Origin of the sequence: Leptospira hartskeerlii, assembly GCF_002811475.1 — a bacterium.
GTDB classification, from domain to species: Bacteria; Spirochaetota; Leptospiria; order Leptospirales; family Leptospiraceae; genus Leptospira_B; species Leptospira_B hartskeerlii.
Map to the genome: position 1 here is coordinate 288,358 of NZ_NPDL01000004.1, position 115,343 is coordinate 403,700.

97 protein-coding genes and 1 tRNA gene (2 of these 98 only partly in view) are annotated in these 115,343 nt (G+C 40.0%); 51 read left to right on the forward strand and 47 right to left on the reverse strand.

The window, feature by feature from the left end; all coding sequences use genetic code 11:
- The 6 genes from CH352_RS09095 to CH352_RS09120 all read left to right on the forward strand — a co-directional run.
- Positions 1-506 carry the 3' end of a SpoIIE family protein phosphatase gene (locus CH352_RS09095; protein ID WP_100704976.1) on the forward strand. The gene continues 2,638 nt to the left of window position 1, outside the view, so only the last 506 of its 3,144 coding nucleotides appear in the window; its start codon lies off the left edge, out of view; it ends in the stop codon at positions 504-506.
- Positions 507-674: 168 nt separating this feature from the next.
- Positions 675-2,243 (forward strand): methyl-accepting chemotaxis protein, encoded by a 1,569-nt coding sequence (locus CH352_RS09100; RefSeq protein ID WP_100704977.1) that lies wholly within the window; start codon positions 675-677, stop codon positions 2,241-2,243.
- Positions 2,244-2,417: 174 nt separating this feature from the next.
- Entirely contained in the window at positions 2,418-3,986 is a 1,569-nt protein-coding gene (locus CH352_RS09105; RefSeq protein ID WP_100705286.1) for a methyl-accepting chemotaxis protein, read from the forward strand.
- Between the two features lie 82 nt (positions 3,987-4,068).
- Positions 4,069-6,840 (forward strand): SpoIIE family protein phosphatase, encoded by a 2,772-nt coding sequence (locus tag CH352_RS09110; protein WP_100704978.1) that lies wholly within the window; start codon positions 4,069-4,071, stop codon positions 6,838-6,840.
- 92 nt (positions 6,841-6,932) lie between these two features.
- The gene (gene ilvC, locus CH352_RS09115) at positions 6,933-7,934 is read left to right on the forward strand and encodes a ketol-acid reductoisomerase (RefSeq protein ID WP_100704979.1); all 1,002 of its coding nucleotides are present in this window, start codon (positions 6,933-6,935) and stop codon (positions 7,932-7,934) included.
- A 243-nt stretch (positions 7,935-8,177) separates the two neighbouring features.
- A complete protein-coding gene (locus CH352_RS09120) occupies positions 8,178-9,800 on the forward strand; it encodes a caspase family protein (protein WP_100704980.1) in 1,623 nt (540 codons plus the stop codon).
- A 72-nt stretch (positions 9,801-9,872) separates the two neighbouring features.
- Here the strand turns inward: CH352_RS09120 and CH352_RS09125 are convergent, their stop codons facing one another.
- A complete protein-coding gene (locus tag CH352_RS09125) occupies positions 9,873-10,079 on the reverse strand; it encodes a hypothetical protein (protein WP_100705287.1) in 207 nt (68 codons plus the stop codon).
- 162 nt (positions 10,080-10,241) lie between these two features.
- On the opposite strand from CH352_RS09125, the gene CH352_RS09130 reads away from it, so the two are divergent.
- The 3 genes from CH352_RS09130 to CH352_RS09140 all read left to right on the forward strand — a co-directional run bounded on the left by CH352_RS09130 (position 10,242) and on the right by CH352_RS09140 (position 14,435).
- Positions 10,242-10,475, forward strand: a complete 234-nt coding sequence (locus CH352_RS09130; protein ID WP_100704981.1) for a hypothetical protein — start codon at positions 10,242-10,244, stop codon at positions 10,473-10,475.
- Entirely contained in the window at positions 10,472-12,382 is a 1,911-nt protein-coding gene (locus tag CH352_RS09135; protein WP_100704982.1) for a MutS family DNA mismatch repair protein, read from the forward strand. Before CH352_RS09130 ends, CH352_RS09135 begins: the two co-directional genes overlap by 4 nt.
- Positions 12,383-12,464: 82 nt before the next feature.
- Complete coding sequence (locus tag CH352_RS09140) at positions 12,465-14,435, forward strand: LTA synthase family protein (RefSeq protein ID WP_100704983.1); 1,971 nt, start codon at positions 12,465-12,467, stop codon at positions 14,433-14,435.
- On the opposite strand, the gene CH352_RS09145 is transcribed toward CH352_RS09140, so the two are convergent.
- The 6 genes from CH352_RS09145 to CH352_RS09170 form a co-directional block, all read right to left on the reverse strand.
- Complete coding sequence (locus CH352_RS09145; protein WP_100704984.1) at positions 14,436-16,496, reverse strand: AsmA family protein; 2,061 nt, start codon at positions 16,494-16,496, stop codon at positions 14,436-14,438. It abuts the gene before it with no gap.
- Between the two features lies 1 nt (position 16,497).
- Entirely contained in the window at positions 16,498-17,460 is a 963-nt protein-coding gene (locus CH352_RS09150; RefSeq protein ID WP_100704985.1) for an ABC transporter ATP-binding protein, read from the reverse strand.
- Positions 17,457-18,449, reverse strand: a complete 993-nt coding sequence (locus tag CH352_RS09155; protein WP_100704986.1) for an ABC transporter ATP-binding protein — start codon at positions 18,447-18,449, stop codon at positions 17,457-17,459. The genes CH352_RS09150 and CH352_RS09155 overlap by 4 nt, the downstream gene beginning before the upstream one ends.
- Positions 18,446-19,486 carry an ABC transporter permease subunit gene (locus CH352_RS09160; RefSeq protein WP_100704987.1) on the reverse strand — a complete coding sequence of 347 codons (1,041 nt, stop codon included), beginning with the start codon at positions 19,484-19,486 and terminating at the stop codon, positions 18,446-18,448. Before CH352_RS09160 ends, CH352_RS09155 begins: the two co-directional genes overlap by 4 nt.
- Positions 19,483-20,496, reverse strand: coding sequence for an ABC transporter permease subunit (locus CH352_RS09165; protein WP_100704988.1), 1,014 nt, complete (start codon positions 20,494-20,496; stop codon positions 19,483-19,485). Before CH352_RS09165 ends, CH352_RS09160 begins: the two co-directional genes overlap by 4 nt.
- 91 nt (positions 20,497-20,587) lie before the next feature.
- On the reverse strand, positions 20,588-21,697 hold the full coding sequence (locus CH352_RS09170; protein ID WP_100704989.1) for a lipocalin-like domain-containing protein: 1,110 nt from the start codon (positions 21,695-21,697) through the stop codon (positions 20,588-20,590).
- A 180-nt stretch (positions 21,698-21,877) separates the two neighbouring features.
- On the opposite strand from CH352_RS09170, the gene CH352_RS09175 reads away from it, so the two are divergent.
- Entirely contained in the window at positions 21,878-22,861 is a 984-nt protein-coding gene (locus tag CH352_RS09175) for a lysophospholipid acyltransferase family protein (RefSeq protein WP_100705288.1), read from the forward strand.
- Here the strand turns inward: CH352_RS09175 and CH352_RS09180 are convergent, their stop codons facing one another.
- The gene (locus CH352_RS09180; RefSeq protein ID WP_100704990.1) at positions 22,862-24,820 is read right to left on the reverse strand and encodes a phosphoethanolamine transferase; all 1,959 of its coding nucleotides are present in this window, start codon (positions 24,818-24,820) and stop codon (positions 22,862-22,864) included.
- Between the two features lie 685 nt (positions 24,821-25,505).
- On the opposite strand from CH352_RS09180, the gene CH352_RS09185 reads away from it, so the two are divergent.
- From CH352_RS09185 to CH352_RS09210, 6 genes are read left to right on the forward strand one after another with little or no spacing between them, the layout of a single operon-like run.
- Complete coding sequence (locus tag CH352_RS09185; protein WP_100704991.1) at positions 25,506-26,237, forward strand: phosphoadenylyl-sulfate reductase; 732 nt, start codon at positions 25,506-25,508, stop codon at positions 26,235-26,237.
- The gene (gene cysD, locus CH352_RS09190) at positions 26,234-27,142 is read left to right on the forward strand and encodes a sulfate adenylyltransferase subunit CysD (protein WP_100704992.1); all 909 of its coding nucleotides are present in this window, start codon (positions 26,234-26,236) and stop codon (positions 27,140-27,142) included. The genes CH352_RS09185 and cysD overlap by 4 nt, the downstream gene beginning before the upstream one ends.
- Positions 27,142-28,383 (forward strand): sulfate adenylyltransferase subunit 1, encoded by a 1,242-nt coding sequence (locus CH352_RS09195; RefSeq protein ID WP_100704993.1) that lies wholly within the window; start codon positions 27,142-27,144, stop codon positions 28,381-28,383. Before cysD ends, CH352_RS09195 begins: the two co-directional genes overlap by 1 nt.
- Positions 28,384-28,392: 9 nt before the next feature.
- Entirely contained in the window at positions 28,393-29,169 is a 777-nt protein-coding gene (cobA, locus tag CH352_RS09200; protein ID WP_100704994.1) for a uroporphyrinogen-III C-methyltransferase, read from the forward strand.
- A complete protein-coding gene (locus tag CH352_RS09205; protein ID WP_100704995.1) occupies positions 29,166-29,765 on the forward strand; it encodes a precorrin-2 dehydrogenase/sirohydrochlorin ferrochelatase family protein in 600 nt (199 codons plus the stop codon). The genes cobA (CH352_RS09200) and CH352_RS09205 overlap by 4 nt, the downstream gene beginning before the upstream one ends.
- A 30-nt stretch (positions 29,766-29,795) precedes the next feature.
- Positions 29,796-31,481 (forward strand): NADPH-dependent assimilatory sulfite reductase hemoprotein subunit, encoded by a 1,686-nt coding sequence (locus tag CH352_RS09210; RefSeq protein ID WP_100704996.1) that lies wholly within the window; start codon positions 29,796-29,798, stop codon positions 31,479-31,481.
- Positions 31,482-31,537: 56 nt separating this feature from the next.
- Here CH352_RS09210 and CH352_RS09215 read toward each other — a convergent pair whose 3' ends face one another.
- The gene (locus tag CH352_RS09215) at positions 31,538-32,638 is read right to left on the reverse strand and encodes an SMP-30/gluconolactonase/LRE family protein (protein WP_100704997.1); all 1,101 of its coding nucleotides are present in this window, start codon (positions 32,636-32,638) and stop codon (positions 31,538-31,540) included.
- Positions 32,638-33,552, reverse strand: coding sequence for a peptidoglycan DD-metalloendopeptidase family protein (locus tag CH352_RS09220; RefSeq protein ID WP_100704998.1), 915 nt, complete (start codon positions 33,550-33,552; stop codon positions 32,638-32,640). Before CH352_RS09220 ends, CH352_RS09215 begins: the two co-directional genes overlap by 1 nt.
- Positions 33,553-33,631: 79 nt before the next feature.
- Here CH352_RS09220 and CH352_RS09225 point away from each other — a divergent pair, with 79 nt between their 5' ends.
- The 7 genes from CH352_RS09225 (at position 33,632) to CH352_RS09255 (ending at position 44,310) form a co-directional block, all read left to right on the forward strand.
- Entirely contained in the window at positions 33,632-34,492 is an 861-nt protein-coding gene (locus tag CH352_RS09225; protein ID WP_100704999.1) for a CPBP family intramembrane glutamic endopeptidase, read from the forward strand.
- Positions 34,492-35,286, forward strand: a complete 795-nt coding sequence (locus CH352_RS09230; RefSeq protein ID WP_100705000.1) for a hypothetical protein — start codon at positions 34,492-34,494, stop codon at positions 35,284-35,286. Before CH352_RS09225 ends, CH352_RS09230 begins: the two co-directional genes overlap by 1 nt.
- 9 nt (positions 35,287-35,295) lie before the next feature.
- Positions 35,296-37,146 carry a chloride channel protein gene (locus CH352_RS09235; RefSeq protein ID WP_100705001.1) on the forward strand — a complete coding sequence of 617 codons (1,851 nt, stop codon included), beginning with the start codon at positions 35,296-35,298 and terminating at the stop codon, positions 37,144-37,146.
- Between the two features lie 270 nt (positions 37,147-37,416).
- A complete protein-coding gene (locus CH352_RS09240; RefSeq protein ID WP_100705002.1) occupies positions 37,417-38,982 on the forward strand; it encodes an OmpP1/FadL family transporter in 1,566 nt (521 codons plus the stop codon).
- Positions 38,983-39,119: 137 nt separating this feature from the next.
- Positions 39,120-40,412 carry a sterol desaturase family protein gene (locus CH352_RS09245; protein ID WP_100705003.1) on the forward strand — a complete coding sequence of 431 codons (1,293 nt, stop codon included), beginning with the start codon at positions 39,120-39,122 and terminating at the stop codon, positions 40,410-40,412.
- 119 nt (positions 40,413-40,531) lie between these two features.
- The gene (locus CH352_RS09250) at positions 40,532-42,643 is read left to right on the forward strand and encodes a DUF4139 domain-containing protein (protein WP_100705289.1); all 2,112 of its coding nucleotides are present in this window, start codon (positions 40,532-40,534) and stop codon (positions 42,641-42,643) included.
- A gap of 8 nt (positions 42,644-42,651) precedes the next feature.
- Positions 42,652-44,310, forward strand: a complete 1,659-nt coding sequence (locus tag CH352_RS09255) for a mucoidy inhibitor MuiA family protein (RefSeq protein ID WP_100705004.1) — start codon at positions 42,652-42,654, stop codon at positions 44,308-44,310.
- 4 nt (positions 44,311-44,314) lie between these two features.
- Here the strand turns inward: CH352_RS09255 and CH352_RS09260 are convergent, their stop codons facing one another.
- The 6 genes from CH352_RS09260 to CH352_RS09285 form a co-directional block, all read right to left on the reverse strand.
- Entirely contained in the window at positions 44,315-45,394 is a 1,080-nt protein-coding gene (locus tag CH352_RS09260) for a vWA domain-containing protein (RefSeq protein ID WP_100705005.1), read from the reverse strand.
- 111 nt (positions 45,395-45,505) lie between these two features.
- Complete coding sequence (locus tag CH352_RS09265; protein ID WP_100705006.1) at positions 45,506-46,147, reverse strand: histidine phosphatase family protein; 642 nt, start codon at positions 46,145-46,147, stop codon at positions 45,506-45,508.
- Positions 46,132-46,944: an adenosylcobinamide-GDP ribazoletransferase gene (locus CH352_RS09270; protein ID WP_100705007.1), complete on the reverse strand. Its 813-nt coding sequence runs from the start codon at positions 46,942-46,944 to the stop codon at positions 46,132-46,134. The genes CH352_RS09265 and CH352_RS09270 overlap by 16 nt, the downstream gene beginning before the upstream one ends.
- Before the next feature lie 55 nt (positions 46,945-46,999).
- Complete coding sequence (gene cobT / locus CH352_RS09275) at positions 47,000-48,043, reverse strand: nicotinate-nucleotide--dimethylbenzimidazole phosphoribosyltransferase (RefSeq protein WP_100705008.1); 1,044 nt, start codon at positions 48,041-48,043, stop codon at positions 47,000-47,002.
- 65 nt (positions 48,044-48,108) lie between these two features.
- Positions 48,109-48,966: an LIC_13355 family lipoprotein gene (locus tag CH352_RS09280; RefSeq protein WP_100705009.1), complete on the reverse strand. Its 858-nt coding sequence runs from the start codon at positions 48,964-48,966 to the stop codon at positions 48,109-48,111.
- A 41-nt stretch (positions 48,967-49,007) separates the two neighbouring features.
- On the reverse strand, positions 49,008-49,589 hold the full coding sequence (locus tag CH352_RS09285) for an LIC13354 family exoprotein (protein WP_100705010.1): 582 nt from the start codon (positions 49,587-49,589) through the stop codon (positions 49,008-49,010).
- A 557-nt stretch (positions 49,590-50,146) separates the two neighbouring features.
- Between CH352_RS09285 and CH352_RS09290 the strand changes: the two genes are divergently transcribed.
- Positions 50,147-51,487, forward strand: coding sequence for a flavin monoamine oxidase family protein (locus CH352_RS09290; RefSeq protein WP_100705011.1), 1,341 nt, complete (start codon positions 50,147-50,149; stop codon positions 51,485-51,487).
- Here the strand turns inward: CH352_RS09290 and CH352_RS09295 are convergent.
- A complete protein-coding gene (locus CH352_RS09295; protein WP_100705290.1) occupies positions 51,484-53,628 on the reverse strand; it encodes a toprim domain-containing protein in 2,145 nt (714 codons plus the stop codon). The genes CH352_RS09290 and CH352_RS09295 overlap by 4 nt on opposite strands.
- Positions 53,625-55,010, reverse strand: a complete 1,386-nt coding sequence (locus tag CH352_RS09300; protein ID WP_100705012.1) for a DNA gyrase subunit A — start codon at positions 55,008-55,010, stop codon at positions 53,625-53,627. The genes CH352_RS09295 and CH352_RS09300 overlap by 4 nt, the downstream gene beginning before the upstream one ends.
- Before the next feature lie 227 nt (positions 55,011-55,237).
- On the opposite strand from CH352_RS09300, the gene CH352_RS09305 reads away from it, so the two are divergent.
- The 9 genes from CH352_RS09305 (at position 55,238) to CH352_RS09345 (ending at position 63,377) form a co-directional block, all read left to right on the forward strand.
- Positions 55,238-56,188, forward strand: coding sequence for an LIC_13346 family putative lipoprotein (locus tag CH352_RS09305; protein ID WP_100705013.1), 951 nt, complete (start codon positions 55,238-55,240; stop codon positions 56,186-56,188).
- Positions 56,175-57,737: a glutamate--tRNA ligase gene (gltX, locus tag CH352_RS09310; protein WP_100705014.1), complete on the forward strand. Its 1,563-nt coding sequence runs from the start codon at positions 56,175-56,177 to the stop codon at positions 57,735-57,737. Before CH352_RS09305 ends, gltX begins: the two co-directional genes overlap by 14 nt.
- Positions 57,738-57,815: 78 nt before the next feature.
- Positions 57,816-58,397: an ATP-binding protein gene (locus tag CH352_RS09315; protein WP_165780129.1), complete on the forward strand. Its 582-nt coding sequence runs from the start codon at positions 57,816-57,818 to the stop codon at positions 58,395-58,397.
- Positions 58,398-58,399: 2 nt separating this feature from the next.
- Positions 58,400-59,239, forward strand: coding sequence for a DUF455 family protein (locus tag CH352_RS09320; protein ID WP_100705016.1), 840 nt, complete (start codon positions 58,400-58,402; stop codon positions 59,237-59,239).
- Positions 59,240-59,295: 56 nt separating this feature from the next.
- The gene (locus CH352_RS09325; RefSeq protein WP_100705017.1) at positions 59,296-60,438 is read left to right on the forward strand and encodes an LIC13341 family surface-exposed protein; all 1,143 of its coding nucleotides are present in this window, start codon (positions 59,296-59,298) and stop codon (positions 60,436-60,438) included.
- 15 nt (positions 60,439-60,453) lie between these two features.
- On the forward strand, positions 60,454-61,116 hold the full coding sequence (locus tag CH352_RS09330) for an FFLEELY motif protein (RefSeq protein WP_100705018.1): 663 nt from the start codon (positions 60,454-60,456) through the stop codon (positions 61,114-61,116).
- Positions 61,113-61,841 carry a flagellar motor protein MotB gene (locus CH352_RS09335; RefSeq protein WP_100705019.1) on the forward strand — a complete coding sequence of 243 codons (729 nt, stop codon included), beginning with the start codon at positions 61,113-61,115 and terminating at the stop codon, positions 61,839-61,841. Before CH352_RS09330 ends, CH352_RS09335 begins: the two co-directional genes overlap by 4 nt.
- 3 nt (positions 61,842-61,844) lie before the next feature.
- Entirely contained in the window at positions 61,845-62,294 is a 450-nt protein-coding gene (locus tag CH352_RS09340) for an LA_2478/LA_2722/LA_4182 family protein (protein WP_100705020.1), read from the forward strand.
- Between the two features lie 87 nt (positions 62,295-62,381).
- On the forward strand, positions 62,382-63,377 hold the full coding sequence (locus CH352_RS09345) for a M14 family zinc carboxypeptidase (protein ID WP_100705021.1): 996 nt from the start codon (positions 62,382-62,384) through the stop codon (positions 63,375-63,377).
- Between the two features lie 22 nt (positions 63,378-63,399).
- On the opposite strand, the gene CH352_RS09350 is transcribed toward CH352_RS09345, so the two are convergent.
- Positions 63,400-64,221, reverse strand: a complete 822-nt coding sequence (locus tag CH352_RS09350; RefSeq protein ID WP_100705022.1) for an RNA polymerase sigma factor — start codon at positions 64,219-64,221, stop codon at positions 63,400-63,402.
- 1 nt (position 64,222) lies between these two features.
- Entirely contained in the window at positions 64,223-64,705 is a 483-nt protein-coding gene (locus tag CH352_RS09355; protein WP_100705023.1) for a nuclear transport factor 2 family protein, read from the reverse strand.
- Between the two features lie 344 nt (positions 64,706-65,049).
- Between CH352_RS09355 and CH352_RS09360 the strand changes: the two genes are divergently transcribed.
- Positions 65,050-66,648 carry a 7TM diverse intracellular signaling domain-containing protein gene (locus CH352_RS09360; protein WP_100705024.1) on the forward strand — a complete coding sequence of 533 codons (1,599 nt, stop codon included), beginning with the start codon at positions 65,050-65,052 and terminating at the stop codon, positions 66,646-66,648.
- On the opposite strand, the gene CH352_RS09365 is transcribed toward CH352_RS09360, so the two are convergent.
- From CH352_RS09365 to CH352_RS09385, 5 genes are all read right to left on the reverse strand, one after another.
- Positions 66,643-67,824, reverse strand: coding sequence for a pyridoxal phosphate-dependent aminotransferase (locus CH352_RS09365; protein WP_100705025.1), 1,182 nt, complete (start codon positions 67,822-67,824; stop codon positions 66,643-66,645). The genes CH352_RS09360 and CH352_RS09365 overlap by 6 nt on opposite strands.
- A 9-nt stretch (positions 67,825-67,833) precedes the next feature.
- Complete coding sequence (locus CH352_RS09370; RefSeq protein WP_100705026.1) at positions 67,834-68,064, reverse strand: DUF2905 domain-containing protein; 231 nt, start codon at positions 68,062-68,064, stop codon at positions 67,834-67,836.
- A 25-nt stretch (positions 68,065-68,089) separates the two neighbouring features.
- A tRNA-Ser gene (locus CH352_RS09375) sits at positions 68,090-68,179 on the reverse strand.
- A gap of 80 nt (positions 68,180-68,259) precedes the next feature.
- On the reverse strand, positions 68,260-69,813 hold the full coding sequence (locus CH352_RS09380) for an FAD-dependent oxidoreductase (protein ID WP_100705027.1): 1,554 nt from the start codon (positions 69,811-69,813) through the stop codon (positions 68,260-68,262).
- Positions 69,803-70,384 carry a twin-arginine translocation signal domain-containing protein gene (locus CH352_RS09385; RefSeq protein ID WP_100705028.1) on the reverse strand — a complete coding sequence of 194 codons (582 nt, stop codon included), beginning with the start codon at positions 70,382-70,384 and terminating at the stop codon, positions 69,803-69,805. The genes CH352_RS09380 and CH352_RS09385 overlap by 11 nt, the downstream gene beginning before the upstream one ends.
- A gap of 103 nt (positions 70,385-70,487) precedes the next feature.
- On the opposite strand from CH352_RS09385, the gene CH352_RS09390 reads away from it, so the two are divergent.
- The 3 genes from CH352_RS09390 (at position 70,488) to CH352_RS09400 (ending at position 73,361) form a co-directional block, all read left to right on the forward strand.
- Complete coding sequence (locus tag CH352_RS09390; RefSeq protein WP_100705029.1) at positions 70,488-70,721, forward strand: ferredoxin; 234 nt, start codon at positions 70,488-70,490, stop codon at positions 70,719-70,721.
- Between the two features lie 332 nt (positions 70,722-71,053).
- The gene (locus CH352_RS09395) at positions 71,054-72,967 is read left to right on the forward strand and encodes a PAS domain-containing sensor histidine kinase (RefSeq protein ID WP_100705030.1); all 1,914 of its coding nucleotides are present in this window, start codon (positions 71,054-71,056) and stop codon (positions 72,965-72,967) included.
- The gene (locus CH352_RS09400) at positions 72,951-73,361 is read left to right on the forward strand and encodes a response regulator (RefSeq protein ID WP_100705031.1); all 411 of its coding nucleotides are present in this window, start codon (positions 72,951-72,953) and stop codon (positions 73,359-73,361) included. Before CH352_RS09395 ends, CH352_RS09400 begins: the two co-directional genes overlap by 17 nt.
- Position 73,362: 1 nt before the next feature.
- On the opposite strand, the gene CH352_RS09405 is transcribed toward CH352_RS09400, so the two are convergent.
- The 7 genes from CH352_RS09405 to CH352_RS09435 form a co-directional block, all read right to left on the reverse strand.
- Positions 73,363-74,829: an NADP-dependent isocitrate dehydrogenase gene (locus CH352_RS09405; protein ID WP_100705032.1), complete on the reverse strand. Its 1,467-nt coding sequence runs from the start codon at positions 74,827-74,829 to the stop codon at positions 73,363-73,365.
- 68 nt (positions 74,830-74,897) lie between these two features.
- Positions 74,898-76,094 carry a molybdopterin molybdotransferase MoeA gene (locus CH352_RS09410; protein WP_100705033.1) on the reverse strand — a complete coding sequence of 399 codons (1,197 nt, stop codon included), beginning with the start codon at positions 76,092-76,094 and terminating at the stop codon, positions 74,898-74,900.
- Complete coding sequence (gene moaCB / locus CH352_RS09415; protein WP_279305029.1) at positions 76,091-77,038, reverse strand: bifunctional molybdenum cofactor biosynthesis protein MoaC/MoaB; 948 nt, start codon at positions 77,036-77,038, stop codon at positions 76,091-76,093. The genes CH352_RS09410 and moaCB overlap by 4 nt, the downstream gene beginning before the upstream one ends.
- A 35-nt stretch (positions 77,039-77,073) precedes the next feature.
- Positions 77,074-77,844, reverse strand: a complete 771-nt coding sequence (gene cobA, locus CH352_RS09420; protein WP_100705035.1) for a uroporphyrinogen-III C-methyltransferase — start codon at positions 77,842-77,844, stop codon at positions 77,074-77,076.
- A 4-nt stretch (positions 77,845-77,848) separates the two neighbouring features.
- Complete coding sequence (gene nirD / locus CH352_RS09425; protein ID WP_100705036.1) at positions 77,849-78,214, reverse strand: nitrite reductase small subunit NirD; 366 nt, start codon at positions 78,212-78,214, stop codon at positions 77,849-77,851.
- Between the two features lie 9 nt (positions 78,215-78,223).
- Positions 78,224-80,737 carry a nitrite reductase large subunit NirB gene (gene nirB / locus CH352_RS09430; RefSeq protein WP_100705037.1) on the reverse strand — a complete coding sequence of 838 codons (2,514 nt, stop codon included), beginning with the start codon at positions 80,735-80,737 and terminating at the stop codon, positions 78,224-78,226.
- Positions 80,738-80,771: 34 nt separating this feature from the next.
- On the reverse strand, positions 80,772-81,986 hold the full coding sequence (locus tag CH352_RS09435; RefSeq protein WP_100705038.1) for a nitrate/nitrite transporter: 1,215 nt from the start codon (positions 81,984-81,986) through the stop codon (positions 80,772-80,774).
- 339 nt (positions 81,987-82,325) lie between these two features.
- On the opposite strand from CH352_RS09435, the gene CH352_RS09440 reads away from it, so the two are divergent.
- Complete coding sequence (locus CH352_RS09440; RefSeq protein WP_100705039.1) at positions 82,326-85,838, forward strand: nitrate reductase; 3,513 nt, start codon at positions 82,326-82,328, stop codon at positions 85,836-85,838.
- A gap of 27 nt (positions 85,839-85,865) precedes the next feature.
- Here CH352_RS09440 and CH352_RS19025 read toward each other — a convergent pair whose 3' ends face one another.
- From CH352_RS19025 to CH352_RS09465, 6 genes are all read right to left on the reverse strand, one after another.
- Positions 85,866-86,042, reverse strand: a complete 177-nt coding sequence (locus CH352_RS19025) for a hypothetical protein (RefSeq protein WP_165780130.1) — start codon at positions 86,040-86,042, stop codon at positions 85,866-85,868.
- Positions 86,043-86,285: 243 nt separating this feature from the next.
- Positions 86,286-86,699 (reverse strand): nucleoside-diphosphate kinase, encoded by a 414-nt coding sequence (locus tag CH352_RS09445; RefSeq protein ID WP_100705040.1) that lies wholly within the window; start codon positions 86,697-86,699, stop codon positions 86,286-86,288.
- 13 nt (positions 86,700-86,712) lie between these two features.
- Positions 86,713-87,198, reverse strand: a complete 486-nt coding sequence (coaD, locus tag CH352_RS09450) for a pantetheine-phosphate adenylyltransferase (RefSeq protein ID WP_100705041.1) — start codon at positions 87,196-87,198, stop codon at positions 86,713-86,715.
- Positions 87,195-88,406, reverse strand: a complete 1,212-nt coding sequence (locus CH352_RS09455) for an argininosuccinate synthase (RefSeq protein ID WP_008593880.1) — start codon at positions 88,404-88,406, stop codon at positions 87,195-87,197. Before CH352_RS09455 ends, coaD begins: the two co-directional genes overlap by 4 nt.
- Positions 88,407-88,494: 88 nt before the next feature.
- Positions 88,495-90,075 (reverse strand): DUF2779 domain-containing protein, encoded by a 1,581-nt coding sequence (locus CH352_RS09460; protein WP_100705042.1) that lies wholly within the window; start codon positions 90,073-90,075, stop codon positions 88,495-88,497.
- Between the two features lie 32 nt (positions 90,076-90,107).
- On the reverse strand, positions 90,108-91,265 hold the full coding sequence (locus CH352_RS09465; RefSeq protein WP_100705043.1) for an ACP S-malonyltransferase: 1,158 nt from the start codon (positions 91,263-91,265) through the stop codon (positions 90,108-90,110).
- Between the two features lie 276 nt (positions 91,266-91,541).
- Here CH352_RS09465 and CH352_RS09470 point away from each other — a divergent pair, with 276 nt between their 5' ends.
- Genes CH352_RS09470 through CH352_RS09505 form a run of 8 tightly spaced genes read left to right on the forward strand, consistent with a single transcriptional unit; the run spans position 91,542 to position 99,717 of the window.
- Positions 91,542-92,474: an ABC transporter ATP-binding protein gene (locus tag CH352_RS09470; protein WP_100705044.1), complete on the forward strand. Its 933-nt coding sequence runs from the start codon at positions 91,542-91,544 to the stop codon at positions 92,472-92,474.
- Positions 92,475-92,477: 3 nt separating this feature from the next.
- Positions 92,478-93,206 carry an ABC transporter permease gene (locus tag CH352_RS09475; RefSeq protein WP_100705045.1) on the forward strand — a complete coding sequence of 243 codons (729 nt, stop codon included), beginning with the start codon at positions 92,478-92,480 and terminating at the stop codon, positions 93,204-93,206.
- Entirely contained in the window at positions 93,203-95,140 is a 1,938-nt protein-coding gene (locus CH352_RS09480) for a motility-associated ABC transporter substrate-binding family protein (RefSeq protein WP_100705046.1), read from the forward strand. The genes CH352_RS09475 and CH352_RS09480 overlap by 4 nt, the downstream gene beginning before the upstream one ends.
- Entirely contained in the window at positions 95,130-96,242 is a 1,113-nt protein-coding gene (locus CH352_RS09485) for a hypothetical protein (RefSeq protein ID WP_100705047.1), read from the forward strand. The genes CH352_RS09480 and CH352_RS09485 overlap by 11 nt, the downstream gene beginning before the upstream one ends.
- The gene (locus tag CH352_RS09490) at positions 96,242-96,871 is read left to right on the forward strand and encodes a hypothetical protein (protein ID WP_100705048.1); all 630 of its coding nucleotides are present in this window, start codon (positions 96,242-96,244) and stop codon (positions 96,869-96,871) included. The genes CH352_RS09485 and CH352_RS09490 overlap by 1 nt, the downstream gene beginning before the upstream one ends.
- Positions 96,868-98,268 carry a UDP-N-acetylmuramate--L-alanine ligase gene (locus CH352_RS09495; protein ID WP_100705049.1) on the forward strand — a complete coding sequence of 467 codons (1,401 nt, stop codon included), beginning with the start codon at positions 96,868-96,870 and terminating at the stop codon, positions 98,266-98,268. The genes CH352_RS09490 and CH352_RS09495 overlap by 4 nt, the downstream gene beginning before the upstream one ends.
- Positions 98,265-99,290, forward strand: a complete 1,026-nt coding sequence (gene pheS / locus CH352_RS09500) for a phenylalanine--tRNA ligase subunit alpha (RefSeq protein ID WP_100705050.1) — start codon at positions 98,265-98,267, stop codon at positions 99,288-99,290. The genes CH352_RS09495 and pheS overlap by 4 nt, the downstream gene beginning before the upstream one ends.
- A gap of 1 nt (position 99,291) precedes the next feature.
- Positions 99,292-99,717 (forward strand): acyl-CoA thioesterase, encoded by a 426-nt coding sequence (locus CH352_RS09505; protein ID WP_100705051.1) that lies wholly within the window; start codon positions 99,292-99,294, stop codon positions 99,715-99,717.
- 35 nt (positions 99,718-99,752) lie between these two features.
- On the opposite strand, the gene CH352_RS09510 is transcribed toward CH352_RS09505, so the two are convergent.
- Entirely contained in the window at positions 99,753-100,217 is a 465-nt protein-coding gene (locus CH352_RS09510) for an SRPBCC domain-containing protein (protein WP_243396190.1), read from the reverse strand.
- A 136-nt stretch (positions 100,218-100,353) separates the two neighbouring features.
- On the opposite strand from CH352_RS09510, the gene CH352_RS09515 reads away from it, so the two are divergent.
- Positions 100,354-101,151 carry a helix-turn-helix domain-containing protein gene (locus tag CH352_RS09515; protein WP_100705052.1) on the forward strand — a complete coding sequence of 266 codons (798 nt, stop codon included), beginning with the start codon at positions 100,354-100,356 and terminating at the stop codon, positions 101,149-101,151.
- Between the two features lie 32 nt (positions 101,152-101,183).
- On the opposite strand, the gene CH352_RS09520 is transcribed toward CH352_RS09515, so the two are convergent.
- The 5 genes from CH352_RS09520 to CH352_RS09540 all read right to left on the reverse strand — a co-directional run bounded on the left by CH352_RS09520 (position 101,184) and on the right by CH352_RS09540 (position 107,234).
- Positions 101,184-103,457 carry an ankyrin repeat domain-containing protein gene (locus tag CH352_RS09520; protein WP_425268940.1) on the reverse strand — a complete coding sequence of 758 codons (2,274 nt, stop codon included), beginning with the start codon at positions 103,455-103,457 and terminating at the stop codon, positions 101,184-101,186.
- Positions 103,458-103,518: 61 nt separating this feature from the next.
- On the reverse strand, positions 103,519-104,031 hold the full coding sequence (locus CH352_RS09525; protein WP_100705054.1) for a TlpA family protein disulfide reductase: 513 nt from the start codon (positions 104,029-104,031) through the stop codon (positions 103,519-103,521).
- Positions 104,032-104,150: 119 nt separating this feature from the next.
- Complete coding sequence (locus CH352_RS09530; protein WP_207766636.1) at positions 104,151-104,585, reverse strand: hypothetical protein; 435 nt, start codon at positions 104,583-104,585, stop codon at positions 104,151-104,153.
- 55 nt (positions 104,586-104,640) lie between these two features.
- Positions 104,641-105,906: an acetyl-CoA acetyltransferase gene (locus CH352_RS09535; protein WP_100705056.1), complete on the reverse strand. Its 1,266-nt coding sequence runs from the start codon at positions 105,904-105,906 to the stop codon at positions 104,641-104,643.
- Between the two features lie 17 nt (positions 105,907-105,923).
- Positions 105,924-107,234, reverse strand: a complete 1,311-nt coding sequence (locus CH352_RS09540) for a 3-hydroxyacyl-CoA dehydrogenase family protein (RefSeq protein ID WP_100705057.1) — start codon at positions 107,232-107,234, stop codon at positions 105,924-105,926.
- 399 nt (positions 107,235-107,633) lie between these two features.
- On the opposite strand from CH352_RS09540, the gene amt reads away from it, so the two are divergent.
- From amt to CH352_RS09560, 4 genes are all read left to right on the forward strand, one after another.
- Positions 107,634-109,733 carry an ammonium transporter gene (gene amt / locus CH352_RS09545; protein WP_100705058.1) on the forward strand — a complete coding sequence of 700 codons (2,100 nt, stop codon included), beginning with the start codon at positions 107,634-107,636 and terminating at the stop codon, positions 109,731-109,733.
- Positions 109,734-109,882: 149 nt separating this feature from the next.
- A complete protein-coding gene (locus tag CH352_RS19080; protein WP_207766624.1) occupies positions 109,883-110,149 on the forward strand; it encodes a hypothetical protein in 267 nt (88 codons plus the stop codon).
- Entirely contained in the window at positions 110,150-111,313 is a 1,164-nt protein-coding gene (locus CH352_RS09555) for an RlpA-like double-psi beta-barrel domain-containing protein (RefSeq protein WP_100705060.1), read from the forward strand.
- 6 nt (positions 111,314-111,319) lie between these two features.
- Positions 111,320-111,868 carry a metal-dependent hydrolase gene (locus tag CH352_RS09560; RefSeq protein WP_100705061.1) on the forward strand — a complete coding sequence of 183 codons (549 nt, stop codon included), beginning with the start codon at positions 111,320-111,322 and terminating at the stop codon, positions 111,866-111,868.
- On the opposite strand, the gene CH352_RS09565 is transcribed toward CH352_RS09560, so the two are convergent.
- From CH352_RS09565 to CH352_RS09575, 3 genes are all read right to left on the reverse strand, one after another.
- Complete coding sequence (locus CH352_RS09565) at positions 111,854-113,860, reverse strand: M48 family metallopeptidase (RefSeq protein ID WP_100705062.1); 2,007 nt, start codon at positions 113,858-113,860, stop codon at positions 111,854-111,856. The two genes, CH352_RS09560 and CH352_RS09565, sit on opposite strands and share 15 nt — an antisense overlap.
- A gap of 115 nt (positions 113,861-113,975) precedes the next feature.
- Positions 113,976-114,845 (reverse strand): heme o synthase, encoded by an 870-nt coding sequence (gene cyoE, locus CH352_RS09570; protein WP_100705063.1) that lies wholly within the window; start codon positions 114,843-114,845, stop codon positions 113,976-113,978.
- Positions 114,846-114,850: 5 nt separating this feature from the next.
- Positions 114,851-115,343, reverse strand: the 3' portion of a protein-coding gene (locus tag CH352_RS09575) for a COX15/CtaA family protein (protein ID WP_100705064.1). The gene runs 446 nt beyond the window's last position; only the last 493 of its 939 coding nucleotides appear in the window; the start codon falls outside the window, past its right edge — the gene reads right to left on this strand; it ends in the stop codon at positions 114,851-114,853.

Genomic DNA, 115,343 nt, shown 5'->3' on the forward strand with positions numbered 1-115,343 from the left:
TTAAAGAAGATGATTCCGATCAGAAACTTCACGATGAACAAAAACAAAAGATAAAAGAGCTATTGAACAGAGCTAAGGAAACTTCTCAAAATAAAGATGTGTCAGAAGCTATTAGTTATTTGGAAGAAGCGGAGAATTTAGACAGTCGCATTCCAGAAGTGAAGAAAAATTTCGTTAAATTATTCTTAAAACTCAAAGATTATTCCAAAGCGGCACTTTACGCAGAAGATTATCTAAATCTAAAACCTGTAGATAAGGAAATTTTATATGTCGCTTCCTTTTCCGCAAGAAAAGCGGGGCAGTTAAAAAAGGCTTTAGACTTTGGAGAAAGGCTGAGACTGAGAGAACCGGATCATTTTAAAAATCTAATGAATCTTGCCCAAGTATATATTGCTTTAAAAAATTATGAAAGAGCAATGTATATGGTCCAATCAGCTCTGCATATAGAACCGGAAAACGAGGCGGTACTTAGGATCAGGGATGTCCTTCGGAAAAATTGGCGTTAGGACATTTGCCATTTTGATTAATATCAACTTTTAAAGATATAGTCATAGAGTACGGAACTAAAAAGTGAGTTTTTGCTCACTTTGTGAAAAAATAAGATCGATTCTATGTGCCTTCGGTTTGAATTTAGAGTATTCCCTAGATAAAACCGAACATTATTGGAGGCGCCAATGAATGATGAACGAACCACGGAAAAAATCGCGGCATTAGGCCCTTTGACTATCAATCGGATCCGCATAGGGTTAGTTTTTTTAATTCTAGCGTCTCTGGGCGCTTCTTGGGAGCAAAGTTCCTTTGAGCAAAATATGGCCTATCTAGGGGGAACGATCTCGATGGGGATCGTCTCTTTGGTAAATTTATTTTTTTCTTATCGGAATGGAAGGATCCCGAAATCGATTGGGATGATTTCAGTTCTTTTGGACGTGATAATACTTGCAGGTGTTATGTTTTTTGCGGCTTCTACGGAAAAAAACATGTCCTCCGGTATTATTAGACAAATCATACTATATGCAATTAATGTAATATTCATTGTTTATTCAGGGTTATTATTAACACCTAGATTTGTAGTTATTACCGGAGTTGTGTCGGCGATTTTGCAGGGCATGGTAGTATTAAATTGTTACTTCCACGGAGTAGTATTCTCCGAGGAACCGTTAGAAGTACTTTCTCCCGGATTCGCTTCGATCTCTGAACAAATTTTAAAATTAATTTTTCTGATCGTGATCGCTTTTATAGTGAAAAGTGTGATCAATATATTCGGACTCTTGCGTGATGCAGAGGAGGAAAAATTAAACACGATCATAATATCCGGAAACGAATTGAAAAAAAGTAAAGAGAGAATGGATTCAGCTGCGCTTTCCTTAAGGGAGAAATCTAGATCTTTAAGAAACTTTTCTAACGAATTTTTCGATGTGATCAATAATCACGCTGCTTCTTTCGACGAGATAGGAAGTACTTTAAGCGAATTTTTATCGCAGATTGAAAGTGCTGCGTCTAGTGTTAAAGACCAATTCGGAAGGATCGAATTACTCGTAAAGGAAAGTCAAAATCTAAGGACTTTGATTGATAAGATTGCAGGTTATTCTTCCGAGTTGAATGGTCGTATTCATTCCGTTTTGAATACAGGTAAAGAGGTGACTGATTTCGTTTCAGGCCTTTCGAAATCGTTAGAATCTCTTGGGGAATCCTTCCGTTCCGTGGGAGAGGTTACCGTAATAATGGCCGATGTTGCAGATCGTACAAATCTACTTTCTTTAAACGCTTCAATAGAAGCTGCAAGGGCAGGGGTTGCAGGAAGAGGTTTCGCAGTGGTTGCGACGGAAGTTTCTAAACTTGCAGAGAGTAGCGGACAAAATGCGGCGAGGATCTCTAAAATAATCGGTGAATCGAATGATTACGTAGATAAAGGTAGAAATACTGCATCCGTAACATCGGAGAAGGTTAGGGATCAGGAAGATCAGTTTGCTGCGTTTCTAGGGAGATTCAACGAATTGAATGGACTTCTTGAAGACCAGATCAAGATAAACGATCAATTTTTGGCTAGCCTATCAGAATTACGTAAACTTTCCGCGGGAATAGAGACTTCTTCAAACGAGCAAAACACAGGGGCTTCCATGATTATGGGGGCGATAGCGGAATTGCAAGGCTCAATGGATTCTTTATTGAGAAAGAGCGAACTTTTATCGGACACAATACGAGCGTTAGAAGAGGAAGCGGAACTTCTCGGGAAAGAGAATTGATTTATATCAGGTAAATGATCGGATATATTAGGGACTTATTAATAAAGGCCAGCGTTAACTTTCTTTTGCAATAAATTTTCCACGAATGAAATCGGAAAAAGAATCGATTTATTCGCCCTTTTGCCGTCTTGGATATTAAATAATAAAAATATTCCTAAGGCGGGGTTTTCTAATATGGTAACACGTTCCGAAACGGAAAAAATTCTCGCTCAAGGTCCGATTACGATCAATCGAATCAGATTCGGGCTAACATTGCTCTACTTTGCCTCAATCGCAATGGGGTACAAAAGAAGTACCCTATTCCAAAACTCTCTCTATATTTTAGGGACTTCCGTTATGGTGATGTATGTCACTTACTCCTTCCTCAAAAATAGGTTTGGAAACGGAGTATCTCCTTTTTTGGGAAAAGTTTTTATAGTAGCTGATGTTGTGGTTCTTTGTTTGGTTATGATCGGTGCTACCACAGAAGACCCAAAACTTGCCTCTAATATTATTAAACAAGTCGTACTCTATACGATTAATGTTATTTATATTGTATATGCAGGTCTTTTGCTCTCACCTCGATTTGTATACTTGATCGGACTTTTAACTATCTTCTGTCAGAGTTTGGTAACTGTGAACGCTGCTAATACCGGGGTTATTTTTACGGAAGATAGTATAACTTCCATCACTCCGGGTTATGCCGCAATGTCGGAACAGATCACAAAGATGTTGTTCTTATTGACCACGGCGTTCATCGTAGTGGCGGTAATTAAGATCTTTCTACAATTAAAGAATGTAGAAGAAGAAAAATCCCAAGCTATCGAAAAGTCAAAAGAAGATCTAGAACATGGTAGAATTCGAATGACCGAATCTGCAGTTTCTTTAAGAGAGAATTCCAAAAAGTTGAAAGATTTCTCCGATGATTTTTCGGAAGTAATAAGTAATCATGCCGCTTCTTTTGAAGAGATCAGTTCTACCATGGAAGAATTTTTAGCCCAGACGGAACAATCCGCAGAAACGGTTAAAGATCAATTTACGAAGATAGAAGGGTTATTGGGAGAAAGTAGAAATCTCAATACTTTAATCGATCGGATCTCCGGACATTCTAACGACTTAAATCGTAATATGGATATAGTCTTGGATGCCGGAAAAGCGGTGAGTGAATTCGTAGATGGTCTCAGAACTTCTTTGGAATCTTTAGGAAGTTCTTTCCGTTCCGTGGGAGAAGTGAACCAGATCATGTCGGATGTCGCGGATCGAACCAACCTTCTCTCTTTGAATGCATCTATTGAAGCCGCAAGAGCGGGGGCCGCGGGAAGAGGATTTGCAGTGGTTGCAACTGAAGTTTCTAAGCTCGCAGAAAGCAGCTCAGAAAATGCAGATCGTATTTCTAAAATTATAAACGAAAGCACGAGATACGTTCAAGACGGACAAAAGTCCGCTCACACTGCGAACGAAAAAGTGAAGGAGCAAGATACTTTGTTCACAAACTTTTTGGATAGTTTTAAACAACTGAATCAACTATTGAGTGAACAAAAAGTAGTGAACGAACGTTTTTTGAACAGTCTTTCAGTTTTAAGAAATTTATCTTCCGATATCGAAACGGCTTCTAAAGAACAGTCAATTGGCGCGAATGCAATCATGACGTCTGTTTCTTCTTTGCAAAGTTCTATGGATTCTTTGTTAAGAAAGAGTGAAATGTTAGCGGAAACAATCAAAATTTTGGAAACCGAAGCCCAAACATTGACTGCAAAAGGTTAGTCGTCCTTTTGATAAAATTTCCGAACTGGTTTGTATAGAAAAATCTTGAATTCTAAACAATAGGGATTAGAAAAGTCGCTCCATGATTTATTTTAACTCATGGGCGATCTCTACGCTCATCTGTTCCATTTTTACTTTTATCATTTTCGCCTTTTTAGCTGCACTAAAGAAGAAGGCGAATTATACAAGTGCGTTCTCTCTTCTTTTCTTTTTCGTTTTTCTGATCAATTTCGGATTCTTTATATCTGCGATTTTTCCGTACCCGACTGCTTCTTATCATAGACTTGTTACTGGTCCGGCAGCGGTATTTGGTACGATCTTTCTTTGTATTTTCGCATATTTATATCCAAGAAACGATCGTTCAAAAGAAACAAAGTATGTGATCGGGATTTTGCTCGGAATTTCCTTAATTACAATCTCCTACTCCTACTTTCAAATTTTTACGAACGAACCCTTATTCGATTTTAAGGGCCAAATATATAATTATCAACAAAAGGTAGGTAATCTACTCGCTGCTTCTTTACTTGCATTCCTTTTAGTGATGATCTTTATCCAGGTCAGGAAAATTATCCGCGCGGATAAGGAAGAGAGAAAGGCGCTAGTGCAGATGTCTATAGGAATGGACATCACCTATACGGTTCCGGTTGTTTCCAATTTATTACTTCGCGAAGGTGTGATTACCTTTAATACATTCCAACAGTTGTATGTCGGTTTTATGATCTTGGGGTATTTTACTTTGACTATATTATTTATTAATAATACAGTCGATAAAACTTCTTTTATGACCAAAATTATCGGAATTACTGTGGCAACCTGTTTGGTCTTTGCTCAGGCATTTTCTACCGTAGTGAACTTAAAAAATGAGTCCTTATTCGATGAGATAAGTATTAAAGAAGCCCAAACATTTTTGAATACCGGCAAATCAGAGGGATCATCTATTGCATATGCAGTTTCTTTGAATGATTCTTCCAATAAACCAAAAGTTTTGATTAAATCTTCAGGGATCGAACCCAATTTAAATTTGGCTCAAAAAGAAATTTTAGAAAATAAAAAATCCGGGAATTTCATGAAAAGAACTCCGACTACTAATCTTCCGAAAGTGAGTTCGATGAATTACGTACCTTCTCCTAACGATCTGTTTTATTCTTACTATCTGAGAGATGAAGTGGGAGAAAGAACTCTTCTCGTAGCTTTTCCATATCTACATTACAGAAAGTTTTTGGACGAGACGAATAGTTGGTTGGTGTTCTTAACTCTTTCTCTTGTATTCGTGATCTTAGTTTTGTTCCCATTCTTCTTTAATCGGAGTTTGGTTCGACCACTGAACACTTTGATCCGAGGAGTGGGAGAGGTAAATTTAGGAAATCTTACGATCCGGATCCCGGTACTTGTGCAAGATGAGATAGGTTATCTTTCAGAATCATTCAACAAGATGGTGGGAAGCATTCTGGAAGGAAGGACAAAACTAGAAGAATACGCAGACACTCTAGAAGAGAAAGTGGATGCCCGCACAAAAGAAGTTACCGAAAAAATGGAAGAGATCCATTCGCTCAAGGTGCAACAGGATGGAGATTATTTTTTAACTTCTCTTTTAAGCAAACCGTTGATGACGAATTGGAATAGGGCTTCCTCGGTAACGACTAACTTCTATATCGAACAAAAGAAAAAGTTCGTTTTTAAGAACAAAGAATCAGAGATCGGCGGAGATATTTGTATTAGCGGAAATCTTCTATTCGGTTCTGAGAAAGAAAGATGGTCTGTATTTCTGAATGGGGACGCGATGGGAAAATCTATGCAAGGAGCAGGGGGAGCCATCGTACTCGGAACGGCTATGAACAATATCATGGCAAGATCTGCAAGCCAAGGAAAAGTACTGAATATTTCTCCGGAAGATTGGGTAAGAGAATCTTACCGAGAGTTAGATGATATTTTCAGAACATTTGACGGTGTGATGATGGCTTCTGCAATACTAGGGCTAATTAATGAAAAAACCGGAAAGATGTATTATTTTAATGCGGAACATCCTTGGGCTGTACTTCTGCGCGATGGAAAAGCTTCTTTCTTAGAAAGAGAATTAACTTTACGTAAACTAGGTTCTCCTTCCGAAATGAGTTTTAGAATTTTGGAATTTGATCTGAAGCCTGGCGACATTCTTTATGTAGGCTCTGACGGACGGGACGATATCAATTTAACCGAAGACGGAGTGAATTGGGTCATGAACTCAGATGAGAATATGTTTCTCAAAACGGTGGAGGAGTCTAAGGGAGATCTGGACAGTTTAGTAGATCGTATCCATAGCTTGGGTGCATTATCCGACGACCTTTCCCTGATCCGCATTGGATTTCATGAAAAACTTTCTCCGAATATTACTGAATCTAAAGCCGGTATTCCTGAATCCGTGCTAAGAAAATACACCGAGGCAAAAGCTCTATTACAGCAAAGAGAGATCGGCACTGCAGTAGTATTGTTGGAAGAAGCGTTACATTCTGTCCCTTCTTTCAAAGCAGCCGCAAGATTATTGGGACAAGTCTATTATGATCGAAAGGAATATGATCCTTCTTCTCGCTGGTTTGAAAAATATTTAGAGTTCGATTCGGATTCCCCCAATATTTGGTTCTTGCTTTCGGTATGTTATAAACATTTAAAAGAGTACTCAAGGTCTAGCCAAGCTGCGGAGAAGGTCCGTATCTCTCAACCTCACCGTCTTGCGAACCTGATCAATCTCGCAGACAATTATAGATTATTAGGTCGCTTTAATGAGGCACGTTCGGTTCTGAAAGCCGCAGAGTCCATAGACGGAGGGAGCCCAGGAGTTAGAAAGCTGGACGAACTCTTGAAATCGAAGGGCTACTAAAACAAATTTAGATTGTGGAATCGGCCATTTCACAATGTTTTGTAAAAAAGACGCCTTTTTAGAACTCCAAAGGTGGAACTCGAGGTGCCACAATGGCTAATTTATACTACGATAAAGATACGGACCTTTCCGTATTAAAAGGAAAGACCATCGCCGTAATCGGATACGGAAGCCAAGGTCACGCACAAGCTCAGAACATGAAAGATTCCGGGCTAAAAGTTATCATCGGTCTGAAAGAAGGATCCAAATCCAAAAAAGAAGCTGAAGAAGCAGGTTTTGAAGTATTCTCCGTTTCTGAAGCAGCTAAAAAAGCGGACATTATCCAAATCCTTGCTCCGGATGAGATCCAAGGCGACATCTACAAAGCAGATATCGAGCCTAATCTGAAGGACGGAGATGCATTAGTTTTCTCTCATGGATTCAATATCCATTTCGAATTCATTCAACCTCCTAAAACTGTAGACGTTTATATGGTAGCTCCAAAAGGACCAGGACACCTGGTCCGTAGAGTATATGTAGAAGGCGGCGGAGTTCCTTGTTTGATCGCGGTAAACCAAGATGCAACCGGAACAGCAAAACAAAGAGCACTTGCTCACGCAGCTGGAGTAGGTGGAGGAAGAGCAGGAATCCTTGAAACAACTTTCAGAGAAGAAACCGAAACGGATCTTTTCGGAGAGCAAGTAGTTCTTTGCGGTGGTCTTTCAAACTTGATCATGGCAGGATTCGAAACTCTAACTGAAGCAGGATACGATCCTGAGATCGCTTACTTCGAATGTTTACACGAAGTTAAATTGATCACTGACCTGATCTATGAAGGTGGATTAGCACGTATGCGTTATTCCATTTCCGGAACTGCGGAATACGGAGACTATGTTTCCGGACCTCGTATCATCGATGCAGGTGTTAAAGCTCGTATGAAAGATGTTCTTGCAGATATCCAAAAGGCAAACGGTTCTAAGTTCGCAAAAGCTTGGATCGCAGAAACCAAAGCGGGTTATCCTGAGTTCAATAAGATGAGAGAGAAAAATGCAGGACATCCTATCGAAGAAGTAGGTAAAAAATTACGCAGTATGATGAAATGGCTGAGTAAATAATAAAATCCTAATACTTGCATTTAAAAGGCCGGAATTTTCCGGCCTTTTTTATTTATACGGCATAATTTTTGGAAATTTCTTGCTGAAAGCCTTAAAATCGTTCTAAGTTTGGAAAAAAAATCGGAAAATCTTAGGTCTTAAGTCCGGTACTCGCTCTAGGAAGGTATCTATTCTTAGGGCAAAAAAATAATGACAAAGCCTAGCTTTTTGCTATTTTGAGGCACCCAAGCCAGGAGGCTCTGATTGAAATCCTTAATTTCCATAATCGGAATTTCCCTCTTTTTGTTTTCTACAGATGTGTTCGCTCAGAAAAGGTTCGGCCTTATCTTCGGATCCAACTATAAAGGAAACAAAGCCGGAATCCCTGAATTAAATCTATGTGAGGCGGATGCCAAATATCTACACGATGAGATCAAACGTGTAGGAAAATTCGACGAGATCAAAATTGTTTTGGGTAAAGATGTAACCAAAGACAATATACAGAAAGAAATTAAGGCTCTTGCTTCTAAAGCAAAAGCGGATGATACGGTATTTCTTTATTTCTCCGGTCACGGCGCTTTTCAAAGAGATGAAAAAGCAAAGAACGGAATGAGAAACCTGATCATTTGTTATGATAGGCCTCACCTTTCAGACGATGAGTTGAATGATTATCTAGAAGGTATTAAATCTCCTAAAACAGTTTTCGTTTTCGACTGCTGTTTCTCCGGAGGGATAGCTAAAAAAGGTAAAGCAACCAGAGGTTCAGCGAACGTTCCAATTCCGGAAGGAAGTGATGGAACAGTGAAACAAGACTCTCAGGACTTCTTCTTTCAAGACAAAGCGATCATTTCGAGTGCAGATGATAACCAAACTGCGATCGAAGTCGGCGGAACAATCAACCACGGGATCTTTACTTATAATTTTGGAAAGGCTCTTTCTAGTGGAGACTTAAACCAGGACAATGTGATCACTGCGCTCGAAGCATTCTTCGCTTCTAAAGACGAAACAGTGAATATGGCTAAAAAGTACGACCACGAACAAGTGCCTCAGATTTCGGGTAACGCATCCGGTATCTTCCTGGCTGGAGAGAAAAAACCTGAGCCTCCAAAACCTATAGAGCCTGTTAAACCTCCTGTGAATCCTACTCCGGTTCCGGATGTACAACCTCCTAAGCCTGAACCTGAAACTCCAGTTGTTACCAACGAAGAACCTCCAGTTGTTCCTACAAATCTGAAAGGTGACTTGGTGATCAAAACAACTATCATCCAAGACAGAGCTTATGCAGTTTCCGATCTTCCTCCAGAGATCCGTATAACTTCCGGTAAGAAGAGAGTGGGAAATCGTTCCATCAGAGTACTCATAGACGACAAAGAAGTGGATAAGACGATCGCTACCGAATCTTCCAATTATTGGGGAGCGGTCAAAAGAATGGGAAAACTCATCCCAGGTGCGACTTATACCTTAACTGTTAAAGGAGTACCTGCAGGAGTTCATAAGGTAACCATCCAAGCGGATGATTATCCTGAAGTTCAAAAGACTCAGGCAGTTCTTCCTAATAAGAGAAACGATCTTGAAGTTGTAACTTCTATGACCGGTTACGGAGCGATCCGAGGAAAAGTATTCTACAAAACCTTGGATAACCCTGTGCTTAACCAACCGATCTTTATGCCTACCATCACAAGTGTAAGCGGTATCCAAAAATTAAATACTGACCAAAACGGTAACTTCTGGTTTACAAACTTGAAACCGGGAGAGTATGAGATCAAGGCTACCTTCGCAGAAGATCTGAACTTGAATAATGCTGACATTAAGGTGAGAGAGGGAGAAGTAACTGAAGTGGATATTATCCTGAACGTGAAACTTCCTTCTACCAAAACCAAATATTAAGAATAGAATATTTAGTTTTCAGGAGAAGCCTCTCGAGAGATCGAGGGGCTTTTTTTGTTCCTGGTTTGGGTTTTAATCTTTTTGGAAACTATTCCATTGTTTGGAATTGATCCTTCTTTTGCGGATTTCGACTAAGATTTTCATTTGTTTTCTATCCAGCAAATTTCCGGCTTTTAGACCGGATTCCGGTAAAGCGGTGTCGTTGGTAAGATTGGCAAAGGTTTTTCCGATTTTTGCGAAGGAACTCCGTAGATCGGGATCCATTTCGGGATATATCATAAATCGCCTCCGTGCGACCCATTCGGGAAAAAAGGGAGAAAGTTCCGGTTTTCCATCCTTGGAAAGGAAGCTTTCTCCCAAACTGTACTTCGGGACTTTGCGAAAATACTTGAGATATTTTTTTTCTTGTACGAAAAGAAAGTGCGGAGTAAATTCGGTAAAATGCAGATCCGTCTGGAAAATAGGACCGGCAAAAGATCGGGGAGATTCGTCGTATACGAGTACGGAACGGATCTATTCGGTTACGTCTACGTGGACAAATTTTTGGGTCGCGAGAAAGGCAAAATGGTCTCCACATGGGTGATGCAAGATGTAGGTTCTTTGGTTCGTCTTTTGGACCATGAAATATACAAAAGAGAGACCGAAAATTACGAGAACGTTACTTTAGCGGTATGAACGCCGCTAACAGGGTCCGCCGACTTGGATCCGAAATTTCCCGCCTAGGCAGGATCATCCAAAAGGAAGAATCCGCTCTTTCCCTATTATCCACTTTCAGAATACTTTCCTTCTTACTCTTTCTAACATGGATTGTAGGAGTTTATCTCTTACGTACTATTTCCGATCTATATTATTTGCCAGCGATTGCCATCTTAGCTGTTTTCTATCGTTTATTATCAGCCTATCAAAAGAGAAGGGAGAAGATCAGAAGATTACATGTATGGTCCGATTTCCTAACAGCTCAGATCTCCAGGATCCAATTGGATGGAAAACATTATCCAAAGTCCAAGAGAGAATATTATAAAAATCTGGTATTAGAGAATGGCCTTCCTTCTTGGACTAAAGATCTGGATTTTTTAGGAGAGAAGGGAATCTTTTCTCGGATAGATACAACAGTCATTCAAAAAGGAACTTCTAGGTTTTTAGAATACTTTTTAGAAAATCCCGAAGAATCAAAGGTGATAGCAAGACAAACTGCAGTCGTCGCCCTTTCCAAAAAAGCAAAAGTTCTCCAAAAATTACTCAGACAGTTTAGATTGTACGAGGCTTCTTTTCCGGCGAGAAGAGAAGGAGAAGAAGAAAAACTTCCTTCCTATATTCCTAAGATAGGCAATTTGCAGCCGGAGCGTTCCGAAAAGAATAAGATAGATTTTCCCTTTAATCTATTTGAAGAAGAACCGAACGATTTTTGGAAATTCTCTTTTGGAAAAATTGCAGGAGCGCTTAGAGTTTTATTTCCGGTTTGGTTGGTTCTTGTTTGGCTTTCGGTATTAGGGAGTTTTCTATTCGGACAAACCTGGGGATTTGGGATCTTTATTCTTCACTCCGCGTTTTTTGGATCTTATCGAAATAGATCCTTAAGAATGTTACAACCGATTGCGGAAGACTCTGAAACATTGGAAGAATTAGGAAAACTTCTTCTTTATATTCGTTCTTCTAATCTTTCCGGAGCAAAAGGAGAGATCTTTCTTTCCAATTGGAAGAAGAAAGAACTAAAAAACTCTTGGAAACAATTTCTTAAAATTTCCAATCTAGCCGCTTACACTCAGTCTCCTTTGGCTCATGCCCTATTAAATGTTCTCTTTTTCTACGATCTTTGGATCTGGAGAAGGTATACATCATGGTGGAATAAAGATGGAGCTTCCCTAAAAGCATCCATCTCGGATCTTGCGGAATTGGATTCTTTACTTCCACTTGCAAACTTGAGTTGGATAGAGCCTGAGTTCACATTTCCTATATTAGAAAAATCAAATGCAACGATCCATGCTAAAGATCTTGTGCATCCATTGATCCCTTCTGACAAAAGAGTGCCGAACGATCTGGAGCCTATGCAACCGGGGAAACTTCTTCTTTTAACCGGATCAAATATGTCCGGAAAGACAACTTATTTAAGAGCGCTGGGAATTTCAGGAATTTTTGCGATGGCAGGTGGACCCGTACCTGCTTCTGAATTTATTACCCCGATCTTAGAAGTACATTCCAGTATCCGAAACGAAGACTCTGTAGAAGAGGGAATTTCTTTCTTTTACGCAGAAGTCAGGCGCCTTGGAAGAATATTACAAGATATTAAAAATTCGCAAAAGGGCAGATTGGTTTTATTAGACGAGATTTTAAAAGGAACCAATTCCAGAGAAAGAACGATTGCTTGCAAAGGGATCTTGAAGAAGTTAAGGCAGTACGGAGTCTTCGGGATTATTACAACACACGATTTGGAATTAGCGGACTTACCTGAACTTTCTTTATTTCACTTCCGAGAAGAGATAGAGAATGGCAAAATGACTTTCGATTACAAGATCAGATCAGGCATAGTCCAGTCCAGCAATGCCCTAGAAGTTTTAAGATTAGAAGGTTTGGATCTGGACTAAAATCAGACATTGGTTGGTCGTCAGCCTCTCTCTTTTTTGTCTTGCCCGACAGGCTGTTCAAAATTCTAATCAATTGGAAAAGATGAAACGTTTACCAAGCAATCTTAAATTGATCGGCGGATACGCCATCTACTTTGTTCTCATTCTAACTTTTTATAAAGCAGCTTTCCTTTGGGTCTATTCCTATAGATTAGAAGGCGCAGAAACCAAGGATGTTTTGTGGGCAATCTTGGTAGGCCTTAGGTTCGATATCTCAGTGGTCGGAATGATCTTGGGACCATTCGCCTTTCTTTCTTGCCTTCCTTATTTAAACCGTTTTAAGTTTTTCAATTTTTTCTGGGGATACTTTCCGATCTTGATCAGTGTTTGGATGCTTTCCCATTTAATTGCTGATATAGTTTATTTCGAGAATGCGAACAAACATATAGGTTACGAAGGTTTCGTATTTATTGGAAAAGATATGGGTGTGATCTTAAAATCCGCCTTTGAACAGAATCCTTTCTTAGCCGTTATTGCTTCACTTTTGGTTTTGGTATTTTTACCTTTATCTACTTATCTTTTCTTAAAATTTAATCCTTACAAACATGAACCTAACTCTTGGAAAAGAGATTCTATTCTTTCTTTTGTTGTTTTAGTATTAGTTGTTTTTGCGATCCGAGGTGGAATTCAAGAAACTCCTTTGAGAGCGAGTAATGCGATTGTTTCAGGACATTCTTTCGTGAACAATATCGCATTGAACGGTGTATTCACTTCTATTATGGATTTGAAAAGCCAGTCTATTCCGAACTATTTAAAGTTAGAAACCAAAGAATCTGTTCGTATAGTTAGGGAAGAGATCTCTTACGAAGGTGCGGAGTTTGTCGGAAAAAAATATCCTTTATTAAGAAAACAGAAACAAACCAATAACGGAAAACCTCCGAACATAGTTTTGATCCTTTTGGAAAACTGGACCGGGAAATTTATAGATCCGATCAGTGATGGAAAAGTTTTCGGAAAAGAACTCACTCCTAATTTTAATAAACTTCTCAGAAAAGGAAGATTTTATACCAGGTTTTTTGCCTCAGGGGGAAGGACAACGAACGGTATGATGTCTATCCTGACAGGTTTGCCGGATCGACCCGGATTGACTGTGGTTCGTACCCACCAAGTGCTGGGGAATTTTTCCGGGATAGGAAATATTTTCAAAGGTTTAGGATATGATACATTCTTCGTAACAGGCGGAGATTTAAGTTTTGATAATAAAGCAACTTTAATGCCTCATTGGGGATTCGATTCAGTTCTGGGTGAAAAAGAGATCGCTAAGCTGAATCGATTTAAGATCGGAGCTTGGGGTTATGATGATGCGGATGTACTTCAAGTATTGCATGAAAAAATTTCAGAATCCAAAAAACCTTTTTTGGGAGTATCTCTTACATTATCCACACACTATCCATATCGCGCTCCGGATCCTAAGTTCAGGATCTTTACGGAAGACGAGAGAGATTTCGAATATCTGAATGTGTATCATTATGCAGATTGGGCTTTGAGGGATTTTATGGATCGTGCAGAAAAATCTAAATACTTCGATAATACGATCTTTGTATTTGTGGCGGATCATACTCATCATCGTTATTTGGATTATTACGAAGACAGAAATATTCCGTTTTTAATATATTCTCCAGGAAGAATATTGCCTGCAATAGATGATAGAGACGCTTCTCAGTTAGATGTTATCCCTACTATTTTGAGCCTTGTCGGTAAAGAGGCGTACTTCTCCGCTATGGGAAGAAATCTACTTGCTCCAAAGAAGACAGAGTCTGCATACTTTGCTTACGGAAATTTGATCGGTTGGATCGAGTCGGATCTATTCTACATCCATTTCGTGGATGGAAATCGTAACTTAAAATATTCCGCAAAAGGTCCAAGAGAAGAAGTAAATCTTTGCGATAGTCAGCCTAAGATCTGCGATTCTCATTTTAATAAGGCGAGAGCGTTCTTAAATCTTAGTCATGAACTGATGAATCAGAATTTGGTATTTCCAACTAAGGAAGAACTGGAAAGAAAAGAGTATTAATTATTTCTCTTTTTGTTTTTTATCCGAGTCGGGATTGCTTCCGCCAAATAGGCCCGTAACTCCATCCCAAAGATCTCGGACATATTCTCCAATGACAGACCCTGCTACGCCACCAGCGTAAGGTCCACCTAATGGAATGAGGTAAGGTCCCAATAGGGTCATACCCGTATAAACACTTCCGAGCCAGATCGGATCTACGTAAGGTATACTTTTTCCGAAAGTTCCTGCATAGATAATTGGGATTTGTAAACCTTTACCGATATATTTTCCACCTAAGCGAAGATGTAGTCTCATATCTATTTTTTGATCAAAGCCTACAGTACCTTTTCCGTCCACATCCATTCCGCTATTTTCAATTTCCAGCTTCATGTTGGGAAAATACATCTCATTGCCCGCAATTTTTATATCGGATCTAAGAGTTTCGAATTTTAATTCTCTGCCATCCACTCCTTTGAACGTGATAATTTTACCGAGTGTGTTCAAGACAGGGACCATGAAGTTCGCATAACCTAGCAGTTCTCCGTTTTTGATAGTGATATTCCCTATCCCTTTCATATTTGCAAAAAGTTCCGTTACTGAATCCCTGGAATGATTTCGGATCTGTGTCTCAAAGGAGAACCAACTGGAAAGTTCACCTTCCATAATTTTTTCAGATAAATAGGGAAGGAGTACCTTATCTACCTGAAGTCGATGCGCGTCTCCTTCTACTTCTATCTTAGGAATATCGGGATATATTTTAGCTTTTCCTAATATTTCCCCGTTATAGATATATGCGTGAAAATTAGGTATAGAAAGAAGTGGATCCACATACTTTGCTTCCATTTTAATATGGGCAAATCTATGCTTGAATGCGAAAATGTTGTTTAATTCTCCGGTAAAATAAAAGATACCTGGCGGAGAAGTAGGATCGAAAAGATCTTCTCTAACTTGGAATAGTTTTCCTAATTTTAAAAGATTATGGTAATCTCCATAATCCGCTTTGATATCGAACTGGCCTAAACTTCTATTTTTCCAGTTCACGCTACCTTTTGCAGTAGCTTTTGCCACTCCTTCCCAAACCGCTTCTATAAAAGGGAAGGCTACTTTCTTATTGATCAGATCAAGATCGAAATCCACATTCAGTCGAATATTTCCGAAAGGAAGCCCTCCTTTATATGCAAGATCTTTAATTTGATTTCGGACCTTAAACTTGAAGATAGTGCCTTCTTCTTTCACTACTTCCGTTCTTCCGGAAAGTTTTGTTTTGGAGAAGTCGCCTACTGGGAAAATATTAAATATTTCTCTAAGTAATGAAAGAGAGAGTTCTTCCGTTTTTAAGATCGCGCTAAACTGCAATTTTTCCCAATTTACCGGGAAGTTTTGGAGGCCGCCTGTCATTTCCAGATCGATAGGTTGATCGTCTATTCTTCCTTGAAATAAAAGATCAACGTCTTTCCCGTAAAATGAAACGGAAACCTGAGACTTCTTGAAATATACTATATATTTTTTATCATGGTTTTGTTCGTTATATACTAACGTGAAATTATCTATTTCGATATTCTTTAAACTAACTGCAAAAAAGTCCTCGGTAGAAAATCCGATCCGAGAATTTACGTCATCCAGAAGTTCTTTTACGTTACTCTTCTGTTCCGTCTCCTTTTTCTTTCCGTTCAAATATTCTACTATATCAAACGATCCGTCTTTCCTTCTTTCCAGATGAAGAGATCCACCGTTGATTGAGATGTCCCGGATCTCTATCATTCTTTTGATTAAGCCGAACCAAGAGATATCTATATCTACTTTGTCGCTGACTGCGATCAGCACGTTGTCTTTTCTGATCTCGATTTGATTTAGTTCGATCCCTGGAAAGGGCAGAAGATATAGATCCGAATCTGCTACTTTAATGTCCAAGTCAGTGGAACTTCTGAGACGGTCTAGTATAAATTCTTTATATACGTCCTTTCTCTGAACGAAAGGAATATAAACGATCAGTACGAATAGTAATACGAAAAATCCAATCGCAGAGATATAGCGGATCTTATTTTCTTCCAAATACCGGTTGATTACATCCCAGGAGCGCATTTTATTTTCCGTCCGGAAAATGGCAATAGGACTTATGGCCTTCGCCTAAGTCTTTCCATTCCGGAGTTGTTTCGGAACAGATTTCTTTTGCGATAGGGCAACGAGTATGGAAATGGCAACCTTTCGGTTTTTTTAATATACTCGGCACTTCCCCCTGAAGAGGAGTTTTTCGGTTCTTGCGATTTTCTACTTCGAATATCGCTCCAAACAATGCCTTTGTATAAGGATGTGAAGGTCTTTCCGCGATTTGGGACTTTGTGCCTACTTCCACAATTTTTCCCAAATACATGACTGCGATCTTATCTGAGATAGATTTTACGATTCCCAAATCATGGGAGATAAACAGATAGGAAAGCCCAAAATCTGCTTTCAATTTTTGTAATAGAAGAAGTACCTGAGCCTGGTTGGATACGTCCAAAGCAGAGACTGCTTCATCGAAAAGTATAAATTCCGGTTTTAGGATAAGTGCCCTTGCAATTGCAATCCTTTGTCTTTGTCCCCCGGAGAATTCATGAGGATATCTGTTTAAGATTTCAGGAGAGAGTCCTACTTTTTCTAGAATGTCGGCAGCTTCCTTTTCCGCTTGATTATCCGTATAATTTCCGTGGATAAACAATCCTTCTGTCAAAATATCCTTAATATTTCTTCTTGGGTTCAAGGAAGAATAAGGATCTTGGAAAACGATCTGGATCTGTTTTCTAAGAGGTAAAAATTCTTTTTCTCTTAAGTCTAAGATCTCTTTTCCTTTAAAGAATATAGCGCCTGAATCTGATTTTAAAAGCCTAAGTATTGCTCTACCTAATGTGGATTTTCCACAACCGGATTCTCCCACAAGGCTGAAGGTTTCACCTTCTTCCATTTCTATGTTTACGTTCTCAACCGCTTTGATTACTGATTTTCTTCCACCGAAGAAACCTTCTTTTCCGTAGCTTACGTTCAGATCCTTGATCTCTAAAAGTTTCATCCTGTTAGCTCCTTCTTCTCATTTAAGAAGCAAGCGGAAAGATGTCCGGATCCATTCGTATTTTTTAATATAGGTTTAAAAGTCTGGCAATGGGAAAATACGAAGTCGCATCTGTCCGAATAATGACAACCTTTAGGATAGTTTCCGGGGGAAGGTAATCTTCCTTCTATCGGTTTAAAAACTCCCGTTTGAGAAAAATGAGAAGGTAAAGAATCTAATAGATCTTTTGTGTACGGATGATTCGGTTCGTCTAAAACTTGATCTACAGTTCCGAGTTCAGCAATCCTTCCCGCATACAATACACAGATACGATCGGCGATATGGCTAACCAAACCGAAATCATGAGAGATAAATAATACGGATAAGTTCATCTTTTCTTTGAGCCTAAGTAGGAGTTCCACCAACTGCGCCTGGACAGTAACATCCAAAGCGGAGGTAGGCTCATCTGCGATCAGAAGTTCCGGATCGCACATCAATGCCATTCCAATCCCAACTCTTTGCAAAATCCCACCGCTCAACTGATGAGGATAACAATTCATTCTTAATTTTATGTCGGTAATTCCTACTGCTCCAAGAAGATATTCGGCCTTATCTTCCGCTTCTTTACGGGTCCCGAGCCCATGTTCTAAAAATCCTTCTGTCATTTGGTCTTTTATTTTGCTCAAAGGATTTAAGGCGGAGAAGGGCTCCTGGAATACGTATGAGATTTTTTTTCCTCGGATCTGTCTTAAGGTTTCGGAGTCGGTTTGAAGAAGGTCCGTTCCTTGGAATAACACCTTTCCATTCGAGTATCTAAAAGACTCGTGAGGAAGTAATTTCGTGATCGCAGCAGAGCACACAGACTTTCCGCAGCCTGATTCTCCTACGAGTGCGAGAACTTCTCCTTTACGGATCTCGAAGGTGATATCTTCCAATAATGGCACGAACTTTCCTTCTTTGGAAAGTTCTAAATTTAAGTTCGATACTTGGAGAATAGCTTCCGAATTCATTCGTACGTCACCTTTTCCTTAGAATCGAAAGAATCACGTATCCCTTCTCCTATAAAAGAGGAGAGAAGAATGGTTGCCGCTAAAGACAAAGAAGGAAAAGCGATCAACCACCAAGCTCTTAAGTTATCTCTTCCTTGGCTGATCATTTCTCCCCAAGAAGGATTTGGTGCCGGAATCCCATAACCTAAAAAGTCCAGTGCGCTCAAAATGGAGATCGAACTGATAAGTGCAAAAGGTAAGAAGGTCACAAGCGGAGTGATCGCATTCGGGAGAATATGATTTTTCATAATACTCCAAGAGCTAGCGCCTAACGCTTTTGCTGCATCCACATATGTAAGAGCTTTGGATCTGTAAAATTCGCCTCTCATGTACATGCTAATTCCGATCCAGCTCAGCGCGGAGTAAGTGATCCCTAAAACGATAAATCCTCGTCCGAAAAAGGAACCCATGATCAGTATTAAATATAAGAAAGGGATTGCGGATAGAATTTCGATAATCCTTTGCAGTATGATATCCGTTCTTCTTCCGTAATAACCTTGGATCCCGCCTACGATCGTCCCAAAGATAAATTCGATAAACACTAAGATGAGCCCGAAACTCATTGAATTTCTATAAGCATAAAAGATCCGAGTGAATACATCTCGTCCTCTATCATCGGTTCCCAACCAGTGTTTTAAACTCGGAGAAGAAGGAGGATTTTCGCCGTCATCGATCGTCTCTAAATTGTCTTCGTTGTATCCGTATGGAATTGGAGGGAATAAGATCCAGTTATCATCATCTTCTTTGAAATCTTCTCGTAACTTTAATTTTTTATAATTTATAGGAGAATATTCGGATCCGCCGAAGTCCTTGTCAGTATAGCGGAAGAAGATAGGGAATTTCCATGAATCATCATAACAAACGATCCAAGGCTGGTTATTTGCAAGTATTGGCGCAAATAAAGAAATGATATAAGAGGTTCCTAAAATCCAAAGAGAGATCCAAGCTTTTGTATTGGATCTGAATTTTTCGAATCTTCTTTTAGCTAAAGAATTCATGCTTCGAAATTGATCCTAGGGTCTATAATAACGTAACAAAGATCTGAGAGAATATTTCCGATCAGTGAAAGAAAACTTTGGATCAATAGAAGTCCCATCATTAGGTTAGTATCTCTTTCAGTTACGGCTTGAAACCCGAGTAGCCCGATGCCATCAATACTGAATACCAGCTCAATGATCAAGGATCCTGCCAAAACTAAACTTAGATTAGAACCGAATCCAGTAGCAATCGGGATCAAACTGTTTCTGAAAGCGTGTTTATAAATTGCATCTTTAAAAGATAACCCTTTAGAGATTGCGGTCCTAACATACTCTTTAGAGATCTGATCTAATAGAGAATTTTTCATCAAAAGAGTGAGCATTGCAAAAGATCCGGAAACATAACAAAGTACCGGTAGAAACATATGTTCTGCCCTATCAACGATCTTTTCGAAAAAGTCCAGGTCATCGTAATTGTCTGAATATTCATGACCTAGAGGAAATATGGAAAACACCTCGCCAGAGGAGAACAAATATAACAATAACATAGAAAGTGCAAATACCGGAATGGAATATGCTATCAGAATGACAATGCTAGTTCCGCTATCGAATGCTTGTCCGCTCTGAATCGCTTTACGGATTCCTAATGGAATACAGATCAGATAAGAAAGCAAAAATCCGGAAAGACCGAATGTAAGAGAAACCGGGATCTTTTCAAAGATGAGTTCGTTTACTGGGCGAGAATGTAATCTGGATTCTCCCAGATCTAAACTTGCAACGTCCCAGAGCCAGTATAAGTAAGCAATCGGCAGCGGTTTATCTAAACGTAGTTTTTGCTTTAGGATCTCTATCTCTTCGTTGTTGATCAAAGAAGATCTGGCTCCATCTTCGTTCCCATATCCTCTTAACTTTGCGATCTCTCTTTCCAGGGGTCCACCCGGAGCTAGGTGGGATAAAATAAATACTAGGAAAGTGATTCCGAGGATGGTGGGAACGATCAGAAAGATCCTTTTTAAAAAATAATTTCTCATTCGGATTAAAGCCCGTTAAAAATCAGGCATCGAACAATATTCCATACCGTTTACCAGGGATAAAGGTTTTTTCTCCTGCCGGAATCGGCAATTAACGGAAAGGTTTTAGTTCTAGGTAACCTTTTCCTTTTACGGATTTTCCTTCTACTTCTCCGCCGACTTTGACTGCGCCTTCCCAATAAATTAGTCCAGTGCTGGATCTTGCGTCGAACTCCTGCTCCTCAAATTTGGGCGAGATATTCAAGTTAAATCTTTCGGAAATTAATTTCCATCGTAATTTGTAGGAATTCCCAGTTTGATCGCTTTTCCAGGTCTTATCTTCCGGAACAAATTTCAGATCGTTTTCATTTTCTAAAGTTATTACTTTTCCGTCCGGAGAACGATAAGTCCCGAAAGTTTCGACATCTCCTGATCTGTTCTTAAAATTGAAAGCCATGATATCGGAACCATCTTCCATTTGGATACAGATCCAATCCCAGGAAATGTCCTTGGAGGAAAGATCGAACGCAGCCTCGGTTCCTTCTGGGCTACTCCATTCATGGTCCATCCAACTTGTGCCCGATTTGACATGATATTCTTTTCCTTCCAGATAAAGAGAACCCTTGGTTTCTAAACGAGGAATGCTGTAATAATAGGAGAAAAATTTAGGGTTCTTTCTGCTCTTAAATGATTTTCCGTTTTTTCCGTGGATAAGAATATTTTTGGATTTAGTGCTTAGTTCCAATTCTAGACCAAAACCTGAATCTGTTCTTGGAAAAGCGGAGATCCTAAAATCTGCGGGGCCTGTAACTTCCATACGATAATCCCCACTCCATAAGTTGGTCTTGTCTTGGCCTGCGACTCCACCTAATTCTCTTTCGATGGTTTGGGAGAACTTATGTTTTTCGTCTTCAAGATCCGAGATTGCGAAATGAACAGGATACAATGCAACTTTAGGTCCAAGGTAAGCTCGGAAGAAGCTCAATTCATATCCTAATTCTTTACCTTCTTCCGTATCCAAGATACCTATGAAATAACACCATTCTACTCTATATCCCTTATGAAAAAAATGGTCTTGGGGAAATTTAAAACCGTTGGTTTTAGGAGCAGCGAATTGGTTCCCGCTCGAGAGCAAGAACATAGATGAGAAAAGAATGAAAACTAAGGTCCCGGAAGTTCTTTTGGGTCTTGCGACTCTATTTGTTAAAAATTGGAAGGGCATATATCGTCCTTTTTATTCTGTCGGACAAAGTCCTGAGAAATTAGACCCGACCATGGTTTCTTTTTCTTTTTAAGTATTCAATCGATTCGTTTTTTTTATTTTTAGATTCGGAGAAGGTCCTAAAATTTGGAAGTCCGTCGGGGTGCCTTCGGATCTGTTTTTAAATGCGGGATCGATGTTATGGCGAATCCTAAACCAAGAAGCGAGAGACAAAAAGTCAAAAAATTCCTGCAGTACATATTCGCGAGAATACTGGTAGGTACTCTTTCTATCTTCCCTTATGTTCTTAGGGGAAAGATCCTATTCTATATCATTCGGTTCCTGGCCAAAACGACAGGCGCCACAAAAAAGAGGATCGAAAGACATATACGAACCGCTTTCCCTCAAAAGTCGGAATCAGAGATACAAGAATACATTCTTCATAACCTCAGAAATCTTTCTCATATGGCCAATGAGTTCTGTGAGGAACCTAGAATGAGCAGAAAGTTCATAGATAAATGGGTGACCTTCTTGCCGGATAAAGAAACTCATACTCGCCTATTTGAGAAAGGGGGGATCTTAGTTTTGGGTCATTTGGGAAACTGGGAAACAATGGGAGTCTCTATCTGTTACACCGCTCCTAAAAATGACCTGTATGTATTTGCGAAAAGACAATCTAATCCTTGGTCCAACGCATGGATTGAAAGGAATAGAGCCTCTCAAAGAATTAAATTAGTCTACACGGATGAAAGTCCTAGAAAAGCGCTAACCTTGTTAAAGCAGGGAAAGTTAGTCGCTTTTATCTCGGATCAGGACGCAGGCAAGACCGGGTCCTTCTTTCCTTTTTTAGGAAATATGGCTTCGACTTTCTTAGGCCCCGCAACATTCTCCAGAATGACGGATGTACCGATCTTATTTTGCAGCAGTTGGTACGATAAGACTGGAAAATTATATTTTCATGTAGAAGAATTCGAAAGACCTGATCTGGATCCTAGAAAGGACCCGGAACTATGGGAGAGAGAATTTACTTATAAATGGGTAAAACGTTTAGAGGAGGAAGTGTACAAACATCCTGCAGATTATTTCTGGCTTCATAGACGTTGGCATACTAAACCTGAAAACAAAGAAGAATTGGATAAGTTCTGGAAAGAATTTCAATCTTCTTCTAAAAGTTCTAAGGTTTGATCAGAACGCTGCGGTTTTTAAAGAATTTCTCGCTGTTTCCAGATCTGCTTGCGATGCTTCGTAAGGCAAACCTTGGGATGTGAATAATTCCACACAGACTCCGCAGTCTTTTACTACTTCTCTAAAATGGATCTTATTCTCTTCGTTTGCTTCTGCCCAAAGATCTTTTAATTCTTTCGGATCTTTAGAAAGATCGAACAGACGTTCTTTGGAAGGATTAGAGTTCAGATTCATTATATAATGATAATTTCCCTTTATATAACTGATCCCGACTTTGTACAAAGAAATCTCGTTATTATTGGTAATGATGATCCTACGATCTCCGTAAATATCTTTGAGTAAAGATTTACCTTCCAGATTTGCTGAATACCTTTTGATCGCAGGATTGTTTTCTAGATTTAAAATATCTATGAATGTTGGGATCAGATCAGTATTTGCCACAGGTTTGTCCGTGTTTCTACGGATAGCTTGTAAATTTACCGATTCCTTTAAAGAATTCGGGATATATACCAACATAGGAATGGCAACAGTTTCCACGTAGTTGCTATCTATATGTCCTAGGTAATCGTGTTCGAAAAGAGATTCTCCATGATCTGAAGTGAAGATCACTACGGTATTCTCTAAGAAACCCTCTTTTTTGAGATAGGCATACACTTCTTCCAAAAGACTGTCCATATGGCGAACAGAGTTATCATATTGGTCCGGGACGGAATCTACTGCGAAGAACTTGGATTCTTCAGGCACTATGTATGGGAAATGATTCGTGTTGAAGTGCAAAACTCCCGCGAACCTTTTGCCTGAGCTTTTAAATCCGGAAAGATATCTTTTGAATTCTTTCACGGTTTCTCTATCATCGATCCCGATATCATTGAATACTTTTAAGCCGCTTTTTTCTTTATCCCAAAGGAAATCGATCCCTGAGTTTTTGAAAAATCCTTCGAAGTTATTCCACTGCAAGTTATGGCTAGTGATATAGAATGTAGAAAGTCCTGCCGATTTTCCATACTCCCAGAACAAAGGATAAGTATGTGTCATTGGAACAGGCTGAGAAGGAGAAACACCGGTTAATATACTCGGAAAAGACAAAAGTGTAGAACTGGAATTTGAATACGCTTTTTTGAATAAGAAGTATTGGCTTCGATCCGCTGTTTGAGCAAATTTAGACATGAAAGGAGTTGTGTTTCTTTCGTAACCGTAAACTCCTAAACTTCCCTTTCGCAAACTTTCCGTTACTACGAATAGAACATTGACCCCGGGATTGGAACCAAGTTGAGGAAGCCTAGGTTTGTTCCTGGATTGTAATCCTGCAGATCCTAAACTATCCCCTGTTAGGTGATTGTATAGGTTTCTCCAAACAAATGCGATCGTATTTGTATCAGAAACGTATACTTGGTCGTTAAATCTAGTATTGTTGTGTAAGAATCCACTGATCGCTAAGAATACGATCACTACTCCGACTCGTACAGTCGTTTGGAATCTGTATTTTAAAGGCTCTTTAATTGTAGTGAACCATAAAGAAACACCTAATATAATAAAGGCGAGAAGGCCAAAAATCAAAGATGATTTAGTAAACCCACCTTCTACGATTGTCCAACTGTTCAATGGCTCATGGAATATAAAAGAGAACACGAAGAAGTTAGGCATGATCCCGGTATATGCATAGTACCCGTACGAGCCCAATAGTGTTCCGACATAAAAAGATAAGATCAGAGAGAATACTATATAGTATGCCACCTTAGATTTCTGTTGGTATAATGTTCTAAGAAGAATGATCGCAGCAGAATATAGAATTATTGAATAGATGAATGAGAGAAGATAGAACGCCCACTGCAAGGGTTTGAATGTAGGTAATATTTCGTCCCTGGCAATGATGTCCGAAATTAGTATTACTGCGGGCAGAACCCAGACGGAGTAACGGGAGAATAGCTCTAGTATATTTTTTTTATTTATAGTTCCCATCTTTATCCAAAATTCCTAAGGATATGTAATTCGTCAATTACACCTAGTATATCATACCCTCTCAACGACTAAAAAGAAAGTTATAAAAAATGAATATTAGACCGATGTTCAGTTGTGATTAAGATCAATTTTAATTCATTCTTCTGAAGTTTAAATAGAACGAATCCAATAAAAAAATTGAACGATCCGATCTCGATCGAATACGAGGAGTTAGACGTTCTTTGCATATAGATGGTTATATTTTTTGAAAGAGTATACAGTGAGTATATGAAAATGCTTAGATCGGTTTTTGAATGAACTCTTCTTATAATTGAATAGATGAAATGCAAGAAGGTTGCGCATCATTAGTAACCTTGTTCGTTCTTGTTTACTCCAACTTTCTGCAAATTATTTTATCTTACAATTCGAGCTTAATCAGATTCGTTACATGCATTCATAAATTTCGCGACATAACTGAAAGTATCATTTTTAAGTGATCAGTAAATTCGGCAGAGATTTAAGATTCTCGAAGTAAATCGGAGAATTTCTACATTCTACAAAAATTCTCTATTCTGTACCGGCTCCAAAGGGAACCTTGTAATATAGTATCAACTATACTTTACAAATAATCCAATATATAAAACTTTGGTACATTATATTGGTCAGCCTAATTCGGGTATGTCTAATATAAAAAGGTTCGATTTCGATGAATCCATCCGATCTGGAAGCAAAATTAAAAGGTCTGAGCTTAGAAGATTCTTTGGCGAAAATTTCCCAGGAATTTCCAGGACAAGCGGTGTTCTCGACTAGCTTCGGTCTGGAAGATCAAGTAATCACTCACGCAATTTATTCCCAGAATTTGGACATTCGTATCTTCACACTGGATACTGGCAGATTGTTCACTGAAACTTATGAACTTCATAAACGTACTAACGGAATGTACGGCAAAAGGATCCAAACATTCTTCCCGGATGCACAAGCGGTAGAAGATCTGATCAATGAGAAGGGGCCCGATTCCTTCTACGATTCTATAGAAAATAGAAAAGAATGTTGTCATATTCGCAAAGTTGTCCCTTTGAACAGAGCTTTAGAGGGAGCAAAAATTTGGATCACCGGAATTCGTAACGATCAATCCGGTTCCAGAGAAAATTTAACCAAAGTGGAGTTGGATACGGGAAGGGATATTTTGAAATTCCATCCTATTTTGGATTGGTCTTGGGAGAATGTGCAACAATACGTCCAAGACAAACATATTCCGTACAATCCTCTCCATGATAAAGGTTATCCTAGTATCGGATGCGCTCCTTGTACAAGAGCTGTTATGGCAGGCGAAGATTTCAGAGCCGGCCGTTGGTGGTGGGAGAATGAATCCACGAAAGAATGCGGATTGCATTGGGTGGATGGAAAACTGGTAAGAAAAAAAGGATCAGAAGTATGACGACTAGAACTCGATTGTCGCATCTCCAACAACTAGAGGCGGAATCCATTTATATACTTAGGGAAGTCGCCGCTCAATTCGAGAGACCTGCGCTTTTATTTTCAGGGGGGAAGGACTCGATCACTTTGGTCCATCTCGCGCTGAAAGCATTCCGTCCCGGAAAATTCCCATTTCCTTTAGTACATATTGATACAGGCCATAACTTTCCGGAAGCATTACAATTTCGTGATGATCTTGCGAACCGTATCGGAGAAAAACTGATCGTTAGATACGTTCAGGATTCCATAGACCAAGGAAAGGCTGTGGAAGAAAAAGGGAAATTCCCAAGCAGGAACGCGATCCAAACGGTAACATTATTAGATACGATCGAAGAATTCAAATTCGACGCATGTATAGGCGGAGCGAGAAGGGACGAAGAAAAAGCACGCGCTAAAGAAAGAGTATTCTCCGTTCGTGATGAATTCGGAAGCTGGGATCCTAAACTACAAAGACCAGAACTTTGGAATATTTATAACGGAAAGATCCATGTAGGAGAGAACGTAAGAGTTTTCCCGATTAGTAACTGGACCGAACTGGATGTTTGGGAATATATTAAATCAGAAAATATCCCGCTTCCTTCATTATATTTTTCTCATAGAAGACAAATTGTCTGGAGAGAGAATGTAGTATTCCCTGTTTCAGAATTCGTAACCTTAGATTCTTCCGACAAGGTAGAAGAGAAAACTGTCCGCTTCAGGACTGTTGGTGACATGACCTGTACTGCAGCGGTTGAATCGGAAGCGAATTCTTTAGATGATATTATTCGTGAGATCCAAACTTCGAGAACTACGGAAAGAGGATCAAGATTGGACGATAAACGTTCCGAAGCTGCGATGGAAGAACGTAAAAGAGGCGGTTACTTCTGATGGACTTATTACGTTTCATTACTGCAGGAAGTGTAGACGACGGAAAATCCACGTTGATTGGTCGTCTTTTGTACGATAGCAAATCAGTATTCCAAGACCAGTTGGAAGCGATTGAAAAAACTGGCCAGGTAAATGGTCAGATCAATTTAGCTCTTCTTACAGACGGACTAAAAGCAGAAAGAGAACAAGGGATCACAATCGATGTGGCCTATAAATATTTCTCTACTCCTAAAAGAAAATTTATTATCGCGGATGCGCCGGGACATATCCAATACACTCGAAACATGGTGACTGGAGCTTCTAACTCAGAGCTTGCGATCATTCTGATCGATTCTCGTAAGGGTGTGATCGAACAAACTTACAGACATTCTTATATTGCTTCTCTATTAAAAATCCCTCATGTAGTTATCTGCGTGAATAAGATGGACTTAGTGGATTTTTCCAAAGAACGTTTTGAAGAGATCGTAGAAGACTATAAAAACTTCGCCTCGGATCTAGATTTTAAGGGGTTGGAGTTTATACCGATTTCCGCTCTGAATGGGGATAATGTTGTAGATGCTTCTCCGAATATGACTTGGTGGAAAGGTAAAACTCTTCTAGGTTATTTAGAAGATCTAGAGATCGAAGTAGATGAAACCAAACACGAGCCTAGATTTCCGGTTCAATATGTGATCCGTCCTCAAACGGAAGAACATCATGATTACAGAGGTTATGCTGGCCAAGTAAGAAGCGGTGTTTTCAAAAAGGGAGATGATATTGCAGTTCTTCCGAGCGGATTGCGCTCTAAGATCAAATCTATTCTCACTTATGAAAGAGAAGTAGAAGAAGCTTTTGCTCCTATGTCTGTTACTATTCTTCTGGAAGACGAGATAGATATTAGTCGCGGCGATATGATCGTAACCGATAAACACCAACCGGTTGTCTCCCAGGATATTGAAGCGGAACTTTGTTGGATGGATGCCAAATCATTAGTTCCTGGAAATAAATATCTTTTAAGACAAACCACAGGTTCCGTAAAATCCGCAGTTAAGGAAATTTCCTTCAGGATAGATATCCAAACTCACGAAAAATTAGGGTCTTCTCAACTTGCTTTGAATGAGATCGGAAGGATCAAGATCAGAACTGCGAAACCGATCGCATTCGACAGTTATTCTGAAAATCGTGGAACAGGAAGTTTCGTTTTAGTGGACGAAGGCACGAACAATACTGTAGGCGCCGGGATGATCGTAGGAGCTTACTGATCTAATTTGATGAATACCGAAGTGGGAAAAGTATATTTGGTGGGCGCAGGTCCCGGAAACCCGGAACTTATGACCTTAAAGGCCCTGAGAATATTAGAAAAAGCGGAAGTAATTCTGTACGACGCTTTATTAGATTCTTCCTTTTTAGAATATTTTCCTTCTTCTTCCGTCGTTCATTATGTTGGTAAACGGGCAGGACAACATTCCGCAACCCAAGAAGAGATCCAAGAACTGATCGTTCGATATTCTCTCCAAGGTAAAACTGTGGTACGTTTGAAAGGAGGGGATCCTTTCGTATTTGGCAGAGGCGGAGAAGAATTACTCACTTTAAGAAAACATAAAATTCCGTACGAGATCATTCCAGGTGTGAGCGCATTGAGTGCTGGATCTTCCGGTGCAGGTTTTCCTTTAACTCATAGAGGATTATCCAGACAGGTTCTGATCATGGATGGCCATACGGTTTTGCAAGAAGACACTGATTGGAAATGGTTTGCGGAATTCAAAGGTACGATCGCTCTGTTTATGGGGACCTCCTCCATTGTGCAGATCTCAAAAAATTTGGTCGATAACGGAGCTTCTTCTCTTGTCCCAGTAGCTCTCGTCGAGAACGCGAGTTTAAAAAATCAAAAGACAACCGTAACAAGTTTGGGTAGAATTATAGAAGAAGGTCTATCCAAACAAAGTTCAGGACCTGGGATTATTTATATCGGGCCTGTTGTTCATCTGATCGGAGAAAATCCTGAGCTAGACTTTCAAGGATTTGCTTCTCAAGGAGAAGAAGTATGAATAAACTTCTTCCTGTTTTTATAAAATTAGAAAATAAAAAGGTGTTAGTAGTGGGCGGAGGAAATGTCGCCCTTGAAAAACTACAACATTTAAAAGATACCGGCTGTGCACTCACAGTTATCTCTAAAGAATTCAAATCGGAAACTGCCAATTTACTTTCTTCCATTAAGGATACAAAGATAGAAACAAGAGAAGTCAATGTTTCCGATCTGGACGGTTTCGATCTAGTGTATTCTGCCACAAACGATAGACAGACAAATCGTGACTTGGTGGAATACGCAAAGCAAAAAAAGATCTGGATCAATTGTGCGGACGATCCTTCTCTTTGCGATTTTTATTCTTCTGCATATTTTGATAGGGGACCGATCCGTGTGGCGGTTTCCACCCAGGGAGGGTTTGCCGGGCTTGCGGGCACCATCCGCACTATTCTTGAAGAGGTCCTTCCTAAGGATCACGACCAGGAATTGGAAAATTTATTAGAAATCCGTAATTTAACTAAAAGTAAACTGGGAGATCCCGAAAAAAGAAAAGCGGCTCTCAAATTTTTGCTCGGAGAGTTTAAGGAAAAATATCTCTCCACGGATACGAAATCATAGGAAGCTAATCCAAAAGGACGAATACGATCGATGTCAGAACAAAAAGAACTTAGCGAAGTCGAGCATATTAAAACCGCCTCTAGGGGACTAAGGGGAAAGATCGGTACTGCTATTGAAACAGGTGCAGATGGTTTCGAGGAAGACGACAAACAATTGATCAAGTTCCACGGAATGTACCAGCAAAAGGACAGGGACCGTAGAAAGGACGATGCGGGAGAATTTATAGAGAATCCGACCTCTTTTATGATCCGAGGAAGGATCCCAGGTGGAAGACTTACTTCTGATCAATATATGGTTTGGGACGATCTGGCTGATAAATTCGGCGGTGGTGCTTTACGTTTAACTACTAGACAGTCCATCCAAATGCATACGATCCTTCTCAAAGATCTGAAACCGATCATGCAGGCAGTCCATAAGGTCAATCTTTCTACCATGGGAGCGTGTGGGGACGTGGTGCGTAACGTAACTCAAGCTTTAAATCCTTGGGGAAACAAAGAGCTTAGCCAATTAGACCCGATCGCCCAATTATTATCCGATCATTTTAAATATAAGAGTAATGCTTACGCCGAATTATGGTTAGGTGAAAGCCAACTTAATAAAGAAGATGAGCCTGATCCTATTTATGGAACTACTTATCTTCCAAGAAAGTTCAAGATAGCGGTTACTCTTGCCGGAAATAACTCAGTCGATATTTACACTAACGATATGGGATTCGCGGGTACTTTAGATGCGAATGGCAAGATAGACGGTTATTTCGCTTTCGCAGGCGGTGGACTCGGAATGACTCACAATAAGGCCGAGACGTATCCTAGAGCTGCTGATTTGCTCGGTTGGATCCCTAAAAAAGATCTGATCTCAGTTGCAGAGGGTATTGTAACTTCTCATAGAGATTTCGGAGATCGTACAAATCGTAAACATGCTCGTCTGAAATATGTTTTAGCGGAGAAGGGTGTGGAATGGTTCCGCTCCGAAGTAGAACGCAGATCCGGCACAAAATTCGATATCGATCGTAAACTTCCTAAATGGGAAACTCCAAACTACCTGGGTTGGACGGAAAGAGCCGACGGAACTCTTGCATTAGGATTCCATACTCTTTCAGGAAGGATCAAAGACTTCCCTGAGAAACCGTTAAAGACTGCTTTAAAAGATATCATTTCCACCTTTAAACTGAATGTGCAGGTAACTGCAGATCAGGACTTGGTTTTGATGGGAATCAAAAAAGAGGATAAAGAGAAGTTAGAAGCTAAATTAAAAGAATATAATATTAATCCTGCTTCTCCTAAACCTTTGTATGATCGTGCACTTGCTTGTCCTGCACTTCCTACTTGCGGTTTAGCGTTGACTGAATCCGAAAGAACTTTTCCTCAACTACTGGAATCCATTCAAAAAGTGATCGATAAACTGGATCTGAACGATAGAGCTCCTATCGTGAGAATGACTGGATGTCCTAACGGTTGCGCGAGACCTTATTCCGCGGAAATAGGTATCGTCGGGCAACAGGCTGGCGGAAAATATTCCTTATTTTTCGGGGGAAATCCGGAGGGAACAAAAGTGGGCGACTACGTTGCTAAAAAAGTTCCTTTTGCAGACATTCCTGTTCAACTAGAGAAAGCATTCGAAGTTTGGAAGAAGGAAGGAAATCCGAATGAAAGATTCGGAGACTTTGCTGCTCGATACTCCTTGGATAAGTTCAGGGAATTGCTCGGGGCGATGTAATCTCCATCGATGTAGTTTTCACTTTGAAAGAGCGCTCCAATCGGGGCGCTTTTTGTTTAGAAAAACATTTCCAGAGTTTCAAATTTCCATTTCCAAACTTTTTGGGTGGAAAACCCTGCGAGTAAAATCCCTGATCCGTATTGCAAAGCCGAAGTAATGGATCCCAATTTATCAGAAGTATTATCCATTAAAGAAAGACTAATGTCTCCTTCCTCATTCATAGAAAGAATATAAGCTAGTTCTCCCTCAATCGGTTTAAAGAAGAATGGAAGTGCAGCAATTCCCCTTTTCAAGATAGGAAAATTTTGTATCTTATCGATTGCGATATGTCTAGGTGAAGACAAGGCGATCCAAAAATTTCTTTGAGAATCTGAACTGATCAGTGCAGGGCTTCCTGGAAGATGTGTGATGAGGAACTGGTCCTTCCCCTCTTTCTTTCCTTTTAACCAAAAACGAGAAACACGGTGTCTATATTTCTCTCCAAAAACCAAAAAGTCTTCGGAAGAAGATAAACTGATCCCTGTAGGATGATACAGATCTTCTAATACCGTTTTAACCTCTTGGGTCCTTGGATCATACGAAAGAATTCTACCGTTAGGTCTGGACTCTAATTCTTCCAAATAAGAATCTTCGTAAGAAAACTTTCGACTAACTTCTGTAAAATAAACAGTTCCGTCGGATCCGATATCCAGGCCGTACAGATTGATTAATGGATTTCCTTCGGAATCCTCTCTAAGAAGCACATTTTCATTTCCTTTGGGATCATAAAATGCAAGTCCTAGTCCGGAAACACAGGCGACTAGATTTTCCTTTCCGTCGAATACGATCCCTAATACTCTTCCTGAAGTTTTAGCGAATAGTTCCGTTTGTCCGTCAGTTTTGATCTTATAAATATTTCCATCGGAAGAACCTGTATAAATAGCTCCCTTAGAATCAACTGCAAGACCGAAAGGTTTTTCTATAGGAGATTTTTCGTTTACTACATTAGAGATAAATAATATATCTCTTTCTTCTTGGCGGATAATATCGTCCGGATCGTAATCCGTCGGATCAATCTTTGTCCAACCGAAAAGAATAAAGGTCCCAAAAATTAGGAATAGGGAAATAAAAGGAATAAGTATTCGAACGGCTGGATTAGAAAGAGATCGATGGAACATTAGACATGACCCTTAAAAATGGGTCTCTGTCTCAAACTATTTCTTAATACTTCAAAATGTAAATGAAATCCGGTGGCTCTGCCGCTCATTCCGACTTCTCCGATCAATTGTCCTTTTTTGACCTTTGTGCCGGGTGCTACTAACAATTTGCTTAAATGTCCGTACTTGGTTTCATAACCCAATCCATGTTTTAGAACAATTAGGCTCCCATAACCACCTCTTGTTCCCGAAAAAGAAACTTCTCCATCTGCTGATGCAAATACAGGAGTTCCTTCCTCAGCTGCAAGATCGATCCCCCCGTGAAAGGTATCCTTTTTAGTAAAAGGGTCCTTTCTTCTTCCAAACTTGGAACTCAGTCTTCCTTCTTCCGCTAATGGATCGGAGAATACTAATCCGTAAAAAAAGTTTTTCTCTTCTTTAGGTAATCCTCTTCCTGGAACGAACCAGGATTTTCTGAGGTCATCATAGTATAAGAATTTGGAAGAGATCCGAAAACGTGCCGCGACTTTTTTGCGTGCAGACTCGTCGGGAGAATGTTCTTCCGAGTCGTAAACTCCTCTCATATTCGGGATCAAAAGTTCCATACCAGGATAGATGTCTTGGGGAGATGCCAATTCGTTTACGGAGGAGAGAGTGTCCAAGTCCATTCCGGTCCTGGCCATGATCTTAAAAAAAGTATCCTTGGGTCCAACTTTGTAGACAAGGAATCTAAGATGAACCAAATCTTTTTGGTCCAAGTTGGAAACTGAAATTTGAAGGTTATATTTTATTTCTTCTCTGACTCGGATGATCTTTGTATCCGAATATTCTAAACTTTTTAAGGGAAGGCGATCGTAAACCGCGTGGACCTCGTTTAATGAGATTAGTATGAGTGCGGATATTAAAATTAGGAGATGTCTTTTGAAGGAAGGCATATCTTTTCTATACTCGGCAGATTATAAAAAAACAATGACGCAAAAAATCCCCCATAAATGATTGGAAGGGCCCTTTGGAATGGATTTAGAAAAGGAAGATCAAAAACTCGCACCCGGCAGAGATGTTCTACTCATGGGCCTGATCCAGGTTTTCGTACTGTTTATCGGTATGTATTCCTATATGAAGGTCACTCGATTCCAAGTAGAGAGCACCTTATCTTTAAAGGCTTCCAAACAAAATTTTACAAAGGCAAAAGAAGTAGTAAACACTGTACCTTCCGAGGTAGTTTGGAACGAACCTGCTTCTGCCGAAAAAGCTGTTAGAGAATATACCGAATTTGTAGTCACAAAACGTCCTTGGTTATTGTCCTTGGATAGGATCATCTGGGGGCTATGCTTTTTGGTTCCTTCTTACTTTTTTATTCGAAAGATCGCTAGAATAGAAACTGCAGAATTCACTGACTCGGCAAGCGGCAGAGATATACTCGCGGGTATCGCAACCGGATTTGCTACATTCTGTTTTGTGAATGTAGCTAGTAGCCTGATCTTTTTTATCATAGGCAAACCCCAATCCAATTATCTAGAGATCATTCTTACTAAAAATCTTTTCTTAAATTGGAAATTATTAGGATGGACCTTGCTTGCAATCGCATTCGGAGCTGGAATTTTTGAGGAATTTTTCTTTAGGGGATTTTTGCTGAAGTACTTTGAAGAAAAAAACTTAGGATCTATTGGGCTCATTATCACTTCCGTTATTTTTGGAGTGGTACATTTTAACGGAGGATCTTACGTGGCTCCGATCCTTCTTATCTTTGTAGGACTTTCGTTCGGAATTTCTTATTTAAAAACCGGTAATATATGGGTGCCTGTGACTGCACATATCACTTATAATGCATCTATGCTTTTAGCCGGATTTCTACTTGGAGATCGGATCTCTTGATGAACATGCAAAAAAGTTTTCAATATAAAATCTTAAAGACCTTATTCGTATTTTTCTTTTTGTCTTGCTTCTCTTCCGTGTATGCCGGAGAAGTTTTCGAATTAGAAGGTGATCCTGGGGAGAATGATATAAGGCTTCTTTCCGCATTGAATCGATTGACCTACGATCGAGTATTATCCAACCAAAACACTAAAGGTTTTGCATTTAGATATACGTCAAAATGGTATTCTCCATTACAGTTGGATGTATTCGTTTTAGGACTCGCAAAAAGAGAGAAGATGAGTTTGATCCGAATAGAATCCTCCAAAAAGGGAGCCGAAAAAGTTTTTAGGAATTTTCTACAAGAAGAAGTTACTAAAAAAGAATTAACCGGAGGGCTTACGAATTATACCGATGTTTCGGAAGACGCAAAATTCGAACCGTATCGTAAGAATTATTTTTGGAGTGAGTCTTTGGCATTGGTCCAACCTGCTGCTTCCGTTTTTTATAACTCTTATAAATCTCCAGTTTATGGCGGCTCAGATAGGCTCAAGAGTATGTTCGGTTATATCGGCTTGGATCTTTTGCTTGCAGGGGTTGGATATTATTACGCAACTACTACGATGGAAAAGAATAGCGCCCTGGAGTCTTATTTTTTAAAACCTACTGCTTCTGGAAACGTTCTGGATTCTCCTGGTGCACCAGTGTTTATCGGTTTATTGATCCTTCCTAGATTGTATAGAATGATCGGCGGTTGGCAGGATACATATACTCATAATCGGATCATGGAGATATCGGTTTCCAAATCATTTTAAGGAATTTTTATGTTCGGAAATGCCTTCGACGAATTCCGACAAAGACCTATTTCATCTTATTTTACGATTAAGGGTAGAAGGTCCTTATATCTATATTGTGTTCTTACCGGGATCGTTTCCGGTTTGGGCGCTCTTCTTTTTTCCCGAGCGCTTGCCTGGGCAGAGTATATTTCTTTAGAATCAATATCAGGTTTACATAATACACATTCCGGTGGGGAATACTACGTTTCCCTGGGGCCGATCGCTTCTATTTATTTGGGAAGATGGGCGCTTCTGGTGCTTCCTATCTTGGGAGGACTGATTGCCGGTTGGATTATCTGGAAATTTTCTCCGGACTCTGCAGGAACCGGAACGGATTCATTAATAGATTCTTTTCATAATAAAGAAGGTAAGGTAGATCCGAAAGTTCCTTTGATCAAATCGATCGCTACAGTATTTACTTTATCTTCCGGAGGGAGCGGAGGAAAGGAAGGCCCTATCTCCCTTATCGGAGCCGGATTTGGTTCCTTAGTTGCAAATATAACTAAAGCAGGTGCTAGAGCAAGGCGCACATTATTACTCGCCGGAACTGCGGGCGGTCTAGGTGCTATTTTTCATGCTCCCTTAGGAGGAGCATTAACCTCCGTAGAGATGGTGTATAGAGAAGATATAGAAAGTGATACTTTGGTTCCTTGTATCATTTCTTCCGTGACTGCATTCTTAACATATTCTTCCTTTAATGGATTCGGTTCCGTTTATAAAGTTCCCGAGATCGGATTTATAGAGTATAAGGAACTCATCTTTTATTTGTTTTTAGGGATCGTTTGTTATTTGAATGGGGCCTTTCTCATCAAGGTATTTCAATTCATGCAAGAATGGTCCAAGTCTTGGAAATTTCCGATGTGGATCAAGCCAGCGTTAGGCGGAATTCCTGTAGGAATTATCGGATATTTTTTACCGGAAGTTCTAGGGACTGGAGCCGGCGTTCTACAAGATGTGTTAGAAGGTAGTTTTCAATTTCCGAATTACGGTCCTTATTTGGATCAAGATCTGCAGATCATCCTTTTCTTCTTACTTCTCGCATTTTTGAAAATTATCACCACTTCATTTACGATCGGGAGCGGTGGATCTGCCGGAATGTTCGGTCCTTCTTTATTCATTGGCGGAATGTTAGGAGGAGCGTTAGGAACATTTGCCAAATTAGTTTTAGGTTATCAGGTGTCCGTTTCTTCTTTTGTGCTGGTCGGGATGGGTGCGTTTTACGCAGGGATTGCGAGTGCTCCGATTGCAGGAATGGTGATGATTTGTGAGATCATAGGAAGTTATTCCCTTCTTCCGCCTTTAATGATTGTTTCAATTATCACTTTTGTTCTTTCTCATAAACTTAATTTATATAAAAGTCAGAAGAACACCCGCTTTCAATCTCCCGCTCATGATTGGGATATGAATAGAGACTTGTTAGAAGGGATCATCATCCAAGATATCAAGAGCAAACTTAGAAATATTGCAGAGGTCAAAACTTCTACCCTTCTCTCTCAGTTAGAAGAAGAAGCGCTGAAGATCAATGCAAGCGACTATATCGTCTTGGAGGAGAATGGAAAATATTTCGGAATGATTTCTCTGCGTACAAGTCGCTTATTTTTAGAAGGAAGAAACCTCACTCAGAACCTTATCCTTGTGAAAGAAGTGACTGATACATCGATTCAGCCGATTTCTGTCCGAACAAACCTGGCCACTACCTTCAAAACCCTTTTGGATACTGGGATGGATAAGATTCCTGTGGAAGAGAATGGAAAATATTTGGGATATTTACGTTATGCTGACATCATTTCCATATATTTTGAAAAGACCCGATCTTCTAAGCCAGTTTTAGGCCCTTAAGCACTATTTAAGCTCCTTCTTCAAAACCTAAAAATATATGTAGCGTTCATTCTTTTACAATAATAGACATTTATCTTTGAATATTGTTTATTTTCTCTATTTTATGCATAAAAACGACTAAAGGCTCTTTTTTTGATTTTGGTGGACAATTTTGGGCTTTCCGCTAAGATACGGAAAATTTTTAAAAAATAACTGATGTGTAATAAAGAGATCAGCCAATTCTAGATGGGTTAGGGTAAGCTAAGGAATTGGTTCAAAGCAGGAAGGAAAATGCGAAACAGAGTTTCTAGTCAAAAAATTATCTCCGGGTCGAGGATTATCCTCGCAGTTCTGGGGATATTAGGAGTCGGCACCTCGGAATTGACTGCCGGTAGTTACGGGGATATTTATGGTGCTCACGCGGGTGCAGCGGGAATGGCGGGTGCAGTCACTGCTACTGTCAATAACTCATCTGCGGTTTTCTACAATGTTGCCGGTTTGGGAAGATTGAATGAAGCGGATTTGTTCATAGCTCAATGGGAACAAAAGGAAAAAGAGAAAGAAGCAGCGGCTAGTGGAGAAGCTCCTAAGGACGCAAATGGAAATCCTATTCCTCAAGAAGGTCCTTTGCTCAATACCGAACCTCAAACCGAGGAAGGTGGAGCACCTGCTAAATGGTACAAAAGAGCTTGGTTTAATTTCAGAGACGGCTTTGCCAATATGGGAAAGGGAATGTTCACTTACCAACCTCTTCTCCGCCCGAACCGTCCTTATCATGAAGTGTCCTTCTTAGGGACTTACGCGAATCCTACATTAAAGAACAACGCTCCTAAGAACGAGAACACTAAGAACCCTGACGATAGTTATGTTGGTTTGGGTTTTACGATGAACCTAAACGAAATTTTCGATATAGGTAGAACCATTCGTTTCGGATTGAATGCTATCGTTCCTGCTTCCGGAAATCTAATGGTGGTGAACGATCAAAACCCTACTGTTCCTAGATACCTTCAATCAGGAAAAAGTAATGAACGTCCTACCATTATGGCCGGGGTCGGTGTGGAACTTTGGAAGGATCGTCTTTTCGCAGGGGTCGGTATCACTGCACTTGCTGGCGGTTCCGGTGCGATCTTATTAAAAGATGTTCCGATCTCTCCGGATCCTGTACAGGCGAACTCACAAGTAGTCTTAACTTTAAAACCGATCATCAATCCGACTTACGGACTCCAATTCACTTATGGAAAATGGAGCGCTGGGGTTTCGTATAAGAGAGAAACATATTTGTCTGCGGACCCGATTCCTGCTCGTGCACAGACTACTCTTTTAGGGATCCAATTGGATTTCGATCTGGCTTTGTTGGATCAGTACAACCCGAGAGTTTGGTCTTACGGTATTGGATTCAGGCCTACAGAAAAACTTTTATTAAACGTAGATGTGAACAGAGAGATCTGGAGTTTATATAAACTTTCCAGGATTAAGGAAAAATATTCCGAGCCTCTGAATTTCAATGATACCACGAACGTTCGTTTGGGAGCGGAGTATGCTTTCCGTCCTTTCTTGAAGTTCAGAGGGGGTATCGGGAAAAGACCTTCTCCTGTTCCTCATTATTCCGGAGAAAACAACTGGATGGATAATGATCGTATGATCTACTCCATCGGGGTATCTTATATCTTCAACGGAAGGAACTTCGCGTTCTTGAAAGATAGATTGAAAAACCCGGTAATATTTGATTTAGCCATTACAAATCAACAGTTGAAAAGTGTGGAGATCAATAAAACTTTCCCTACGGAAAGGAATCCAAGCTACAATTACGGCGGATATATCTGGTCTATGACCTTCTCCGTAAGCTTATTCTTCTAATCTCCTTCCCTTTTCCGGGAAGATAAAATAACATCTGTTATCTAATAGCTCCATCTGAGGCGGAATTCAAAAACCGCCTCGGTTCTTTTTCTTGACCGAATGATCGCTACAGAGATAGTCGAAACTCGGTAATAGAGATGGAAAAGAATATAATTGAACTGATTACTCCCGTATTTTTCGTTTTGATAGTTGTAGAACTACTTTATTCCGTGTTTGGCAACAAACCGTTCTATCGTTTTAAAGACTCTATCAATAACCTTTCGGCTGGGATTTTCATGCAGATCTTTACGGTGTTTATCACTCTCGGATTGATGGCTGTGTATTCCTGGGTATATGCAAAATTTGGAATATTGAATATTTCAAACGACTCCTGGATAGGTTGGGTGTTTTGTTTCGTTCTAGCGGACTTCTTCTATTATTGGTATCATAGATTCGGACACGAGATCAATATCTTCTGGGCTTCCCATGTGCCTCATCACCAAAGTGAAGATTATAATTTTACTGTGGCTTTAAGACAAGGGGTTACTCAAAATACATTTTCCCTCCCTTTTTATCTTCCTTTAGCATTGATAGGATTTCCACCTATCATGTTCCTTCTTTGTATCCAAATCAATTTTGCATACCAATTCTGGCTCCATACTAGAGCGATCCCTAAGTTAGGAATTTTTGAATGGGTCTTTAATACTCCTTCTCAGCATAGAGTTCACCACGGAAGAGATCCTAAGTATATAGATAAGAATTATGCAGGAACATTTGCGATTTGGGACAGAATGTTCGGATCTTACAAAGAGGAAGAAGAAGAGCCTATCTTTGGGATCGTAAAACCTATGCAGACCTGGAGTCCCGTTTGGACACAGTTCCATTATTTCGAAGAGCTGTTCCTTCTTTCTTGGCAGACCAAAAGTTGGAAGGATAAATTTTTAGTTTGGATCAAACCTCCAGGCTGGAAGCCGAAAGATCTGGGAGAATCAGTGGTTCCTCCGGAGATCAATCGTTCTACGTATCAAAAATTTAATACACACATTCCTTATACATTGTTAGCGTATTCAATCACTCAATTCTTCTTTGGGCTTGGCGCTTCTATGGTTTATATAGAGTTCAAAAAGGAATTACCTCTGTTTGAAATGTGCGCTTTAGGTTTTTATGTTCTTTGGACTCTTTGGAATATAGGTGCCATCTTCGAATTAAAAACTTCAGGTATCGTTTCTGAGCTGATCCGTTTGGCTTCTATAGCAGCCTTGACTTATGTGTATCCTTTTGATTTTACTCATGTGGAAAAATTGACTGCTGTTCTTCCGGTAGAGACATTACAATATCTCCCGGAGCTAATGAAGCAAGTAGCATTGATCTCATTCTTTGTGTTGGGAGGCTTTTTAGTTTCTCAAAAAAGGTTTTTTAGTATCAAAGGATATACGCCTAAAACAGTTTAGTTCCGTATTTTTGAGCTAGTTTTTAGAGTTAAAAAGCGCCTTTTCAACGAAGGCGCTTTTTTTATTGTCCTGAAAATAAATTGACGGACTATATTTTTGTAAGTATGCACTTAGAACCTATGATTTCCCGTTTTTCTTCTTCGATTATCGCGGCTTCCTTTTTGATTTTGCTAGGGACTAATTTTTATGCCCAAGGATCTGATCCTTCTGAAAGTGATACGCCGACAGCGATTACCGAAGAGGAGAAGGCATCCAAGTCTCCGGTCCCCGTTTCTTATGCCAGAATAGATTCTGTCCTATTATATTCCGACTTGGTTTACGTCACCAGACAATCCGAGGTGAAACTTCCTGCAGGAATTTCAGAAGTTTTATTGGGAGAAGTTCCAATCGCTTCCTTGGATAAGAGTGTGATCATCACATTTACGGATCCGAATAAAAAATTTAAGATCAAAGGGATCCGAGTCTCTGAAAAAGCCTCTAGAAGAAAAAAATCCCAAGAAGCAGAAGATTTAGAAAAGAGGAAAGAAGGTCTACTCTTAGCTTTAAGTACAAAATCGAGAGAAGTCCAAGACCTTTTGGATTGGGAAACTTCCATCAAATCAATTAAGCCTGCTATCCGAGAGCAAGACGGAGTAGTGGAGAAGATTGATTCGGAAAATTTTTCTTCCTTCAGGAAAACATACGCAGAACTCGCGGAAGATAATACAAAACTCCGTTTAGCAAAGCTCGAAGAATTAGATCGTATCAGAGAAGAATTTTATATAGTTTCTACGAAGATCTCTCATCTTGCGGAAGGTGACACTCTTCGCAGGAAAGAAATTCGATTGGATGTCGAATCGGATTCTGCAAATGTTTTTCCTTTCGAATATAAGTATCTGATCCGAGGTGCAAATTGGTATCCTCGCTATACATTAGAACTGAATTCAAACGGACAAGAGGCAGAGTTAGGTTGGCACGCTTTAGTTCGCAACGAAACCGGAGAAGATTGGAAAAATGTTCGATTAGAATTTTCTACCGCTAATCCGAACCAAGACATAGACTTACCCGAATATAGAGAATACAGGATAGCTTCCAAAGAAGTAGCAGAGTATTCAGGGGATGAGGATTATTCTCCTGCCGACAAGGAGTATAACGCGCCTGCTAAACCTTCTGCAAATGCAGGAGGCACACTCCGAAGTAAAAGTGAATCCAAGAAAAGAGCTCCTGCACCTAAGGTCTCTCAAAGTCAAAGAAGTAAGGCAGAAGAGAGAATCGATGATATTCAATATCAGGAAAAGAATGATAGCCCTTTGATGCAATCTCGTGCATTGATAGAAGGAAATTATAAGGATAGATCCAATTCACTTCGTGTAGAAGAGAATATGAACAGGCTCCAAGGAGAACTTGCTAATCAAAAATATTCTTTCGACCAAGGATCTTACGAAGAATCCATTCGATATGGAAAAGAAGCTCTCCGTAGATTTTCAGGTTTGAGAGAAAGTTCTAGAAAAGAACTGAGAGAGCTCGAAAATGAAGTACAGAATCTTTTGAACAGATCTTCTCAATTGAGTTCAGATAAAAAATATTCAAACCAATTGATCGCTCCTGGAATTTCTTCCGAAGGATTTGATTTCAGATATATCGCTCAGTCTAGGGAAAAAATTCCCTCGGATCGTACACTGAATCGAGTCTTTCTTCGAAAAAGAAATATTACAGTTCGTCCAGGATATGAAACTTCTCCTCTTACAAATGATGGAGTTTTTCTAAATGTAGTTTCTTCGAATACGGAAAGAGAACCTTTGCTTGCAGGTCCTCTGGAAATTTATTCGGGAGAAAATCTTCTAGGAACAACAACTGTTTCTACTTTAAAGCCGGGCCAAGAGATCAAAATGGAACTTGGGCCTGATAGAGATATCAAGGTGGAAAGAAAGCAGGAGAAACTGGACGATAAATCAGGGATCATTTCTCGTAAAAAGAATATTCGTTATAGAGTTACTATCTCTATTAAAAATAATAAACGTAGATCGGTCCCTGTTCGTTTGATCGATCGTATTCCCTATACGAATGACGATAGTGTAAGAGTGGAATGGTCTGCCGGTGCGGATACTCCTAAGTCCAAAACGGACGATGGAATTTTGACATATGAATTTGAAATAGGAGCAAACTCACGCAAGACGATCCAGTTTGAATACACTGTGTCCTATCCTGCGGATAATATTTTAAGAGAAACTCCCGGCTCGGATTCTTACTGAGGCTTATCATGAAAAATTATAAAAACTTAATAAATTCATCTTTTATCCGATTTTCTATTATTTTTGTTTTGGCTTCTTTCCCGGTATTTGGAAAAGAATTCAGCCTTCCGATCAAGGAAGTGACAGTTCATCAGGGAACCGCTCAGATTTTGAGATCCGGAAGAGTACAATTAGAACCGGGAACAAATAAGATCGAAATCTCTTATTTACCTGTGTCTCTTTTAGAAGAAACTTTAACTGCTGCGGTAACATCTCCTCAAGTAGAGGTTACAGGTTCCAGGACTTGGAAAGAAGAAGGTACGGCAGCTTCTAATCCGGAAGTTGCTCTGCTTCAGAAAAAAGTTCAGCAACTGGAGAAGGAGCTGGAAAGTATATTAGCAAAAGAGAATGATCTAAAGGCCGAAAAGGAACTTTTGTCCGAGATGCGTAAAAAGGTTTCGGATGTAGTGGGCCGCAATCTTCTCTATGGAAGGGTAGAAGGAGATGGAAAAAATTGGGGGACCTACCTCAAAAAAACAAGAGACGAGGCTGTTTCCATTTTTGCTTCTTGGGAAAAGTTGGAAAAATCCAAACGTAAGGTGCAAACTGAGTTGGAAGAAGCTCGAGCTCAACTTTCACTTTTATTGTCCCAGGCCGAGAAAAGTACACGCACTACTTGGGTTCAGATCGTAAATACAAGCCCTGAGGCTAAAAGCGTAGAACTTCGTTTGAGCTATTTGGTTCCTAGTGCGGATTGGAAACCTACCTATATTCTAACTGCCGATGATTCTTTAAGCAAAGCAAAGCTGGAATATATAGTTGAGATCCGACAAGAATCCGGAGAAGATTGGAAAGGAGTTCAACTTCTTCTTTCAACTACTCGACCGGATCTATCTCTTAGAAGAGACAGGCTTCGTCCATTAAGATTATTTGATGTAGAAGTGGACTCCAAACAGGAAATTCTCACGAATCAAACCCAGGCAGTGGGAGCCGCTCAGATGCCTAATGAAGAATCAAATATTCCTGCTACGGAAGAACCTTCTCCTTCCAGTGAACGAGGTAGCGGATTTTTATTCAGGCTTCCGAAAACGATCACATTAGCTTCTCAAAAAGAATCTAGAAAATTCGAGATGTTATCTTTTAGCGCGCCAATTCAGGTAAAAACTGTGGCTTCTCCTAGATATAAACCATTTCCATTATTGGAAGCGGAGTTCCAAAACATGGGGGAATTTCCTATTCTTCCAGGAGAAGTTTCCTTGTTTAGAAGTTCAGGACTTGTAGGAAGAACAAAAGTCTCTTACGTTTCTCCAAAGGAAAATCTTTCTGTTTCCTTAGGTACAGAAGGTAGTTTAAGACTTTCTTATAGAAAGGATTGGAACCAAACAAAAGAGGGGCTTATTTCTACACAGAAAGTTATGGAGAAAAAAGTTTATCTAAGTCTGGAAAATTTCGGCAAGGAAAGTAAAACTGTGATCGTAAGAGAACAGATTCCCATCTCTGAATCCTCAGGTGTAAAAGTAGAAGTAAATCAAGAAACAAGCACCCCAGGTTCTAAAGAATACCGTCTTAACTCTGGAATTTTGGAGTGGAGTTTGGAGATCCCACCTTCCGGTAAAAAAGAGATTAAATTAGAATATAAGGTAATTTATCCAAACCACCAAAACTTGGATTTTTTAAGATCCTTCTGAGATCTTATTCGGTAAGATTTCTTTCTCCACTTTTGTCTACGGAACTTGGGATACCTTTTGTGTCCCAAAGTTCTAATTCTAAGTTTAAGGGAAGATGTGCAGGAGCAGAGATTTGAAATTCTCCTTCTCCCTTTCTAGTTTGGAAACAAATCTGTTCTGTGCGTAGAACTCTTTCTGGTTCAGCAGCTCTTTGAGGATTCCAGTTTTGTATTTTGGAACTAGTGGAACTTCTTCTTTTTAAATTTAAGATCACACATTGATTATCAGAATTTGAGTTATCAAAAACAAATTTCACTTTATAAAAATTCTCTTCCGAATCGGTTTGATTTTTTTCAATACTCGAAATCCTGATCTTAGGCGTCCGCTTTTCAGGTTCTAGTTCCGGCTTTTTGGGAAGAGGTTCTTGTTTTAAAAGATCTTCCATAGCAAGAAAGAAGTCGCTGTCTTCTTCCACGTTATAATATTTTCCATTCCCAGTTTTTGCCAAAGACTGCATGATCCTTTTTTCTTCAGGCTTTAGTCCTAGGCCAAAGATATGCATTTTGAAATTTACACCTTTTTGCTGTAGAGTCTGAAGCTCTTTTTCAGGATTTCCATAGCAGCTTTCAATTCCATCTGTTACAAGGATTAGGTCAGTAGGAGATTTTCTGCGGATAATATAATCTCCTGCGATTCGGATGGACTCAGCAAGTGGAGTGGCACCGGAAGGAGTGAGTCCGAAAAGTTTATTTTGAAATCCGGGACGATTTCCTTTTTCTAATGGTTTGTAAAGTCTGGATGATTGGCAGCCAGGGAGGCGATTTCCATACGCGATAAAACCTACTTCTGTTTCTTCCGGAAGTTTATCCACATAATGGCGAACATATTTTTTTGCAAGATGTACCTTTTGGTAGATCCCAAGATATTCATTCATAGAACCGCTTGCATCTAAGATGAATAGTTTTGCACTTTCGGGTTGTCCAAGCTCAGGCGATGTATCCGAAATGATAAAATTAGGACCAAGATATAAAGATATAAGAAGAATGTACTTTAATTTTTCTGCATGAAAAACGGACCTATATCTGAACATTCGGAAAGAGAACATGAGGGATTCGAATACTATATTCCTTATCGGATAAAAATAAAAACGCCTTAGAACCTATCACAAATAATCTTTATTGAGGCATTCTATTTATGTCTTATTTGTTTGAGGGAGCTATTTTTTATTCCAATAAACAAACTGTGGATAAGATTGCATTTCTCCGAATCGGATCTTAAAGCAAGAAACGGATCCGTATTCTAAAACTAATCGAAATGAATTTTCTAAGGGAAAACCTAAGACTAGCGAGGATAAACATCGAATGGGTCCGCCATGACTCACCCAGATAGTTTTGTATTCTGAAGTTTCTCCTTCTTCCTTTTTTAAATTTTCCCAAGTTCTTGCTTCTTGCAGGCCTTCTTCCCATGATTTTAAGATTCTAGTTTTTAATTCGGTGTAAGTTTCTCCATTTGGAGGTCTTCTGTTTACGTAATCTTCCATCCAAGGATCTGTTTCCGATCTTGGTAGGTCTTCCCACAAACGTCCTTCCCAATCTCCGAAGTCCAATTCTTGGATATTCGAGTCTACTTTCCAAGCGGGTGCGATCGATTTTGATTCTAGATGTTTGCTGATGTATTCTGCGAGGCTATAACATCTGAATAGTGGGCTCGTGCGTATAGAGTGTATTTTTTCAGGAAGAAGTTTCAGAACATTCTCCGCTTCTTTTTCAAAACTGGTAGGAAGTCCTAGATCCGATTTACCGTAACAGGTTCCGGGTTCCACTTCAGGAGTTGTATGTCGGACTAAAAAGATTTCCATGCCGCGACGATCCCGATCAGATACAATAGTTCAGTGACTTGCTGAACTGCTCCCAAACAATCTCCCGTATATCCACCTAACCATTTTTTATAAAAACTTCTCAGATATAAAAATCCGAAAGTTTGTAAAAGGAAAGGGTATAGTAAGAATCCGAAAACCCGATCTGAAGGAAGATATTCGTTATGAAAGAACGCGAGCCAAGGAGCTAATCCCCAGATCCCTGCGATAACTACATTAGAAGTTTTTAAAGTTTGAATGATCGGTTTTGCCTTGGAGAGTTGGTCCTCCCTCACATAGGAAAGTGTTTTAGCCGTAAATAGTGCCCAAAATCTACTGGAAGAATGAGAGGAAAGTATCGTGATGAATAATACTTCTATGGAAAATTCTTCCAAAGATTTATAACATACAAATTTAAGAAGAAGGACGAGTAAGATCCCGATGGTACCAAAGGCTCCGATCCTACTGTCCTTCATGATCTCTAGGATTTTCTCTTTAGTCCAACCTCCGCCGAATCCGTCGCATACGTCCGTAAATCCATCTTCGTGAAAAGCACCGGTAACCAAAACGGAAACCGCCATTGCTAGAACGATACTGATTTCCCATGTTAAAGAAAGATCGGAAACCCATAGGACGAACCATGTTGCAATTCCAACAATCCATCCTACTAAAGGAAAGTATCTGGAAGAAGAGTTGAGATATTCGTCGGAATGTTCCACCCAAGATGGAACAATGATGCGAGTATTATAACGAACGGAGGAAAGAAAAATAATCAGTTCTTTGCGGATAAATCCAAACATGCAAAGACGAACTTATTCATTCCTCCGATTCAAGCAGCGAGAATTTAATCCACTCTTAGTCTTTTTTTTCGGAAACACCGGCGGATTCAAAGCTTGCCATTTCTCTTAAGAATGCCAATGCGGATTCTAAGATAGGATAGGCAAGCGCACATCCGGTTCCTTCTCCCAAACGGAGCCCTAGATCCAAGATAGGATCTGCATCAAAAAATTCCAGGATGAGTCTATGGCCTTGCTCTGAAGACTTATGAGCGAATACTGCATTACGAACGATTTTAGGTTCAATTCTAGATGCGGTTAGGAATGCAGAACTTGCGATAAAACCGTCTACTAAGATCAAACGATTTTCCTTATAAGAAGAAAGCATAGCTCCACAAATCATCGCGATCTCGAAACCTCCGAATTTAGAAAGAACTTCAATCGGATCTTTCGGATTCACTTGATGTTTTGCCCTGCAATCGCTTAAGATCTTTTTCTTACGTTCTAACGATTCATCGTCTAAGCCAGTCCCTCTTCCAGTAAGTTCTTGTGCAGAACGATCTAAAAATACGGAAGCGAGCAGAGAAGCACTCGAAGTGTTACCTATCCCCATTTCTCCAAATCCGATCACATTACAATCTTTAGGGACCTTAGTTGTCGCGATCTCCCCACCGATACGGATGGCTTCTTCACATTCTTCCCTTGTCATTGCAGCTTCATTCAGAATGTTTCTGGTCCCAGCTGCGATCTTTGCGGGGATAAAATCAGGATGAGATTGTTCGAAATTACCTGAGACTCCTGCATCTATCACCAACAATTTGATCCCATGTTGTTTACAGAATACATTGATCGCAGCTCCTCCATTCAAAAAGTTTAATACCATTTGGTAAGTAACTTCTTTTGGAAATGCGGAAACTCCCGAGTCTGCGAGTCCATGATCTCCCGCGAATACCAGTAAATGAGGATTTGATAATATAGGATCTACTGTGTTTTGGATCGTACCAATACGATAAGCCAGATCTTCTAATTTTCCCAAGGCGCCTAATGGTTTGGTCTTGGTATCGATTTTATTACGTAAATATTTATCTAAGTTCAATTGGTGCACATCTTTTGGGCGTATCATTTTGTTTTCACTTTTAAGAATTTAACCGGAAAAGGATCGGAAGATTTTTCTTTTCCAGTTTTAGGTTAAGGAGTCACAGATTTCGCAATGACTCCGTCTATATCCGGATTTGCATGAGCCGAATCGATAGGAAGAGAGGTTAAAATCGTTTTAGCAGCGGATATTTTGATATAAGTGAATCCATTCGTTTGGATTTCACTCTTTAAAGTTCCATTGCAACCGGAACCGGAATTTCCAAAATTAGAATCTGCCAAATCAAAACCATCTCCGCCTCCACCCCCGTTTAAAATGTCCGTATCGAAAACTTCGGAGACAGTCATTGGATTGGAGTCTTGGTTATAGACAAAAGGTGTGATCCCTGCGAATCTATTCCAGTATATAGGATTTCCAACAAAAGTGTTCGGATCGGAATTCGTATAAGTTGGATCCCATCCGCACCAATTTGTTAGATCGTTACCTACTTCTACTATTAGAGGTTCCATAAAAACATTGTCGAAGGAGTTGGAATTATTTTGGACGCCTACAAAGAAAGGGTTTTCATAAACTATAAAGTCGATACCGCTTGTAGGAAGTACCTTTACGCTTGCCCATCGAAGTATGATTGAAGATCCGATTCCTGAAGCTTCTAAACTATACACGTCAAGAGAACCGTTAAATTTACCCTGACCGCGAATCCCATCTACCAAACAATTTGAATCTTTGAATCCGATCCCGTTGCTAGTTGGCGCGGAAATGATCTCATCTGCTACAAAAATTCCTCTACCTGTTTCAGGATTTCTCTGAGCACAGGAACTTAAAAGTCCAGATCCTCCTAATCCTAATGCAAGAAGGGACTCTGCAGCAGATGAACTTTTGGAATTCTCACAATTGAGGAGTCCAAAAGAGAAACAGGTTAATATTATGGAAATTTGAAATATTTTCATATGAATATTTTGTTCTATTTCTACCTGATTTACTTTTGATCTTAGTTTAGTTCAAGTCTACTCCAAGGAGCAGGATCAAATCCACTATTTAAGCCGCAGCCAGCATTAATATTGCTCGGGTCGGAATAATAATCCAAATCATCGTCTTTCGCAGATGCTAAAGTTGTTTGAGTGGATACGTCGGAAAGGTCAGGACAAACGTAAGTCTTACCATCTTTAACAGTCCATCTATACCAACCGTAATCTCCTTGAGAGAAGGACGAATCAGAACGGAAGCGAACATAGATGACTTTTTTAGTCGTATCGATTTCTTGGATCTCTCCATAAAGGTAACTGTTTCCGTATGTAGCGTCGAACATGGTTTGTGCGATTAAAGAAAGGGATATATTGTATGTTCCTACAATTTCATTTCCCGGAGCAGTATAGGTTCCGCCTGCATAATCAGAAGTTCCATTGTAGTAGTTATAATTACCTGCAATCGGATTTAATCCTGCCAATGCCACCAAAGCAAGAGTGTTCGGATCGTCGGTTTTCTTTGACTCCCCCAATTCGAAACAGTTAGCAAATACGAATAGTGAAGTGAGGATAAGCAGTAAGGTCGCTTGTTTTTTGAATTTTCTCATTTTTCTCTCCTGGTTCTGCCGGATATCGCAGAAAAAGAAAATAAAAGCAAAATAACGTTAGTCGATCATTGATCTTATGAAGATCTGAAAGATTTTGTATTTGCGGTGGTTTCTTTTTCCGTTCGAGAGCCCCGACATTTTAGCTTTCGGGGCCCCATCGCAGAAAGCGCTGATGCGCTAAAGAGCGAGATTTACGATACCCCCCAACCTCGAGGTTTAAGTATCGCGTGGAAGATCTGGCTTATTCCGTTTAAGACGGACATCACAGTTGCGGGTCAGCGCGGGAATTTCACCCGACTTCCTCCCTGAAAGCGTAATTCCAGGTTTTGGTTTAGCACTTCCCCTGGCAAGGGAAAAAGTATGAGGATACGAAAGTCATCTATTCCTTGCAATATCCGGATATATCGGCGATATTCAGAACGTACGAACGAATCGAAAGGATTCGGTACATAATTTCAGATCGATGAGACCTTCTACTTCGCAAAAAATTCGGGAAAGATCTTTCATAGACCGAAAATAAAAGAGAGAGTTCTAATAAAACTTCCAAGAGGAATCCGATGAAAATTACCCGATCCACTTTTCTGAAAGCCGGAATTTTAACTGCCGCAGCTTTGTTGGGAAGTCGGAAGGGGAATTTATCCGCTCAAAATACAAACTCCGGGAAAAAAGTAATCGTTCTTGGCGGTGGACTTTCAGGGCTTTATTCAGCATACATTTTAGGAAAAACAGGAAGTAAAGTAACTCTGATAGAAGCCACAGATAGAGTAGGAGGAAGAGTTAGATCTATACAAGATCCTTCCGGTCATGTAGTTGATCTAGGAGCGGAATGGGTCTCTTCCGAAGATAAAACTGTTCGAAGTTTAGTTAGAGAGCTTGGTTTAAAACTACAATCTTCCCCTTTGGTTCCGGATCTATTTTTAGGAACTTATAAAAAAGCAGGCACCTGGGAACTTTCTTCCAAATCTCAAGAGATCCTGAACAAACTTGTATCACAAAATTCTAAATTAGATACCGCTCAACAGCAGGCTTTAGATCGTATTAGCTTTTATAATTATCTAATATACCAAGGAGTTAGTCCGGAAGATCTAACCTTGCTCGGTCATAAACTTTCTCTTCATTACGGAGATAGTATCCGTGTTCTATCTGCGGAGAAGGTATTGGGTGATCTCGCACAATTTCCTGTGAGGAATAGCAGAATAGAAGGTGGAATGGAAAGTATCGCTAAAACCTTGGTGATGAATATAGAGAACACTGAGTTTGTTTTTTCAGATCCTGTTCTTTCTGTGGATCAGGATTCGACTGGAGTTACCGTCACTACTGCTTCCGGAAGAAAGTTTAGCGGTTCTACTTGTATATGTACTTTGCCTGCGAACCAAATTTCTAACGTAAAATGGAATCCCGGATTGGATAAGGAAAAACTTCTCGCTGCTTTGAGAGTTCGTTATTCACAGATATTTAAACTGTTTTTGGTATTAAAGGAATCTCCATGGGAATCTTCTCCATTTGCAGTTCATTCGGATGCAGCCGCTCAATTCTTATATGATGCAGGAACTAAATCGGATACTAGTGATAAGGTTTTAGGAGTGATCGCGAACGGGGACAGATTTTCCGTATTCGATTCTGCTAACCAAGACCAAAAGGTAGAATATATTCGTCTGACTTTGGATCGTCTAGGCCTGAAGAAAGATCTACAGATCCAAAGATTTTATTTTACCGAAGCTAAAAAAGATTACGTGCCGAATGGAATTGCCGAGTTCCCACCGGGAAGTTTCGGATCGGAGATCATTCTACGAAAACCATTCGATCGTATCTTTTTTGCGGGAGAACATACTGGAGAAATTACCGGAACAGTAGAGGCCGCCCTGAGCTCTGCGATCAAGGCGGTAAATTTGGTTTAGTCTTCGATTACGCTCATAGCGTATTCGGAGATTGCGTCTCTTCTTTGTTCTGCAAAGTCTTTGTGGAACCAAAGGTTCTGGATCTTAGAAGCTTCCTTTTTGTTTCCGATGGTGATCTTGGTCATACACTCATCTACCGCAAACTTCATGGCTTCTTTTCCTGTTTCCCCGAGTCCTTTGTTCCGTTTTTTGCGAACGATTTGACCGCCTGATTTTTCCACTCGTTTGACCAGAGCATCGTAATCTTTATCGTCGATGCAGAATATTGTCTCGGTCTTCTTGGAATCTCCACCCTTGATATCCACCTCATAAAGAGGAGCGCTAGATATATGAATGAGTCCTAAGTCAAAAAGTTCAGGCCAATACTCATAAAAGAAAGAAAGCATCAAAGAACGGATCGCATATCCATCAAAGTCCGCATCTGTAATGATACTTACTTTTTCATAATTCAGTTCATCGATTGATTTAACTTTTTGGTCAAGAGGAAGACCCAAGATCGCTACTATGTTTTTTAACTCTTCGTTTGCGATCGCTTTTGCCAAAGAAACTCCCTTACAGTTCATAGGTTTTCCTCTGAGTGGGAACAAGCCGTGAAGTTTAGGGTTTCTTGCAGGACGAAGACCTGCGATTGCGGAGTCTCCTTCTGCTACGAATAATACTCTGCCAGGATCGTTTGGTTTTCCAGTAGGAGGCATGAGTTTAGGGATATTCATCTTACTTGCTTTTTTGAGTCCACGTTGTGCGTCTTCGAAAGCTTTCAGCTGAGTTCTTTTCTCCATTTGGAGTTTAACTTCTTCCAATAAGCCGGTTTTTTTAATGAACTTATCTAAGTGTTTGTCTACTGCGTTACGGATGTCTTCGTTTAAGTCGTTGATCAAATAAGACTTGTCCTGAGATTTAAAACGAGGATTCAACAACCTCATGTTTACATACATGTGAAAGCAGTTCCTGACATCGTTACGGGTACAGCTTGTTTTGAGTTTTTTCTCTAAGGAAACAATCTGGCTTTTTTTACGGACTTCGTCACAAAGTCTATTTTCCAGATACTCGATTGCAGAACCGCCTTGAGGAGCGAAGATCGAGTTCACCCAAGTTAGGTTTTTATTTTGACCGATCACTAAGTATGCTTCCAGATGTAATTGGGAACCGGTAGCAGGAGCATTGTAATCCATTTTGTAGTAAGTCAGATCGGAATGGGAAAATATCTCATCCAGACCTTTTTTGAACTTATACTTTTCCTTCTTACCTTTATGAACAAACTGAACTTCCAATCCAGGATTGGTCATTGCGATGTCCTGCAGATACTGTTTCATCAGATCTACGTTAAAGGAAGTATCTATATTATTAAAATATTTTGGATTCAGTTCGAATTCGACAGCAGTTCCGTGTTCTTCTTTAGAAGCCTTTTCGATCGCTTCGATCATATTCGTTTTTTTGCTGATCGGTACTAACTTCTCTATCTGATCTTTTGTAAGAAGCGGACAATCATCGAATTTTCCGTGCTCGTCGAAATATAAGAAAACTTTTTCAGTATCTTCCTTAGAAAGTTTATAAGAACGGATCTGCTTTTTTGCGTCTTCGTGAAGAGTGAATAGTTTTTTGAAAGTACTACCGTCGTTAGTAGTTTTTACTTTAAAGTAAGAAGAAACCATTCTTACCAAAGAAATACCCACACCATTCTGACCGGCAACATGGTCCTGTTTTACATGGTCGTCGAAGTTCTCTCCGTACATTAAATGCAGATATACACCTTCCGCATTCTTTGCCGGGATCCCTCTTCCGTTATCAGCAACCGTTACAGTTTTTTTGTCGGAAGAAAGTTGGATAATAAGTTTGGACATCTTATCTTTTTCAGGAATAGTCTTGTCCTTTTGGTTCTTGCGGTATTCGTCTACCGCGTTCATACAAGCCTCGTCCAAACATTTTAATTTGGCTGGAACGTCTTCCAATTCCTCGTGAACGATCTCATATAAATTACCGCTGTTCTTACGGAAAAAATGCTGCTCGAATGTGGAAGCAGAGTTCTGCCCTAACCACATTCCGGTCCTCATCCTTACGTGTTCTACGTTGGAGAGTTTTTTGAAGTTCCGTTCCCCTCCGGTCGCGGGCTTCTTTTCGGTTTTGGTTTTAGCAGTGCTCATTCCTTGTCCCATTTATCCTTCAGCTCGGCTAATTCCCCGACCATGAATTCTGTTAATTTTTTATCTTCTTTCACAAGCCCTTGGTATCTGGAAAGGGCGGTTTTTGCCTCTACGATGGCTTCTTCACATTTGCGAACTTCTTCTAAAGTCATTCTATAGATCGGAATAGAAGCTAACCATTCGTAATATACGAATTTGGATTTTTGGAGTTTGTCCTCGAAATCCTTTTTGGATTTGATCCCGATCACTTTTTCATTCCATTTTTCTTTGATGAAACGGATCAATTCAGAGTTTCTTTCGATCTTCTCTTGTTCCAAACCTGCAAGACGTTTGAATCTTCGGATCAAGTGGGTCTTTCTGAAATCGCAGAAACGTTTGATGATCTCTTCCGGCCCGAAGTTTTTCAGACGACCGTCATAAGTTATAACGTTATTTGCCAAAGTTTGAGTATCTTCTTTGGAGATTACTGCTGAAATTTCTTTCGCGGTAGGTTTTTCACCCTTCTTATAATTCAATTCTATACGGAATGTTTGACTGGAATGGTCCACATAGTCTTTCAGCCAGGAATCTTTTCTTTCCAGAATATCATCTAGAAGGTTAATTACCTTTTCTCTATTCCAGTTCATTGGAGCATCTGTAAGATAGAGGGTATCTCCTTCCCAAGTAAAACCGAAGGTAGTGGTCATTGTGATATTGCCCGCTTCGGTTTTTGACATTTTCACTTCGCCTTTGTAATCCTTGTACCAAGGTTTTAAAGGAAGAGGCTTTTTGGTTTTGAGATAATTGATCTGCGAGTTGATAATTGCAGAAAGTTTATGGCCCGGAATAAAACAACGGAACCCGGTTGCAATTCCCATAATATTGTTCAGAAGAACGATCGGAACTTTTCCTACGAAGTGGATTGGTTCGTCTTCTGTTTCATCGTAATTTTTAACGTAATCTATATCAGGTAAACTTTCGAAAAATCCCAGATCTTTTACGAAGTCGGAAAGTTTTACCTCAGTGTATCGGGGAGAAGCGATCGCTCCCGGATCCAAAACATCTCCGAAAGTACCTTCTCCCGCAACTAATGGCCGGTTGTTTGCGAATGTAAAGTCTTGAGCCATCTGAGAAAGAGCATCTTGGATGGATCTATCTCCGTGCGGGTGATATCCCATTGCAAGTCCCGCTACTTTTACAGTCTTAGTGTAACGGTTCCTCGCGTCTGAATTCCACATTGCCCAAAGAATTCTTCTCTGAACGGGCTTTAAACCATCAATTTCGTGAGGAATTGCCCGGGAATCGCAGACATATCGAGAGTATTTTCTCTGATCGTCGTTGACTTGGTCCTCGAATGGTATCTTGGGGAAGTTTTCTTTGCCTGATTTATTGGAATCTTTCATGGGACTTTTATTGCCAAAGGATTTTAGGACGGTTTTACTGTCAACCTTTTAACGTACTACCCGAATTCGTACATACTTTTTAGGAAGAAATCGACTCAAGTTGCAGTAATTCTTACTTTCTCGTTGGGAAACACCGATAAGGAAAGAAAATTTCCCGGTTTTTCCTTGAAGATTCGGACGAAAACGGAAAGTTTTTCAAGAAATCCTCTTTTTCCGGCTGTATTTTTTTGGAACCGAAGTCTCGATCTTATCGCACAGTAACATTCTTCTTACTAGGTTCGACCTATTTGTTTTTTTTAATGTCCTGCTCTCTTTTGACGGAATGGACAGAAGAAAAACCTTTAGTCTCCGATCTTCCTAGTATTCGGATCTATTCTAATATCAGTTCGATCCCGGCAAGTTCTGAATCTTTTCGGAATCAACCTGGTCACCTCAGATATTTAGTATTACAAACCCAATCTTCTAAAGAAAAAATTTGGACTGGAGAAGTGGATCTTTGGGAAACAAAAGAAGACTTTCATACTTCTCTTCCTAAAGGAATTGTTTTTCCAAAATTAAGTTTTAAGGCTTCTTTATTCTCCGGTTCAGCAAGATTAGAAGATGGAGAATTTTCTCATCCTAAACAAGTTTCCTTTCATCCGCAAGGTGTTCTCTCTTGGAGTTGGGAAGGAGAAGGATTTAAATCGGGTACACAAATTTCTTCGCCTAAACAACTTAATGTTTCCGATTGGGGAATTTTATATAATTTTTCCCAAGCAGGGATCGTATGGGTCGCTAAAGAATACCGAAACCTCGGCAAGAATGTAGAACTGAATTGGGAGAATGTGCGCAATAGCCGGACTAGCTTGAGTACTGACTATACAAGCCCAGGTGGAAGAAGTTTTCCTTACGCGGACTACGATTATAAGAACCAAATATTCCAATACGTAAATTTAATAGAAGGCAGACTTCCGGTTTGGACATTCAGAGAAGAAGGCGAATATCGTTGGGCCTGGGGTATTCTTCCCGAAGATCTATTATCTTCTAAGAACGTATCCCAATGGAAACAAAAGAGAAGAGAAGAATTCGTAATCATGCATTTTTATGATGCTGCGAATAATATTCCGTTTACTGCCTTGGCCGATTTGAAGAACTATCCAATCATCCTCTTAAAAGATTACGACAATGCCAGAAAATAAGGAAGTCAGAACCAGGTTCGCACCGTCACCAACCGGGTTCCTTCATGTGGGCGGAGCTAGGACCGCTTTATTCAATTACTTATACGCCAAAGCCCAAGGCGGAAAATTTTTATTAAGGGTAGAAGATACGGATCAAGCCAGATCCACCGAAGAATCTTTTAAAACCATCCTTGAATCCTTAAAATGGTTAGGGATAGAATGGGATGAAGGTCCTCATGTAGGAGGCCCTTACGGTCCGTATGTACAATCCGAAAGGATCTCTATCTATAAAGAATATACGGAAAAGTTGATCTCCGAAGGAAAAGCCTACCGCTGCTTCTGCACCCAAGAAGAATTAGAGGCAAAGAAAAAACAGGCAGAGGCAATGGGAGTCCCTTACGTTTATGACGGACTTCATGCTAACATGAGCGAATCAGAAGTTCAGGAAAAACTGAAAGCAGGAACTCCTTACTCTGTTCGTTTCAAAACTCCATCTAAAACTCTGATCTTCGACGATATCATCCAAGGAAAAGTGAAGTTCGAAACAAAACTGATCGGTGACTTCATCATTGTAAAATCAGACGGTTTCCCTTCTTATAACTACGCTGTGGTTGTGGATGACGGGCTCATGAAAATTTCTCACGTGATCCGTGGAGTGGGACACCTTTCCAATACACCTCGTCAGATCTTACTCTATGAAGCATTGGGTTTTCCAGTTCCTGAGTTTGCTCACGCTTCCGAGATCGTGGGAATGGACGGCAAAAAATTATCTAAACGCGCGGGAGCAACTTCTATATTAGCTTTCCGTGATTTAGGTTATTTGCCTGAAACATTCTTAAATTATATGGCGCTACTAGGTTGGACTTCTCCAGATGGTCAGGAATATCTGCCGGGGGATATTCTTCCTAAAACATTCGATGTACATCGTTGTTCCAAGTCACCTTCTACTTTTGACGTATTCAGAAAGCCGAAGGGAGGGGATGAGGAAGTTGCGACTAACTTCTCCAGTCTGGACCAGATCGCAGAAGCGATGAACCCTAAGTCCAAATTGAATTGGCTTTCTAATAAATATATCAGAGAACTTCCGATCCAAAAGGTAGCGGATAGTTTGGCTCCATTCTTGGAAAACAGAGCGGATATTCCGGCGGAATATAGAGATCCAAAGAATCAGGAATTACATTCTTTAATTGATAGCGTTAGAGTGTATCTGGACAATTTGCGCCAGGCGCCTGATTATATTGCGGAATTTTTCGTATCCGATCTGAAAATAGCGGATGGAGAAGCGAAAGAGATTTTGGCCCAAGAATTTTCTTCGAAAGTTGTCTCCACATTTTACGAATTATTAAAAAAGTCGGATCCTAAAACCGATGAGGATTATAAGGCTTTAATGACCCAAGCAGGAGAATTGACCGGCCAAAAGGGAAAGACCCTATTTATGCCGATCCGAGTTTCCGCTACTGGAAAAGCTCACGGACTGGAGTTACCTATCCTATTCCCTCTCTTAGGGAAGGAAAAGCTACTCAAACGAATAGAGAAAATCTCGGTACAAGTAGGAATTTCTTTACCTTAGGATTTTTTCGGGGGTTTTTTGTTGCAAAACCCCCCTTTCGGTCTGTATTAATATACTAGGGGACTTCTCAGATAAGAAATGAGGGATACGGCCGATTCACTTTTGGTAAGGCATCATTCGGGTTCGTACGTTATGTTCCTGCCTCCTGATTTAACTAGCATTCGGGAGTTCAGAAAAGCACTTCGTCAATCCTTAGAAGAGAATACTTTTATCTCTAAAGATATCCAGCAGATTGAGCTTGCTGCAGACGAGGCACTTACCAACTCAATCTCAGCAAATTATAATTCTAGTTCGGAAGAAACGATCATCTGCAGATGGATCGTGAACAATTCTAAGTTTACTTTATGGATCGTCGACTACGGTTCCGGTCTGAAAAAAGAAAAGATAGAAGAGCAAGTAGCGGAAGCTAGACCTTCTTCTCTCCAAGAGTTTTTAAAAAAAGTAAAAACATACCAAGAAGGAAAATGCGAGGTGCTTCCTAATAAAGGAAAGCTTACTCAACATAGGAATTTAGGTAAAGGTTTACTTATCATGCAATCCTTAATGGATTCAGTGAAGATCATGTATCATTGTAAAGAAGGAAGAATTTCCTCCGACCCTACCGATTCAAGTATCCGCGGGTCCATTATCGAATTAGCATTCGATTCTAAAAAACACTGACCTTGACTTTAAACGAATACGCTCAATTTCTCTTAAGCTCTCCCAATTTAGAGGATAAATTATATTCTCCGGAAAAAATGCCGGAGGATGTTCTATGGCCTAATTTTGTTCCTAAAGACAGACCGGAAAGATCTTCTAAGATAATTTTCTCGGATAAAAAATCAAAAATGCCTCGGGTAGAACATTTGAATTCCGAGGAGAATAGAATACTTTCTCTCCATCATTTTGCAAATCATGAACTCATGGCCGTAGAGATATTTGCTTGGGCCATATTAAAATTTCAGAATGCTCCTTCTTCTGTCCGTAAAAGTTTGTACAAAACTATTTTGGAAGAACAGAAACATCTGAAACTTTATTTGGACTCTATAAGAGAATGGGGAATGGATCTGGGAGATCGTCCTCTAAATTATATCTTCTGGAAACAAACCCCGAATATGCAAACTTTGCAGAAGTTCTTTGCGATCATGGCTCTTTCTTTCGAAGGGGCCAATTTGGATTTTTCTATGATCTATCAAAAGGCATTCGAAAAATTCGGAGACCAAAAACGATCCGATATCATGCAGATCGTTCATGATGATGAGATCAGGCATGTAAAAAGAGGAGTCAAAATAGTGTTCTCAGATAAGGTCTCGCGAGACCGACAATGGGAGAAGTATCTGGAACTTTTGACTCATCCATTTACTCCCAGAAGAGCAAAGGGATTTTTGTATTTTCCGGAGCTTAGGACCAAGGCCGGATTATCACCTGAGTTTGCTGAGGCTTTAGGAGCTTATACTGACGAATACGATGGTACTACAAATGCTCGGATCGTAAAAAATGTGTTCGGTATGGAGGCTGGTTAAGGCATAGGAAATCGATAGACATCTGATTTTCTTGGAAAGAAGCTGTAGTTCAGAATATGTTTCGTTTCATCTCTTTTTCCCGAGTATTGATCCTTTTTTCAGTATTCATTCTTCTCATCGCTTGTAATTCAAAAACACCATCCGATTCCAAGATCATTTCCTTAACAATCCCTGAGGCCGAAGAAAAAAGCCCGGACGTGGTCCTCAAAAAATTAGGAAACCTGGACGAGGATCCTGATCTAGAAGTCTTTTCCTTGGTCCGAAACGGAACCGAAGAGATTCTTGCAGTTTTCAAAAAACAAAATGGAGAATGGACACTCAAGTCCAAGATAGGTTTTAATCTCCTAAATATCGGACCTTTTGTGCATGATCCTAAAGCTTCTTCTTGGAAAGCAGGAGAGGACGAAAATGCAAAAGAATCCGGCTATGTAGTTAAAAGAATTCTAATGGAAGAGCTTCCTGGAGATTCTTTCAATTCTCTATTTTTAGAAGTTTTAAGCGAAGAACCTCCTTTGGGTCTTTTTTCTGTTCCATACGTGATCAGAAAAGGTGAGAAAATTTTAGATGGACTCGCTTCTTTAAAAGATCACCAGTTTTTAGCAAAATCAAAGCGTATCGATTTTTCTTATAATAAAGAGGAAAAGAATCTTACTATCTTTCCGAATAATCGTACTTACGCTCAAAATTTTAATTTTAATGGATGGGAATTAGTTCCCGACGTTCCAAGTGTTGCTGCTCCAGGTCTATTAAGTGTAGAAGCTCCGATCGAATGGAAAAAGGGCGTTACATCCGAAGTGGTGATCTGGTTCAAGAACAGAGGATCTTATTCAGGAACTACTTATATCACTCTTTCTTTTCCGCAAGGTGGAAAAGTGGAAGTGGATTCTGGTAAAGAAGGATTGAGATATTATTCTCCAGGATCTTCCGTATATTCTTTCGAAAAAAAATATATCAACTCCAAAGTTCCTTTATTGGAAATTACGAAAGAAGGTTGGGCAAGAAATCACAAGTATGGAGTTCGTTTTAAATACACACCTGAGGCTGACGGTATTCCTAATATATTAGTACGATCCAGTTCTAAGTCTTATAGAGAAACGATCAATCTTCCGACGGATTACAGTTCCGTAAAAACTGAAATTGACCAACAAGGTTTCAAAAGTTATCCTCTGCCATTGGAATCTAGAGGAAAGTCCAAATAATAGTCGGATACAATAGTGAGTAGTTTCGAAGAACATAAACTTAAACATGCCAAGGTAGAGATCGTTCGAGCTCAGGTGGAAAGATTCCGCAAATTTTACGCGGATTATTTTCATTTGGAAGAAACGATTTCTATGGTGGAGTATTTTTTCGAAACTATTTACAACCTTGATGGTAAAGAAGCTTGGATGCATTTGGCTTTAGACACATACCAAAAAGTAAAAGGTATGATGAAAGAAACCACTAGGGCGAATCTAGAAACTCTTATCGAGTTAAACAATCTCACTGATCATCTTGATTCTGAAATGGCACAATTGCTTATCCATAGAGATTGGGACGGCAAAAAACTTTCTAGAGAAGAATATGATGATCTGTACAAAGCATACGGTCATAAAGAAGAAAGAGAAAAACAGTTAGAGATCGTTCTTCATAATCTCAGAACATTTTACGAATTAGCTCATAAGCCTATCTCTGCTTATCTGATCCGACCTGCTCGATTTATGGCGGGCTTGTTAGGAGTTTCTCTTTTATTCGAATCAGTGGAGAAGGCATACAACGCAGTTTTACCTGTGTCTCCAGAAATTTTTGTTTCTTTTATCGAGCAAGTGGAGAGAAGAGAGACGGAATATCTAGAGTCTGCTTTCTTAAACGGAAAGCAACCTAAGGAGCCATCTGCTTGAACGGAAGATCACGTTTTTCCAGATACAGAAAGCCTATCGAAGCCGGCGATGAGAACCGGGATAGATGGCTTTTGACGTATGCGGATATGATCACACTTCTTCTTGGACTTTTTATCATTTTATATTCTATTTCCCAAGTAGACCAAAATAAACTAAAACAAGTTGCCGATTTGGTCAGAGGTGGATTTGGTTTAGGAGAATCTTTTTTCGAAGGCTCCAATATCACATTAGAAGAGGATCCTTTATTACAACCTAGGACCCAAATGTATCGCTTCTGGGAAAGGATCTCTTACGCTTTAAAAAAACTGAAAGAAAAAACGAAATTATTCATAGGCATTAACGAAACAGAAGAGATCCGCATCCAAGTATTTGCACCATCCTTAGGCGAAGGTGAGTTTCACCCGGACGAGGACACCGACTTCACTTTCAAAAAAGTAGCAGAGGTCGCACAAGGCATGGACGTGGACATCACACTGAGAGTCCAAGTTCCTTATGCGGAACAAGCTGGCCAAGGTTTCAGAAATATCTGGGAGTATAATGCACATCGTGCAGGTTTGATCGCAGAAACATTGTCAGAAAAATATGGGATCTCTAGAGAAAGACTCTCAGTCCAAGCATATCATGGATTTAGAAAGTTAGGGCCGGAAGAAGGTCCCAGCCCAGAAGTAAAGGCTTCCCAGGAAAGAATAGAAATCATCATTCGTAAACGAGGTAAGGAAGAATAAGGAATGATCTCTAAAATAAATAAAGTTGTAATTCCTTTCGTACTTGTGGGAGCATTCTTCTCATTTGGTTGTTCCAAAAAGAAAAAAGTCCCAGCTGCAGTGGAATCTGTATGGAAAACGGATCAGAATGGAGTGGAGAATTCTAGCGGGTTTGCATGGGTTTCCAAGTATTGTGAGAAGGTTAGACAATGCGCAGATGGCGACATGAAAACCTTAAACCCTGACTCAGAAGCAATTCTAGAAAAAAGATTAAGAAAGGATTTTTGTTTAGAAAAATTTAAAGAATCCAAAGTGTATACTTTGGCTGCGCAAGAACCCAAATTGGTTATTGATAGGACTATTTCCTGTTTAAAAACGGCAACGGAAGCAGACTGCTCTTTGATCAAAAAGGGAGTTTCTGAACTTTCGGAAGATTGTAAATGGTTACAAACTCTTCAAAACTCTAAAGAATAAAAATATAAAGGTCTTATAAAAGACCCGGGTTTTAAAAACCTATTTCCGTGGACAAAAGATACGATCTGAAAATTTCGGAGGCGAACCTTGCTCAGAGGTATCAAAAGACTAAATCGATACGAGAAAAGATTACTCAGGATCGCAAAGCTTGGTGGCAAACTCGTAAAAATTAACCAAGCAGGATTTTCCAGAAGGACCGACGAAGGCTTTCGTTTTCCGATCTATAGTTTGGAGATTGGGACCAAAGAAGGCTTGGAAAAACATCCCGTAGGGATTACGGCAGGCGTTCATGGGTTGGAAACTATTGGAATCCAGATCCTGATCGATTTTTTGGAATATATAATTAGCCCCAAATCCACAGGGTATCTTCCTGAATTAAAAAAAGGTAAATTAGGATTAATTGTTATTCCAATCGTGAATCCGGGTGGAGTGGCAGCGAAGACCAGAGCAAATCCAGGTGGAGTGGACCTGATGAGAAACTCAGGGATAGATGCGGAAAAGCCTCTTCCTTTTTTTGGAGGCCAAAAGTTCTCCAATAAACTTCCTTATTTTAGGGGGCATGGGTTGGAGCCTGAATCTAGGACACTTTCCCGGACTGTCTTCGAAAAATTCTTTCATGTCCAAGATTCTATTCTACCTGTTTTAGATCTACATTCCGGTTTTGGAACTGTGGATAATGTTTGGTGGCCATATGCTTATACTCATAGGCCTTGCACCGATACTCCTTTGTATGAAAAGATTGCTTCTCACTTTAAAGATCATTGTGGTCATATCAATTTTGCTTATGGTCCTCAAAGCGCGAGTTATACAACTCACGGGGATCTTTGGGATAAGTTTTACGATCATTATCAAGAATTATATTCTGAACAAGAGGGTTGGAGTTCCAAATTTCTTCCTTTAACATTAGAAGTGGGAACTTGGTCTGATATCAAAGAAGAACCTATGAAGTTATTTTCTAAAAAAGGAATATTTAGGCCGGCAGAGCATAATAAAAGCGAGGTTCTAACTAGATATAGAGGTTTTTTAAGAGACTTTGTTCGATTGGGCCTGACAAAACCTGCGGACTGGAAGGAATCTCAATAGATCTTCAAGTATTTCGAAGATATTAAGAAGAAGGTCCTAGCTTTTCTAAAATTTCCTTGGGAGTTTCATAAATTCCTTGGCTCTTGTAGATCCAGGCAAGTCTATCAAGTTCTTTTAATTGTTCTAATACTTTAGAATCTTCTAAATTAGGATTTTTCCTTTTTAGTTTTTTCAGTTCCGTGAAAAAGGAAACATTGTCCCGATTCCGATTTAAAAGATGCCCCGACAATCCTATGCAAGGACAAGCCTTGTTATTATCGATCCACATCCCGCATTCTTTGGATAAAAACTCGGACAGTTTCTTTTTGGAACGCGAAAGTTTTTGACGAAAGTTTTCGGAACTGATGTTCAAAATTTCAGCTCCTTCTTCGCTAGTCATACCGTAAACGGAAGATAGAATGAATACTATCCTATCCGCGGAATTCAATTTTAACAAAACTGCATGTACACAGCCGAATCTGATCTCTTCCTCTAAAATTTTATCTTCCACCTGATCTTCTAAGGAGATCGAGTTAGGTTTAGATAAATATTCTTGGCGTATTCTGCTTAAGTACACAATGTTCTTAGGCCTTTTGATAGACAGAAGATGATTACTCGCGATAGAATATACCCAAGTAGTAAACTTACTCTCAAATCTAAATCCGGAAAGTTTACTGGAAATTTTGAGTAGGATCTCTTGGGTTGCGTCTTCCGCTTCTTGAGGATCCCATAACATTCTTAAGGAAAGATTAAAGATATAATCTTGGATCTTTTCTAACAGGATTTCCATCGCTCTAGGCTTTCCTTCTAGAGCGATTCGGATCGTATCCGTAAACTCGTCTTGTATCGTTACGGATTTTTCCATTCTAAGCTGTGATCCCTTTTTTCCTAAGATAATGTTCCAAATTTCTGGCAGCTTCCGATCTAACCTTTCCTTGGACTAAAGGTGACCATCCTAAAAGAATTCCAGGAGCGCCTAAAGCCATTCTGGTCCATTTCCAGAGTGGAAATCTATCCTTTTGTTTCACTACCTTTCCGTTTTTAAATTGGAATTCGGATCTGATATGGTTTTGGACTTTTCTTCCCGTTTTTGAAAAAAGGTAGGTTGCCACCCAATATGCTGTTCCGGTCTCAGCATTTGCGTTTGCTTCTACTAATTCTATTGTTGCGTTCGGATCCATTCTTTCTAAAAGCATGGTCCACATTCCAGGTACTGCACCACCTTTTAATTTAGGAAATACAGGATCTGAAAATTCTACTTCTTGTGAGTAGAAGTCCGAGATACTTGCGGAATTTCTTGAATGAAAACTTTTATAAAAGTCTCTAATTTTGGTTTCGTTTGGATGCATTTGAATATCCCTTTTTGATTTCGCATATTAGGATCGAATTTGCAGTTTCACTGTGACTTGATTTTGGAAGAATTTTTAGAAAAAGATAAAAAAAGGCCCGCTAAGAAGCGGGCCTGAAAATCATTCGGACAAGCGGATTAAACTCATCCGAGGCAAGGCGAATAGAAAACGCCATAATGGCGTTGATGTAAACTCCAGTTAACATATATGAGTTAAGTAATAACTCACACTGGAGAGTAACAATTCGATAATATACTAAATAGAATCGAAAATCGTTCGGAATTATATACATGAACGTTTTTTGTTTGCACCGAATTGAATTACTAAAAATTGTTTTTTAACGCATGATCCGAATTTCGATTTTTTTTCTCGTTCTTATTTCGAGTTTCGGTTCCATCTTCGCAAAAGAACTTCCGTTCATTCTGAACACAAACGAACATAATAAAAACATCACTCCCGAACTATATCTTTGGGAAAAAAACTATACCGAAAATATTCCTCCTCCTTCGAATCAAATCGATGGCTGGAAAAGAATTAGATCAAACGCCTTAAATTTCAATTTTTCTAAAAGATCATATTGGTTAAAATTCAGAATTCGATTTCGAGAAGAAATTCGTGAAAATCTTTATTTAGTGATCCGATGGAAGGCTCATGATTTAGCGGAATTATATACCTCAAATGGGGTAATCCCAATACAAAGAGTCGGGGATACATTATCAAAAAGTAATTGGCCGGTAAAAAATGTTCTCTATCCAACCTTACTCTTACAAGGAGAGCCGGGAGAAGAGAAAGAATTCGTCGTTCGGATCAAATCTGAATCTATTATGTCATTTCCGATGGATATTATGGATGAGGCTGGTTTACGAGCCAATCTCGCGATTGAAACGGGAGTATTTTCTCTTTCCGCATGTTTATACGGGATGCTTATCTTAGTTGCTTTATTATATTATAGAGCAACGGAATATAAAGAATTTTTACTATATACCTGCTACGCTTTTTGTATGGGAGCGTCTTACGACGTAAATTATGGAAATGCAATAGAGCTATTTTGGGAAAATTCACCTCTTTGGAGCGAAAAAGTGAATTACTTTTTCTTTAACTTAGGAGGCGTTTTTGGATTCCAATTCATTCGGAAATTTTTAGAAACAGAAACGTTTCTGCCTTGGGTGGATCGGACATTATTCTTTTTTTCCGTTATTCTTGGTCTGACACTTCCGCTCATTTTTACAATGGATACGATTGCTTACCTGACCTTGACTAACGAGATCATATATTCTATTTCTATTCCTATGATATTGATTTCAGGGATTTACCTGAGGGGAAGAGGAAATCGTAAATTAAACCTGTTTTTAGTTTCCTGGGGATTATATCTTACCCTAGGGTATATTAGTATTTTTTACTATATGGGGATTTTAGAATACGGATTCTTTACAGTGTATTCGGTGCCTCTTTTCTTTCCCGCGGACCTTCTCATTCTTCTTTATAATATCATCCAAAAGTATTCTCAAAATTTGGAGGAGAAGAATAGCCTTCTCGAGGCATTGAGAGGTTTCATAAATAAACCCAGATATGCTCGTTCTAAGATCTCGGGGCTAGATGTAGATGAGTCTTTGAATGCGTTAGATCATCTGATGAACACGGAGAAATTATTTGCCGAAGAAGAAGTTACCATCCAAATGGTCGCTTCTAAGATAGGCTTGAGTACCCATCAATTATCTGAACTACTGAACTCCAGGCTTGGACTGGGATTTGCCGCTTATTTGAATTCCAAAAGGATAGAAGAAGCTAAGCTACTTCTAAAAAACGATACTGAAGATAATATTCTAAATATTGCATTTGCAGTAGGTTTCGGTTCTAAAACTTCTTTTAATGTGGAATTTAAGAAGGCGACTGGCCTTACTCCGAAACAGTACAAAAGTTTTGTTCAAAAAGCAATTTCATAAGAAAGTAGAAATTTTTTCAAGTCCCGACTGAAACAATTCTGTCTCAGAGATCAAGCTGATCACTATACTTCCGGAATCTTCTTCGAATCCGAACATTGAACCTGGATGAACCAATACTTTCTCTTTTTCTAATAATCTAAAGGAAAATTCTTCATCGTTTAAGAAGGAATTGCATTGCAATACAGCATACCATCCTCCTTTGGGAGAAGAGTAAACAATTTCAGGATGTGAAGAATGAAAACTTTCCAGAAATTGAAGATTTCTATGTATTCTTCTAAGCACTTGGCTTTGGATCATATTTCTCCATTGGAGTAATTCAGGAAGAGCAAGTTGTATTGGAGTTCCTACGGAAAGATATGTATCCGAAATAATCTCTAATCTCTCCTTACATTCCTCTTTCCAATTTGTAGGACCTCCAACATGGATCCAAGAGAGTTTCATTTGGGGAAGCGCCAGTATTTTTGAGACTCCATTTACTACAAATACTGGGAAATCTGTATGAAAGAAATCGATTTGGTTTGGATTTTTTTCGTGTAGGTAATCTGAGAAGACTTCATCTAAGACCAATGCTATTCTTTTGGTTTTAGAAATGACTTTCAGCTTTTCGAATTCTTTAGAAGTAAGCAAACTTCCTGTTGGGTTATTCGGAGAAACTAAAAATAGAATTTTGGTTTTATTAGTGATCTTTGAGTTTAAGTCATCGAAATCAATTTTCCAATCTTCGTTTTGATCTAGTTTATAAGAATTGAATTCAACACCGTCCAATATGGATAAGAATTCGAAGAGTGGATATCCGGGAGAAGGGATGAGGACTTCTTCTCCCGGGTTACATAATAATTTTATTAAATAGGAATATGCTTCTGAAGAAGAGGACGTTAAAAATAGGTCTTCTTCCGAGATAGTATGACCTTTTTCTTTATAATAGTTTACGATGGATTTTCTGGCGCTGATAGTTCCTTTTGGATTTGGATCATATTCCAGACTTTCCGGTTTTTCCAGAGAATGTAATATAGCTTCTCTTGGATAGACAAGCCCCACTTTAGTAGGATTGGAAACGGTAAGATCGATCCAATCTTGTCCAGATCTCTTAAAAGATTCCAAAAGAGAATATAGATCATTCTCCCCAGATATGAATTCGAATCTATCGCTAAAGCGAGGTGTGTTTTCCGAATCCATTTGTTTTTCTTAATGTATAAATCTGTTCCAAAGATACAGAAGGAGAGAGAGTCCGATACTGATCAGAATGGAAGTTGCAAAAGGAAAGTAGAATTTGAAATTTTCTCTTTCGATCTTGAAGTCTCCCGGCAAATTTCCGAGAGAAGAGATAAATGGAAGTTTGGGGCCGAAAAGGATAATGGCTCCAATAATCAGGAAGAATGCCCCGATCCACAGAAATGTTTTGCCTAGCGGTTCCATATTAGATCCACTTGGAATCAAGAATTGGCGGAGAGGGGGGGATTCGAACCCCCGGTAGGTGTTACCCTACGCTTGCTTTCCAAGCAAGTACCATAAACCGCTCGGACACCTCTCCGATTCTTGGTTGCGATTACGATGTTTTTCCAAGGAGCGGTCCGGTCAAGGAGATTAGGCCCAAAAGTTCCGAGCGAGAACTCAAGGCCTTTTCTCTGAAATAAATTGAGCAGCTCTTTTGGAGAATGCCATGATCGTATAGCTTGGATCTACGGAAACCGCCGTAGGAAACACACTGGAATCGCTCACATACAAATTCGAAATTCCATGCACTTTATGTTTCCAATCCACGACTGAAGTTTTGGGATCCAATCCCATTCTACATCCTCCTGCAGGATGAGGAGCAGCCATAGCCATTGAAGCAGGAGTTAATGGAAGTGAATCTACAACGCTTATCTCCTCTGGTTTAGTTAAGACAGTTCTCTTCAGGTCTGGAAGAATAACCTTATATGCGCCTGCTTTAAAATTCAGGATGATTTGTTTGCGAATACAATCTTTGAGTATCTCTTTAGTAAGCGGTCCAAAACTGTATTGAACTTCTCTTTTACCGCTGGACTTTATATCTATTCTTCCTAATTCAGAATCCGGATCGTCTATCCAGCCTATGGTCCCTCCGAGTTTAGGAAGTTCTTTCATGATCTCGAAATGTTCCGCTCCAAATCCCGGAACAAGAGCACCTATCGCTCCTGGTTGTAATTGGTTAGCCATGATAAGATAGCCGCCTTCTCTGTATATACCTCCCGCATAACGTGCCAATCTAAATTCTTCCACTCCGTATGCCGATGGAATATTTCTCCATTGGATAATCGATTCTTTATAGAGAGCGTGTACAAACGGAGAAGGATTGATCGCTAAAAATTCTCCTAATGCAGGTAACTTTTTCTTGAGTCCGTTCTTAAGAAGAAAGGTAGAACTTCCAAATCCTCCTGCCGCGACTACAACTGTATCCGCTTTAAAACGTAACTTTACTTCGGATTCTTTTTGAGAAGGTCTGTCTATCACGACTGCTTCTAATCCGACAACCTTGTCTCCTTCAAGTTCTAATTCTAATGCTTTCGTATCCGCGTAAAGATCTGCTCCCAAAGCCATCGCCATCGGAATATGTGTGATCAGTTGGCTTTGTTTTGCTCCGAACATGCAACCTTGCATACAATGCCCGGACTTTTGGCAGTTCTTTCTGGCTTGTGGTACCGGATTTCCTTCCCAGCCTAATTCTTTGGAAGCTTTACGAACCAATTGGTTCATTCTATTATAATTTTCTTCTTTCGCAGGATGGACGTTCAGTGTGTCGTCTAACTCTTTCCAAAAAGGCTCCAAATCTTCCGCGCCATGACCAAGCACTCCGAATTTATCCTTCCAGAGTTCTAGTCTATCTGTAGGAGTTCTATAACTATCAGCCCAATAGTGAACGGAAGCTCCTCCCACATTCTTTCCATAAACTATGTTTACTGTTCCGTCAGCTGTGGTGGCCATATTCCTTTCTGCAGAAACTTTTCCTGCCATATTTAATTCATGATTGTCGAATGATCCTGTATGATAGTAACCTCCTTCTTCAATCAAGATTACTTTTTTCCCCGCTTTAGCTAGTTCGTAAGCTACGGTTGCACCTCCGCAACCTGTTCCGATCACTAAAACTTCGGTGCGGATCTCTTTAGATTCGCCTAAATTTTTCCATTCGTAAATTTTACCCGACATCGGAACCTCCTACTAGTTTGCGATAATAGATCCTGGACTCGCTTAACTTTTCGGGAGGATTTAAAAAAGGTCCGTCATACGAAATCGTTTTGAAAGTGGATTCATGTCCATAGTACATTAGAAAAATAGGCATTCTTAAATTTGCCCACACCGCTCTTACCGTGTCGGAGTCTGAATGATTCAATTCGGATAAAAACTTTCTTCTGGATTCCAAAGATAGTTTAGAGAATCTGGAAAACTTCCAGTGAAAGAAAGGAAGATATTCTAAAACCATTATCAATGTTTTGAAGTCGTCTGACAAGAACGGATCTACAAAATAAAATTCTTCATCTAACCTTTCTAATACCTTGGCTTCTTTATATGTTGGAACATTGGGAGCTTCGGGTAAGATAGCTTCTGATAATGCTGCTATGGTTTCTAATTCGGATTCGGAGAAGAATAGTACCTTCGGAAGTTGTCTGGAGGATCTGTTCAAGATACAAATAGATCCTCCGAGTACTAAAGCTCCTGAACCGGCGAGTCCCAGTCTCAAGAATGTTCTGCGGGAAAACCGCGGGGCTGAATTTGCCATTGCAGTGTTTTCCTTTGATTCTTGGACTTGTCAATCCTATCCTACCCGTTTCTATAGAGAAAACCAACTTGACGTTCCAAACGTTCGATAATCCTTAGTATTCATGGCAGATAAGAATGACAAAGTTCCGGAAAATGTTCCGGGAAAATTCTATATTGATAATAGCTGTGTCCCTTGTAATGACTGCTTGGAAGAGGCTCCTCAACTTTTGAAATATACCGACGATGAGTCTAAGGTATATTTCCATAAACAGCCTACCAATCCGGAAGAGGCGATTGCTGCTCGCAAAGCTATGGAAATCTGTCCTGTAGAAGCGATCGGAGACGACGGAGAATAAACCGGACTGAAGTTTTTCGGTCTTATTCGATCGGAAAACTTCTTCAAAAATCGAATTACGTTTTTATAATTTACTTTTCTTTTTTCATTCTTATAAAAGAATCAAACCCCACGCGAAAAAAGGTTCCTTTTCGGAACCAAATCCTTAAAAACAGATCACTCGTTCTAAGACAAAAGGTTTAGTTCCGAGTAAAATTTGAAATCTTAGATCCGTTTACTTTGCGGGAATAAAAATCCCTTACATTTTAGGATTTTAGGTCTTTTTTACTCGCAATGTACTCGTATAAGTCGTCTTTATATGTATTTAGTTAATAGGGCAAGTTCTTGCATTTTATGGAAGAAAGACCGGGTCAGGAAAAAATCAAATTGGATCAAAACCAAGATTTGTACCGGGTCTTAATTGAAACGAGTCGAGAGCTGATCTGCCTACACGACCCAGAAGGGATCTATCTTTATGTGAATCCTATCATTGAAACTCTGACCGGTTTTAAACCGGAAGAAATGTTGGGCCGCAATCCTTACGATTTTATACATCCTGACGACAGGGAACGTATTCTGATAGATTCCCATAATCCAGCGAAGGAAGGAAAACCGACAGTCGCTATGCAATACCGTTTTTTGAAGAAGGACGGAGACTATGTGTGGTTCCAAACCTTGACTCAGCCAATTAAAAATAAAGAAGGCAAGGTCACTCACTTAAACACAACGTCCAGAGATGTTACCGATCAAGTTCAACTAACGGAGAGTTTGCAACAGGAAAAAAAATTCTCCTCTATCATGGCAGAACTTGCAAAGGTAGGAGCTTGGGAATCTAATCTTGAAACAGGAATTTTGTATTGGTCTTCCGAAATTTATAAAATTTTGGAAAGAGATCCTTCCCTAGGGATTGATAGAGATACTGTATATCAAAAATATTCTTATTCTGAAGATCTAGAAAAGTTAAGAGAGAATAATTTAAGAGTCTATCAAAAAGGTGAGACCTACTCTGTAGAACATAGAATGGTTACTGGGACAGGAAGAGTGATCTGGGTCCGCACACAAGGTAAGCCTGCATATTCCGATGGAAGGATTGTGGGAGTATACGGTGCGATGCAGGATATCACTCTTTCTAAACTTGTAGAAGAAGAGATCCGTTTAAGCGAGAAAAAATTCTCGGAAGCGTTCCATAGTTCCGGTAATGGGATTATTCTTTTGGATAGAAATGGACATTTTTTAGAACTCAACCAGTCTTTCGCGAAGATGTTAGGATATGAACCTGACGAACTTCTTTTTAAATCTTTTCAAGACGTTACTTATCCTGAGGATCTAAACGTAGGTGCGGAAGCATTTCGTAAAATAATCGATGGAGAAAGGGACAGCGCTCAATTTGCAAAGAGATATTTACACAAGAAAGGACATATAGTTTGGGTATTTATCACTGGGGTTGCAGTTCGAAAAGATTCGGGAGAACTGATGTTTATCGTTTCTCAGATCCAAGATATTTCACGCAAAAGGATCTTAGAAAATATTCTGAGAGAAAAAAACGCAAGGCTTAGATCCGTAGGTAACCATTTAAAAGAAAGGATCTCTCAGTTAGAGGAATTCAACCAGATTGTATCGCATAATATGAGATCCCCGATCGGGAATATTTCCACACTTGTAAAGTTTTTGGAAGAGGCAGAAACGGAAAAAGAAAGAGTCGAATACATGGAGTATCTCAAAACTACCTCTGACCAATTACTTACTACATTAAACGAAATCGTAGAAGTGATTAAAATAAGACAAAGTCCGAAAGTTGTTTCGGAGGAAATACAGTTTGAGTCCGTGTTCTCCAGAGTAAAGGCAATGTTTTTAGGCCAAATATTGGAATATGAAGCCGAAATCATCGCTGATTTTTCGGAATCTCCTTCTATCGTCTATCCTCAGGTCTATTTGGAGAGTATATTCTTAAATCTACTTTCCAATTCTTTGAAATATAGATCTGAATCCCCTCATCCAGTGATCCGATTTAGGACATATTGGTCTCACGGAAATCATATTTTAGAAGTGCAGGATAACGGTTTAGGAATTGACTTAAATAAACATGGGGATCAAATTTTTAAATTACACAAAAGATTTCACCGGAACACTGATGGAAGAGGCTTGGGTCTGTTTATGACCAAAAACCAAATCGAATCCTTGGGAGGAGAGATCCAAGTGGAAAGTACCCCGGGACAGGGCACGAAATTTATAATCCATCTTTCTAAAGCAAATGAATTCGCTATCTAAAAAACAGAAACTTATACTTGTAGATGACGATGCCATCTTCGTCGAGATCGCTAAAAGAACGATCGAGAAAACAGGTGCGGTTGAAAGTTTAAAAGTATTTCCGGATGGAGAAGGCGCGATCAGCTTTTTGAAGGAACACCAAAGTGAGCCGGATATCATTCCAGATTTTATATTTTTAGATATTAATATGCCTTTTATGGACGGCTGGCAATTTTTAGACGAATACGCAAACTTTGTGAATGCTCTTAGCAAAAAACCGGAAATCTATATGGTTAGCTCTTCCGTAGACGATTCAGATCTAAGAAGAGCTAAAGAAATTCCATTAGTAAAAGATTATATTGTTAAGCCTGTGTCTTTGGATTCGTTTAAGAAGATCTTAACAAACCAACTTTAATTTATTCTCCACCACCTAAGGAGAAGGCCCTTTTCCCTTCGAACTTATATAGGTTATCCGTTTGGATACTGTCTAATCTTGCTTCCGAAATTCTAAGTAATAATTTTGCGATCTGTTCCGGGTTGATCTTAATAAAACCATCCCCTGAATCTGAATCCGGAGTTTCCGGATTTACGAATCTACATCTCCAATGATCCGTTAAAAAAGTTTCAGGCGCGCCGTTAGGATAGACTTTTACTCCTCTGTTAGTGATCATTCTCAACTTTAGATCTCCGGCGACTGTACCCAGCTTTTTAGCAAGTTCATCAGAAGTTCCAGGTGCCCAATCTAAAAATACATCCACTCCCACTAGTTCTTTTTGCAGAGTTTTTCTTTTGTATTCAGGAATATGGATCGCTTTTGCTTTTCCGAAAGAGATAGGTTTAAATTTTTCCGGAAGATGTCCTAGGTTTCCAATGACAGCTTCTCCGAATTCTTTTGTTCCGACTTTGATTCGACTTACGCCTGCTTTGTAAATATCTCCGGTGTGAATTCCTTCTTCGATAGTGAGTAACCATGCGTTTTGGATCTTAGCCGCGACATCCGGTTGTCCTAAGTGAACTAACATCATCACTGCGGCGTTGATAAGCCCGCTTGGGTTTGCTATGTTTTTTCCTGCAATATCCGGAGCAGAACCATGGATTGCTTCGAACATGGAGACAACTTCTCCAATATTTGCGGATCCTGCCATACCGACTGAACCTGCAACCTGAGCGACTATGTCCGAAATAATATCTCCGTATAAGTTTAAGGTGACTACCACATCGTAGGCTTGAGGTCTTTCCGCTAAGTGGGCTGCACCAATATCAATGATCTCACTTGCCGCTTCTAGATCGGGATATTCTTTTGCAATTTCTTTGAACACTTCATGAAATAATCCATCGGACTGTTTCATGATATTGTCTTTTACCATTGCAGTTACTCTTTTTCTCCCGTATGCTTTGGCGTATTCGAAAGCATAACGGATGATCTTTTCAGAGCCTGGTCTAGAGATTAATTTTAAACATTGAACGGTGTCGGAAGTTTGTTTGTGTTCTATCCCGGTATAAAGGTCTTCTTCATTCTCCCTTACGATAACCACGTCTAACTTAGGATGTTTTGTATCTACATAAGGATAAAGTGAAATACAGGGTCTAACGTTAGCGAAAAGTCCCAAGGTGGTTCGAACGGTTACGTTCAAACTTTTGTAACCTCCTCCTTGAGGAGTTGTGATTGGTGCTTTAAAAAATACTTTGGTGTCGCGGAGAATGTCCCAAGATGCGGGTTCTATTCCTGCGCTATGGCCTTTCTTATAGACTTGCTCTCCGATATCTATAAAGACCGGTTCAATGCTCGCACCTGCCGCTTCTAAGACCCTAAGAGTGGCGTCCATAATTTCAGGACCGATCCCATCTCCTTTAGCAACAGCGATTTTTTTCTTCGAGCTCATACCGACCGCCTCAAACGTTTATTCTATAGTCTTATTTCAATCGATGAGGCGCCCTGCGTCAATCTGGATTAAGCCCAGGGGTAGAATTCCAACAAATCTCCTTCTTTCAGATTTTCCGTCTCCGAAAATTGGACTCCGAGTCCGTCAGAAAAAATTCCTGCGCGGATATCACCGCTTCCGTTAAACTTCTTTTCCGATAAAAAGGTTTGGCCTTTGGTCTCATAAGATACTGGGAAAAACTCGGTCAGTTTATTTTTCTTTTTTCTTTCTCCCGCAAAAGGTAAGCAGATTGGTTTCTCCGAAGAAAGTCCCAAAAATTTTCGTATATAAGCTTCTACAAAAATACGAAAACAAACCTGAACACTGAACGGATTTCCGGGTAGACCGAAGACTGCCTGCTCGTTCTTTTTTCCAAACCAAATCGGTTTTCCAGGTTTGATCCTTACCTTATGAAAAATTTCCTTAACTCCGGAAGCTTCCAGAATTTTCGGAACCAAATCTAGATTTCCCATAGAAACTCCGCCGGATAGAATAAGAAGATCGGAATCTAAACCTTCCAATACTGCTTTTTCTAAAAGAATAGGATCATCACCTGCGCGAGTAACGGATAATGGAGTTATACCATATTTTTGTAATAAAGATCGGATAGAATAAGAATTAGAATCTCTGATCTGCCAAGGTTTTGGAATTTCGCCAGGGCCTACGATCTCGTTTCCTGTAGAGATGACTCTAACTCGAGGAAGTTTGGAAGTCTGAACCGAATATTTTCCCAAGGAAGAAAGCAAAGAAAGAATGGATGCGCTGATTAAAGTCCCTTCTTTTAAGATTTCCTGATCTTCTTTTAGATCTTCTCCTTGGATTGCTATATTGGAGAAGGAGCCGGATTTTTCCGTGCGAAAGCGGACCTGCTTCTTTCCATTAGAAATTCCTAAATCTTCAGAGTCCTCTATCTTTATAACTAGATCAAAACCTTCCGGGACCGGAGCGCCTGTCATGATGCGGATGGCTTCTTCTCCGCTTTCTAATTGAAACGATTCTCCTGCGTGTAATTCTCTTGTATAAGAATAAATTCGATCCTCGGAAAAACCTTCGGACTTTAAGGCAAATCCATCCATGGTCGCTCTATGAAAAGGTGGATAATCCCGATCCGCATAGATTTTTTCCCTTAGTATTTTGCCGAGAGAATTTTCGAGGTTTGTATTTTCAGAATAAGATGCACTCGCAGAAGATTCCACGAGTTTTAGCGCCTCTTGGACGGAGATCAATGTCCTTCTCCTCTCATCATTTTTTTTGCATGGAATACTGCGGGAAGAATTGCCTGTAAACTTTCAGTAGCTCCATTCGTGCTGCCTGGAACGGATACGACTAAGGTTTTTCCGATCCTTCCTGCGATAGATCTGGATAACATTGCAAATGGAGTTCTGTCTTGGCCGAAGGATCTCATTGCTTCCGCTATACCTGGGATTTCTTGTTCTAAGATCTCTTTTATTGCTTCCGGTGTATTATCCCTGGGCCCGAGTCCTGTTCCGCCTGTGGTGACGATCAGATCCAAACCTAGTTTAGACCATTCTAATATTGTGTTTCGGATCTGCTCGGGCTCGTCCGGAAGAATTTCGGATTTAATAGTTTCTACATCATGTTCTTTTAATAGATGTAAAATTGCCTTTCCGGAACCATCTTCTCTTTTTCCTTGGAAAGTAGAATCGGAACAAACTAGGATCCCTGCTTTGGAGCCGGCTGCAAATTTCGTGATCTGGGAATCCGTTTTGCCTCCCTTCTTCTCCAAAAGACGAATAGAGGAAATTTCCAATTCTTTATCGATAGGTTTTAGTAAATCATAAATAACTAATGAAGCTATACTTACGCCGGTCAAAGCTTCCATCTCTATGCCGGTTTTTCCGATAGATTTGGCGGTAGTTAAGATCCTGACAGCATTTTTGTCGGAGAGAACTTCGAATTCGATTTGGAAGGAATCAATGGAAACGGGATGACAATGAGGGATCAACTCTGCAGTTTTTTTAGAGCCTAGGAGTGCTGCCGCCTTTGCCACTCCGAAAAGATCTCCTTTTGGAAGAGTGTTTTCTTTAATCCTTATTATAGTTTCCGGTTTGCAGAATACAAAACCTTCTGCTTGGGCAGTTCGAAGAGTTGTTTTCTTTCCGGTAATATCGTTCATGCTTCCTCTTAGCGGGGATCCGCAGGAATCAATATAATTCAGCTCAGGAAAACTGCGAGTAGTTTTCCTTAACAGTAGGAAATACTACCTTCTTCTTTTAATCTTTGCAGCTCAGTGTAAAAATTCACGATTTCCCCGAAGATCAAAAGTGCCGGTGTCTTGATCTGAAATTCTTCCGCTTTTTCCAAACAAGTATCTACATTTGCTAATACTAATCTTTGGTTAGGAAGGGTGGCGTTTTCTATGAACGCCATCGGAGTAGAGCCTGAGTTTCCGGATTCTAATAAGTTTTCCCGAATACTTTCCAAACTGTTCAGTCCCATATAAACCAAAACAGTTTTACCTTCCAAGTTTAGACCTTCGAAACTTTCCGGATTTTTGCCGGTTTTTTTATGACCGGATAAGAAAAGTATTTCTCTCGCATATTCTCTATGAGTGAGCGGGATTCCTAAACTGGAAGCAGCCCCCGAAGCAGTAGTGACTCCTGCTAAAATTTCACATTCTATTCCTAAGGAAGTAAGATATTCTATTTCTTCTCCGGCTCTTCCGTAAATAGAAGGATCTCCTCCTTTCAAACGAACTATATTAGAATATTGTTTAGCATATTCTCCTAATTTTTGATTGATCTCTGTTTGGAGACAGCTATGTTGTCCGATCCTTTTTCCTACGTATTCTAAGACCGCAGACTTTTTACAATATTTCAAAACTCCTGCGGAAACCAGATCATCATATAAGACGACGTCTGCTTTTCTTAAAAGTTTTACTGCACGAACAGTGAGAAGGTCCGGATTTCCCGGACCTGCACCTACTAAATATACTTTTCCCGCGGAAGAATTCATACTCTTAACCCTGAGTTCCCGGGTCTTCGATCCCGATATAAACTGTTCCGTCCTCGATATGAACCGGATATGTTTTTACGGTATATTCTTCTCCGCTGATACAAGCACCGGTTCTAAGAGAGAAAGATTTTTTATGCATTGGACATGCAACCTTAGGCTCTCCCTGAGAATCGCCGATCATTCCTCTTGCTAAAACCATGTCCCCTGTGTGAGGACATTTGTTTTCACATGCATACCATTCATTTCTTGAACTGAAATGAAAGATCGCGATCTGTTCTCCGTAAACTTTGGCGCAGACTCCTCCATCTTCCGGAAATTCACTAACAGTACTAACGGGTATCCAAACAGGTTCTTTTGCGGTTGTATTCATTTTTATCTCCTAGTTCGAAACCAGTTCTTTTTTAGGCCAATCTACAGGACGTTTTTGTCCTCTTTCTTCGATGAAACGAACTGTAGGATCGGAGTCTTCGCTGTTTATGAAATGTTTATATCTCTTTTGTTTTTCAGGATCATCTACTACGTCTTTCCATTCGCAGACGTAGGTCCCAACAAGATTGTCCATTTCTTCTTCTAATGCTTTGTTGATTCCAAGTCTGTCGTTAATGACCACATCTTTCAGATATTCTATACCGCCTTCCAGTTGCTCCAACCATGCGGAAGTTCTTACAAGTTTATCCGCAGTTCTGATATAGAACATCATGAACCTGTCTATGTATTTAACGCAGGTCTCTTCATCCAAGTCTGCTGCAAGAAGGATTGCATGTTTCGGATTTACTCCTCCGTTCCCACCCACATAAAGGTTCCAACCTTTTTCAGTTGCGATGATCCCGAAGTCTTTGCCTCTTGCCTCTGCACATTCTCTGATACAACCTGAGACTGCTGATTTTAATTTATGAGGAGCTCTGATACCTCTGTATCTTTCTTCTATACGAATTGCAAATGCAGTACTGTCTTGAACTCCGTATCTGCACCAAGTAGAGCCAACACAACTTTTAACGGTACGCATCGCTTTACCGTACGCATGTCCGCTTTCGAAACCTTCTTCTACTAGATCTTTCCAGATGTCAGGAAGTTGATCCATTCTTGCACCAAGTAGATCTATCCTTTGACCACCGGTGATCTTGCAGTAGAGATCGTACTTCTTCGCGATCTGACCGATCACGATCAGCTTGTCAGGAGTAATCTCTCCGCCAGGGATACGAGGAACAACAGAGTACGTTCCACCTCTTTGGATATTTGCAAGATACTTATCGTTGGTATCTTGGATCTCTCTATGCTTTTGGATTGGTTCGTTGTAAATACTTGCAATGATAGAAGCCACGGCAGGTTTACAAACCTCGCAGCCATTTCCCATTCCATGAGTACGGATCATCTCTTCGAAGCTGCGGATTCCTTTTACCTTCGCGATCTGGAACAATTCTTGTCTAGAATATTTAAAATGTTCGCAAACATGTTCTGTGACAACTTTTCCTTGGGCACGAAGCTCTTCCTTCAAGATGGAATTCATCTGAGGGATACAACCACCACAACCGGTTCCGGCCTTGGTGCATTCTTTCAAACCTTTCAGATCAGAGCAAGAACCCGAACGGATCGCTCCTAAAAGATCTCCTTTAGAAACGTTATTACAAGAGCAGATCTTTGCATCGTCCGGAAGAGAACCGAATGCGGAACCTTCTTCAGATGGAGTTCCTACAATCAAAGACTCAGGCTCTGCGGGAAGTTCTACGTTATTTAAATAGAGAGTGAGAAGGGTAGAATATGCATCAGCATCTCCTACCAAGATCCCTCCCTTCAGTTTTTTACCGTCAGGAGAAAGAACTAATTTTTTATACACACCTGTGCGAGGATTTGTATAAGCGATCGGAAGATGTTCTGTTTGACCTAATGCATCACCGAAGGAAGCAACATCCACTCCGATCAGTTTTAGTTTTGTAGAAAGATCCGAACCTGCATAAGATTTCGTTTTTTGTCCAGGGCTGCAAAGATTATAAGCGAGTATCTCTGCCATTTCATAACCTGGAGCGACGAGTCCGTAGATCATTCCCTTATGAAGTGCAACTTCTCCGATTGCGTATACACCGTAGACGTTCGTTCTTAACTCGTCATCTACGATGATCCCGCCTCTTTGTCCGACTTCTATTCCTGAATTTTTTGCCAGTTCATCTCTAGGCCGGATCCCTGCGGATACGATCAACATCTCCACTTCTAAAACGGAACCATCTACGAATTCCAGACCTTGGAAACTTGAATCGCCTAATGCATGTTTTGTTTCTTTATTTAAATGAATACGGACGCCTAAGGATTCAATCTTAGATTTTAGAACGGAAGAAGCAGCCTCATCCAATTGTCTTGGCATCAAACGAGATGCGAATTCAACTACATGGCTTTCTTTTCCCATGTCTAAAACTGCTTTGGCAGCTTCTAAACCTAATAAACCACCACCAAGCACAGCTACTTTGGAAACTTGTTTAGCATAAGACATGATCTTTTCTAGATCTTCAATTGTACGATAAACAAAAACTCCTTGTTTATCCACGCCTTCGAAATTCGGAACAAAAGCGGAAGAACCGGTAGCGACTACCAATTCATCAAAAGGTAATTCAGTTCCGGCAGAAGTTGTTACTTTTCTGGAAACGGTATCTATTGAGATAGCAGGCTCAGAAAGTAATAAGCGGATCCCGTTGGTTCTATACCAATCGGAAGGAGAAAGATAAAGAGAATCTGCGGATCTATTCGTAAAATATTCGGAAAGATGAACTCGATCGTAAGCTCTTCTAGGTTCTTCTCCTAAAATAGTTACTTCAAATTTTTCAGTGCCACCGTATTCAGCGATTTTTTCGGCGAATCTGTGACCCACCATTCCATTCCCAAGAATTACTAACTTCCGTTTCATTTTTATCTATCTCCTTTCCCTTGAAGGAGCCGGCTTAAGCCGACTCCAATTCTAAGGATTCGTTTTTTCTATTTTTTCCCCAAACATAAGTATTCATCATGAATAAGAGGAAGGCGGATAACGCAACCACCACGGATAACACTACGAAACCAACGGAGAAAGTTCCTGAAATCGCTTTCAAACTTCCTAATAGATTCGGAACAAAAAATCCTCCCAAACCTCCGAACGCTCCGATAAATCCGGTGATGATCCCGATCTCTTTGCTGAATCTAAGCGGAACGAGTTGGAATACGGAACCGTTCCCTAAACCTAAGAAGATCATTAAAGTGATGAAGGTAGGAAGTATGATGCCTACTGAAGGTAACCAAGAGACCGCTATCAAACAAGAAGCAACTCCAGCGAACACTCCAAGTAAAACCGTTACTCCTCCGAATTTGTCGGAAAGATATCCGCCGATAGGACGGACCAAGCTTGCACCTAGGATACAATAAGATGTGTATAATCCAGTAGTGACTTTATCCACACCATATTGGTCATGAAAGAAGATAGGAAGGAAGCTTGCTATACCTACGAATCCACCGAACGTTACGCTATACAGCAAACAGAAGAATAAAGCGTCTCTGGATTTGATCGGTACCAAATATTGTTTTAAAGGTTTTTTAGAAATTGTTCCTGGACAATCTTTCGCAAAAAATAAGAAGAATATGAAAGCAAAAGCTAAAGGAATAAGAGCAATACCGAAAACGGCATGCCATCCATAGTTTCTGGCAAGATCGGGAGCAAAAAATGTAGCGATTACCGATCCGCTATTTCCAGCACCTGCAATTCCCATCACTAAGCCTTGGTATTCCTTAGGATACCATCTGCTCGCTAAAGGAAGAGCTACTGCAAAGCTTGCACCTGCAGTCCCTAATAATAATCCAACAAGGATTACTTCAGACAGAGTGTGAGCGAATTTCCAACCCAACAACAGAGTGAACATTGTGACGCCCATTCCGCAAAGACCGACGATCTTAGATCCGTAACGATCAGAAAGTAGTCCTAAGGGGATTCTCAATAATGTTCCTCCTAATAGGGGAACGGAAACCAACATACCCTTTTGCGCAGGGCCTAGTTTGAATTCTTCCGAAATAAAGACGCCTAAAGCGGCAAGCAGCATCCATACCATGAAGCTGAAGTCAAAGTATAGAAAGGAGCTCACGAGCGATGGAAAGTGGCCGATTGACAGAAATTCACGAAATTTTTTCATTTAAAAGCTCTCCGTTAACGAGCAGAAACGCTCACATACAGCTTATAGCAAAAGTCGTGCCAAGTATCTCGGATAGTTTTTGAAAAATATTATATTAGGATAGAATCATATAAAAATTTAGATTAACCCCTTCTTTTTCGAACGTATATTAAAATTTTACGTTTCACGAATCCGAGAATAAAGAACAAAATAGCTAGAAATTATGCATATTTCGTACATCATGCTTAATAAAAATACGTACAATTTGAAATCGCTCACTTTCTATTCGGAAATGCTGCAAGTTTAGATGAACTGAATATAAAATTTATTAATTGGCACAAAAATTGCTATAAATGCATTGTGAACACAGAAAATGGATTTCGAAGCACCTGTTCCTATTGCGGAGTCGGATGCGGTGTATTGATTCAAAAAGAGAGTGAAACCAGTTTTACGGTCGAAGGAGATCCGGATCATCCTGCGAATAAAGGAATGCTTTGCTCCAAAGGAATGAATTTGCATCACACCGTTTTGGATAAAAGTGACCGGCTTTTGCATCCAATGGCAAGAAATCCTAAAACGGGAGAATTGCAAAAAACGGACTGGGATTCTGCACTAGGAGAGATCGCTTCTCGCTTTAAGAATCTGATTAAAGAATACGGACCTGATTCGGTAGGCTTCTATGTTTCCGGGCAATTATTGACGGAAGAATATTATGTGGTGAATAAACTCACCAAAGGTTTTTTAAATACAAATAATATAGATACGAACTCAAGGCTTTGTATGAGCTCTGCAGTCGTAGGTTATAAGATGTCCTTGGGTGAGGACAGTGTTCCGATTTCTTACGACGATATAGAAATTGCAGATTGTTTTTTGATAGCGGGTGCCAATCCTGCATGGTGTCATCCGATCCTTTTTAGAAGGATAGAAGCTAGAAAAAATTCAGATCCGAATGTCAAGATCATCGTGGTCGATCCTAGAAAGACGGAGAGCTGCGAGAGTGCAGACTTACATCTTCAGATCATACCTGGAACCGATATATTATTATTCAATGCAATTGCAAGAAGTCTGATAGAGACGGATTCCTTAGATCCTAATTTTATCAAATCACATACGGAAGGCTTCGAAGAACTAAAGGAAAAAGTTTTTTCGATCAGTATGAAAGAATATGCGGACTCTTGCGGAGTCTCAGAAGAATCCATCAGAGAAGCGGCGAGTCTGATCTCTAATTCAAAAGGATTTTTAACTCTTTGGGCAATGGGCCTGAATCAAAGTGTGGTTGGAGTTAATAAAAATTTAGCGTTAATTAATTTGAATCTGATTACGGGGAAGATCGGCAAACCCGGGTCCGGTCCTTTCTCCTTAACTGGACAACCAAATGCAATGGGTGGAAGAGAAGTAGGCGGCCTATGTAATCTTTTGCCAGCCCATAGAAATCTTGCGGATGAAAATCATAGAAAGGAAGTAGCAGATTTCTGGGGAGTGGAATCTATTCGGGATAAGCCAGGTTATTCGGCCACGGAAATGTTCGAAAACTTAAAGAACGGAAAGATGAAAGCAATCTGGATTGTTTGTACAAATCCAACCGTAAGTCTTCCGGATGCAAGGACTGTAGAGGCCGGACTTCGAAATGCTGAGTTAGTAGTTGTCCAAGATATTTCAGATCGACATGAATCGATTTCATTTGCTCATTATGTTCTTCCTGCAGCCGGTTGGACTGAAAAACAAGGTACCATGACCAACTCAGACAGGCGAATAACGTATCTACCTAAGATTTTCAATCCTCCAGGAGATGCAAAGGCAGATACTTGGATACTAACAGAGTTTGCAGAGAAGATGGGTTTCGGTGCTTCTTTCAATTATAAAAGTGAAGAAGAAGTTTTTTTAGAACATTGTCTTCTTACTAAAGGTACAAATATAGATATCGGAGGTTTGGACTATTCTATCTTAAAAGAAAAAAGATCAGTGCAATGGCCGTTTCCTTCCAAGGATCATGAGGGAACTCCAAGATTATTTTCCGACGGAAAGTTTTATCGTCCAGGTGGAAAAGCAAAAATACATTCGGTAGAACCGGAAGATACTTCTGAAAAAACAAACGAGGATTTTCCTTTAATTCTTACTACAGGCAGGATCAGGGACCAATGGCATACAATGACCCGAACTGGAAAGGTAAGAAAACTCAAAGAACATAAAAGAGAACCTTATCTAGAGATCCATCCGACTGATGCAAAAGAAAGAGGGATTATAGAATCACAGATTGTAGAAGTCAAAAACGAAAGAGGAAGTGTTCGAGTTAGGGCTACGCTCACTGAGAGTATCCGACAAGGGACCGTATTCTTACCTATGCATTGGGGAAGGAAGAATGGAAATGATGAGGCGAGAGCAAATAATCTTACAAGCTCAAAGTTCGATCCATTTTCCAAACAGCCAGGATTTAAAATTTCCGCAGTAGAAGTTCTTCCTTATAAAAAACCTAAGGAAAAAATCCTGATTATTGGCGGCGGTAACGGAACTCTTGCGTTCCTTAGAAAGTTCAGGGCAATCTCTCCGGATGATGAGATCACTGTATTATGCAAGGAAGAACATCCATTTTATAATCGTATTCTATTGCCCGATCTGATCAGCGGAGATAAACAATTCTCCCAGTTATCTGCAGTTAGTGAAGAAGAGATAGAATCTTGGAATATAGAAGTTAAATCATCTATTTCAGTCTCAGAGATCCTTCCGGAAGGAAAGAAGGTCAGAGATTCCCAGGGAAACACGTATTCTTATAATAAACTGATTATCGCAACCGGTAGTAGGCCTTCTATTCCTAAATATATTCCCGAGAAGATGCTTGGGATCTTCAGTCTTCGTTCCAAAAACGATGCCGATCGGATCAAAGGATTTTTTGTTCCAAATACTCATGCGTTGATTGTGGGAGGAGGGTTGCTAGGTTTAGAACTTGCAGCTGCATTAAGAACTTTGAATGTAAATGTGACTGTTCTTGTAAGAACGGATCGATTGATGTCCAAACAGTTGGATGAGATCTCCGCGGAAATTTTGCGAAGAGAAGTAGAAGCAAGAGGGATCCAGATCTTATTTGATACCGAAATTTCTAAAGTGTATGGATCAGAAAGATTGGAGAGCGTAAAATTCAGAGACGGTTCCAGCATTCGTCCGGACGGGATTGTATTCGCAGTAGGAACGGTCCCGAATTTGGAACTAGCAAAAGAAGCGGGGATTAATTGTAAGTCCGGAATTATGGTGAACGATTTCTTACAATCTAGCGATCCGGATATTTATGCAATCGGAGAAGTCGCTGAACATTCTACAGGAATGTATGGAACTGTTGCAGCTACGGAAGAACAGGCTGAATTTGCGGCTTGGCATATGTATGGATATAAGATCGGTTCTTATTCAGGCTCGATGCATTCTAATCTTTTAAAAATCCCCGGACTGGAATTGGTGTCTTTAAGATTGCCTGATGTTCCAATGGATGAGGCAGGCCCCGAATATGAGGCGATTGTATTCTTCGATAAAAGAAAGGGCCGCTATAAAAAATGTATTATCAAAGGAGATCGTTTGGTTGGAGCAATCTTGGTAGGAGACAAGTCCGAGTTTTCCGAATTCAAGGCAATGATCTCCTCCGGTATTGAGCTAGGAGATAAGAGAGATAGACTTTTGACGGGATCTTCTCCGCTAAAACCTCCAATAGGTGCATTGGTATGTTCTTGTAATGGAGTAGGAAAAGGTAATATAGAAGAAGAGATCCGAAATGGAGTCTGCGATCTTAAGACTGTTTCTGAAAAGACTGGTGCTGGAACAGGTTGTGGAAGTTGTAGACCAGAGATATTGAAAATTTTAAGAGAATCCGGAGCGGTCGCTCCGGCCTAAAGAACTTTCAAAAGACGAAGGATTAGATCACTCTATATCCAGATCTATATCGGGTTTTTCCGCTATAAAATCGTCTTGGGAGTAGATCACTTCCAAAACGTCGTCCATCCAATCCGGGGAGCCGTCGAACAAAGTATCCTTCGTTCTGTATTTTTCTATGATACGGCTGTGCTTGATGATTTGCTCTTTGGTAGCTGCGTTCATATTATTAGATTCGGCTGAAATGGTGGTTTTATTTCGCCTACGTAGGAAAAATAGAGAAAGATATTTCCAAAAAGTACAAGAAAAATTCGTTATAATCCGGATTTTTTTCTCCGACAAGAACGTCGGTCATAGAAGGTTCTTATATAGAACGAGTGTTAGGTTGTAGTATATTAGAAGATAATAATAAAAAACCCGGTGGTCTTTTTGGGGACACCGGGTCTATAAAAGGGAAGATCGGTTCTATTAGAACAGTTCGTTTCCTTTAAAGAAGAAGCTGATCTCTAATGCAGCGTTATCGTCCGAGTCAGAACCGTGCACTGCGTTTGCTTCTTTACTTTCTGCAAATAATGCTCTAATTGTGCCTGCAGCAGCTTCTTTAGGATCGGTAGCTCCGATCACGTCTCTCCAATGTTGAACAGCATTGTCTCTTTCCAGAGCAGCAGCAACGATCGGTCCGGAAGACATATAGTTGCAAAGGTCATTATAGAAAGGACGAGCGGAATGCACTTTATAGAATTGTTTTGCGTCTTCTAAAGAAAGTTTAAGGTATCTTAGTCCTAAAATTTTGAATCCTTCTTTTTCGATCCTTTGTAGGATATCGCCGACATGTTTGTTTTTCACTCCGTCGGGTTTGATCATGATAAATGTTCTAGCCATTTTTATTCCTTAGTTACTTGTGGTATAATTTTTTAAGTAATGCTTTGCTTACGTGATCCGGGACTTGAGCGGATACATCCCTTCCATGTCTTGCCACTTCTTTTACGATTGTAGAAGATACGAAAGAATAGTCGTTTGAGGACATTAGGAAGATTGTTTCTACTTCCGGAGCGAGCTTTTTATTCATTAGAGAAATAGCATATTCGTAATCAAAATCGGTGACTGCTCTAAGTCCTCTGATGATACTTTTGGCTCCTCTCTTTTTGCAATAGTCCACTGTCAATCCTTCGAAAGTGTCTATTTCCAGATTGTCCCAACCCTTGGTCGCTTCTCTAATGAATTCTACTCGTTCTTCTATGGAAAAAAGAAGACTTTTATTGGAGTTTACCGCGACACCTATGATCACTTTGTCGAATAGACCTACAGACCTTTGGAGAATGTCCAAATGTCCTCTAGTCAAAGGATCGAAGGAGCCAGGATAAACAGCAATTCTTGTCATTTTCTTCGCAGCCTCGCAGCTTCTTTTGCGGGAAGTCCGTATAAGTTAATAAAACCTTCGGCGTCTTTTTGGTTGTAAAGTTCTTCTTTTTCGAAAGTTGCCATTTCAGGATTGTAAAGTGAAACGGAGGATTTTCTTCCTACAATGATGCAGTTTCCTTTATATAGTTTCACCTTTACTGTTCCGGTTACGAATCTTTGAGTTTCAGAGATAAATGCTCTAACTGCAGCCATTCTAGAAGAGAACCAATGTCCATTATAGATCAACTCAGCAAATTCTGCGGATAATTTATCTTTATGATGTTGTGTGTCTCTGTCTATAGTGATGGATTCCAAGTCTCTATGTGCATGGAATAGAATTGTCCCGCCCGGAGTTTCGTAAACACCTCTGGATTTAATTCCTACGAGTCTATTCTCAACGATGTCCACTCTTCCGATCCCGTGTTTTCCACCGATCGTATTTAGAGTATCCACTACTTGGTAAGGATCCATTTTCTTACCGTTTACTGCTACGCAATTTCCCTCAACGAAGTCGAGTTCTACATATTCAGGAGAATCAGGCGCCTTCTCCGGAGAAACAGTAAGAAGGAACATATCCTCGTTCGGTTCTCTATAAGGATCTTCTAATATTCCACCTTCGTAGGAAATATGCATCAGGTTCCTGTCCATGGAGTATGGTTTGGAAGCTGTTACAGGTACTGGAATGCCTTTTGATTTTGCGTATTCTATTAGGTCGGCTCTTCCTCCGAAGGACCAAGTCCTCCAAGGAGCTATAATTTCTTTTTCGGGAGCCAAGGACTTGAATGCCAACTCGAAACGAACTTGGTCGTTTCCTTTTCCAGTCGCGCCGTGAGCGAATGCATCTGCTCCTTCTTTTTTACCGACTTCTACCATCGCTTTTGCGATCAATGGCCTTGCTAAAGAGGTTCCGAGCAAGTATCTCATCTCGTAGATCGCATTTCCTTGGATGGCGGGATAGATAAAGTCCCTTGCGAATTCTAAACGAAGATCTTCTATATAAACTTTGGAGGCTCCGGTTTTGATCCCCTTTTCTTCCAGGCCTGTGAGCTCTTCTTTCTGGCCAACGTCTGCGGTGAATGCCACCACTTCACAGCCATAGGTTTCCTTTAGCCAGGTAAGAATTACGGATGTGTCCAATCCGCCGGAATATGCTAATACGATTTTCTTTATGTTCTTTTGAGCCGCCATTCTAAGGATAGGGAATTCGCTGGACCCCTCCCGACAAGTCCGATTTTGGTTGGAATTCCTCTATTAAGAATCGATTCGGAAGGAATTGTCATAATTTTTCGGGCCAGTTTAACTTCTCCGCTAAAGCCCTAAGAATGAGAATTAAAGCATAGGTATCCATCTTGCAATACGCGATCAAGTCGGACTCTACTCTTTTCTTTTCTTGTTCCGAAACATTCTCCGTTTTGATCCTTAAAAATTCGGAGTTAGCAATATGGCCGGCGTTGATCGCAAGTTCCTTATAATTCGCGCCGGTGAGAACAGGAAGAACAACCTTTAAAGAAGTAGTTCCTGCTTGGGCGGGATGATAATAATGGTAGTCCCAAAATGGTTTTGCTAGGTCCGAAAAGTCGTGTTCTATGGACTGGAACCATTCTTTAAATTTCGGATAAGCTTGGACTGATTCTTTTAGACAACGTTTTTCGAAACTATCATTGAATGCGAGAATGGTGCCTCCCGGTTTGATATGAGAGGAAAGCGATTCTAAGATGCCGAATCTTGGATCATTATCATGATCATCCAAGTAGATATATTCTTCCGGTTCTTCATTCAGGTCTTTCCGGATCACATGCAATGAATATAAAAAAGGTACATGCTGGAATGGATGTGTATCCTTGTAGACAGGCACAGGTGGATTAATGGTCTCAAAGTCCAAACAATATAAAGGAAACTTTAACTGATTTAGATAGGATACGAGCGCATCCCGATCTAAATATTCTTTTCCAGTTTTTACCGCTTCTACTTGGATTTTTTGTCGATAAGTAAATTCGGAATCAGGTTCTACTTCGGATAGATTTCGAATACCTTGGTTCCAAAGCGTAAGAGTGAGTTCCTTTCCTTCTCTCAGAGTAAATAGATCGCCAGGAGGAGAATCCGAATAACAGGATTCGGGATGGGTACAATTTCTGGGATGTTCGCAATGTTTGGAGAAGGTAGTAGAAGGAATTTTATCATTTTCTAATACTTCCAGAAGTTTGTAGGCTTTTTCTTTGGTATCTTCGAGATTCGCTAAAGTTTCCTTACTACAGTCCTTTTTGTGGAATAGTCGATTCGGATCTATTTCGGTTCCAGTATACGAATAATCGGAACTTACAGTCCATACTTGGGTAGAATGTACCTTATAACCTGCTTCTTCCAAAACCATTCTGATAAATGAAAGTTCCGAGATATGAGTTCTTTTGGCTGAGGAAGAAGCTTTGACGATAATTACCTGCCAACCTTCTTCATATGGAATTAGAAAGTCAGCTCTGGTATCGAAAAATTTTGTTCTGACGCAGGCACCTTTGACGGGTTGTTTTGAATCTAAGTAAGATCTGGTTTTAGCGTCTTTATATCCTGCATGTTTTGCATCGAGGAAAAGATTGCCTGCAATATCTTTGAGTAAGGATTTTTGTTTGGGGGAAATGAACTGATTGGAAATATCGAATTCGTGATTCGGTTCCTTTAGGAATTTCCAAAATTGTAATTCACAATGTTGTCCAGTTTGAAAAGCGGATCTTCCTAATAGAGGAAGTTCTTTTTCTCGATAAGGAGCCAGAACATCGAATAAAAGTTTTCGTCTGAGAGATTCCGGAAAGAGAAAAGACAACCGCCGAATTGAGGTTCTTAGTAATTTAGGAACCGAATCCATAGCGGAGTCTTTTCTTTTCCGATGGGAAAAGTTTAAGCCAAAAGTACCTTGATGTCTTTCGGACTGGATGCGCTATAAATCTTGTTTTCAGAAGTTCCCAAGTTTGCTTGGGTTAATTTTTGAGAAACAACACTTGGTCCAAAATCGATACCGACTAACTTAGGAGTTTTAACGAAGGTAGTAGTCGCTTTATCCCAATGAAGAGCTTTGATCAAAACTTCTCTAAATAGAGGTAAGCTGATGTCCGCTTCGTTCTGATAGTTTCTTCCGTCAAAGATAGAATAAACCGGGATCTTTAAATCGGAACCTTTGTAGCTGAATCCGATCCTTTCCATATCTTTTGGAACAGTCTTTTCAGTCTCATCCATGATCGGGCAATGGAAAGGTGCGGTAGTTCTCAAATAGACGAATTTTACTTTTTTCTCATCCATCTCTGCTTTGAACTTTTTACGGAAAGCAAGAAGGGCTTCCGGATTTCCGGAAACGATATTCGAATCAGGAGTGTTGAATAGAGAAACATAAATTGCTTTAGTTCCGCTGAGTCCAAGTTCCGCATTTGTGCTTTGAACTCTTTCAGAAAGTTCAGCAGCGGTGTAGCCGATAACTGCAACCATTGGAGCAGGCTGTTTGTCTCCGATCTCTTCGTTACCTTTTAGAACTTCTTCAGAAGGATTAAAAATCCCGTAAAGTTCCTGAGCTCTGTATCCAAGATATAGAACGAATTTCAAAAATTTAGTATATTCTTTATAGAAGTCGGCGCCTTCTTTTCCTAATGCGATCAATACTGCAGGAATGATCCCTTGGCTATGACCGGTTGCTCCCGCAGCGTTTGCGATAAGTTCGGAAGTTGCGAAACCTTTATTAACTAAAGAGACGTAATTTGCTGTTTGTGTGAGGAAGATACCTACGATGGAAACTGTAGCGCTGCAGAGATAGTTTTCGTCAGGAGCAGATTCAGGGTTTTTGATCCAGGATTCGAAATCGTATCCTTGAGAGATGATATCTTTTCTTAAGCTAGGAACTTCTTCTGCTAGAGCTTTGAAAGCAGTATCAAATAATTCTTTTAAAGAAGGATCTGTTTCGTAAAGTTTAGAAAGTTCCTTCAACCAAGGAGAACCCTGGCCTCCGAATTGCAAAAATAGTTTATTGCCTTGAGTTTTTGCTTCGTTCAAAAAGTTTGCTACTGCCATACTATGCCTTGTTATAAGTCGTTAGAAGATGCTTTTCTTTCCAGCCTTGGGTCGCAATTCTTTTTTAAAGAGCTTTTTCGTCCTGAATGGCGTTCGTAAAGAACGACCGTTCCACTAAACATCCTATAATTCCCGTGAGATCCCTTAAAACCTTTTGGTTTGGCCTTTCTCCGGGAAAATGATTGACCTAGTCGGGTCCGCATGAGGTTATTCTTTCCGAAACCCTTCTAATTAGAAATATCTTCCAATCTCCGGTAGGACCGGACAGAAAACAATATGATAAAAGTAAGGAACCTTTCCAAATTTTACGGAGAGAAATTAGCCATTGATCGCCTGAATTTCGAACTCAAAGAGGGAGAGATTGTAGGCTTGCTTGGCCTTAATGGTGCGGGAAAAACAACCACGATCCGGATACTCACCGGTTACTTGATGGCAACCGACGGACTATGCGAGTTCAACGGACTGAACACATTCGAACATCCTATTGATGTAAAGAAGAAGATAGGTTATCTTCCGGAAACTCCTCCTCTTTATCCGGAATTAACTGTGATAGAGTATCTCACTTTCGCAGCTAGGATTAAACAGATCTCGGAAGAAGATATTTCTTCCGAACTGAATCGAGTTTTAGGTCTTACCGATCTTACACAAGTGAAGGAGAAGGTGATCGAAACACTTTCACTTGGATTCAGAAAGAGAGTGGGGATCGCTCAAGCTATTTTAGGAAATCCTGAAATTATTATTATGGACGAACCTATTTCCGGCTTGGACCCGAAACAAATAGTAGAAATTCGTAATTTAATTCACGGTTTGAAAGAAAATCATACAATTCTTCTTTCTAGCCATATCCTTCCTGAAGTTTACAAAACCTGCAATCGGTTCCTTTTCCTACATAAAGGAAGATTGGTATACCAATGTGATCGCCAGGAATTGGAAAGGGAGATGGAAAATCTTTCCGGTCTAGAAGTAACTTTATCGGGAAAATCCAGATCTGAAACTGAAGCCTATCTGAATGGCATCGCGAGCAAATCGGGCGCGACTTTCAAATTCGTAGGAGAAGATTCAGTAGGTTCAACTTTTCTGATAAACACTTCTTCCGAAAGGAAGTTTAAAGAAGAATTATATTCCGGAATTTCTTCCTCCGGCATTCTGCCTGAATTTATTCGTAAGCAGGATGTGACTTTAGAACAAATCTTTATGAACAAGGTTTAATTCATGTTTCGAAATATTAAATGGATCTTCTGGAAAGAAGTCAGGGTATTTTTTGGTACCTATTTGGCTCCTTTGGTTTTAGGTGGGACTGCGTTCTTAAATTCATTATTCGTATTGATCCTGAATTTTAACTCGGGGACGAATTACACCGAAACCACAATCATCACTTTTATCTCCTTCATGAGCACGATGTTGATCGCGATGTTGATTGTTGCAATGGGCTCTATCACGGAGGAAAAAAACAGAGGAACGTTGGAGTTCCTATTTACTGCTCCTATTTCAGATTTGGAAATCGTAGTAGGTAAGTTCTTGTTCGGAACATTTGTGTGTGCCATCATTTCTGTCGCAGTGGATGGACTTTTTCCTCTTTTCTTATATTTCTTTTGGAAAGCACCTTTATACATAGTCGCTTCCGGAACTATAGGAGTGTTTCTACTCGGACTATTTACTTTTGCAGTAGGTTTGTTCGGATCTAGTTTGGGAAAAAACCAAATGATCTCTCTTTTGATCTCTATCGCGATCTTATTAACTCTTTGGGTGATCGGCTATTTCTCGCATTTATTCGATGCTGCGACTCGAAGCGTTTTGTTCCATTTGCATATATTCACTCACTTTATCAGCTTTTCGAAAGGAGTGCTCCCTTTGAGCAGTACTGTTTTCTTTATCAGCGGAACGATCTTCTTTTTGTATCTGACCGTAAAAGTTTTGGAATCTAGGAGATGGAGAGGATGAAATCAAATCTAATTTCCAGAATTCTTTCCTGGGCATCGATCGTATTATTATTACTTTTTTTCCCGGTTTATGAATCTTTTTCGAATGCGGGGCTTAGATGGGCGACTTCAATTATCGTACTTTCTGTCATCGCTGGTTCCGGATTTTTATCTTATATAGGTTCCAAAAAAGAAGATAAAGAAATCAACTTACTCATCTCTTCCGGACTTGGAATTCTATCTTTAGGAATTTATTTCCTTCGTGTTTATTTAGAAGACCTTTCTCTCCAAAAAGGAGGGACTGCTCCAGTTTGGATCACAAACTTGAGAGAATTCCTTTTAGTTTTCTTGGTTCTATTCGTATTAGGAAGTGTATTCTTAGGAATATTAAGAGAATGGGAAAGAAGTTCTTTTGAGAATCAATCCAGTCTTAAGGGAAGAAAGCAAAGTCTTGTTAGGGACTTTTTCCTTGGAACAGGGATACTTCTTCTTATTTTAATATTAGCAAATTATATTTCCGTAATGAGAAATCATAATTTCGATCTAAGCTCCAAGGGAGTTCATTCCTTCTCTATCGAAGCCAAAAAGATCTTAAAGGAAATTCCGGATGGCGCAGAAGTAGACGTAATCGCTTTTTATCCCCGTCCATTGGATAGCACTGCTCGAAACGCCGACGGAAGTTCTTCTTTGGCCCTAAAAAGGATCCGTCCCGATCTGGAAATTTTACTCAGCCAATTGGTATCTATTCATCCTGGATTCAAAGTAAAATTCATCAATGCTGATGTGGAGTTGGATGAGATCGCAGAATTCGGACAAGTTTCCAACGGAAATATTTTGATACGTTATCGTAAAGCCGGCGCAACTGCAGGGCCATATCCTGAACAAAAGGTAGGCGTTAAAGATAAGTCCGAGTTGGAAGATCTGGAAAGAAGATTGGTCCAAGCATTTATGAATGTTACCACTAAAGAAAGAAAGGTATACTTCACGGAAGCGAATGGAGAAAGGTATTCCCAAACTTTCCAAAACCTTCCGAACGAAAAACTAGTTCGTTTTGCAGATGCATTATCTTTTTTGAATTTTAAATCCACTGGGATTGGTTTTCAGAACAACTGGCCGCCCAAAATCCCTGATGACGCAGAATTTTTAGTTATCGCAGGACCAACTGTTCCATTCTCTCCGGAAGCAAGAACTTCCATTTTAGATTTTGTTTTTAAGAAGAAGGGAAAACTTTTTATCACGATCGAGCAAAGAGGCGCAGAAAGTTTCGATTGGTTATTAGAAGCCGCAGGTTATTCTTTTGCAAAAGGTAATCTTTCTCAAAGTCCAAGCAGGGCTCCCGGTTTGATCCTTACCAAAACATTTAGAGATCATGCTATCGAAGAATCTCTTTCTAAAAAAGATACCGGGATCGTATTTCCTTATGGAGGATATTTCGAGCAGAAACCTACTGCAAATCCTTCCGACATAAAATTAGACGCTTCTATTCTTTTGGAAACAGGTGGAGATGTTTACCTAGATAAAAATGGGAACGGAAAACAAGAGAAGGAAGAGGAGAAAAAGAATCTTCCGATCGCTTTGGTGTTAAAAACCAAGTCGGCTGCTCCTGTAATTCCTCCTTCAGATCCGAATGCACCTCCAACTACTTTACCAGAATCAAAGTCAGAAGACGAAGGAAGGATCGTAATCTATTCCGGAACTTCCTGGATCACAAATCAATATATTCCGTACGAAGCGAATTATGAACTCGCCGGTGCTTCAGTAACTTGGATGTACCAAGACGTTAGTCTTCCTGCGATCGCTCCTAAAAAAGAAGAGATCGAAACTGTTTCCTTAACAGACGGACAAAAAAGAGCGGTTTGGATCTTGGGAATGTTCTTATTCCCTGGACTCATTGCAGGTCTTGGATCCATCTACGTGATTAAAAGAAGAAAGGCCGGACAGAAAGATGCGAAATAAACTCTATCTACTCGGTTTAATAGTCGTTTTACTATTTCTGGCATTCTTCCTTCTGGAAAAAACAAAGGAAGATGCAACGGAGATTGAATACTGGAAACTTTCTTTAGATCGTATCGAATACTATCCTCCTAGCGAACAATGGGTAGAAAGAACCGGAGATAAATTTTATTCTAAACCTTTTACGATCTCTGTAAAAGAGGGGATCAAGAAGGGAGAAAAATTTTTTACAGTACTAAACAAAGATGCTGAAACCGGCAAAGATATTGAATACGAAGGCGGTTATAATTCTGAAAATACCGTCAGAGATTTCGGGACTTATAGAGTAAAAGGAACGGAAGAAATTTTAGAAGGAATCCAAATTAAGGAATCCTTACAACTTGGAGAAGATTCTCCTAAGTTAGTTTTTTATTCAGGTAATGTTTCCAAAACTTTAAGGATCGGGAAAAAACATTCTTTGGGTTCTACAAGAGTGATCTTGCATGAAGGTCCGATCCGGAATATTCTAACTTCTTCTTCTTTTCTATTCGATAGATTCCAAAAAGGTCCTCAGGAATTTCGTCAAAAAAGTATTCTGACCTTGAATAAGGAATATGTAAAAGAAATTTCTTATATAGACGAGAATGGTATTTCTATCCGTATCGATAATACTCCTTTCGAATCTAATAGCATTAAAAAGAATTTTTGGCGCAGACTTTCAGGTGAGATCATTTTACTAGAACCTAAGCTTGGAGAGGATCTATACAGATTCATGACCGGTTTGAAGGTAGAAACTTTTCCGGATGATGAGAATGGTGCAGGTTTTGGTATCGGAAATATTCTGGCTCCAGGCGCGGAGAAGTCCGAATTTTCTTTAGCAAGTGTAAAGGTTTTGATTTCAGATGGGAACGAGATCGTATATCGTTTTCATAAGGAAACAAGCATAGGAGATAAAAAGCTAACTCCCGTGATCAGAATTATAAATTCTAATTTTAAAGAACCTCCGGTTTATGTAATAGCGAATGCGTTTGCTCAGATCTCGGCTGCGGCTAATGCGATCAAAAACGCAAAGGCAATTGTAAAAGCTGATAAAGCTAAACCTGGAAATACTTCTCGGAAAAAATAATGTTTTTGATCACACCGAATTCGGAACTCACAGAAGTAGAAAAGTCCAAGCTTTCACTCTTAGAGAAAATTTTTAGAGCTCCTACGGAAGCTTTCGATCTATATCTTAGAAATGCTTCTCTGGGTAGAAAGGAACTATTAAGGTTACATTATGCACTTTGGGTGCTTGCCCCGATTTCCAAAATTGCCGGTAACCTGATCAAAATAATTTTAGACTTAGTCTTCGGAGATGAGGTAGATTTTAATCCATTCTCCGGGGTCATCACTTCTCTAATCATCTATCCTGTTTTACTCTTAGTAGTTTCACAATATGATGTTGTCCGAGTCTTTTATAGAAAAGTAGATCGAACAAAAGGGGAGAATTATCCGGCTGCGGATGTTTTGACCCTTGCATTTTTAGCATTCTCCGCTTCTTCTGTATTTTGGATCTTACCAAGTCCGATCAACTTAGGACTGATAGGAATTTCATTTTTGTATTCTATTTATCTTTCCTATATCGGAATGAAACGAGTAAGCGGTGTAGACTCTAAAGAAATCCTTATATTCTTCCTTTTTGGGAGCGCTTATCTTTTAAGTATTTCGTTAGTCTTTGTATTTATTTATAATATTATTAGGACCTTATTAAATTGAAAATCCATCTGATAGGGATAGGCGGGATCGCAATGGGGAACCTGGCTTCTATGTTAAGAAGTCTAGGTCATGAAGTTTCCGGCTCCGACGCCGGAGTTTATCCTCCAATGTCTGACAAATTAAAAGAGTGGGGAATTCCTTACTCGGAAGGTTTTGATGCGGAGAGAGTCAAAGGTAAGGATCTAATCGTAGTCGGAAATGCAATCTCTAGAGGTAATCCTGAAGTAGAAGAAATCCTAAATTCCGGATTGGAATATGTTTCCATGTCTGCCGCATTAGAAAGATATATTCTTGCCGGAAAAAAAGTAGTAGTGGTGGCTGGAACTCACGGCAAAACCACTACCACATTTTTGATCCATCATTTGCTGAAGGAAACTGGATTAAATCCCGGATTATTCGTAGGTGGAATTCGTAAGGACGGATTTCCAGGTTTCGAATTTACAGACGGAAATTATTTCGTAATCGAAGGAGATGAGTATGATACTGCTTTCTTCGATAAGGCATCTAAGTTTTTACATTATAGACCTACTTATGCTGTGTTGAACGCATTAGATTTCGATCATGCAGATATCTTCAAGGATATTGGAGAGATCGAAACGATGTTCTCCAGGTTGCTGAGACTTGTGCCTGGGAATGGAAAAGTATATTACTGGGCCGGAGCTCCAAATCTAAAAAGGATTTGCGGAGAAGCTTCCAAATTCGCTAAATCGGAAGCATTCGAATTTAATAAGAGGGACTCTATTCTCACTTGGAAGAAGGGGGAATTGTATAGTGGACAAAGACTTCTTCGACCAGGATTTTTTGGAAATCATAATTATAGAAACGCAGAAGTTGCTCTCAGGGTCTGCGAAGAGATATTAAAAAAAGAAAATATTCCTAAAGCGAAGGAAAAACTACTAGATGCATTGGAATCCTTCCCAGGAGTAAAACGTAGGCAAGAGATCTTATTCGAGTCTGCGAAAAGTATTCTGATCGAGGACTTTGCTCATCATCCCGTGGCTGTCGAAGAAACGATCCGCTCTGTTAAGCAAAGATTTCCAGGTTTTAAAATTATCAGTTTATTTGAGCCAAGAAGCGCTACTTCTCACAGAAACGTTTTCCAAAAGGAATATTCTTTTGCGTTTAAAGGTTCCGCTGTGACTATGATCACTGAAATTTATAATCTGAAAAAGGTCTCTAAGGATAACCGTTTGGACGTGAAAAAGCTCATCTTGAAACTTCCAAAACATTCAGGCACCCTTCCATTTTACTGTAAGGATCCCAAGGATTTGGTCCTGAAAGTTCGGAAAATCCTTCCCCAATTCGAGAAGGATAAAATCCTGATCCTAGCGATGTCCAATGGGGCTTTCGGCGGAATTTATCCTTCTTTGAAGGAACTGGTCGGATCTAGAAAATGAATCTATCGGAAGAATTAGACAAAATTTTTGAAGAAGCAAATCGTTTGATCGGATCTTCCGTCAACGAAGCGGATCTAGACAAAAACAAGAATGAGTATCTGGGCAAAAAAGGAAAACTTACCTCAGTACTTAAAAACTTGGCTTCTTTATCTATCGAAGAAAAGAAAACCGTCGGTCAAAAGGCAAACGACTTATCTAAAAGCCTGGAAGAGATCGTTTCCAAAACCAGAGAAAATCTCAAGACCAAAGGTTTTAAAGAACAGTCCGAAAAAGAATGGTTCGATGTTCTTCGTCCCTTGGGAGAAAACGAGCCTGGCACTTTACACCCTATTACAAAAATACAATATGAGATCGAGGACATTTTCACCTCGATGGGTTTCGAGATCTGGGATGGACCGGAAGTAGAAACGGATTTTAATAATTTTGGCGCTTTAAATTTTACGGATGATCACCCTGCGAGAGACATGCAGGATACTTTTTATTTGGAAAACGGAAATCTTCTCCGCACACATACTTCCGCTATCCAAGTCCGTGCATTAAGAAAATTGGAACCTCCTTTCAAGATCATTGGACCTGGACGAGTATTCCGTTACGAAGAAGTAGACGCTTCTCATGAAACCAGCTTTTATCAGATAGAAGGTATGGTCGTAGGAAAAGATATCTCTGCAGGTAATATGCTTTATACGATGGAAGTCCTACTTTCACGAGTTTTCGAGAAGGAAGTAAAGACTAGACTTAGACCTGGATTTTTTCCATTCGTAGAGCCTGCGTTCGAGCTGGATATCAATTGCCAGGTTTGCGGCGGAAGCGGTTGTTCCGTATGTAAACAATCCGGTTGGTTGGAATTGATGCCTTGCGGATTGGTCCATCCAAATGTTCTCGAATTGAACGGTTTAGATCCTAAAGAATGGACCGGGTTCGCATTTGGGCTCGGGCTTGATAGATTGGTGATGATGAAATACGGGATCCACGATATCCGCTATTTGCATTCAGGCAATCTGAGATTCTTAAAACAATTTTAATATGATTATCACTCCGATCCAAACCAGATGGAACGATTTGGATCCTTTTGCTCATGTAAACAATGCTAGATACATGTCCTATTTTGAAATAGGAAGAGTGGATTATTGTTCTAAAAAGTTTAATACAAGAGATATCTACGATGTTCCGTTCTTACTTGCTAGAATGGAAGTGGATATGTTCAAAGCAGTGGAACTATTTCATCCGATAGAAGTTTGGACCTGTGTTTCTAAGATAGGAAATAAGTCTTGGGACTTTACTTCTTTGATACGACATACGGAAACTAAGGAAATTTTTACTAAGGCGAAAACCGTCCAGGTTTCGTACGATCATAGAAACAAAACATCCATTCCTATTCCGGATTGGATCCGCAAAATTTTAGAAGCGGATTTGGAGAAATTCAAAAACACTTTCGAAAAAGCGGATTGAATTCCCCAATTCTATCATTCGCCCTTAAAAATAGGTTATGAACCTTCTCCCATGGGAAGATCTAAAGGTTTTCCTGTTTCCGCTAAACTTTTAATAGAAGATAAAACTCTCGCCCAACCTCCATCTGCTGAACGTTCGTAAGAAGGATCTCCTTCTTTTATTTGATCGTTTACTAGTTTTAACCTGGTTAACTTACCGTAAGGCTCTAAAGTATAAACTGTCCTGGATTCAAAGTTTTTATAATGTTCTCCGTATACCGATCCGACCAAAAGAGTCATGGATAGAATTTTATTCGGAACAATTTCTAAAATTTTTCCTTCTACATGAACTGTTTTGTCCCCTGAAGGTCCGGGACCGACGTATGCATACTTACTTCCTGTTTTGAAATCGGATTCGATCCCGCATCCGTGAAAAATTTTGCTACTTTCTTCTTTTGAAACTAGAATGTTCCAAACTTGTTCCGGTTTGGCTGCTATATAAATTTCATATTTGATTTCCATATTGTCTCCTGAAGTCGATCCGATTGACCTTGTCCCTCGTTTTTATAAACAGAAGAATAGCAGAGCACTAAACAAAAAGATTGTAAAAACGCGACAAACGAGGAGAATTTGAAAGAAATAAGTCCGGGGTCCGATCTTGAAAACAGACTTAAACAAACCTAGAGGGATCATCAAATCCATTACAGGAGAGAATTGGAGTTTAACCAGAAGTGCTCCTTCTCAGGGATTAAGTTTTTTTGTGGAACATTATTGGTCTGTTCGTTGGGACATGAGAGAAGCAGGACCAATGGTCCAAGAAAATCTTCCTCATCCTTCCGTTCATTTGGTCTTTGAAAAAAATAACACCAAAATTTTCGGAGTAGTGAGCGGAAGATTCGCACAAAGGTTAGAAGGAGAAGGTCGCGTATTCGGGATTAAATTTAGACCTGGTGCCTTCTACCCATTTTATAAAAAATCACTTTCAGAGATCACAGATAAAACAATTCGAATAGAAGATGTTTTCGGAATTCCAACAGAACCGTTAGAAAGAGAAGTATTCGAACTGGATTCAGAATCCGATCTTGTGCAATTTGCGGAAAATTCTTTATACGAAAGACTTCCGGAAGAAGACGAAACCATCACTTGGATCAATGAACTAATCGAAAAAGTATCTAACGATAGATCTATCTTGAAAGTAGAAGATATGGTCCAACTTTCTAGAATGAATAAACGATCTTTACAACGTATCTTCAACCAATATGTGGGAGTCGGTCCAAAGTGGGTAATCAATCGTTATAGAATGTTCGAGATCCTAGATAGAATTACCAAAGATACGGACTGGGTTGAGTTAGCATTGGAGTTGGGATATTACGACCAAGCTCATTTCATAAAAGATTTTAAAAGAATGGTCGGCAAAAGCCCGGAAGAATATTCCAAAAGTATTCCAGAAACTTAAATCGATCTATAACGTTTAAAAAGCGTACTGCGTTACTCCACACAGTTCACCTGGCATTCTGCTCCTGCTTTTTTTAAGATCTTAACTATATTTGGATTTTCATATCGATTCTTTTGGACTGCCCAGTCCATAGGAGTCCAACCGATATTATCTTTTTCATTTACTCTTGCCCCTGCTTGGATCAAAAGTTTTAAGGACTCCGGATCTCCACTTTCTGCTGCCTTATGAACGGGCGTCCAACCTTCGTCGTTTTTCATGTTCAGATCGGATCCTCTTTGCAAAAGTAATCTTGTGATCTCAGGAAATTGGACAGCTAAATGTAAAGGAGTCATTCCGTCATTTCGAGTTGCATTTGGATCTGCCCCTGATCTTAAAAACAAAGTGCATAACTCATAGAAACCATGAAGTACCGCTCTATGCAGTGGAGTTTCACCTTCTCCATTTTTGGAATTTAATTCCGCTCCGATCTGTAAAAGAAGTGAAGATACTTCAAAATATCCGAAACCTGCGGACTTATGAAGAGGAGTATTATCCAAATAATCTTTTGTGTTCGGATCCGAGCCTCTTAATACAAATCGATTGATATCATCTATTTTTCTTTGGCGGACGGATTCAAAAAAATCAAAATCCAAACTAGCGTTGGTTTTGATGGAGCTCCTCAAAATTTTTAGAGAATCCGGACTGATCAGGATCGTATCACTTTCCGCTAATCTTTGGGCTGCATTTTTTCCTGAGTCGGATTGGATAGAATTCGGATTGGCTCCGAGCTTGATACATGTATCCACTTGCGTCCTCGATTTTTTATCGATTCCTTCATGGAGAAGAAGGTCAGCTGTTTCCTGATCGAATAAGTTTTTGCCTACCTGAGGAGCCGCCTTGGTCCGGAAATGATTGAAATACTTGATCTGTTCTTCTGAAACAAATTCGGATCTGGCTAAAATTTCCAGGATCTGTTTGAAACCTTCTCCTATCTTCTCTAGATAATTTTTTTTGCGATCCGTATCCGATTCTAATGCTTCAGCTAAAAAGGATTTTTCTAAACTTTGATACGATCCTGAAAGTTTGCTTTGCAGATAGGATCTACCTGTGGTTTCAGAAGTTAAAATTTTCCTTTCCACTCTTGCTTTTAATGCGGAAGATTCCGGCCCGGACTTTAATTTGATAAGTTCGCTTCGAACAGATCTATAATTTAAGATAGCTCCTGTAAAATCGAAATCTGCATAGAGTCTGTCTCCTTCTTTTTCTTGGAGACCGAAGATAAGAAAATTCAGTTTTTCTATTCTATCATCTAATGCCTTTTCAAATTCAGCCAAACGAAAAGAAAAAGGCGTTTTGGTAGTATATTCTTTTTTAAGGTCCTTATATTGCTCAGTTAATTTTTGTAGAAAAGAGACTTCTCCACCTTTCTGAGCGGATAAGTCCATCTCTGAAAACTTATCCTTATATATTAGAAAATAGGAATTTGATATTTTGGCTCGGATATTTTTTAGATAATCCGACATCTCCGTTTTGGATCTATCAGAAAGTCTCTGTTCCAATGCGTTTAATGTATCCACGTATTCTGGAATGGATCTCTCATAGAGTTTTTCTTTTACTAGCTCGTCTGCTTTGGAAAGTTTTGGCCGGATAGTCTCTATAAAGCTTTTAGCGCCTTGGTCTTCTATTTTGAAATTTAGAACATTGATCTCTCCAGTTTTATCGTCTTGGACCTTAAAACTGGGAAATTCTACCTTCTCCACTGCTCCAGGAAACGCTGCTGCAAAATTGATCGCATATCTTGGATCAATTAGTTTACGTCCTGCTTCGGAAGAATAATAATCGATTTGGTATTCCGGAAATTCCAGATCAAAAGAAGTCTTGATCGTGTAAGTTAATGCAACCGAGTCTCTTTTTTGAGATCTTAAATTGATCTTATAACCTTTATTTGAAGGAAAAATTGTGCCCGATATCAGTTCATCGGCATCGATCGCATCTGCGATCTGTTTCATACAGATCTCGTCACTACAGTTTAGCTTTTGATTTAACTCTACTTGTTTTAGAAGCGCTGCCAAAGATTCATCGTCGGCTATATTAAATTTTCCTTCAAAATTTTTTAATATGGAATTGATGATCCCATTTCTAAATCTGCTTTCTAAATATTTCGGAACGCCGGCCTCTAATTTGAGTTTATGAATATAGATCTTCTGGACTGAATTTTCTTTAGAGAAAAGTTCAAAGTTGGAGAAAAGGAGAAGTAATAGAACACAAGCAATTTTAAAAAAATCGCTCTTTGTAGGAGTTCCAACAGCGCGAGATCGGTTACCGATATTCGCATGAAAGTCAACTAATAACCGACTCCCCGACTTTACAGAAAAATCTTCCAAAAGATTATCTCCTATTTTCCAGAACGGAAATCATTTTGGACCAGTTTTCTTTGGTGTATCCGTATTCTTTGAATAGGACATTTTTCTTTTGGACCACCATTGTTGTAGGAGTTCCTGGAAATTCCAAAATTCTCATGCTGGTTTGTAAGCTATCAAAATATAAGGAAGCTTGTTTTTTGATACCAAGCTCATTTGCTAATTTAGAAACAGAACTTGGATCATCTCCGACAAAGACGATCCAAAGATGTAGTTTTCTTTTGGAGTGAGAGCCGTTCCATTTTTTAGAATATTCTAATAGATTAGGGACTTCTTCTTTGCAAGGAGGGCAGTCAGAGCTAGTGAAATTTAGAATAACCAGATCTTCGTCAGGGATTTGATTAAGCTCTTGGTATAATGTTTTTCTTTCTAAATCCAAGGAATAGAGAGGAATATTTTGTATTTCGTTCTGGTCTTTGGGGCCTGCAGTTAGGCTTCCGATAGAAAGTAGTGAGATTAGAACCCAAAGGATCGTTTTCATACAAAAGTCGAAAAGGGGGTTTCCCTTTTAAAAATTGGACCCAAGCTGGGCGCAATTTACTCCCAGGGTTTTTAGATTTAGAATGAAGTTCTAAAAATTAGGAATGGATTTGGGATCAGTTAATCTTCTTCGCTTGTGAATGTAAAAACGAAAGAAACTAATATGCTTAGAACGGATTGGTAGAATACCCAAAGCCAAATCAGTTTTACCGGAAATGCACCAGTAAATTGGGAGATCGCCAAAGCTGGTGCAACAAATGCAGCGATGGAAAAACAAATCCCAGAGAGTAATCCACCTAAAAGTCCGTAAGGCAATGCAGGTCTAACAAGAGATGCTAATATTCCGATGAAGGATACTTCTAAAATGTCAGCAACGATTGGTCCTATCCAAAAAACTTGGGACATTGGAACGAAGAAGTTCTTTAAGTTTGGATCAAAATAGAAAGTAGAGAATAATAAAGTTCGAAGGGAAACAGAAGCAACTTCCCAAATGCCAAGGGCAACGAAAAACCTAAGTAAGAATTGATTCCAATCTTTTGCTGTGCGTAAACCCATATAAACGAAAAGCCCGGGGATACCGGGCTTTTCCATTCTTTTTTGTAGAAAGAATTTATTTTCCGACTACGAACACGTAATTGGTGGTTGCTGATCCGCCGATATTGAGCATCAGTCCATTTTTAGCGCCTTCTACTTGGTAATCACCTGCGGTTCCGGTAACTTGCTTATAGATGTCTAACATCATTCTAACGCCGGAAGCTCCCACTGGGTGTCCTGCTCCGATAAGTCCACCGGATGGATTGATCGGCTTTTTACCGTGGAAGTCGATTACTCCGTCTTCGATCGCTTCATGTTCTTTACCAGGTTGAGTGATCCCGAAAGCGGAGATCGCTGCATACTCGGAAGAAGTGAAACAGTCGTGAGTTTCGAAAACATCGATGTCCTTAGTGTTTAGACCGGAACGATCAAATGCATCTTTAACGGTTTGACGAGTCCAAGGAAGAACCCATTTATCACCTTTGGATTCGGCAACTTTCGCTTCGAAAGTGATTGGAGCAACTCTGTGTCCCCATCCCTTGATCTTAGGATAAGCAGAAAGTTTAGTTCCTTTTTTCTTAGCGAATTCTTCCGCGTAATTCTTGTTAGCAAGAACTACTAACGCAGCGCCGTCAGTTACTTGAGAACAGTCGGTGATCGCAAGGCGTCCACCCACTGCCATGTTGAACTCTCCGCCTCTTGCGTTTGCATGTTCATTGTTCATGAACCAAGAACGGGTCTGAGCTTTAGGGTTACGTTTAGCGTTTGCGTAATTAATTCTAGAAATTTCCGCAAGTGCTCCCATATAACGCTTTTCATCTAACTTGTAGCGCTCTAAAAGAACGTCTGCGAGTTTTCCGAAAAGTTTAGGGAAAGGAAATTGAACACCTTTAGCTTCTTTTTCGTAATAAGCTGCGGTTCCTAAGAAGTCTCCTCCAACGGAAGAAGAAACAGTCTTCATGATCTCCATACCAACAACGATTGCTACATCATAATCTTTAGAGCGAAGTTTGGTTTGAGCAGCATCGATCGCAACAGAGCCGGAAGCACAAGCTGCTTCATAACGAGCTCCTGGAACTCCGAAGAAACAAGGATCAACTTCAGTTAAGAAAGCGCCCATATGTCCTTGGACTGCATATTGTTCCCCGTCAAAGTTTCCTACGAAAACTCCGATACGATTTTGTTTGTTTAACTTTTTGATTTCGTCAGGAGTAAGACCAACTTTCTCTAGTCCGTCTTGAACGGCTTCCCTGAACAAGGACATGAAGGTTTTACCTTCCTTAGTCCAGTTACGTTGGAAGTCTGTTTGTTCTCCGCCGAGTACGTAAACTGCATCTTTCATGTAATCTTCCTCCCTTATTATCCTTTAAAAAGAGAACGAGCGTCTAAAATATCTTTCAGTTGATAGAAAGGTTTACCCGCTTTCGCTTTTGCCAATACTTCCGGAACAGGAAGTTTTGCTTTAGTGATTAGACTGATTGCTTCCTTAGGTCCGCCTAAGAAGTCTACGAATGCAGATGCAGGCGCCCAGTTAAATCCGGTTCCCATTGCAAGGTCGCTCATTTCTTTAGTTTCTACAACTTCTCCCACGATGGAAAGAGAGTAGCTTACGTAACGAGCGATAAAGTAACGAGCGATGTCCGCTTCCAGACCTTTCGCTTCTTTTACGATATTCATTGCGCCGATATAATCAGCCTCGCCGATCCTGCGATTTGCTTCTTTGATAAAAGGAATATCGAATTTAGGGACCGGAACATACAGGTCACCTTTGATATCGTAATATAATTTTTCCTTTTTACCGTCAGGAGTTTTGGTCATCTTATAAAGACCTTGTCCGGACTTTCTTCCTAAGTCACCTTTATCGATCAACTTTTGGAAATAACCAGGAAGTTTGAAGGTAGAATGTGCAGCGTCTTTAGTCATCTCATAGAGGTTGTCTACGATCGCCTTGTGAACATCCAAACCTACGAAGTCAGCAGTGTCTAGAGGAGCCATTGCTCTTCCGGTGTATCCGCTCATGATCGCGTCGATAAGAGCGATACCACCCTTGTCGGAATATTCTTCCGCTTTGATAGCAGCTTCGTTGATCAATTGGAATCCGATCCTGTTACCTGCGAATGCTGGAGTATCATTCGTATAAACTACAGCGCGTCCCAGAGTTTTATCCAGATATTCACCAAGTTTTTTAGTAACTTTTTTATCGTTTCCAGCATGAGTTACCAATTCGCAAAGGATCATTTTATATGGAGGGTTGAAGAAGTGAGTTCCGTAATAATGTTTTTTACCGTCTTCGTCGAAAGCATCCGCTAAACGAGCGATAGAAAGACCGGAAGAAACAGTGGATACGATAGTGCCCGGTTTACGAGCCTTCGCGATCCTTTTGTTGATCGGTTCTTTAACTTCATAACTTTCTGCAACAAGCTCGAAAACCCAATCGGATTCGGAGACTGCTTTTTCCAGGTCTTGGTCATAAGAACCAGGAATTAATCTAGGACGAATAGTGTCCGTTTTAATGGAAGAAATAGCTTTTTCGATCCCTTCTTTAGCCTTGTTTACGTCACGGGCTAACATATGGACTTTTGCTTTACCAAAAGCTGCCACGATAGCTGCGGATCCGGCGCCCATTGTCCCATTTGCGCCAAGAACGGTTACGGTTTTGATTTCCCTCATGGAATTATACCAACATCTCGGTTTTTGTAGAGTTAATCCCTGTTTAAAACAGGCTTTTTAGAGGGAAAGGCTTTTTTCTCCTCCGAAGCGCCTGCTTTAGCCGTTATCTATAAGACTTTGTAGAACGGTCGTTACGTTCGAAATAAACACTGTTCTTCAAAAAAAACGAATTTTCTCTTAAATCCTAGGAGGTTTCAGGGTCTGGAGAAGTAGTCGAGGCCCTTTGAGAGTTTAGAATTCACTCAAATAAGGGATGGGTTTCGGGGGAATTATCGTCCTTCTTTGTTACATTATTATGAGGTTTCCGCTTGCCACTTGTTGGATTGGATTAAAATGATTCCGATAATTTACATTAATAAGCGAAACAGTTATCAGGAATCATTCGGGGGAACCTTTTCTATGATCTTAGAAAAGAGCTTATTAGATATACTTTGGGTCTTGGTATGTTCAGGACTGGTGCTAATTATGCAAGGCGGTTTCCTTGTATTAGAATCCGGACTTACTAGAGCCAAGAACTCCATCAATGTCGCCATCAAGAATGTGGCGGACTTCGGAGTAGCTACTCTTCTTTTTTATACATTCGGATTCGGACTTATGTTTGGAGTCACTTGGAACGGGATCATAGGAACTTCTTTATTTGCTCCTGTGTTTCCGGAAGGTAAGGCTTGGCCTCCGACCTTCTTCTTATTCCAACTAGTGTTCTGCGGAACTTCTGCGACGATAGTCTCCGGAGCAGTTGCAGAAAGATTAAAATTCCATTCTTATCTATTCGCCACTGCTCTCATCTCGGGTGTGATCTATCCGATTGCCGGTCATTGGTGTTGGGGAGGAAGTTTTACAGATGAGAATCATGGTTGGTTGGCAGCGAGAGGCTTTCACGACTTCGCAGGTTCCACTTTGGTTCACAGCGTAGGAGGTTGGGTATCACTTTCACTTCTTCTCATTGTAGGAGCAAGGATTGGAAGATTTCCGGAAAATGAACCGCCTAAAACTGTGACCGGCAGTAATTTGCCTATGGCTATGTTAGGTGGAATTCTTCTTTGGTTCGGTTGGATGGGATTCAATGGGGGAAGCACTTTAGGTTTTAACGAAAAAGTTCCAGGTATTATTCTAAATACGATTATCTCTTCCGGATTCTCTCTTATGGTGGCGATGTTGGCCGCGTGGTTGATCAAAGGATTTCCGGAAGCGACTGCACCCTTGAACGGATCCTTGGCTGGACTAGTCGCCATTACTGCTGGAGCGGATTGTTTTACTCCAGTGCAGGCAGCGATTATTGGTAGTATTGCCGGCCTATTCGTTCTTCCTGCCGAAAAACTTTTAGAAAAACTGAAGATAGACGATGCAGTCGGAGCTATTCCTGTCCATTTGATCGGTGGAATTTGGGGAACGATTGCAGTAGGAATTTTTGGCGATCTGAATTTGATCGGGTATAATGTTACTAGATCCTCTCTTATTCTTACCCAGATCTTAGGAATCGTTTCCGTGGGAGGATTTGCATTTGGACTTTCTTTACTGATCTTCTTCCTGATTAATAAATTTTTCCCTCTTCGAGTTGATGGGGACGAAGAAAGAATGGGCCTAAACATCTCGGAGCATAAGGCAACTACTGAGCTCATCGATCTATTTTTAGCGATGGATTATCAGAGAAAAACTGGCGACCTGGCAGTGGATGTTCCTGTTGAACCATTCACCGAAGTGGGTCAGATCGCAGAACGTTACAATTTGGTTCTTGGAACAGTACGTTCTACACTTGCAGACAATGAAAAAGCAAGGGTTGAGATCGAAGAAGCGTACGAAAAGGTCCGCATAGAGCAGGATAAGGCGGAAAAATTACTTCTGAACATTCTTCCGGACTCTATAGCTCAAGAATTAAAGTCAAACACTGGACTCATAGCGGATAGTTATCCGAATGTTTCTATTCTTTTTGCGGATATCGTAGGTTTCACTAAAATTTCCGCAGTGATGAAGCCTGAGTCTGTAGTGCGCATCTTAAACGAAGTATTCTCTCATTTCGATATTCTGGCAGAAAAATACGGTTTGGAGAAGATTAAGACTATCGGTGATGCATATATGGCGGTGGGAGGTCTACCTCTACCGAATGAGGCGCATCCTTTGCTTGTAGCACATATGGCTTGGGACATGAAGGAACTTCTTTCTAAATTCAAACTCAAAAAAATGGGTACTAAACTGCGTATGCGGATCGGAATTAATACTGGTCCAGTAGTCGCAGGAGTCATCGGAACTAAAAAATTCATCTACGATATCTGGGGAGATGCAGTAAATCTTGCTAGTCGCATGGAATCTCATGGTGTTCCGGGAGAAATTCAGGTCACAGAATCCACTGCAGAACTAATTAAATCCGATTTTGCGTTAACAGAAAGAGGAGAGATCAAGGTGAAAGGAAAAGGTTTAGTCAAAACCTTCTTAATTAGCCATCGACTACGTTCTCCTGAAGAGAGTTTTACCGATCTAGGATACTCATTCAGCACAACTTAAGATAGAAATGAAACATTATGAAATGTTTTAGATTGCTTTAACGAAAGAAAATGAAAAAAGGTTTTACTCTTTTGGCTCTAAGTCTTACGAGTGGAAATTTACTCTAGGAATAACGGAAAGATTCCCCAGATACAAGGAGTATCTATACCATGGTAGCTAAGAAGAAAGCAAAGAAAAAAGCCGCACCTAAGAAGAAAGCGGCAAAGAAGAAAGTAGCGAAAAAAAAGGTCGTTAAAGCCACTAAGAAGAAAGCAGTTAAGAAGAAGTCTGCGCCTAAAAAGAAAGTAGTTAAGAAAAAGACTGCTCCAAAGAAACCGGCGCCTCGTCCTGCTGCTCCAGTTGCGACCCCAGAACCTACGCCTGCACCAAGCCTGTTCCCAACTGGCGGTTCCAGCGAAGGAGAGAGCAACATCTAATTGCTCTTTTTTCTAAAGAAACTGGTCCCGCTCCCTCTTGGGAGCGGGATATTACTCTACCTTCTACTCTTCTCCACCTCCTTATTCAGCCAAAACTCCCCTCCTGTTTACGCAAAAGTTCTCTGCGTTAACTCTCCCGAAGGTTGTGAATGTAAGTTTCCTGAAAAGGAACATGGCATCCGTGTATTCCACGGAGAAGCTGTCATTTTAGAAGATCCATTCTCCAAGTCCGAGACCTCAAAGATACGTCGTTCTAAAGAGTCCTGTCACTATCCACGGATCAATTTGAAACCTCTTGGCTACCAACATGCGTTTCGACCCATGCAGACGTCTCTGGATCATTCTCCGAAGCCTTTAGAAAGATTTCTCTTCCAAGAAGACCTGGAACGTTTGTCGGAATTCCAACCAACGAGTCTGGGATCCTATTATCCTACGTATTATCATTTAGCATTGGAAGAAGCATTTCCAGGAACTGAAGTGCCCGCATATTCTCCTTCCGGAAAAGAAATTGGCAGAGCGTCTGCTACATTCTTAGAACAAGTACGTTGGGAAGGTTCTGGGATCGCAAAGGATGGGAAGAAGTACCATTTCGCTGGAGAAGGAAAATACGAACTCTATGATCTGGAATGGGGTTGGGGTGCCGGATACAATTACCAGGTATTTCCATACCGCACCTTGGCTGTGAGTTTTAAGGACTTATGCGAGAAGATTGGGTCTAGAATTTCTTCCTGCAACAAATCCAAGGTGATCGGCACATTAGCTTTTATTTCTAAAATCAAAGAGAAGAAGATCAAAATGCAGAATGGGAAGTACCATGACGGTTACTTCTGCCTGAACGATACGGGGTCGCCTCTATACATCCGAGACGATCGAGTGGATATGTTCGTAGGAGTTCATGGAGGAGGGAGTCCTTACCAGCCTCAGGAACTTTCCAGGAATTTGTTCTTAGATGCTGGGATAAATCCTCTATATCCCTCCGATTGGAAATTGTACAGTTCCGAAAAAGAAAGATTCTGGTGTCCTAAAGAGAAACTTCCTCGAAATCCTTTCTCTCCTTCTGAATCAGAATGCAAATTAGATTATCATGCCCAAGCCCCGGAAAAGGGAATGGAGATGAAAATTTTCTTCCGCAAGGATGGAAGTTTGGTTCGTTGCAGGACTTGACAATCAATGGCCACAATATTCTCTCACCCAGCAGTCCCAATTTCACTCTTCTTTTTTTTCGGAAAAAAGAAAATCCCGATCTTACTTGCAATTTTTGGAATATTCTTCTCTGTTCTTCCTGATTTCGACGTAGTCGCCTTTAAATTCGGGATCCCATATGAAAGCGATTGGGGCCACAGAGGATTTACTCATTCTATCTTATTTGCTTTGGGAATGTCCTGCCTCGTTGCATTTTTCAGGACCAAACTGAAAGCAAGTTGGCTTACCGTCTTTTTATTTCTTTTTGTATCAGCGATCTCTCACGGCGTGCTGGATGCGATGACTACCGGAGGTTTAGGAGTCGGGTTCTTTCTCCCTTGGAGTTCTGATAGGATCTTTTTTGAGTTCAGACCGATCAGAGTTTCTCCTATCGGTCCAAGGAATTTTTTTACCGCAAGAGGTTGGGTTGTGATCCAGTCGGAACTTTTATATGTTTGGGTCCCGGCGATTTTGGTTTCCGGGACCGGTATTTTAATTAGAAGGTTTGTTTTTAAAGATCGATCACTGAACCACTAATTGATCTATCTTTCCGTGTTTATTATATTTCACGAAAGCCTTACCTTTCTCGTAGTAGTCGTGGTACTCGCCTTGTTTTCTGAATTTAGAACCCAGAAGTTTTTCTGCAGCAGGTTTAGAAGATCCTACAGTGATCCCTTGTCCTAAACCTGGGCTATTATCTCCCACTACATTTACTTGGACTACAGTTCCCATATCTAAGATAAACGCAGTCTCTTTGTTATCGTATTCGAAATATTCCAAACCGCTTTTTTTATCCGTTTTAATACGCGTTGGTTTTCCCCAATTTTTCAGAAGGTCTTCCAACTTATCTCCAGGACCAACTCCTCCTACTTTAAATGCATTCACTTCATTTGCCTGTGTAGGAGCAGTCAGTTCAATTGAATGGATCTTCGCTAGTACCTTTGCCCAGCCGGAGGTAGAATCGTAATTAGTTAAATAATAACTCGCGAGTCCTTTTGATTTTGGATCTACCGCAGAATAAGATTCAACCAAAGCGATGTTTAAGATAGGAGTGAAGTTCTCATAAATATAATCAGGATCCACTTGTTGTTTTTGCGCTGTGGATTGGCCGATTGTCCTTAGATATTGAGCGATCTGAGGATTGTTTCCACTTTGATTTGCAAGCGTTCGGATCTTTTGATCGATCGATAAGGCCAAACGATTGAAAAGTTCTTTTGCTTCTTCTCTTTTATCCGTCCAGAAAAGAACTACTCCTAAGTTGTTCGCGAGGGCAACAGTTCCTTCCGCTTGGAAAGCTTGGTTGGCAACATTAACTGCTACATCTAGATCTTTTTCGTCTGCAGAATAAGAAAGCAATACTGCATAGTTGGAAAGGAAATAAGGATCATCCGTTTTTACGATCACTTCTCTGTATGCTTTGAGTGCACGGTTGTATGCAGCTTCATTTCCAGGGACGATCCTCATGACTGCGCGTTTACTTTTGTCAGGAGGAAACACCATTGTATCTCTGAACGAAGGCATGTCCAAAACCGGTTTTAATTTTAATTCTTCGTTAGAAGCTGTTGCCATCCAGATCTTGTGCATACAAACTGCGAGTGCTTTGCTTAAGTAAGTATTCTCCGGGAATTTTTTGATCCCATCTTCTAAGTTGGATCTTGCATCATCTAAATTTCTTCCCAATTGAATATCATCGAAAGTTTTTTCCATCTTAGCTAAGAAGCTGTACAATTCTTGTTTATCCGTTTTGAGTCTGGACAATCTTTCATTGGGAGAAGGATGGCTGGAGAAATAATGAGAACCGATCAGTTCCGGTCTTGTTTTGTCGGCTTTAGAGGCGGCCAATGCTTCTTTGTAAGATTGTTCTACTTCGTTTAAGGTCTGAAGAGTGATTAGCATAAAATCACCACCGTAACCGGCCTTATCCAATAAGAATAAACCAGTTTGGTCTGCGTCTAGCTCTTGTTCTTGAGAGAACTTACTATTTTCTAAAAATGCTTTTCCTGATGGTTCATCTTTAAGCGCGTAAAACTTTTTTACACTGTTAAAAACATGCCTGTTGTAGAAGTGAGCTAACTCGTGGGACAATACTCCTGCGATATATTTCTCTCGATAGAAGTCCAACTTTTGGGCTGCATCCGCTTCCTTTTGTTTGATGATCTCATCGAGTGAATCTAAAGCTCCTGAATGAATACAGAATTGCCCACCTGCCATTGCAAATGCGTTGAAGCTTGCATCCTTTACGATTTTATAAACTAGAGGGAAAGGAGGATTACCGGAATTTTTGGAAAGTTTACCGAACGCTTTATCTATCGGTTTCTTCCAACCTTTATGATCTGCAAGTACAGTCTTAGACTTGATCAGATTCGTGAATTGCACATTGCTTTGTCTTACCAACTGCGCATACAATTCCGCGTCGAATTCTCCGGGTTTGCTTTGAGAAAAAATTGGCGGGCCCGAGAGGGATATTAAACCTAAAACTACAAATAGTTTCAGGACATAAGGGCGAACCGAATTCGAAAGACCGATCATATGAAAACCTCTTGAGGAGAGAAAACTATCTGCTATTAAACGAATGTCAACTCTGAAAGGTTTAAAAAGTGAAATGAAATTTTTTGAGCGAAAAACCGGTTTGGAGAACTTTTAGTCAGGCAGGAATGGAATGATCGATCAGAATTAAAATATTGATTAAAAACAAGTGGAGAATGCTGAAAAAGAAAAATCCTCTAGCGAATTTAGGCTCTGGATTTTGGAATAATTTTACGGAAAGATAAAGTATGGAGATACTTAACGCTACTGAAGAGATCATATACAACCAACCCATGGATGGTTCCGCCCAATAGAACGCGATCACGGATCCCACGTATAGAACTGTATAAAACAAAATAGAACGCCCAGTTTCTTTTACACCTTTTACCACAGGAAGCATGGGGAAATTCGCGTCGCTATAATCTTCTTTTAGGAAGATAGCGAGTGCCCAGAAGTGAGCCGGGGTCCAGAGGAAGATCATTAGAAATAATATCCAAGCAGGTAAAGGTAAAGAATTACTAACAGCTGCATAACCGATGAGAGGTCCTACACAACCTGCCACTCCACCTATTACAATATTCTGATGAGTTCTCGGTTTTAGTAGAATTGTATAAAGAAAAACATAAGCGAGAAGTGCGGCAAATGCACATATTGCAGTTAATAAATTTGCAAAATAATATAAGATCCCAAATGCGACGAAGGTCATTGCAAATCCAACGAGCCAAGCCTGAGCGATACTGATCCTTCCTGCAGGAAGTGGACGATTCGCAGTCCTTTTCATTTTAGCGTCTCTATCTATTTCTATGATCTGGTTGAAGATAAAAGATGCAGAAGACATTAAAAAAGTCCCAAGCATAGTCATAAAAACCAAAAGTGTACTAGGTGCAGAAGGGCCACCAAGGTATAAACCAGGCACAGCAGTAGCCAATACAAGGGAACTTACCCTTGGTTTGATCATTTGGTTCCAGTCTGCAAAAAAGTTATTCATTCTATTTAAGAAACCTTACTCTTGGAAAGCTCAGAAGCTCTCTGCACCCAAACTGCATACATGGCTAAGAAAAGAAGAATGGCCACTCCGGTATGAGCGGCAGTCACTAATTTCGGAAGTTTCATGTATACGTTAACGATCCCTAATCCTATCTGTATAAGCAGAAGTATGATCGCTGTTCTTACGTATTTTTTAGTCTCTGCGGAGAATCCTTTGAATATTCCATAAAGGTTTATTAGGAGAATATAAAATGCTACTAAATAGGCGCCTAATCTGTGTTGCACCTGGATCTGTATTTTAGGTTCTGGGACGGACGGGATCCATTCTCCGTTGCATGTAGGGAATTCTAAACAAGCAAGTCCTGCGTAATTGGAACTTACTCTTCCTCCCAAAATAATTTGGAAGAAGATCAACAACACTCCGATCAAAAGAGGGATTTGATCCTTTTGGAATAAACTTTGTTTTGTTAAAAACTCATTTGAATTTGTAGAATTTGCA

What these genes read in the sequence shown, in the direction of transcription:
- CH352_RS09210 (WP_100704996.1), top strand. Translation starts at nt 29,796, where the DNA reads ATGTCAGAACAAAAAGAACTTAGCGAAGTCGAGCATATTAAAACCGCC.
- CH352_RS09260 (WP_100705005.1), bottom strand. Translation starts at nt 45,394, where the DNA reads ATGTTCTCTTTCCGAATGTTCAGATATAGGTCCGTTTTTCATGCAGAA.
- ilvC (WP_100704979.1), top strand. Translation starts at nt 6,933, where the DNA reads ATGGCTAATTTATACTACGATAAAGATACGGACCTTTCCGTATTAAAA.
- CH352_RS09110 (WP_100704978.1), top strand. Translation starts at nt 4,069, where the DNA reads ATGATTTATTTTAACTCATGGGCGATCTCTACGCTCATCTGTTCCATT.
- CH352_RS09505 (WP_100705051.1), top strand. Translation starts at nt 99,292, where the DNA reads ATGATTATCACTCCGATCCAAACCAGATGGAACGATTTGGATCCTTTT.
- cobT (WP_100705008.1), bottom strand. Translation starts at nt 48,043, where the DNA reads ATGATACGCCCAAAAGATGTGCACCAATTGAACTTAGATAAATATTTA.
- CH352_RS09105 (WP_100705286.1), top strand. Translation starts at nt 2,418, where the DNA reads ATGGTAACACGTTCCGAAACGGAAAAAATTCTCGCTCAAGGTCCGATT.
- CH352_RS09465 (WP_100705043.1), bottom strand. Translation starts at nt 91,265, where the DNA reads ATGGCAGTAGCAAACTTTTTGAACGAAGCAAAAACTCAAGGCAATAAA.
- CH352_RS09365 (WP_100705025.1), bottom strand. Translation starts at nt 67,824, where the DNA reads ATGGATTCGGAAAACACACCTCGCTTTAGCGATAGATTCGAATTCATA.
- CH352_RS09205 (WP_100704995.1), top strand. Translation starts at nt 29,166, where the DNA reads ATGAATAAACTTCTTCCTGTTTTTATAAAATTAGAAAATAAAAAGGTG.
- CH352_RS09215 (WP_100704997.1), bottom strand. Translation starts at nt 32,638, where the DNA reads ATGTTCCATCGATCTCTTTCTAATCCAGCCGTTCGAATACTTATTCCT.
- CH352_RS09395 (WP_100705030.1), top strand. Translation starts at nt 71,054, where the DNA reads ATGGAAGAAAGACCGGGTCAGGAAAAAATCAAATTGGATCAAAACCAA.
- cobA (WP_100705035.1), bottom strand. Translation starts at nt 77,844, where the DNA reads ATGAATTCTTCCGCGGGAAAAGTATATTTAGTAGGTGCAGGTCCGGGA.
- CH352_RS09235 (WP_100705001.1), top strand. Translation starts at nt 35,296, where the DNA reads ATGTTCGGAAATGCCTTCGACGAATTCCGACAAAGACCTATTTCATCT.
- CH352_RS09195 (WP_100704993.1), top strand. Translation starts at nt 27,142, where the DNA reads ATGGACTTATTACGTTTCATTACTGCAGGAAGTGTAGACGACGGAAAA.
- nirB (WP_100705037.1), bottom strand. Translation starts at nt 80,737, where the DNA reads ATGAAACGGAAGTTAGTAATTCTTGGGAATGGAATGGTGGGTCACAGA.
- CH352_RS09285 (WP_100705010.1), bottom strand. Translation starts at nt 49,589, where the DNA reads ATGAGAAAATTCAAAAAACAAGCGACCTTACTGCTTATCCTCACTTCA.
- CH352_RS09360 (WP_100705024.1), top strand. Translation starts at nt 65,050, where the DNA reads ATGATCCGAATTTCGATTTTTTTTCTCGTTCTTATTTCGAGTTTCGGT.
- CH352_RS19025 (WP_165780130.1), bottom strand. Translation starts at nt 86,042, where the DNA reads ATGAACGCAGCTACCAAAGAGCAAATCATCAAGCACAGCCGTATCATA.
- CH352_RS09245 (WP_100705003.1), top strand. Translation starts at nt 39,120, where the DNA reads ATGGAAAAGAATATAATTGAACTGATTACTCCCGTATTTTTCGTTTTG.
- CH352_RS09230 (WP_100705000.1), top strand. Translation starts at nt 34,492, where the DNA reads ATGAACATGCAAAAAAGTTTTCAATATAAAATCTTAAAGACCTTATTC.
- CH352_RS09300 (WP_100705012.1), bottom strand. Translation starts at nt 55,010, where the DNA reads ATGAAAGATTCCAATAAATCAGGCAAAGAAAACTTCCCCAAGATACCA.
- amt (WP_100705058.1), top strand. Translation starts at nt 107,634, where the DNA reads ATGATCTTAGAAAAGAGCTTATTAGATATACTTTGGGTCTTGGTATGT.
- CH352_RS09145 (WP_100704984.1), bottom strand. Translation starts at nt 16,496, where the DNA reads ATGCGCTCCTGGGATGTAATCAACCGGTATTTGGAAGAAAATAAGATC.
- CH352_RS09355 (WP_100705023.1), bottom strand. Translation starts at nt 64,705, where the DNA reads ATGCATCCAAACGAAACCAAAATTAGAGACTTTTATAAAAGTTTTCAT.
- CH352_RS09315 (WP_165780129.1), top strand. Translation starts at nt 57,816, where the DNA reads ATGAGGGATACGGCCGATTCACTTTTGGTAAGGCATCATTCGGGTTCG.
- CH352_RS09385 (WP_100705028.1), bottom strand. Translation starts at nt 70,384, where the DNA reads ATGGCAAATTCAGCCCCGCGGTTTTCCCGCAGAACATTCTTGAGACTG.
- cyoE (WP_100705063.1), bottom strand. Translation starts at nt 114,845, where the DNA reads ATGAATAACTTTTTTGCAGACTGGAACCAAATGATCAAACCAAGGGTA.
- CH352_RS09130 (WP_100704981.1), top strand. Translation starts at nt 10,242, where the DNA reads ATGCAGATCCGTCTGGAAAATAGGACCGGCAAAAGATCGGGGAGATTC.
- CH352_RS09295 (WP_100705290.1), bottom strand. Translation starts at nt 53,628, where the DNA reads ATGAGCACTGCTAAAACCAAAACCGAAAAGAAGCCCGCGACCGGAGGG.
- CH352_RS09380 (WP_100705027.1), bottom strand. Translation starts at nt 69,813, where the DNA reads ATGTCGGGTAAAATTTACGAATGGAAAAATTTAGGCGAATCTAAAGAG.
- CH352_RS09560 (WP_100705061.1), top strand. Translation starts at nt 111,320, where the DNA reads ATGGCCACAATATTCTCTCACCCAGCAGTCCCAATTTCACTCTTCTTT.
- cobA (WP_100704994.1), top strand. Translation starts at nt 28,393, where the DNA reads ATGAATACCGAAGTGGGAAAAGTATATTTGGTGGGCGCAGGTCCCGGA.
- CH352_RS09445 (WP_100705040.1), bottom strand. Translation starts at nt 86,699, where the DNA reads ATGGCTAGAACATTTATCATGATCAAACCCGACGGAGTGAAAAACAAA.
- CH352_RS09400 (WP_100705031.1), top strand. Translation starts at nt 72,951, where the DNA reads ATGAATTCGCTATCTAAAAAACAGAAACTTATACTTGTAGATGACGAT.
- CH352_RS09490 (WP_100705048.1), top strand. Translation starts at nt 96,242, where the DNA reads ATGTTTTTGATCACACCGAATTCGGAACTCACAGAAGTAGAAAAGTCC.
- cysD (WP_100704992.1), top strand. Translation starts at nt 26,234, where the DNA reads ATGACGACTAGAACTCGATTGTCGCATCTCCAACAACTAGAGGCGGAA.
- CH352_RS09180 (WP_100704990.1), bottom strand. Translation starts at nt 24,820, where the DNA reads ATGGGAACTATAAATAAAAAAAATATACTAGAGCTATTCTCCCGTTAC.
- CH352_RS09435 (WP_100705038.1), bottom strand. Translation starts at nt 81,986, where the DNA reads ATGAAAAAATTTCGTGAATTTCTGTCAATCGGCCACTTTCCATCGCTC.
- CH352_RS09485 (WP_100705047.1), top strand. Translation starts at nt 95,130, where the DNA reads ATGCGAAATAAACTCTATCTACTCGGTTTAATAGTCGTTTTACTATTT.
- CH352_RS09530 (WP_207766636.1), bottom strand. Translation starts at nt 104,585, where the DNA reads ATGGGTTTACGCACAGCAAAAGATTGGAATCAATTCTTACTTAGGTTT.
- CH352_RS09470 (WP_100705044.1), top strand. Translation starts at nt 91,542, where the DNA reads ATGATAAAAGTAAGGAACCTTTCCAAATTTTACGGAGAGAAATTAGCC.
- CH352_RS09460 (WP_100705042.1), bottom strand. Translation starts at nt 90,075, where the DNA reads ATGGATTCGGTTCCTAAATTACTAAGAACCTCAATTCGGCGGTTGTCT.
- CH352_RS09220 (WP_100704998.1), bottom strand. Translation starts at nt 33,552, where the DNA reads ATGCCTTCCTTCAAAAGACATCTCCTAATTTTAATATCCGCACTCATA.
- CH352_RS09255 (WP_100705004.1), top strand. Translation starts at nt 42,652, where the DNA reads ATGAAAAATTATAAAAACTTAATAAATTCATCTTTTATCCGATTTTCT.
- CH352_RS09475 (WP_100705045.1), top strand. Translation starts at nt 92,478, where the DNA reads ATGTTTCGAAATATTAAATGGATCTTCTGGAAAGAAGTCAGGGTATTT.
- CH352_RS09535 (WP_100705056.1), bottom strand. Translation starts at nt 105,906, where the DNA reads ATGAAAGATGCAGTTTACGTACTCGGCGGAGAACAAACAGACTTCCAA.
- nirD (WP_100705036.1), bottom strand. Translation starts at nt 78,214, where the DNA reads ATGAATACAACCGCAAAAGAACCTGTTTGGATACCCGTTAGTACTGTT.
- CH352_RS09155 (WP_100704986.1), bottom strand. Translation starts at nt 18,449, where the DNA reads ATGAATTCGGAAGCTATTCTCCAAGTATCGAACTTAAATTTAGAACTT.
- coaD (WP_100705041.1), bottom strand. Translation starts at nt 87,198, where the DNA reads ATGACAAGAATTGCTGTTTATCCTGGCTCCTTCGATCCTTTGACTAGA.
- CH352_RS09240 (WP_100705002.1), top strand. Translation starts at nt 37,417, where the DNA reads ATGCGAAACAGAGTTTCTAGTCAAAAAATTATCTCCGGGTCGAGGATT.
- CH352_RS09405 (WP_100705032.1), bottom strand. Translation starts at nt 74,829, where the DNA reads ATGAGCTCGAAGAAAAAAATCGCTGTTGCTAAAGGAGATGGGATCGGT.
- CH352_RS09140 (WP_100704983.1), top strand. Translation starts at nt 12,465, where the DNA reads ATGAAACGTTTACCAAGCAATCTTAAATTGATCGGCGGATACGCCATC.
- CH352_RS09540 (WP_100705057.1), bottom strand. Translation starts at nt 107,234, where the DNA reads ATGAGGGAAATCAAAACCGTAACCGTTCTTGGCGCAAATGGGACAATG.
- CH352_RS09125 (WP_100705287.1), bottom strand. Translation starts at nt 10,079, where the DNA reads ATGATATATCCCGAAATGGATCCCGATCTACGGAGTTCCTTCGCAAAA.
- CH352_RS09290 (WP_100705011.1), top strand. Translation starts at nt 50,147, where the DNA reads ATGAAAATTACCCGATCCACTTTTCTGAAAGCCGGAATTTTAACTGCC.
- gltX (WP_100705014.1), top strand. Translation starts at nt 56,175, where the DNA reads ATGCCAGAAAATAAGGAAGTCAGAACCAGGTTCGCACCGTCACCAACC.
- CH352_RS09525 (WP_100705054.1), bottom strand. Translation starts at nt 104,031, where the DNA reads ATGAAAACGATCCTTTGGGTTCTAATCTCACTACTTTCTATCGGAAGC.
- pheS (WP_100705050.1), top strand. Translation starts at nt 98,265, where the DNA reads ATGAATCTATCGGAAGAATTAGACAAAATTTTTGAAGAAGCAAATCGT.
- CH352_RS19080 (WP_207766624.1), top strand. Translation starts at nt 109,883, where the DNA reads ATGGTAGCTAAGAAGAAAGCAAAGAAAAAAGCCGCACCTAAGAAGAAA.
- CH352_RS09160 (WP_100704987.1), bottom strand. Translation starts at nt 19,486, where the DNA reads ATGAATTCTTTAGCTAAAAGAAGATTCGAAAAATTCAGATCCAATACA.
- CH352_RS09510 (WP_243396190.1), bottom strand. Translation starts at nt 100,217, where the DNA reads ATGGAAATCAAATATGAAATTTATATAGCAGCCAAACCGGAACAAGTT.
- CH352_RS09340 (WP_100705020.1), top strand. Translation starts at nt 61,845, where the DNA reads ATGATCTCTAAAATAAATAAAGTTGTAATTCCTTTCGTACTTGTGGGA.
- CH352_RS09270 (WP_100705007.1), bottom strand. Translation starts at nt 46,944, where the DNA reads ATGTTTGGATTTATCCGCAAAGAACTGATTATTTTTCTTTCCTCCGTT.
- CH352_RS09135 (WP_100704982.1), top strand. Translation starts at nt 10,472, where the DNA reads ATGAACGCCGCTAACAGGGTCCGCCGACTTGGATCCGAAATTTCCCGC.
- CH352_RS09100 (WP_100704977.1), top strand. Translation starts at nt 675, where the DNA reads ATGAATGATGAACGAACCACGGAAAAAATCGCGGCATTAGGCCCTTTG.
- CH352_RS09325 (WP_100705017.1), top strand. Translation starts at nt 59,296, where the DNA reads ATGTTTCGTTTCATCTCTTTTTCCCGAGTATTGATCCTTTTTTCAGTA.
- CH352_RS09455 (WP_008593880.1), bottom strand. Translation starts at nt 88,406, where the DNA reads ATGGCGGCTCAAAAGAACATAAAGAAAATCGTATTAGCATATTCCGGC.
- CH352_RS09150 (WP_100704985.1), bottom strand. Translation starts at nt 17,460, where the DNA reads ATGAAACTTTTAGAGATCAAGGATCTGAACGTAAGCTACGGAAAAGAA.
- CH352_RS09170 (WP_100704989.1), bottom strand. Translation starts at nt 21,697, where the DNA reads ATGCCCTTCCAATTTTTAACAAATAGAGTCGCAAGACCCAAAAGAACT.
- CH352_RS09350 (WP_100705022.1), bottom strand. Translation starts at nt 64,221, where the DNA reads ATGGAAAAATCCGTAACGATACAAGACGAGTTTACGGATACGATCCGA.
- CH352_RS09185 (WP_100704991.1), top strand. Translation starts at nt 25,506, where the DNA reads ATGAATCCATCCGATCTGGAAGCAAAATTAAAAGGTCTGAGCTTAGAA.
- CH352_RS09390 (WP_100705029.1), top strand. Translation starts at nt 70,488, where the DNA reads ATGGCAGATAAGAATGACAAAGTTCCGGAAAATGTTCCGGGAAAATTC.
- CH352_RS09250 (WP_100705289.1), top strand. Translation starts at nt 40,532, where the DNA reads ATGATTTCCCGTTTTTCTTCTTCGATTATCGCGGCTTCCTTTTTGATT.
- CH352_RS09565 (WP_100705062.1), bottom strand. Translation starts at nt 113,860, where the DNA reads ATGATCGGTCTTTCGAATTCGGTTCGCCCTTATGTCCTGAAACTATTT.
- CH352_RS09370 (WP_100705026.1), bottom strand. Translation starts at nt 68,064, where the DNA reads ATGGAACCGCTAGGCAAAACATTTCTGTGGATCGGGGCATTCTTCCTG.
- CH352_RS09480 (WP_100705046.1), top strand. Translation starts at nt 93,203, where the DNA reads ATGAAATCAAATCTAATTTCCAGAATTCTTTCCTGGGCATCGATCGTA.
- CH352_RS09175 (WP_100705288.1), top strand. Translation starts at nt 21,878, where the DNA reads ATGGCGAATCCTAAACCAAGAAGCGAGAGACAAAAAGTCAAAAAATTC.
- CH352_RS09265 (WP_100705006.1), bottom strand. Translation starts at nt 46,147, where the DNA reads ATGGAAATCTTTTTAGTCCGACATACAACTCCTGAAGTGGAACCCGGA.
- CH352_RS09225 (WP_100704999.1), top strand. Translation starts at nt 33,632, where the DNA reads ATGGATTTAGAAAAGGAAGATCAAAAACTCGCACCCGGCAGAGATGTT.
- CH352_RS09165 (WP_100704988.1), bottom strand. Translation starts at nt 20,496, where the DNA reads ATGAGAAATTATTTTTTAAAAAGGATCTTTCTGATCGTTCCCACCATC.
- CH352_RS09280 (WP_100705009.1), bottom strand. Translation starts at nt 48,966, where the DNA reads ATGAAAATATTTCAAATTTCCATAATATTAACCTGTTTCTCTTTTGGA.